This is a genomic window from Stenotrophomonas sp. YJH_SMC_79 (assembly GCF_059367995.1).
Window position 1 is genome coordinate 56,341 of the sequence record NZ_JCAFRK010000004.1, and the last position, 112,049, is coordinate 168,389.

The following is a 112,049-nucleotide window of genomic DNA, read 5'->3' on the forward strand; positions in this document are numbered from 1 at the left end:
CGTCGCGGTACTGGGCTGGAAGGATGCGGTCAGTGGTGAAACGCTGAGCGGCCGTGCACAGCCGCTGTGCCTGGAGAACATCCAGGCACAGGCGCCGGTACTGGCCTGGCGGCTGGAGCCTGCGCGTGCGGCCGACCTGATCCGGATGGCGCAGGGGCTGGCCAGCCTGGCCCAGGAAGATCCCTCGTTCCGCGTCGAAACCGACCGCGACACGGCGGAGACCCTGGTCTGGGGCATGGGCGAGCTGCACCTGGAGGTGATGGTCGAGCGCCTGCGTAGCGAGTGGAAGGTCGATGTCGGCGTGGGTGCGCCGCGCGTGGCCTACCAGGAGACACCGATGCGCGCGATGTCCGGCGTGGTCGGGCGGCTGGTCAAGCAGACCGGCGGCCAGGGCCAGTTCGCGCACGTGGTGCTGGACGTGGCGCCGCGCGAGGACGACCAGGTGGTGTTCAATGACCGCATCGTCGGTGGCGTGGTGCCGCGCAGCTTCATCGCAGCGGTGGAGAAGGGCGTGCGTGCCGCGCTGTCGGAGGGGCCGCAGGGGCATCCGGTGGTCGGTATCGAGGTCAGTCTTGTCGATGGCCAGACCCATGCCAAGGACTCTTCGGAGATGGCGTTCCATCGCGCAGGTGCCGAGGCGATCAAGGCGGCGCTGGCCGAGGGTGGCACGCAGCTGCTGGAGCCGGTGATGGCGGTGACGGTGCATTCGCCGTCGGCGTCGGTGGGTGACGTTGTTGGCGACCTCAACCGCCGCCACGGGCGCATCACCCGCATCGACGACCAGGAAGGTCGCGCCGAGGTCAGTGGCTTTGCGCCGCTGGCGCAGCTGGTGGGTTACACCACCTCGCTGCGTTCGCTAAGCCAGGGACGGGCGAGTAGTGAGGCGCACCTGCACGGCTACGAGCCGGTGCGGGTTGCATGAGGAAGGGTGGGGAGCCCGTGCGCGGGCTCCCCTTTTTTGTGTTCGGGGCGCGCATCCACGCATGGCGTGGATCTACCGGGCGATCGGGTCGCGAGCTCTGCAGTAGATCCACGCCATGCGTGGATGAAACCGCATCGACACCGGGATAATTGCACTGCATCGCAACAAAACTGCAGAAAAAGCTGGATTAAAGTGATGCCTCACGATAAATTGCGCACCCCCCGTTGCTCGCCGCCGCCCGCACCCCTCTCATGCGTGATGACAAAGACCCCGGAACCCTGGAGCTGACCCTGCCGCGAAAGCGCGGTCGTCCGCCCAAGTTCGGGTACGCCATGAGTGATGCGCAGCGGGCCGCACGCTATCGTGCGCGCCGGGCGGGGCAGGCCAACCACGCCGATGTGCGCTCCTGCTCGGACATGGTGCTGCTGGACAAGATCCGCGCGGCGGTCAGCGCCCGCGACACCGAACTGGCCGGTTTCCTGGTCCATGTGCTCTGGCAGCGGTACCCCCTGCAGCTGAAATAGGCCGTCGATGGGGTGGCCGTTGTCATCGAGCTTGTTGATAATGCGGGATTCAGGTTGTTCCCGCTGGCGCGCCCGGGATGGCAGGCGCGCATGATCGAACGGTTCCCAAGATGACCACCACCAGCGACACCACCACCGAAGCGGCGCCGAGCAACGCCCCCCTGTTCTACACCCGTCCGGTGCCGCTGCAGGCCGATGTGCACGCCGACCTGCGCATCCTGCCGGGCAGGCTCGAGTTTGCCGCGGGCAACAACGCCATTCCGCTCGTGCTCGGCGAGTTCTCGCTGGCGCTGCACCACTTCCCGATCCTCTTCGCTGGCCCGACCGCGGTGCCGATGGCTGCCGTTGGCGTGTCCGACCAGAACCTGTTCATCAAGGACGGCCTGTGGGAAGACGAGGCCTATATCCCGGCCTACCTGCGTCGCCACCCCTTCATCTTCATCGACACCGGCTCGGACAATGATTTCCTGCTGGGCATCGACGAAGAGAGCTCGCGCTTGGTCAAGGGCGGGGACGAAGGCCAGCCGCTGTTCGTCGACGGCAAGGCCACCGAGATGGTGCAGCAGGCGCTGGAGTTCTGTGGCCAGTTCACCCGTGAGCACGAACAGACCCAGGCCTTCTCCAAGGCCCTGATCGACAACGGCCTGCTGGTCGAGCGCAATGCCACCGTGCGTACCCCGGATGGCCGCGAGTTCAACCTCAATGGCTTCCAGGTCGTCGACGTCGAGAAGTTCGTGGCGCTGCCGGAAGCGACCGTGATCGAGTGGCATCGCAGTGGCTGGCTGGCGCTGATCCACCAGCACCTGATGTCGCTGGGTCGCTTCAACGACCTGACCCGTCGCCAGGTTGAGCGTCTGGCGGCCTGATCAGGCCCTGGGCATGGCTTCCGCAGTGCGGGAGCCATGCCATTGCTGAAGGACCCGCAACAGGCGTCGCGCATCGACCCAGTCGGGCGTGGCGTCGCGACCCAGTGCCCACAGGTCGGCCGCCGTGTCCGCCTCTGCGGCAGCCCCGTACATCTGCAGGGCCCCCTGTAGGCGATGCGCGTGATGGCATAGGTCAGTGGCGCTGGCCTCATCCATGGCCCGTTCGATCCGCACCAGTTCGTGGCCGATGTCCGTGATGTAGGCAGGGTCACAGGCAGCTGTGCCCGTTGTGATGGCCTGTCCGGTCACCGGCAGCTCCAGCGCCCGCAGCAGCGACTCAAGCTGTAAAGGCTTGGCCAGGGTGGCGTCGAACCCTGCTTTCCGGCAGCGCGCCACATGCCGACGATCACGGCGTGCCGACAGCGCGATCAGTCGCAGAGGGTTGCGCGCCTGCCTGCGCAGCTGCATGGCCAGTGCATAGCCATCCATATCCCCGAGCCCGATGTCGAGCAGGGCTACGCTGCGCGGCCTCACAGCCTGCTCGGCAAGCGCGCTGGTGGCGTCGCCAAAGGCGTGCACATCGGCACCCGCGCGGCGCAGCTGCTCGCTGATGACCCGGCGATTGAGTGCATTGTCTTCCACCAGCAGCAGCTCAAGCCCGCCCAGCGGCGTTCCGACCTCGGCGGCGGCTGACACGGTCCCGGCCCTGGCGGCGCGTATCGGCAGGCGAAGGGAGAAGCGACTGCCGCGCCCGGGGACGCTGTGCACTGACAGGTTGCCGCCCATCGCGCGGCCAAGCTCATGCGCGATCATCAGTCCCAGTCCGCTGCCTCCGCGCGTCCTGCCGTCTTCGCCCTGCTGGAATGGCTGGAACAGCACGGCAAGTTGTTCGGCAGCGATGCCGATACCGCTGTCGATCACATCCAGCATGAGTTCACGAGGATCGTTGTCGGGCGTCAGTTGAAGGCGCAGTTCGATACCCCCGACATCGGTGAATTTGAGTGCGTTTCCCAGCAGGTTGTCGATGATCTGGCGCAGCCCTTCCGGGTCGATGGCGACAATGGGGCAGGGCTCGGGAAGACAATCGAAGCGAAGCGCCAGCCCGCGCTGCCGAGCCTGGGGGCGAATCGCATCCAGCGATTGGCGGCAGAGTCGTGCGATGTCGCAGGGTCGTGCGCTCGGCTTGAAGGTGCCGCTGGCCAGGCGTGAGAATTCCAGCGAGCGATTGAGCAGGCTGCGCAGCGAGGAGCCCGCGGCATGTGCGGCCGCCAGCACTTCGCGCTGCCCCTTGGGTGACGACGGCTGGCTGAGCAGGTCGATCGAGGCCAGTACCGTCTGAGCCGAATTGCGCACTTCGTGGCTGAACATGCCAATCGCGCGGGCACGAGCGCGGCCTTCACCACGCAGGCGCCTGTGCCAGGCATGCCACAGGAACGGGGTAACTGCCAATGCGGCAGCCAGGGCCGGCAGCCACAGCGGGGGAAGCTGGCGCATCCAGTCCAGGGCGTGGTCGACCGAGGGGGGCGCCGCCTGTCGGGCCCACAGCTGCAGCAGGCTGGCATGTTCTTCCAGCGTAATGTCGTGCAATGCCCGCTCGATGCGCTCCAGCAGCTGGCGATCTTCGTGGTGCGCAAGCAGGTGCAGGTCGGTTGAGAAATCACTGTCGAACGACTGCAGGTGCAGGTGCCCGGCGAAATGCCGGCGGATCAGCGGGCGCAGCGTGGCTTCCAGGCCGATTGCCAGATCGGCGGTACCGTTCTCGACGGCTGCCAGTGTGGCGTGACGATCGGCCAGGTGCAGCAGGCGGAGGTGTGGATGGCGCGCCGCCAGCCATCCCGCATACGGTCCTCCTTCGACCACGGCCAGGACTCGATGATCGAGCTCCGTGATGTCGCGCGGCAGGCGTTCGCCGCTGCGCCCGGAGAGCATCGTCTTGCCGCCGCGGAACGTTCTGGATGCCACCAGCCCGGGGCAGGAGGGTGGCAGGTGGGTGCCGATCACCAGTACCAGATCCGCTTCCCGCCTGCAGACGGCAGCCACTGATGCACCGGTGCTGGCATGCGGGTGTTCCTGGAACTGCAGTTGCGAACGCCGTGCAACCAGATTGGCGTAGCCGTGGGCCAGGCTTGGCAACGTGGTGCCGTCAGCGAGTGCGGCGGGTAGCGGGTTCAGCGATGGCGCGGTCGCCACCCGCACTTCGCGTCCCGGCTCCCATCCAGGCGACGATGCATCCTCGGCCGACGCGGCAGGCAGCAGGATGAGCGCCAGCAGCAGGAGGGGGGATGTGCACAGTCGATCGCGCATCTTCAAGGTGATTCCAGCTGCTGCCGCATGGCGTAGATCTCGGCATCGTTGCGCAGCCTGAGCTTGCGCAAAGCCGCAACCTTCTGCGTGCTGACAGTCTTGATGCTGCGATGACGCCGGAGCGCGATCTCCGAAACAGTCAGGCCGGCCAGCAGAAGCTCCAGTACTTCGCGCTCGTTGCGGCTGAGTTCTTCGCAGTCTCCCGGCAGGGTGCAGTCGGGTGGCAGTCGCGGAAGCCCCTGCGATACCCGCACGATCGCGTCCGACAGCATCGACAGTGGTTCGGTCTTGCTCACCACGCCACTGATGCCGGTGGCGATGAGCTGGTTGATGTGGGTCAAGGGTGACAGGGTCGCAAAAGCGAGCAGGGGGACGCGTGGAAAGTGCTCGCGCAGCAGCGGGGTCAGCTCGGCCGCGCTGCGATCGTCGCGGGCCAGGGTCAGATCGATGATCGCGACATCCACCCGCATCTGCTGGAGGCTGTCGATGAGTTCTTCGCTGCGGGCATGGCTGGCGACAATATGGAAGCGGACGTCGCGGGAGAGATGCAGGGCAGTGCCGCGACGGACGACCTCATGGTCGTCCAGGAGTGCCAGTTGCAGCGGGCGCGGGGCAGGAAGTCCATTCATGCGCAGGGAGGTGATCGGCGCCCGTGGGGCGTGATGATCATTCTGGCGCTGCTGTCGCGGCGAACATCGAAATTGCCTGATTTTTGCGATTATTCCTAAGAGTCGATGCGCTGCATCCATCGATTCGGGGCTATCCATTGGCGGGATGGATTGCAAAGCCGGAAACAGACCATTTCCGCATGCGTGATGGGCGTCTGGCGAGAATGTCACCGGGAACCATCAGGGGCGGCGCAGCACCGATCCGCAACGCCCGGGATCGGTTTCAGGGCGTTCGACCCCCAGCGCGCAGGCTGCGCGCCATCTCGCTGGTTCCGGCCCAGCCAAGGTCGGCATAAAGTGGCTTGCCCTGCGCGGTGGCATGCAGGACTGCGTAGGAGGCGCCACGTTCGGCGAAGGCGTCGTCTGCCAGGGCCATCAGCTTCCGGGCGATGCCCCGGCGGCGGTACTCCGGATCCACGTACACGTTCAGGACGTAGCCGCGGCAGTCCTGTTCCGGATGGGCAGGGTGGGGTGGCCAGTCGATCAGCATCAGTCCAATGCCGGCGATGGTTCTGCCGTGGTCTGCAAGGACATGGCCGAAGTACTCGCCAGAGGCCAGGCGCGGTGCCAGCCAGGCACGGAAAGGAGCCGCCATCGCCCGCAGGATCTCCTCGGCGCGCCCACTCTCGCGGAACATGGCTTCGCGGTGGGCGCAGATCGAATCCAGGTCGCTCGCACGGATCTGCCGCACTTCAAGCCCGTTCCATGCCGCTTCTGCGTGGCTGCCCATCGTGCTGATCCCCGGCTCAGGCCTGTCCGGCAATTCTGGCATCCTCTGCCGGGTGATGCATGACGCAGGACGCAACCGGATCGTTGTTGCGACGCACTACCGGATGGATTGCGGCACGCGCCGCAGTCGGCGGATGTCGTAGCCCATTTCGGCGATGCGCTGCACGGCTTTCTGGTAGTCGCCGTCGGACACCTGCGGCGTACGTGCCATGTACCAGACATAGTCGCGCTTGCTGCGCGCCACGATGGTCTGGCGGTAGTCATCATCCCGCCAGGCGATGATGTACTCGGCCTGGATCGGCCAGATGAACTGCATGCCCCATACCGCGCCATGGCCTTCCTCTTCGACATGGCCGATGGGGTGCATCGACCTCTGCGGGGCATCGAATCTGCCCTTGCGATAGGTGAAGGTGGTCTGGATGCGCCCGTCGGGCTTCAAGGCATAGCTTTCCACTGCATCGTAGGCATCGCGTTCGGGCCAGGACGGGATATGGGCGATCACGTACCAGTCGCCCATGAAGCGTGGCACATCCACCGAAGGCGCATGCGGAAGTGGCCGGGTGTCGCTGGAGGAGCAGCCTGAGCCGAACAGGCCGACCGCGATCAGCGGAAGCAGCGGGAACACGCGCATGTCACACCTCAGCGGGGACGGAACAGGTAGTGGGCCACCAGCCATTGCTGGCCGCCGTCGTAGCCGAACAGTTCGGCGCATGCCATCCAGAACATCCGCCAGCGCTGCCACCAGATCCGCGCGGCCACCGGCCCATAGGTTGCCGACAGCACCGGCATCACCCGATCGCGTGCTGCGTCCTGATTGGCCAGCCAATGCTCGGCAGTGCGCTGGTAGTGGCGGCCATCCAGCAACCAGCGCTGATCGAGGCGCAGGTCGCGCTGGAAATGCAGCAGGGTATCGGCCGCCGGCATCAGGCCGCCGGTGAAGAAGTGGCGGCCCATCCAGTTGTCGCCGCCCTCGGTTTCGAAAGGGTACATCAACGTGCGATGGGCGAAGATGTGCACGAACAACGCACCGTCCGGCTTCAGCCACTGCGCGATGCGCGCCAGCAGGCGCTCGTAGTTGCGCACGTGCTCGAACATCTCGACCGAAACGCAGCGATCAAACTGCGCCGAGGGCAACTCCAGCTGGTTCACGTCACGGGTGAGCACCTGCACGTTGTGCAGCCCGCGGGCCTGGCACTGCGCCATGATGTGCTGGCGCTGGCTGTGCGAGTTGGACACGGCAGTGATCGCTGCGTGCGGATAGCGCTCGGCCATCCACAGCGTCAGCGAGCCCCAGCCGCAGCCCAGTTCGAGAATGTGCTGTCCATCGGCCAGGCCTGCGCGCTGGCCGTACAGTTCCAGCATTGCTTCTTCAGCCTGGTCCAGCGTTTCGTGACCGGTGGGGTAATAGCAGCTGCTGTACTTCAACCGCTTGCCGAGGCAGGCCTGGAAGAACGCCGCGGGCACTTCGTAATGCTGGCGATTGGCTGCATCGGTATGCAGGGCGAGCGGGCTGTCGGCCAGCTCGGCGATGCGGCGGCCGAAACGCGCGGACTGCGCTTCAATACCACCTTCCGATTCTTCCTGCAGGCGCTGCGCGCACAGTCGCCGGATGCCGGCACGCAATGCGGCATCCGGCAGCAGGCCACGTTCGGCCCAGGCAGTCAGCCCGGTTTCTGCTTCCTCGGCCGGATTCAGTGACGGTATCGCGTTCATGCGGAATGCTCCTTGGAAGGGCGGGGGAACCAGGGGAAGAACATCGGCGTGCTGCGCTGGTAGTCACGGTAGTCGTCGCCGCGGCTGCGCAGAGCCTGCTTTTCGGTGAACGGGATGCCGCTGAGATAGCGCAGGAATACATACATCAGCACGGGGCCGAGCCAGGCCAGCCACCACAGTGGGGAGCCGATCGCCAACAGCACGTAGGTGAACCAGTGCAGCCATTCGAAGAAGTAGTTGGGGTGCCGGGAGTACCGCCAGAAGCCATCTCGGCAGGTGCGACCCTTGTTCGCCGGGTTGGCGCGGAACCGGGCCAGCTGGTGGTCGGCCAGCGCCTCGCCGCCCACGCTCAGCAGCCAGACGAGCACGGCGGCCAGCAGCCAGCGCGTCATGCCAGCGGTTGGGTTGGCGGCGACCGCGACGAAGGGCAGGGCGAACAGCACCACCAGCAGTGCCTGCGCCATGAAGAACCCGAAGATCTTTCCCTGGTGTCCCTGCCAGTGGTCACGAAGGTAGCGATAGCGCCCGTCCTCTTCCTCGTGCCGGACGCGATGCCATAGATGAAGGGCCAGGCGACCGCCCCACAGGCCACCGAGTACAGCCAGCGCCACCCGTGGCGCCACCGCGCCATCGCCCAGCAACGCCAGCAGCAGCGCGGCCGCGGCCACGCCTTTGGCCCAGAGCACATCCACAACACCGATGTTGTGCTGGCGGCGCTGCCAGGCCCAGCCCCAACTCATCACCAGCGCCGCATACAGCAGCACCCAGAGCAGGTTGATCATGATGACGCTCCGGCGAGAGGTGGCTGCGCTGTAGTGCGCGGGCGGGCGGCGCGGCACATCAGGGAAAGTGCAATGGCCCAGCCTGCACCCAGTACCAGGACGCCCTGCCACAGCGGGCTGTTGAACTGCACCGCACCGAATCCACGCGCGGCCGACAGGTAGGCCAATGGCGCCAGCAGCAGGCCGAACAGGGGCGGCAAGGCAGGATGGCGCTGCAGGAAGCGCATCGAGGTGGTCAGGGTCATTGCGAACGCAGCCCACAAGGCCATGATCCAGGGCGGCGGCACCCACCCCAGCGGGGCAGCGGCGTAGCGCACGGTGCCGCTGGCGGCAGCACTGGCATCGACCAGCCAGGCACAGGCAAGCGCCAGCGCCAGCAGCCGCAGGTCCAGTCGCGGATGCGCCGAGGTCAGGAACTGGCTGCCGATGTAGAGCGAAGCAGCCAGCAACGCGGGCCATTGCCAGCCGCGCCCGGCGCCGGCGACGGCGCACAGCCAGACCAGCTGGTTGCCAAGCAGGTTGGCCCAGAACCGCCGCATTTCAGTTGCCCTCACCATGCGGGGCCGCAGGCCGATGGCCCGGGCGTGCCAGCAGCAGGTGCGAGACCCCGATTGAGCGCTCCAGGAAGCCGCCTTCGCAGTAGGCCAGGTAGAAGTCCCACAGGCGGCAGAAGCGCGCATCGAACCCCTGCGCCTGCACCGCAGGCAGCTGCGCGAGGAAACGCTGGCGCCAGGCGCGCAGGGTCAGCGCGTAGGAATGGCCGAAATCCTGCTGGGCGATCAGCTGCAGGTCGCTGGACCGCGTCTTGGCCGCCATGATGGCGTTGACGGAGGGGATGAAGCTGCCGGGGAACACATAACGCTTGATGTAGTCGACGCTGCGACGTGCCTGCTCATAGCGATGGTCTTCGATGGTGATGGCCTGCAACAAGGCGACACCATCGGGCTTCAGCAGCCGCTGCAGCGTGGCCATGTAGGTGTCCAGGTACTCGGCGCCGATGGCTTCGATCATCTCGATCGACACCAGCTTGTCGAACTGGCCCTGCAGATCCCGATAGTCCTGCATCAGCAGGGTGACCTGGCCCTGCAGGCCGGCCGCCCGTACGCGCTCGGCGGCCAGCGCATGCTGTTCGGCGGAGATGGTGGTGGTGGTGACGTGGCAACCGTAGTGCTGCGCCGCGTGCACCGCGAAGCCACCCCAGCCAGTCCCGATTTCCACCACGCGATCACCGGGCTTGAGTTGCAGCTGCTGGCAGATGCGGTCCAGCTTGCGCCGCGAGGCGGACTCCAGCGAGTCGGAGTCGCTGGCGAACAACGCCGACGAGTACATCAGGTCCGGTGACAGGAACAGGGCGAAGAAATCGTTGCCCAGGTCGTAGTGGGCGGCGATGTTGCGCCGGCTGCCCTCGCGGCTGTTGCGGCGCAGCCGGTTCCAGCCGCGCAGCAGCCACCCACCCACCTGGGCCGGGCCGCGCTCCATGCCGTCCAGCAGGTCGCGGTTGCGGACCAGCAGCTGTATCAGCGCGACCAGATCATCACAGCGCCAGTCGCCCTGGATGTAGCTCTCGCCAGCGCCGACGCTGCCCTGCGCAGCGACCTTCCGGTAGAACGACGGGTCGTCGATGGTCACCGTCACCTGCAGCCCGGCGTGGGCGTTGCCCAGCCGGACCTCGCCAAGGGCATCGCGCACGCACAGGTGGCCGTCGCGCAGGGGGGCAAGCTGCGCCAGCAGGCGGCGGCGCAGGAAGGCATCCAGCGCGCCGGGGCGCGGCAGGGTAACCGAAGGTGTCATCGAGTTCATCGCGGTTTCCCGGCAAGGGTGGGGTGGTCGTGTACGGGGTTGCGCTTCAGCCACAAGCGCAGTGCGTGCCAGTGGATGGCGGCCACCACCTGGGTGGTCATCAGTGGGTAGCAGGCGAGTACCCGCGCCAGCCCGCTGCCATCCAGCGGTCGGCGTTGCAGCGACTGGGTGGCATCGAACTGGCGGATGCCGTCGCGCCAGACCTGCATGTGCACGCGCAGGTGCTCATCGGGGCTGCTGAAGCGCCAGTCGTAACGGCAGTCCATCGGCATGAACGGCGAGACGTGGAAGCGCTTGTCGAACTGCCAACGCAGTGACGCGCCTTCGTGGACGGCCGTAGCGACCGGCAGCACGTAGGCGTGCCGCTCCTTCCAGGGTGTATTGGTGATCTCGGCCACGATGCAGTCCAGCGTGCTGCCGTCGGCCTGGTAGCAGTAGTAGAAGCTGACCGGGTTGAACACATGCCCGGCAAAGCGAAGATGGGTGAGCAGCCGCACCGGACCCGAGGGTCGATGACCGAGCGTCTTCGCGGCATGGTCGCGCACGGCATCGGCCAACGGCTGTGCGGGATCGCCGAAATAGTCGCTGCGCCGGAACTCGGCAAGGTTGCGGCGATTGACCGACCACAGCCAGCGCCCGGCAAACACGGTCTCCAGTTCATCAAGGTCGAGCAGCAGCTGCGCAACCGGGTAACGGAACGCATGCGGGTGCGGATGATGCCGGCGATGCATCACCTGCCCGAAGTAAAGCGCGCTGGCGCTCATGCCGCCACCTCGGACGCTACCGATGCCTCGCGATGCGGTGCGCGGGCCTCCAGCGCATCCACCACGCGGCGGGCGCTGCGGATGCCATCCTCATGGAAGCCCCAGCCCCAGTAGGCCCCTGCGAACCAGGTGTGGCGATGGCCCTGCAGCTCCGCCCAGCGCTGTTGTGCGCGCACAGCGGCGTGGTCGTGCACCGGGTGCGCATAGTGCAGCGTTCGCAGCACCCTGGCCGGGTCGATGGCATCGCTGCGGTTGAGGGTGACTACCAGCGGCGTGCTGCCGGGCAGGCCCTGCAGCAGGTTCATGCAGTAGCTGACCGTGCAGGGTGCTGCTGGATCCTGCGGCACATGCGCGTTCCAGGCCGCCCAGGCCTTGCGGTTGCGCGGCAGCAAGGATGCATCCGTGTGCAGTACCGCCTCGTTGGATTGGTAGCGGATTGCGCCGAGGATGTCGCGCTCGGGGGCATCGGCATCGGTCAGCAGGGCCAGCGCCTGGTCGCTGTGGCACGCCAGGATCACCTCGTCGAAGGTCTCCAAGCCAGCGGCGCTGTGCACGCGCACGCCCCAGGGCATGCGCTCGACGGCCGTGACCGGGCATTGCAGCCGCTCATGCACCCTCCAGTGGCGGCGCAGTGCATCCACATAGCGGGCCGATCCACCCGTGACTACGCGCCAGTCCGGGCGACCGGTCATCTGCAGCATCTGGTGGTTGGCCATGAACTGCGCCAGGTAGCGGGCCGGAAATTCTCGCACCGTGGCCGCAGGAGACGACCACAACGCCGACGCCATCGGCAGCAGGTGCTCTTCCATGAACGCCTCGCCATAGCGCCGGCTGTGCAGGTACTCGCCCAGCGTCGGGCCTTCTTCCTCGGCCAACAACAGCGGGGCATCCCGATAGAAGCGACGCAGGTCGGCCAGCATGCCCCAGAAACGCGGTGACACCAGGTTGCGTCGCTGGCAGAACAGGCCATCCAGCGAGGTGGCGTTGTATTCCACGCCACTGCGCTCGCTGTGCATCGAGAAGCTCATCGTGGTCTGCTGCGACGCCACGCCCAGCTCATCGAACAATGCCGTCAGCAGCGGGTAGTGCAGGGGATTGAAGACGATGAAGCCGGTGTCCACGGCCATGCGTGTGCCTTCCACCTGCACCTCGTGGGTGTGGGTGTGGCCGCCAAGATAGTCGTTGGCTTCGAACAGCGTGACGTCGTGCTGGCCATCCAGCCACCAGGCACTGGCCAGCCCCGCGATACCCGATCCGATGACCGCGATGCGCATGTCAGTACCTCGCCTTGGCCAGTACCCACTCGGGGATGGGCTTGAGCCCCTTGACCAGCCCCAGCGCCGCCATCGCGCGCAGCCCATACCAGGTCAGGTCGACTTCCCACCAGCGGAAGCCCTGGCGGACGGTGCCAGGAAAGAAGTGGTGGTTGTTGTGCCAACCCTCGCCGAAGGTCAGCAGGGCCAGCCAGAGGTTGTTGCGGCTGTCGTCGCGGGTCTCGAAGCGGCGACGGCCGAAGCGATGCGCCAGCGAATTGATGGTGACGGTGGCATGGAACAGCACGATGGTGGAAATGAAGAAGCCCCACACCAGCAGCTGCGGGCCAGTGGTGTGCAGGCCCGGCGCCCAGCGCTCCAGCCCGGCACCCAGCGCGTACAGTGCCGCGGCCAGCAGGACCGGCACGGCCGTATCAAAGCGGTCCAGCCAGCGCAGCTCCGGGAAGCGCGCCAGGTCCGGCACCCGCGACAGGTCGGTGGCGAAGGCTTCGCGGGTCAGGAACCACCCCATGTGGCTGCGCCAGAAGCCGCCTTCGCGCGGCGAGTGCGGGTCCAGTGGCTGGTCGGCGTGGCGGTGATGGTGGCGATGATGGGCGGCCCACCACAGTGGCCCGCGCTGCACGCTGGATGCGCCGATCACCGCGAATACGAACTGCACGGGACGAGATGCCTGGAAGGTGCGGTGCGAGAAGTAGCGGTGGTAGAACGCGGTGATGGCGAACATGCGCACCGCATAAAGCGCCGCGGCTACGATGACTGCCGTCCACGAGACACCGACCCAGATCACCGCGATGCAGGCCAGGTGCATCAGTGCGAACGGCACGGCGCGCAGCCAGTCGATTCGCCCAGGCCGCTCGCCAGTGGCTTCCGTGGCATTGCCGGTATCGAACCAGCGCTGCAGCGTGCGCAGCAGGCGCCAGCGTCGACGGGGAAGGGGCGCTACAGAGGCCATGGCGGATCTCGGCGGGTGTCGTGTCTTCCTGTACGCAGCAGGATGCGCAATGGATGCGCCACGGCGCAGTAAATTCCAACTTCACCTGGGCGTCACGACGCAACGCTCAGCCAAGGGTTGCGTCCATGCCTGTTGCCAGTCGCCTGCCGGTCGCTCGGCAGCAGGCGAGCTGAAGCGCACGGTCACCTGCGGGTAGCTGCCACGCTCATCGCGAAGGTTGCTGGTGCCGCGGAACTCCAGCAGGCGACGGTCGGCGCTGGCGTAGACCAGTGACAGGCGCGGTGCGATGCCGCCGTACCAGGTGTCCAGGCTGACCTCGATGGCCTGGGCATCGAGGCCCTGCCAGCGAACAGGGCCGGTGCGCCGCACCTGCACCGGGAAGTAGCGCTGTCGGCCGGGCACCAGGAACGGCAGGCTGATGTGCTCGCCGCGCATCAGCGCGGGCCAGTGCAGGCGCACCGCTGAGTCGAATCCGGCATCGATCACTGCATCCGGCGGTGATTCAAGGCGGCGCTGACGCAGCTCACTGGCGGCATTTTCCTTCCAGTCAATCGACACGGAATCGCCGGCGGCCTGCACCTCTGCGGCCTGGCCGCTGCGGCGGTCTTCCAGCGAATAGCCCCGGGCCTGCGGGCGGGAGCTGGCAGGCAGATGCTTGCGGGCAAAGGGCTGGCCGCCCGGGCACTGGTACAGCACCCAGCGCTCGGCGCCCTCCGTCGCCTCGCGCCGCCAGTGCACTTCACGGTAGAGAATCTCGCCCTGCGCGGAAGTGGCCACGCCCTCGCTTCGCAGCCAGGGTGCCGCCAGCGCGGCATGGGGCAGGCACAGCAGCAACCAGGCAATGCGCATGGCGTTCATCCGGGAGGGGAGTGCTCAGGTCATACGGCGGGGATGGGCGGTTGGATGCGTTGCGCTGCCTGCATCCAATTGCTGCCCCCGCGCGTACAGAGGACAGACCTTCACCCGCCCGCCGCGAACGCAGATGTACCCTGACGCCGCCAGCACCCTCGCCAACTTCAACAGCGCACGCACCGTGTCCAGCTCCCAGCAGCCCAGCAGCGAGCCGAAAAACTGGGCCGGTGACATGGACGGTGTCGCGCGGCTGCGCGACCGCGACTGCTTCATGCGGATCTACGACCATTTCATGCCGCGGCTGTGCGTGTACCTGCGCGGCCTGGGCGCACCCGACGCCGTGGCCGAGGAGCTGGCGCAGGAATGCCTGTTGCGCCTGTGGTTGCGGGCCGTCGACTACGATGCGGCCCAGGGCGCGCTGAGTACCTGGCTGTACCGCATCGCCCGCAATCTGCATATTGATCGAGTGCGCCGTGAGCGTGGCTGGATGCAGGTGCAGGCCGCGGTGGAGGACGCGGCAACACTGGATGTGATCGAGCGCAGCAGCGCCGAACAGTTCGCTGACCACGCGCGTCTTCGCCAGCGCATCAACGAGCTGCCTGCGGTGCAGGCGCGGCTGGTGCGGATGTCCTATTTCGAGGCCAAGAGCCACAGCGAGATCGCCGAGGCGCTGGGCATGCCGCTGGGCACGGTGAAATCACACCTGCGGCGCGCGTTCCTGCAGCTGCAGTCGAAAGTGGGAGGTGCGCTGTGAATCCGCACCACCATCTGCACGAATCCACGCTGATGAGCTACGCCGCAGGCGCGCTTCCGGCGCCGTTGAGCATCGTGGCGGGCGCCCACCTGGAGCAGTGTGCGCATTGCCGCCAGCGTCTGCGCGACGCAGAGGCGATCGGCTCGGTGCTGCTGGAACAGACCCAGCCGTCCGCTGGCGACGTGCGCCGCGAACGGTTGCGCGAGGCAATGCTGATGCAGCTGTCCACGGAAACGCCGATGGCCGTGGCTGGAGCCGCGCGCCAGATGCCAAAGGAGCGCCCCGAGGCCGATCCCGATCATCTGCCTGCCTCGCTGCATCCGTATTTCGGCGTCTCGCTCAGCGGCCTGCGCTGGCGCTGGATGGCGCCCGGGGTGCACTGCATCCGCGCCGAGCAGATGCCCTCGCTGATCATGCTGAAGATCGCCCCGGGCAAGTGCCTGCCCATGCACAGTCACGGCCGCAGCGAGCTGACCCAGATCCTGCGGGGCTCGTACAACGATGCGCTGGGGCTGTTCGCGCCCGGTGACGTGGCGGACCTGGACGAGGATGTGGAGCACCAGCCGGTGACCGCGCCAGGGGTGCCATGCATCTGCGTGTCGGCGCTGGATGCGCCGTTGGTGTTCAGCGGCTGGCTGGCGCGGAAGATCCAGCGCTTTGTGAAGCTCTAGGATGGTTGCAGCGATGGCCACAGGCGCGCTGCGGGTTCTGCTGACCGGTGCCGCGGGCTGGTCGGGCAGGGTGTGGCCCTGGCCTGCCAGCGCTCGCCACGGGTCGCCGATCTGACCGCACTGGTCCGGCACCCGGGCAGCCTGAACGGTCGTGGCAGCGGGCTGATCGTGCCGGACTTCCTCGGGATCGAGGAGCGGCAGGATGATCTGTCGGGGTTCGATGCCTGCTTCTACTGCGCGGGCGCTCCACCGTTGGGCACGGCCGAGACCGAGTGCCGACGGGTGACGCTGGACACCACCCTGGCCGTCGCCGGGCACGGTGGAGTGCGCAGACATCAACCGGATCGCCGCTGGCGTGCGCGATCCGGCGGCCTGACCCCAGTGTGCTCGCCCGGCGTTGCATCCGGAAACAGTGCGGCGTAGTCGTGATCAAGAAGCTGTTGCCAGCCTCGATAACCCGTCGATTTCGCAGACAGGACATCCGCGCTGCACGCCGGCTCGACAGCGATTGCCCTACGGTAATCGTGAATTCCAACAGATGCCACGCCCGTGAACCTGCAGACCGCACCCGCGCTCCAGTACCGCATGCTCCCTGACAGCTGCCAGTTTGAACTGCTGGATGTGGATGTACTGCAGGATCCTGCCAGTGGCCGGCTGCTGCACCTGTACTCGCTGATTGCCCGTTGCCTGTCCTGCGAGACGATCTTCAAAGCGGAAGAGGGGCAGGGCCTGGTCAGCCATACTGTGGCACGGGTGGTGCGATGCCCCACAGGCTGCGGCCAGCAGGCGTTCAAGCCGGCCCTGCTGCGGTCATGGCGCCCGCAGGCCATTGCCCAGGCGTGAGCGGCTGGCGACCTGGTCACAGCAGCCCGGGATTGGCCCGCCACACGGCGAAGTTGAGCGCCGAGGCGAACGAGATCCAGGCCAGGTAGGGAAGCAGCAGCACCGCCGCGATCGGGCGGATTCGCGCAAACGCGACGATCGTCGCGCACACCAGCACAATCAACACAAGAATGTCAGCGAAGGCCAGGGCGCCCAGCTTCCAGCCGAAGAACAGCCAGCTCCACAGTGCGTTGACGGCCAACTGCACCAGATAGAGCACCAGCGCGGATCGTCCGTCACGCCAACCGCGTTCGCGCCAGACCAGCCATGCGGCCATTGCCATCATGGCGTAGAGCAGCGTCCACACCGGGCCAAAGACGCTGGCCGGTGGCGCCCACGCTGGACGGGTGAGGGTGGCGTAGAAGCTGGCCGCAGACGTGGATGCCCATGCACCCAGGGCCGCCGCAACGAAGGTGATCGCCACCCATCCCAGAAGCCCGGAAACCTGTGAACTCCGCTTCATACCTTGCAGCTCCCTGATACAAGCGCTTTTGTATACGCACAGAGGCTGCGAATGGATGCAGGCTGCGGGCCTTCAGTCTGAAGAGCCGGCGGCAGCCGTTCCCTGGCTTGCTGGCAGCAGGGAAGGCTGTTGATCGAACCACTCGCGTGCCTTGGCCAGATGCCATTGGCGCCGGTCACCGTCCAGCTCGATCCCCGCACCCAGCAGCCCCCAGCGCAGGTAGAGGTCGCCGCGTTTGCGCTGTTCCAGCAGATCCAGCCGCGCGCGCACTGACAGGCGATCATTCTCGGCCTGCAGGCCATCGATCACCAGGTGGCCCGGGCGCCAGCGCAGCCTCGCCTGTGCATCCACCTGGCCGGAATCCAGCAGCGACAAGGTCCAGCGCGGGTAGTCGGTGCGTTCGGCGAACAACGCCAGCAAGGGGCGCGCATCACTGAGCGTCAGATCGGTGGTGGCGTCTACCTGGAAAGGCGACTGCGCATCGATGCGGCCGCGCTTGAAGGCCGCACGTCCTTTCCACGCAGTCGAGCGTTCAGTGCCGGCCACCTGCACGTTGCGCAGCTCGACCGTGGTGCCGGAGAGATCGAAATGACGCTGGTTGAAGTCGCCCCGGCGCAGCGTTGCGTTCACGTCCACATCGCCACCCATGTCCAGGCCGGCGACCTTGGCGCTGGTGTTTAGCCCCTGCAGGCGGGCCGTGCCATGGCCAACGCGGCCATCGGTATCGAGGGTGGCATCACCACTGAGTGAGCCGGTGCCGCGCAGCAGGCGCACCTGCTTTGAACCGAGATAGCGGTTGTAGGCGGACAGATCCGGAATCGTGGCCTCGCTGAAGCTCAAATGGGCGCGGACGCCCTTGCGCAGTTCCTGCAAACGGCCGTCGCCGGTCAGGTCCAACGCCAGATCGCGGCCGTCGAACAGCCGAACGTCCTTGGCATCGGTGGGACGCGCGGTGAAGTGGGGCAGGCGGACGGCAAGCAGGGCCTGACCCGGAGCGCCTGGTTTCAGTTCCCCATGCGCGCTGGCGGTGCCGGCAAGCCGGACGCCCGCCACCTCGGCAACTGCTTCGGCAGAGGGAATGTCCACCGTGCTGCCTTCGCTCAGCTCGCCGTTGCGAAGCCGCAGGTCGGCCTTCAGCGTGCCGCCGCCATCCAGCTGCAGCCACGGCTTGCGGACGAACAGCGCAGGGATCCAGTTGAGCGAGGTGAACGTCCATTCGCCGCGCACCGTGCCGGAACTGCGCTCCAGCAACCGGGCGGGATCGTGGAAGGGAATGTCACGACCGGTGATGTGCAGGTCCGCGTCCACTTCGCCGCCCGAGCCGGGCCGGGGTGGCAGGCGTGCCTGCAGGCGCAGGTCATTGGCCACATTGAGCTGAAGGGCCAGCACGCCGCGGTCGGGAGCACCGTCGCCAAGATAGAGCGGCACCTGCCAGAGAGCGTGATCGCCGGGCTGCAGCTGGCCGGCGATCAGGTGCGCCGAAATCTGCAGGCGGCCGGGCACCGGTGCGCTGGAGATCTTCGGGGCGGTGGCGTCCGTATCCATGCGCAGGCCCTGGCTGCGTGCATCAACATCCAGCTGGGCATGCAGGATCTTCAGTTTGGCGAGCCCAGGCGCCTGGTCCCGGTAATGGCGCGGGTAGCTGAAGCGCGCAGCCAGGTTCATGTTGCCCAGTAGCTGCACGCCGTCGAAACTGGTGTCCGCACCCTTGAATGTGACGGTTGAATCCAGCAGTTCCGAAGGACCGCCGCGCAGCTGCTTGACGAAGCCGACCGTGCCCTGGCCCTTGCCGATGATCAGCAGCTTGCCGAAACGGGCGCTGCGGATGCTGTCGCTGTGGATGGCATCGAAACGCAGCGTCCAACCCTGGTCGCTGCGCGGGGGCGGCGGAATGGCCTCTTCAACACGGCTGATCTCGGCCGATACGCCCGTGGCCTGCAGGCGCGGAACCCGTACTTCGCGCTGGAACAGCGGCAGGACTGCCAGTCTGGCGCTTGCCCGGTCGGCATGCAGCACGTAGACGGTGTGGTTGACGTGGCCGCGCATGTGCACGTTCCAGGCGATCACGTGGCCGGGCAGCAGCGTGATGGCCGGGCCCGTGGTCATCACGAACTTGTGCGGTTTGCGGTTGGTGACCTGGTCGAACAAGGGCGTGTTGAGGAAGATGTTGCCGGCCAGGAGATACAACAGGTAGATGCCCAGCAGGACGTAGGCAGGCACGCGCCATCGTCGAAGCCAGTGCGGGATGTGCGCGGATACAGGGGGCATCTACTGCTCTAAAGGCCGGAATTTCCTCAACTATTGCGGAGAGCATGGCGGTGGCGCGTGAAGCAGCTACGGCGCCAGAGCTCGATTCTGGTAGTGTCCGGCCTGGCCACTACCTCAGATCTGCAGGAGTCGCATGGAAATTCGACCGGCCAGCGAAAGTGACTTCGACGCCATGTGGTGCATGTTCAAGTCAGCCATTGCGACGCAGGATGCGCTGCCTTTCGGCGACGCTTTTGAAGTCGAAACGTTTCGCACGCATTGGTTCCAGACCCAGACCCCCTATGTGGCCGTGCTGGAGGGCCAGGTTGTGGGCATGTACAAGATGGGGTCGAATTACCCTGATCTTGGGGCGCATGTGGCCAGCGCCACCTATGTGGTGGATGCGCCGGCACAAGGGCAAGGCGTGGGCCGGGCTTTGGCGGAACACAGCCTGGAGCGGGCGAGGGCGGAAGGATTCCTGGCCATGCAGTTCAATTACGTGGTCGGTACCAATGGCCCGGCCGTGGCGCTGTACCGGAAGTTGGGGTTTGCAGTGGTGGGAACGTTACCGAAGGCGTTCCGGCATGGGACGCTGGGCCTGGTGGATGTCTTTGTGATGCACAGGTTCCTGTGATGCGATGCGTCCGTCGCGCGTGTTCGGCGATACCCAGCCCAGGCTGGCTGCTCAATCCTTGAGGATGTCCCTTGGATCCATTGGTACAGTTTTTGCTGAGTCTGCTGGCGGGCGCGTTCCTATTTCTGTTGGCTGTGGGGCATGACTACTGGAAGCGCCTGCGCTGGCTCTTCGGATGGGATCCCAATCTGGGCCATGAATCTGCCGACAAGCTCATTTCGATTGCCAACAGGATGGCGATGGTGACGACCGCCTTGCTGTTGGTTTGGGCGATGACGGGCCCATCGCCGTACCGGAGGAACTGGGAGATGGAGGTTTGGGGGTTGGCGACCGGCACGTTGATTACGTATGTGGCGGTCATCCTCAGCGCATCGAGGCGGGCCCGTGCCTAGCCAGATACGGCAGCCACTGGGTTACGGCCTGAAGCTCCCCGGGATGGGATCTGCCGATTAACGTGACGCATCACGGACGATGGCCTCGAGCCTCGGCGCCGAATCGGCGAAGGCTGTCCTGCCAGGCGGGCACGTAGTCACGGCGAGAACAACTGCGGGGCGCGCTCGCAACGCCGGCCCGGCCCGTCACTTGGAAATCCTCATGATTCGCCGCCATTCCTGCAGAGGTTGGCCGCCGGCGGCGGGCAGGCGAAAGGACGGCCAAAAGGACGGTTGACCGCCATTGGTCAGTGACAATCAGGCTTGGCGTCAAGATCGGACCTGGGCCTTGGCAAGCGAAGCATGGATCGGGCAATGGTGAATTGAACATAATATACAGAATGCGGCTGACCACTCGCCGAAAAGCCTTGCGAATCAATAGCTTTAGCGCGTGCGACGCCTGGCGCTGCGACCACTACCAGCACCAGCACTGCCGCCGCCGCGCTCAGCCTGTCCAATACTGATCTCCACACCCTGCGTTCTACGGGTGAGGTCGCTCGTTCCGCATGAATCTTGGCCATCCACACGGCTCCGTCCAGCTTGCCCAGCTCGCTGATCTGCGCAATTCGCTCATCCGGGATCGGCGCGGTGCCTTTTCGCCACGCGTGTAGTGTCTGGCGCGACACGCCCAGCCGCGCGGCTAAACCCATGTCTGAATTGAAGTTTCCGCCAGCACGTGCCTGGTCGAGTAGATCGGCAATGGCATTCATGTCAGGACTCCGGTTGACAGCTCGTTAGGAGATCAGCTTACATCCCTCTCCGTCAGGATCGATCCTGACACCCGCCCCCGGCCTTCCCTGTGCCGGTGAGGCGGGGTTACAGGGATACAGGGGCGCAGGGGGTCCATATGGGCTTGTGGCTGGCGGTACAGCCTCCGGGGGTTCTTCTCCTCATCGGGGCTTTCGTGACACTCATGGCGCTGGGGGCAGCGCTCACCGCAATCCGGTTTTTCCGCTACTGGCAGTGGGCCAGGTCGGCCGACCAGCGCCGACAGGACTTCATCGTCACCGCCGTCGCCGCCACCTTGGCCGCGGGGGCTGCGGCCGCGGCGATCGCCGCCTCCGAACCACCCACCGACGACCCGGAGACGGTCACCGACCTGCAGCAGGGGAGGGTGGGGTATGGCGACTGACAGCAAGGCCCAGCAGGCCGTGCCTGCGGCACCCGCCGTTGATCCCTCCGCAACCGCACGGCGTGAGTTGGATCACCTCGTTTTTCTAATGGCCCTTCCGATCCTGATTGCTGCCTTCGTGGTTTGGGTCAAGCGCGACGTCACCCACCGCACGCGTAATCGATAGGTCCGGGGCGAGCGCTATTTGCGTAGCAAATCGCGTTCGACGTGGACCCAGCGCCGGGCCGATACACCCAATCACCGCATCACCCCCACACCGGGGCTTACAGGGGCTTCTATGACACGTTCCGAATGGAAACAGGCGTGGCGCTATGCGCGCAATTACCGCCGCCATGCTGCGCATTTCGTGGTGCGTTCCCGCTCGTACTCGCTGGCCATCTCAGCACTATTTGGCCGCGAGGCGCGAAGCGCCGAGCTGGGCTTGTCTCTCTCTCCGACAAGTGACAAGTAATCAGGACGCCTCCGCAGCCATGAACGAAAACCTTCTTCTCAAGCTGTTTAAAGGTCTTTTGCTCCTCGCCGCTGTAGCGGCTCTCTGCGTCGCCCTGTGCGTCGTAGCACCTGAGTTGGCTATGGGCTTGTTCGCCCTGGCTGTCATCACCGCACCGTGGTGGTATGGCGCTGTTCGCCGGGCAGGTCGCTAATGGCCTCTCTCCGCAAAGCCATCGCGATGCTCGCCATTGGCCTCCTGTGCTTCTCCCTGCTGCTTGCCGTGTTCACTGCCTACGCGTGGTCGATGCTTGGCGGCGCGAGCCTCTACGACGCGTTTATCGCGGCGGTCAAGCTGCTTTCCGGCTTCATTGCTGCGCTTGTCGCAGCTGCTTCCTTCAACGTCGCTTGGCGACGCTGCGTAGGTGCGTTGTCTGAAGGGCAGGGGGGCTAATGGAGATCACAACAGCCTCAATGAAGCAAGCGCGCCTGTCGAAGCTGGCGAAAGGTGTCAAAGCGTCTGCTCTCGCAATCGATCACAAGTTCCGTGATGCGTTCGGCGCTCCGATTCTCCGGCAGGGTGGAAAGACGGGTGTGTATGCCCGCAATAGCCCCTACCGCGTTGCCTTGATTACGCTCACGTATCGGCGTGATGGTCAGTGGGACCCCGGCCACATATCCGCCTTGATCAAGCACTACCGCGAGTGGTTCCGCCGCAATGCTAAGGGTCAGGACGTGCCTGAGTTCCACTACGTGTGGGTGATGGAACTGACTGAGATTGGCCGACCGCACTATCACATCGTGGCGTGGTTCCCGAAGGGCGTTACGCCTCCGCTGCCCGATCAGCAGGGCTGGTGGCCACATGGCTCAACCAATGCCGTGTTCGCTAAATCGCCGGTTGGTTACATCACCAAGTACGCCAGCAAGGCTGAGTCGAAGTCCGGCCATCACTTGCCCAAGGGTGCACGTCTGTGGGGCTTTGGTGGCCTAAAGATGGTGGAGCGCGCACCTGTTGCGTTTGCCACTGCGCCCAGGTGGCTGAAAGGGGTGATCCATCACGAAAGCCACCCTAAGAAGCGGCACATCAGCATCACTGAAAAAACCAAGTTCGGTGCGTCGATCATCACCAAGGTTTCTGCATGGGTTCTCACGGCTGGCCTGTCCGCAGGCTGGGCCTTCTTCTCGCCGTTCGATTACGACGGCTTCACCGGTACCGGTATCGCCCTAAGCCATCGGGGGCATATCGAAGTTCTTACCCCTGATGGCGACCAATTCCACATACAGCACAGGAGTCATTGAGCATGAACGTTCGCATCGAAATCGTTTCGACCTCGGTCAACACCATCGAAGGCGTGTCCAAGTCCAGCGGCAAGCCATACAAGATGCACAAACAGGAAGCGTACCTGCACAACGGCCACCACTACCCGGATCGTTTTGACGTTGCGCCCATCGAGGTTGATGGCAAGCCGGTTGCCTACGAGCCGGGCTTCTACACGCTGGCTCCGGGCTCCATTGGCGTGAACCGCGAGTACGGCAACCTTGAAATCAACCGCTACGAAATGAAGTTGCTCCGCATCGAAGAAGCCCAGGTCAAGCCTGTGGCTGCTGCGAAGGCTGCGGGGTAATCGCCATGGCCGGTACTGAGTCGGTAGTTACCAAGTACGCGGCCTGTGCTGAGTTCGATACCAGCAACGGACAGTGCACCTCCGTTGTGTGGGTCGATGCACCGTCGCCCATTCCGCCACTCACTGCAGAACAAGGTGCCGCTCTCGGTGGAGCCACCATTCTTGTGTGGGCCGGTGTCATGGCGATGGTGCTGATTCGCAAAGGTGCACGCCTTGATCGTTAATCCCTCAAAACAGGAGTTTTGCCATGAAGAAGAACATCGCCATCGCTCGCCGTCCGTCCATGAAGTCCCGCGTCAAGTCCGTTGCCACGAAGCTGTCGGCGGTGGTCGTCAGCTCGATGGTGTCGGCCTCGGCCTTCGCGCAGGCCGCTGCAGGCGACATGCCCGCCAGCGTCGATGGCGCGGCCACTTTCATGACCAGCAAGGGTGGCATTGCCATCGCGGTGGCTGCGGCCATCACCCTGATCACTCTGGGCATCACTGCGGCCAAGCTGCCGCGTAAGGGCAGCTGATCGACTGATCCAGTGGGGGCCACTTCGGTGGCCCCTTTTTCATTTGGCAAGGGGGTTTTATGGAACTGTTGCATCACCCGTATATGGGCTACTTCGTCTACGTCTGCATGGTCGGTGCCATGTGGCTCGGCTCTCAATGCGTGGGGGACTGACGTATGCCCCTGCATCCGTTGTCCAGGTCAGGGCCTGCAGGGTGGGCAATCGCGCTCCTCCTCGGAACGCTGGGACTCTTCGGCGCCAACGACGCGCATGCGTTTGACGTAGGCGAAGCAATGGAGTCCTGCCAAAAGAGTCCGCAGTTCAAGGCTGGCAATTCCGCCAAGCAATGCGTCGTCCTTCCGAAGAATGCTCAGGGCAAGTGTCGCGTCGCTGTTGCAGCTATCGGCGGCGGCTACATCGAGTCCAGCTTCATCGCGTATGACTGTGACCAAGACTGCAACAAGCGTCCCGAAGAGACTGGGTGGAAGCCTGACAAAGAGTTCGTTTGTCACAAAGGCTGTAAGTACAAGGGCTACAAGGACCCCACTTTGGGGGCGTTCTATTCAACCTTCGATATGGCTGCAAGTTCAGGGCTTGGCACCTGTCAGAGCACTGATTACCCGCCGCCTGAGCCTAAGCCTGATGGTGGTGGCCCTGACCCGGGCGAGGGCGGTGGCACTGATCCCGGTGGCGGCACCGACCCCGGCGGTGGTGGTACGAATCCCGGTGGTGGCGGCACTGGCCCAGGTGGTGGCGGCACTGACCCCGGTGGCGGTGGTGGTACCGGTCCCGGCCCTGATCCCAAGCCGTGCCCTGTAGGTGGCACAGACGCTAGTGGGAAGCCGTGTCCGGGGGAGGGTGGCGGCACCAATCCGGGTGGCGGTGAGAGCCCCGGTACTGGCAGCGGTAGCGGTAGCGGCACTTGTTCTAAACCGCCTGTGTGCAGCGGTGACCAGATTCAATGCGCCCAGCTTTTCCAGCAGTGGCGCGCGGGCTGTCAGGCTGAGGGCTTGGGCGGCAAGGTCACAGGTGATCCGACGAATTGCAAAGCCGCGTACCAGTGCGAAGGCAATGCGGTTGCCTGCGGCCAGCTCGCTGTCATGCGCAAGCACATGTGCGGCGCCGGGGAGGGGGACGGCAACGGCACACTCACCGGCGACGGTACTTGCAACACTCAGTTCGTTTGCACCGGTGGTGATCCCGTTGCGTGCGCGGAGTTAAGGCAAGTGCACATGCTGCGGTGTGCTGTGGAGAAACTCACAAAGGAGGGCAACGGCGACGACGACTACGGCGAGACGTTGAACCCATCCGATTTCGTTGGCATCAGCGAAGGCGAAAGTATCGAAGGGCTTGATGCCGGTGGCTGGCTCGGCGGCGGCTCCTGCCCAGCGTTGAACAACACCATCCTTTCCCAGATGGGTGTTAAAGGCCTTGATCTGCTGTGCCAGGGCGCTGCCGTTCTGGCTGCGTACGTGTTGTTCCTTGGGTGGCTACATGCCGCCTTCATCCTTGGCCGATCACTTACAGGGGGTGGCTAATGTGGGGTCCGCTGCTTGCCGGTCTTTCCCGGCTCTTCGGTACGCGTGTGGGTCAGTGGATTCTGTCCGCGCTGGCGTTTCTTGGCATCAATTTCATGACGCAGAAATTTGCCGTTACGCCGCTGCTCGCGCAGATCAAAGCCTCGTTCGCAGGCGCGCCTTCCGACATCCTTGCGTGGATTGGGTTCCTCAACGTTGACAAGTACGTGACCCTGATCCTTTCGGCTTACGCCACCGCTGCAGCTGCAGGCGCGCTCAAGATGCGCCTTGCGAAGAAGAAGTAGGGGAGGGCCGGCACATGCTCCACCTGATCACAGGTCAAAACGGCGCGGGCAAGTCGCTACGCGCTATCGAGTTGATGTACAAGCGCCACGGCGAAGGAATGGAGGTCTACGCCTTCGGTTTCCGTGGTTTAAAGGCTCCGTTCGTCAAGCAATTCGACGATCCGCGTAAGTGGCGTGATCTGCCTGCCAATGCGGTTCTCTTCGTTGATGAGGCGCAGCAGGTTTGGCGCACGCGCTCCGGTGGCCGTGCCGTTCCGCCCGAAGTCCTTGACCTTGAAACGCACCGTCATCAGGGCATCGACATCTATCTGATCACGCAGAGTCCGATGTACCTGGACTCGCATCTGCGGCCACTGATTTCGTCGCATGAACACCTGATCAGCTACGACAAAGGGTCCGCGCGCATCTTCCGTTTCACTGAGTGCTATGAAGACGTCAAATCGTCTTCGCTGCGCAGCAAGGCTCAGTTTGAGGTGTGGAAATATCCCGTTGTTCACTACGCCGATTACGATTCCGCTGAGGTGCACACGGCCAAGGCAAAAGTGCCGTGGCGTCAACGCATCGCCAAGCTGCTTTTCGTGATCGCGGGCTTGCTGATCCTTGGCAGCATCGGGTGGTTCTTCTGGGGGCCGGAAACGCCCAAGGTGGTGCCCAAGGCTGCTGCAGCCTCTGAGCCCAAGAGTCTCGGTTCCTCGCTCCTTGGGGGCTTCGGTGCGCTCCCTGTTGGAGGAGCTGCAGGCGAACGGCACTACGCGAACGCACAGGAGTACGTTGAGGCTCACTCGCCACGCATCGCCCAGATGCCGTGGTCAATGCCGGCAATGGATGGCCGCGAGGTCAAGTCTGAGCCGCGCCTCTACTGCATGGCCTCTGGCGAAGGGATCAACCAAACCTGCACGTGCCTCACTGAGCAAGGGACCAAGTGGCAGATACGCATTGACCAGTGCGTGCAGATGGCTCGTTGGGGGCCTGCGTACAATCCGTACAAGGAAGCCGCCCAAACGGCCTCAGAATCGACGCAGGAGGCTCGTATGGGTCGTTTCGATGGTCGTGGCCCGGATGCGGTCGAGGCCCGCTCAGGCGTCGCTATTGGCGCTGAGGGAACCTTTGAGCGCATCAAGGCATATCCCTCGAACTGGTGATGGCCTCGGGCGGTCTATCGTGGTGGCCAGGTCGATGACGTTGGCCGTTGTAAACGCCATCGGTTTGCGTGGCTTGCCGGGGCTGCGGCGGTTCTCCATCATGCGGCGCCATTCCTGTGCCTGTGCAGCCGTGAGGGCCAGCCATGCCAGATCTTCCGGCAGTAGTTCGCGGCCTTCGGGGGTGACCAGTCGGCCACCCTTAAACGAAAAACCGGCCCAAGGGCCGGTTAGTTTCCGATCACGCATTGATCAGGCTCCATGCCAACGTAGGAGCCGGGGGCCGGGCAAGAGCCGTGCCAGCCATGCCAGCAGCCTGAGAACATAATATACATTATGCGAAATGGCGTATCCGTCGATTCTGGGCCTTTGTCGGGTCTGCATGGCAATGGCTGGGCCTCTGGCTCGGCTCTTGCCTCCCTGTTGGTGATTGACGGGGAGAAGTTGCCCCACCTACAGCCGACCCAACTAAAGTTGTTACGCCGCTCAACGTATTAGTGCTACTTCTCTGAAGTTGGCGCCTCCATCAAGTAAGTAGCGCCATTAGTTGGCGTCCACTAGGCTCGACTGCAGTAACCGAGGTGATTCGGCTCGCCTTCTGGCGTCGATCCTTCCAAGTAAAAGTGCTACTTCAGCGCGCTCATTGCTTCGGCCGCTTGCGTTTCGGCCTAACATCAGCAGCGATGCGAACTTCTTTGGATCGCTTGAATGCAACTTCCAGCTGAGCTGGCAAATCTCGAAGCCCTGAAAGTTGTCCCTCGAGCGCGTCACATCTGCCGCGCAGGATATCGGCAGACTGACTGGCCGTGGCGGCCGCTGCTTGGGCGGTCTGGATATCCTGGCGCAGCTGCTTTTCAAGAGCTCTGTGTTGCTCGGATGCCTTGCTTAGCTGCACCTGGAGTTCTTTCACCTCCTGTCGGGCGCGATCAACATCGCTGAGCGCCCGATTCTCGACAGATCTGGTGTACTCGGCCCAGTCTTCTCGCTCAGATTTCGCCGTTTCTAGCGCCTCATGAAGCCTGGCGTCGAGTTGCTGTCTCGATGCTTCATTTCGATCGGCTCTTCGAAGCTCGACATCCCGCTGCTCTACAAGCTCTGACATCTGCAGACGGAGCTGGTCAACCAATCGCTGTAGCTCTGCAGCTTGCGTAGCGGCAATCCTCTCTCCTGTGAGAGCATCGTCGCGCTCTGAGCGCATTTGCGTCAGCTCGTCAGCTACAAGCCGGGATTTTGCCTCCAGTGCATCACGCCGGGCGGCCAGTGACTGCTCAGCCGCTGCAAGCTCTCGATGGGCGGCCTCCCGGGCATGACTCAACGCTAGCTCCCACCATTGTCCGGCGAGTTCTGCTAACACCGCTGGTGCATCTTCCAGGTCCGGACGCGCTGGCTGCAGGCGCGTGCCAAGTCGCTTCCACCACGTCTCCAGCCAGCGGGTCACGGTGTTCGGCGAGCCTGTCCCCAGGTGAGCCCGGATCCGCTCGACGGTTGGGCGTTCGCCCTTGCCGACCAATTCGTCGGCGGCGCTATGGACGTCAGATTCAGTGATGCCCCGGGCCATGCGAAGTCTCCTTTACTGGCGCCCTACTCTGCTGGTAGCGTACACGCGATAAGTGATGATTATCGTGGGTATGATCGTCTAAACGTAGCGTACATTACATAGTATGAAAGATATTTCTACAATTCCCGCACTTGCCGCGACGGCCACCTGCCTAGCACTTCCCGAACAGCTAGCCCAACAGGCTGCCGATGCGGTCCGCGAGTTGCTGGCCGAAGCCGCAGCCGAAAACACGACCCGCAGCTACACCAGCGCCCTGCGCTACTGGGCCGGCTGGCACGCGGCGCGCTACGGCATCGAGTTGGCCTTGCCGGTACCCGAAGCCATCGTGCTCCAGTTCGTAGTCGATCACGTACAGCGCCGCTCGACCGACGGCGAATTGGCCTGGGAACTTCCACCAGCCGTCGACCAGAGCTTGGTGGCAGCTGGCCTCAAAGCCAAGGTCGGCCCGTGGACCTTGGCGACCGTGCGCCATCGCGTTGCGGTGCTGTCCACTGCGCACCGGCTCAAACACCTGGCCAGTCCCTGCGAGCAGGCGGCAATCCGGACCGTACTCAGCCGCGCGGCGCGGGCCGCGGTCAAGCGCGGCGAGCGCCCGCGCAAGAAGACTGCAATCACCCTGGCCGAGCTGGAGGCCATGTTGGCCACCTGCGACGACAGCCTGGAAGGAATTCGAGATCGCGCCCTACTCTGCTTCGGGTTCGCCAGCGGTGGCCGTCGGCGCAGTGAGATCGCCGCGGCCGACCTGCGCGACCTGCGTCGGATCGGCGAGGTGGGCTACATCTACCGGCTTGAGCACAGCAAGACCCAGCAGGCCGGCGTTACCGCCACCTCGACGCCGGACAAGCCAGTACTGGACCGGGCCGCTCTCGCCCTGCAGGACTGGCTGGAGGCGTCCCGGATCACCGAGGGGGCCATCTTCCGGCGGCTCTGGAAGCAGCGCATCGGCCCTGCCCTGTCCCCCGCTGCGGTGGGTGAGATCGTGCAACGGCGGGCCCGCCTGGCCGGGCTGGAGGGGGATTTTGGCGGGCACAGCCTGCGGTCAGGGTTCGTGACCGAAGCCAGTCGCCAGGGCGTGGCGCTGCCGGCGATCATGCAGCTGACTGAGCATCGGTCGGTTTCGAGCGTGGCGGGGTATTTCCAAACCGGCGGCGCCGCAAGTAACCCCGCTGCACGCCTACTGGAAGATTAGAGGTGCAGGGCGCGATTGCGCTTGGGCCATCTATAGATTCAGGAAATCTCAAACGCCCCAGACGCGTGCGGAGGGTGCTGGACAACTGGCGCCGGCCAAGTGTGCAAGCGCCATGGAAATGAAACCAGAGTGCGAACGTACTCAGTGCGACGGCGGATCATTGGAGCAGGTCGTTGAATACCTTGAGTACCTTTTCGGCATGATCAAGCGTCCGAGTTACGGCAGCGGACTTTCCATCGAGCACCTTGGGGTTACGCAGCAGCCACGCAGCAGGCGCAAAATGATCGAACTCCGCCACCTCCTTCGGCATGAGCTTGAATGCATTCTCGGCTCGCTTAACTAGTCTCGTAGTTTCGGGTGCAGCAGCCTCGAGTTTAAGCGGATCGAGGCGGAGTTCCCCCTGCAGTCCGTACGTATCGTTGAGGATGTTGGCGAACACCTCTGGATCGAACAAGTCCTCGATGTCGGCTTCCGGACGATCCAGCAGGTCGGCTACTGTATAGAATTGCCCCGCCTTTAAGATCTGAGCACGCTTGAGCTCCTCGATCTTCTTCCTGTCCCCGTGCGCCTGATCGGACAGTACTGCAATGTTGAGCTGGTTCCCAGCAAATAGTGATGCGAACGGGCGGATCTTGTCGATGCCTCCGGCCGGACAAACTATCCAGCGCGGATCCAAGCCCTGTCGCCCGCGTTTACGCAGTGCTTCGCTGAAGGCTTGGATGTAGAGGATGTCGCTCGGGCCCTCGACGAGAAGGGTGTTCTTTCCGACGAATAGACTTTGGGTGATCTCGTAACCTAGTGCCCCCTGTAACGGGAATAGCGTATCAGCATCTCGACTTAATACGTCCGCGCGCACCTTGGTCCCCAGTGGCGTGCGTCGGGGCCGCTCTGCGACCTGGTCCTCGACGACCAGCACCGATGCTAAGTCGTTGGCTGGGACCATGAAAGGAGAATGTGTCGTGTAGATGACTTGATGGTGGGGTGAGAGCTTTTCACCGAAGAAGCGCAGCAGGTCTGCCTGGGCCTTGCCATGTAGCGTCAGACCTGGCTCATCCAGTAGAAGTACGACGGGGCGCTCGTCATTTTTGACCTGCGCGAACTTGACCAAGAACGAAAAGAACCAGACGAAGCCAGCACTCCGCTCCGAGAACGGTGTATCCACCCGGTGCAATTGGTTGTAGATGCGCGCCCGAGCCACGGTGCCCGTATTAAATGGCGGGCGATCGCCGGGGCGGGCCGGGGATATGTCCACATCGACTACAAGATCAGGGTTTTGCGTCCAATACTCCATGACTTGATCCGTGATGTTGTTGGACGCGGCCTGAAGTTTGGCGTTGAAAGTTTCATACGTCTTCACTCCAGTTATCTCACTAAGTGAAACTCCGGCGAAGTCCAAGAACTCTACGAATAGCTGATCGCCTCGGTAATCGTCCTTTTGAAGCTGCCCGCTATCGCGTAGCTGTAACGTTTGCTCGATCTGGATCGCACCGGACATCGTGTCATAGGCTGAGAAATACATGAATCGTGGCAAAAAGCTTTTGATCCGTGTTTTTATCAGTGCCGAGAAGGACGCGATTGAAGACAGGTGATTGCGAAGCTCAACGAGTGCCTCGCTGCGGTCATCTAGACCATCGATAAGCGCAGCCAGACTAGTGCTGGTATCGGCTTTTTCAACCCGTTCCCTGTCGGCCTCATCGAGGTTGAATTTGTTGTAGATCCAATTTAGCCCCGTCCTGAATTCGATAGACGGATCAACTGACACTTCCTCGCCGTACGCCCGACTAATGCGGACCTGGTTGGAGCTTAGGATGCCCTTGCAGAGTTCGCCTTCGATCGCAAGAATTTCATTCTCACTGAGCTCCCAAGTTGTCTGGATCGCGGTAGCGGCTCGGCCGCCGTGCCGCTCGTCATAGGAGACCAAGTGGCGCCGAGGATAGTCACGCTCCTTGTCGAGCGTCGCAGGGGTGGCCGGATGAGGGTTCAATGCTGCAAGAGCCATCAGAACGGCGCTCTTGCCTGCCTCGTTCTTGCCAACTAAACACGTGACGTCATGGATCTCGAAACTTCCGCTGTCGTCTACGGAACGGAAGTTGGTGATTTGAGCGGAGACAAGCTTCATCGGATGGAGCCCACATTGTTTGAGCTGATCGGAAGGCCGGCGTGTTGGATTGAAAGTGGATGCTGCCGTCTTTAAGTGTTGGCCAGCAAAAATCAGTTTCACCCCGCTCTTCCAGCAGGTCTGCCTTGGCGCTAGGGCCGGCGTTCACGGCAGCTTTGCGACTAGCGCTGTTGCACTGGATAAACCAAAAGTTGCCACCTGATCTGACCGTTGGCAGGATTGTGTTGCCGATGGTTCTGAGGAGGAAGTGTGTGCCCACCAGCAATGGCAATCTCGTCTCCACAGGATGTGCAACGGTATATTCCTGGATGTGGGGCGTCTATGCCCGGTGCATGCATTGCATCGAAGGCCGCATCCTGCGACTGAGTCAAACGGTTCCCGTGCTTGTACAGAGCCATACAACACCTCCTGTGTTGGCGGAAAGAGCCGTGTGCGGCCTGCTGCATGCCGTACTCATGCCCCAGCTCAAGGTGCGCCAGGCCATGATGCGGCTGCATTTGGGGCCAGCATACGCTTGCTTGTAGCTGGCTTATAGCAGACTCTTGGCGGGTTTGGCTACTCAGTACGAGCTAGCCGACGCTCGTTCGGAGCGGAGCTTCTTCAGCGGCTGTCTTAGACACTTGCCGTCGGAATCTCCAAAATCAACCAAATAGCGTACCCCCGATAAATCTTCCTAATCCACCGCCCCTCCGGCCGCCGCTACCGCCAGTAGCGGGTGTTCAACTCTGGATTGCGCCGACTTGCATAACGAGTCCGGCTTGACCAATCGCTAGACCTACATGCCATTGACGCCATTTCTCCAACTAATCTCAGCATGGTTCCAGTAACGGTACATCTCACTTTTCATTCGCTCGATTTTTTTTGAAGAGAATTCGCTGATGCGCCAAGGGTAATGGCGACGAATTTCCTCTATTCTTGAAACAATGGATTCAAAGGTGTCGTTAACTTTGTGTATTTCATCCAATTCATCGCCAGAAATGGCGAACACATCCGAAGCAACTTGTCTTTTGTAGATGGATTCCGCCTCAGTGATCAAATCTAAAATATCTTTGAAGTGATCTGGTGATGCTAAAGAGGAAATCTTGCTCGTTGCTTCAGGCTTCAATTCATCCTCAGACAAATTGAATGTGATTTTTCTAGACGCCCCACCTGTCGCGTAGGCTTCTGTCGCGCTGATCGGCTTCCAGTACACTTTCTCGTTCTTCAGGTCGACGCAGACGATTATGGTTGGGACTGAGAATCGCTGCCAATAGTCGATATCTGAGTCATCAACGTAGACATCGTGACGCTGTGATCCTGACAACTCTTGAAAGGACTTTATTTGAAGTTTGACCACGTTTCCTGTCGCGGAGAATTGCTGGTCACAAATCTCCAATTCTGCGTCGATGCCTAAATCGACGCTTTGAAGTCGACAAGGCCACTTTAGGGTTTGTGTAAACTTGTACGCCGCGAAATGCTCGCCAGCGTCGCCACTGATTGACCTCTTTGGGTACTGCTTTGCCATGTAAGTAGACCTGACTACCTGATAGCCGGATGCTTGGGTCCGGTTATTCGATTCATCCATAGCTCACCGCATGGTGGGCCATCCCCTTAATACAGCTAGATCTTAGGGCTATCGGGCACGGCGTACAAGCCAGCGAACCAGCCAGGAGAGAGATCTGCCACTACTGCAAGCTCTCCGCTCCAGTAGAGGTTCAGATGCGCGCGACGGGACGGCACGTGCCCTCCCCTGCCCCCGGATAAACATCCCTTATCGCGACTGGACTGACTTGGCAGGCAAAACGTTTTTTTGCGCAATCACCAGCCTTCTCACGTCGCCCACAGGCACAAGAACTGCAGTCCTCTGCGCCGGATCCCAAAGCACATAGCTATCACCCAGGCGCCCCACCAGACTCAGGCTGCCTTGCACCTTCTCATCAATAGTCACATTGACCGTGTACTTGCTGCTGCCGGAAGTAATCGCCTTGGCGCGTTCGAAGCCAAGCCAGTTTGACGAGATCGGGACATAGACAATCATCACGAGCGCATAGACCAGCCGCGGCGAGTCCTTCACGGCGGCTGGCAGCACTGGGGACAGGCGTACTGCCATTGCACATATGCCCGTCAGCGCCACACCTATCAAAACGGGCCAGGCATTGGACCACCAAAGCAAGGCGCCCATTCCAACAAGACAAAGAGCAAGGGTCAGCCACATCAGCAGATTGGCTTGGGGCGGCCTCGCTGTCACCTTCCCTTCGACCCACCCTCCAAACAGCAGCGCAATCAGTATGAAGAACAGCACCATGCCGATCCCCGCAAGCCCTGCCAGCGCAAGCTCGCTTACGGCGACAAACTGAAAGGGATCCAGGCCGAAGTGTCCCCAATACGCCTTCAAATAGAAGGCGCCTTGAACCAAACCGAAGGTGACCAGCGCCGAACCCCAGCCAGCAACATCGGCCATCGTTAGCGTCTTCTGTGTACGTTCCATGTATCCCCTTCCATCAATGCAGCCCCGCCACATAGTGGCATGCAGCGTTCCGTCCTGCGGAACTCACCCTATTAACGTGACGCGTCACACCCAGCTGCCCCAACCCATTGGCGCCCCATCCCTACCCCACTATAGTTCCACCCCCACAAGGACGGAGGCGGCGCACATGCCCTATATCGGAATCGGACTCCACGTACTGGCAGCCATCTACTTCGCGGTGCACGCCATCCGCTCGGGCCAGAGCCTCTACTGGCTCATCCTGCTCTTCTCGTTCCCGCTGCTCGGCAGCGTCGTCTACTTCCTGGCGATCTACTTTCCGGAAGTCCGCCACTCGCGCGGCGCCCGGCAGGTCGTCCGTTCCGCCAAGCAGCTCATGGACCCGGGCCAGGACCTGCGCAACGCTCGCGCCGAACTGGCGCGCACGCCCACCGTGCAGAATCGGGTTCGCCTGGGCATGACGCTGCTGGATGCCGGCCAGGCCGAGGAAGCCAGAACCTTGCTGGAGCAGGCGGCCAGCTCACCGCTGGGCGACGATCCCTACATCCTGAGCGGCCTCGCCCGCGCCCGCCTCGATTCCGGGCAGCCCGCGCTTGCGGCGGAAACGCTGGACGAGTTGTTCGCCCGCCACCCGGATGTGCGCCGCAAGCCGGAACAGGCCCTGCTTTACGCGCAGGCACTGGCGGCCGCGCAAGCGCCCGGCACTCGCGCCGCGTTCGAGCGAGCCGTGGAGTGCGGAAATGATGCAGCTGCTCGCTGCCTGTACGCCGAATGGCTGATGGCACAGCCGCAGCCCGCCGACCGCGAGCAGGCTCGCAGCCTGTTCGCCAGCATCATCGACGATGCCCAACACTGGTCCCGGCACGCGCGCGGCCACAATGCCGCATGGCTGGAACGGACCAAGGCCGCGTTGAAGGGCTACTGACGCCTGACGGCCTTTGGCAATCCTGTCGCATCCGCCTCGCTAATGGTCTCGCCGGGCGGATGCCGACAGTCCGTAGGCCTGCACCACTGGCATCGCCGATAGCATTGCAACGCAAGGCTCCAGCCTCATTACGCGGTATGCAACGATTCTGAAAATGTTGAAAGTGGTGACGGCATCAGCCCTACTGCATTGGCATCGCGCACAACCGGGCGTATTCCTTGCTGTGCCACCTCGAACAGGTGGCCGGGCTTCGAAACCCCGGTTGTGCAATCGTAAAAAGCGCTTGCCAGTCGGCACCACCTCGCGCGGTGCCGGCTGGCAATCCGTCAGCCGGCTATGGCGGGCGGTGCGTGGGGGCCTTGCGCCCGCCGGTCTGATTGCACACCGGGTTTCGAACCTCGCACCGTCCGCCACCTTTATCGGTGGCGGCTTCTGCCTGCCCGCAAGGAGCCCAGCCATGACCCAGCCCCACTCCCCTGCCCCGCACCCGATCCACGACGCGCCCGCCAACAGCCCCGCGCTGGATCCGAACACGCTCATCGCCCTGCTGCACAGCATCGGCTCGGGCGCCGCCTCGGATGGTCAGCCCTGGCCAGAGCGCCATCAGATGCCTGGCCGACGTCTCGCTCTGGCCGACACCGATTGCTCGCTGGCCGGCCTTCGCGTGGTATTGGAGATCCTGTTGGCCGCACAGCGCGCCCGCGAAAACGGCGAACTGGAGCAGTACGTCGGGCCCCGCGTCATGGAGGGCCTGATCATGGCGGGGCTGGGCCTCGTGGCGCACGCCAGCACACGGGTACGGCCGGACGACTGAGTGGCGCGGTACTGCTGGGCGGCCACGCTGCTGTGCCTCGTGGCGGTGGTTGCGGCACAGACGCGGTGGCTGTCGCCGCCACTGCCATCTCCTATCGGGTTCCAAAGCATCAACGACGATCGAATCTCACATCTGCGCCGCCAGGTGATGCAATTCGTGGAGTCTCGGCCACGACAGGGCTTCCAGTTCGTGGAACAGCATGAAGACGCCTCGTTCCAGATTCATTGCAGAGGCGTTCCCGTGCTGTGGCTGGAGCGGCGGCCCCAGCATGTGCTGTTGCAGGTCTCACTGGATGCCATGCAGCGTGCGCCCGCAGTTCTTCAGATGCGGGCAATCCTCCAATGGCAGCTGGAGCCATTGGATTATCTGGAGCAGGTGCTGGTTGGTGTACCGGAGCCTGTTCTTATGGATCGGGTGCTGCAGATTCTCGCCGGCAAGGTGCCTGATGGGGCGCGATGCGGCCCGCAGTAGTCGAGCATGGCTCGACCCTACAGCGGCGCGGGTTGCGACTGCTCCGGTTCCTGGATGGAGCCTTCCAGCAAGGCCACGTAAGTGTTCATGCGTGTGCGCATGCTGATCAGCATCCAGCCCAACAGGTACAGCAGCACCATACCGGCCGTAGCATCGTAGCCGACGCGCAGCAGCTTTCAGAAATAGAACCCGATATTGAGGTTCAGCCGTGAATACCAGCGCGACGGGCCGCCATTGTTGATGCCGATGCCATCACCGCCGGCAAACCACATATTGCGGCCGGCAATCCAGTCGACATAGGTGAGCATCACGCCCTTCCGCAGGCTGCAGCCGGTAACGTTCTGCCAGGAGTCGCGCACCCCGCTGCTGTGCCCCACCGGGCGCGTCATGCTGAGGTTGTTGTAGCAGGTCAGGTCGTCCATCCAGCCGCGCGGGCCAAAGGAATAGGCAACGTTGGCACTGGGTACATCGGCCTCGGCCGCGATTTCAAACGGGGCCTGGAACGCCGACAATGCGATGCGCTCGCCGGGCACGGTGTAGCGATAGCGCGCCCATTGCAGCTGGGTGGTCCAGCCAACGCGCTTCCACTGCGCGTGCACGGCGGCGGCCTGATGGCCGTGATGGCGGCGGCTGCGGGTGTTCTGCACCTTGCCGGCGAAGGCCGACGCGCCGACCTGCAGTTCGCCTCCTGCCCAGTCGTGCGATTGCTCGACGCGTACATTGAACCGCTGCCGTTCGCGATACGGCAACGCATCGGTCTGTGCCACATCGAAGGAATAGCGGTCGTAACGGGCCCCGGTTCCGTATTCGTCACCGGAGAACCAACCGAGGTGCCAGGTGGTCTTGCCGGCCTGGTGGATCACTACCACGCCCGGGTCGTAGTCGTCCTCGATGCCCAGGTAGTAGCCGGACCCGAACCAGAAACTCTGCGAGACCGTGGGCAGCAGCCCGAAGGGCACCTGCTGGATGCCGGCCTTCAGCTGCGTGGCGTCGGTGAATTGCCAGCCTGCGTAGGCGTGATGGATGGCATCGAAGCCGTCGTACCACCGGTATTGCGCGGAGAAGGAGAAAGGCCCGCTGCCGGCGTTGATGTCGGCGCGAAGCAGCTCCAGCTGCAGGCGGCTGGTGGGCCCGTAATCGAGCCAACCATAGTTGAATCGAACGGCACCGCCGAGATCGAAATGAGGCGCTGTATTGCGGTCTTCGCTGGCCGCGCGCGCATCAAGCGAGGGTGCGGCCAGTGCTGCTGCGATGATGATGGGAACTGCCCTCACGGTCGCGCCCTGCCTCCTGTTCTGCGAGTGAAAGTACTCGATTTCAGCCTTGGTGCACGTCATACCTCAACGTGAGGCATGACGTGCTGCGGCGTACAGGTTACGCAATGGAGGGTGAAGCGAACGTCGGCCGGCCGTGCTCACATACCCAGATCAGACAGCCCCGGATGATCATCCGGGCGACGCCCCAGTGGCCAATGGAACCTGCGCTCGCTTTCCTTGATCGGCATGTCGTTGATGCTCGAGAACCGATGCTCCATCAACCCATCCGCTCCGAATTCCCAGTTCTCGTTTCCATAGGAACGGAACCAGTTGCCGGAGTCGTCATGCCACTCATAGGCGTAGCGCACGGCAATACGGTTGTCGGTGAATGCCCACAGTTCCTTGATCAAACGGTAGTCCAGTTCCTTCTTCCATTTGCGGGCCAGGAATTGCCGGGCTTCCTCGCGGCCATGGGTGAACTCGGCGCGGTTGCGCCAGCGGGTGTCGAGCGAATAGGCCAGTGCGACCTTGTCGGCATCGCGGGAGTTCCAGCCATCTTCGGCAAGGCGAACCTTCTCGATGGCCGATTCACGAGTGAACGGCGGCAGCGGCGGACGGGGTGCTTCAGTGGACACGGTGGGGCCTCCAATCAAATGGATGAACGGGGTACTTCGACGGATTCTGATGACTCAGGCGTCAGCGCCTGGCCTGCTCCAACAACACTTCTGCAACATCCCTGGCGGTGTCTGCGGCGTTGTAGTCGCCCATCACGCGCGAGATGGTGATGGCGCCTTCCATGAGAACCAGCAGCTGCCGCGCCAGTGCGTCCGGCTGCTTGATATCCAGTTGCGTGGTGAGTCCCAGCGTGTAATCCAGCAGCTTCTGCTTGTGGTGTTTTGCGATGTGGCGAATCGGATCGTCGGGGTCGCCTACCTCGCCGGCGGTATTGATGAAGGCGCAGCCGCGATAGCCCTCGGACTGGAACCAGCCCTTGAGCACGGTGAACATGCCGAGGACGCGTGCTTCGGGGCTGTCGGCCTTGTCACACTCCTGCTGGAACCAGTCCAACCAGCGCACGTCGCGCGCGTTCAATGCCGCAGCGGCCACCTGGTCCTTGTTTTCAAAGTGCCGGTAGATGCTCTTCCGGGCAACGCCGGAGGTCTTCACCAACAGGTCCATACCGGTGGCGTGGATCCCGTTCTGGTAGATCAGCGCCTCGGCCGTGGCCAGGATCTTCTGCTGGGTTTCGGTGGTGGTTGTGTTCACGACGCAAAGGTAGAACGAGCGTTCTACCCTGTCAATGGGCGGCGAAGCTGATCAAGTGCGCCAGGCTGATTGTGTACCCAGGGGCGCCCCACGGCCTGACCGATACCCACATCGATAGCCGAGCATGGCCCGGCTCTACAGGGAAGCCAGCTCGCGCGCAAGGAACGGCGCCGTCCTGCTGCCTTTGGTCCGCGCAACCTGCTGCGGCGTTCCCTTCGCGACGATGGTGCCCCCTGCCCCGCCAGCTCCGGGGCCTACATCAATCACCCAGTCCGCCTGTGCGACCGCGCGCATGTCGTGCTCGATCATCACCACGGTATTGCCCGCGTCCACCAGCCGCTGCAGCTGCACCAGCAGCCGGTCCGCATCGGATGCATGCAGGCCGGTGGTGGGCTCGTCCAGCACGTACAGCGTGCGCCCGCGCTGGCTGCGCTGCAGCTCGGTGGCCAGCTTGATGCGCTGGGCCTCACCACCTGAAAGCTCGGTGGCCGGCTGGCCCAGCCTCAGGTAGCCCAGGCCGATTTCCTGCAGCAACTGCAGCGGGCGGGCAATGGCGTCTTCTTCGGCGAAGAACGCGTGCGCCTGGTCAACCGTCATCTGCAGGACCTCGGCGATGTTGCGGCCGTTCCACAACACCTTCAGCGTGGCTTCGTTGTAGCGGGCGCCATGGCAGGTGGGGCATGGCGCATAGACGCTGGGCATGAACAGCAGTTCGACGCTGACAAACCCTTCGCCTTCGCAGGTTTCGCATCGGCCCTTGGCCATGTTGAACGAGAAACGGCCTGCGTCGAAACGGCGGCGGCGCGCGGCCGGTGTTGCGGCGAACAGCTTGCGCACGTGATCGAACAGGCCGGTGTACGTGGCCAGGTTGGAGCGTGGCGTGCGGCCGATGGGCTTCTGATCCACCTGCACCACGCGTTGAATGGCATCCACATCGCCGGCCAAGCGGCCTCGTGTTGCTTCGATCACGCTCGGTCCATCGTTGGGCTCGGCGTCCGCCCCCTCGTCCACCGGCTCGTGCCCGAGGTGCAGCAGCATCAACTCCGGCAACGCCTGTGCCATCAGGCTGGACTTGCCCGAGCCGGAAATGCCGGTCACTGCCGTCAGCAATCCCAGCGGTACCTGTGCGTCCACACCCTGCAGGTTGTGCCGGTGGATGCCCTGCAGTTCCAGCCAGTTGCCGGCGCTGCGTTGCCGGTTGGCAGGTGCAGGTACCTGGTCGAACAGATACAGGGCCGTACGCGAGTCCTGGACGTGGCGCAGGCCGTCGGGCTCGCCACTGTAGAGCACGCGGCCGCCGTGTTCCCCCGCCTGCGGGCCCACATCCACCAACCACTGCGCGCGGCGCATCAGCTCCAGATCGTGTTCAACAACGAACACCGAGTTGCCGCCGTCGCGCAGCCGCTCCAATGCGTCGTACAGCGCCTGGCTGTCGGCCGGATGCAGGCCGGCCGAGGGTTCGTCGAGCACGTACAACACACCAAACAGCAAGGAGCTGAGCTGCGTGGCCAGCCGCAGGCGCTGCAGTTCGCCGGCCGACAGCGTGGGCGTGGCGCGATCCAGTGAGAGATAGCCGAGGCCCAGGTCACGTAACTGGCGTACACGCGCCATGACCCCGCCGGCCAATCGTTGTGCCGCCAGGCGCTTCTCTTCGGACAAGGCCGAGGTCAGGCGCACGTCGGGAGCACCCTCGTGGGTCGCCTGGCCACTCGCCGCCCGACGGGCGCGATCGCGGGGTGTCGCACTCCTGCTGGTGCGAGCGCCACCGAAATCTCCCTGCGCGATGGGCTCCAGCAGCGCCGCCAGCTGATCCAGGGGCAGCCGCATGAACTCGCCGATATCCACGCCCGCGAAGGTGACCGAGAGTGCCTCAGGCTTCAGGCGTTTCCCGTGGCAGGCCGGGCACAGCCTGCCTTCCATGTAGCGCGAAACGCGCTTGCGCATCAGCGCGCTCTGCGTGTTGGCAAAGGTGTGCAGCACGTAGCGACGCGCGCCGGTATAGGTGCCCATGTAGCTGGGTTCCTGCTTCCGCTTGAGGGCGGCGCGCGTCTCGGCGGGGGTGAAACCGGCATAGACCGGGACGCTGGGTGCTTCCTCGGTGAACAGGATCCAGTCGCGGTCCTTCTTCGGAAGCTTCTTCCACGGCACATCGATGTCGTAGCCCAGCGTGACCAGGATGTCGCGCAGGTTCTGGCCATGCCATGCCGGTGGCCACGAGGCGATGGCACGCTCGCGGATGCTCAGGGACGGGTCCGGCACCATCAACGCTTCGGTCACTTCGTAGACATGCCCAAGGCCATGGCACGTGCTGCACGCGCCCTGTGGCGTATTGGGCGAGAAGTCCTCGGCGTACAGCATGGGCTGGTTGGCCGGGTAGGCGCCTGCGCGCGAATACATCATGCGCACCAGGCTGGACAGGGTGGTCACGCTGCCCACCGATGAGCGCGCGTTGCTGGCGCCGCGTTGCTGCTGCAGGGCTACCGCCGGCGGCAGGCCATCGATGGCGTCCACATCGGGCACGCCCGCCTGGTCGATCAGGCGCCTGGCATACGGCGCAACGGACTCGAAGTAGCGCCGCTGCGCCTCTGCGAAGACGGTACCGAAAGCCAGCGAGGACTTGCCCGAGCCCGATACCCCGGAGAACACCACCAGTGCGTTGCGCGGAATGGAGACATCGACATTCTTGAGGTTGTGCTCGCGCGCGCCGCGGACCTCAACGCAACCGCTTGCGGCGGCAGCGCATGACGATTCACCAAAGGGGGGGGTGGACATCTTCGCGATCCTGCGGGCAGTGAACGGCGTGCGTCGGAGCGCGCCCAATGGTGCATTCTCGCTGCTGCGGGGTGAATGTGGGTGATGGCGCGGTCACGCAATGCGTGATTCCCGAACACCAGTACGAACACCAATAATGGACTGTCAGTGGCTATCCGGCCGAACCGGCTCGCGGGCGCCAGTCCTGGAGGCGAACGCCACCTTCTCTCCATTGACCAGCTCGACCACGAGCTGGTTGGAGCGATTGAAGCCGATGGTGCTCACCCAGGCGAAGTGCGAGACGGTACGCCGAAGCTGCGATGTGCGGCGATACAGTTGACCCAGGGTGATGGTGCGAACCAAGCGGCCACGATTGTAGAAATGCAGCACCGGCTCGCTCAGCGCCACGTCAGCCGGAACCAGGTTCATGCCCTCGTAGCCGACCACGACCGATTCCCCATCGTCCGACGGGAACAGCCAGCGATGCCATCCGGGTATCAGCCAGGCATCCCGCCCCGATGCCTGGGGCGTTACCCGCGTTGAATTGAGCGCCGGATCGGAATCAGCACAGAGATTCCGCGTGGGGGAGCATGCCGTGAACCTCTCCGGCGGCGGCAGCGGGGAGTCGGCAAGCGCCGGGCCCGCAGCCAGTAGTGCAGCGATGAGCGCGATGAGAACCTTCATGTCACTGCACCCCTCGATGAAGTGGTGGCCGAAGCGGAAACTAAGCGGCGTGCACGTAGGGCGCTACCGCCGCGGCAAGCACATCGATTCCCCACGCGGAGCCCGCGATCTCCTCGGGCTGGCTTCTCTTGAAGCGTGACCAGTCGGCCCTGGCAAGTCTGCCGACCAGAAGCTGATCGGCAGGAAGCTGGTGCATCGACCAATAGGGAAACTGCCGGGTGGAGACGCGCCCTCGCGCCAGCTCCACGACATCGGTATGGCTGGACGATTGCAGCACGCGCTCATAGACGCTGGCCACTCCATCTTCCGGCCCTTCGAAGTACTGCACGAATCGCGTGCCGTCGTGCAGCAGCACGCCCGTCACGCCCGCCACCTTGTTGAACCTCGCGGCATCGGCCACGAGCGCCTCCAGGCGATCAATCGTAAGGCCCTCTACTGCTTGACTTGCATATACAACGGCCCGAATGGGCATGAATTTCGCCTTGAATGTGGCGCCACATCGGCACCTGTTCACACTCTAGCACCCGGTACAAGCCTGCCCCCTGATCCTGATTCTTAACCCTTCAGAATACGGAGGGTCGATGGGTGAGCCTTACGGCACGTCAGGCGGCATGATGGGCGCCCCACACGTTCAGGGCATTGTTCATCTTCATGCGAGACATCGGACAGTTCTATGTAGTAAGCGTCGAAGGAGTGGCGCGTGAGGATGGCACCCTGCTGCAGGTCACCCGGATTGATTGCTCCTGCCTGAAATGCTCAAGGCAATTCCGGGCCATTCCTGATCATGGGCTTGTCGACCTCAACGGCGCTGCTTCGCTCAGCTGCCCGGGGTGTGGCAACCACCAGTCCGTCAGCCGTGCACGGCTGGAGGAATTCACGTTGCGTAGTGACCCATGAACTGACCCGCACCACTTCTCGACACCGCGCCAACGCGCCCGACACCTCTGCATCGATATCTTCCCGTAGTAGACCCACAACGGCGTTCCAATGAGTCATACCGGCATATTCAAGATCACCGACCTTACCTACAGACCGGGTGCGGAGGGCGACCTGGCCCGGGCCCTGCAGATCGAAGCAACCTGCACGGCGTGCGGCGCAACCAGCGTCTGGGGTGAGCAGGAGATGGAGCATGTGAGAGGCGGAACCGTGCTTGCATGCCGCGCGTGCGGTACGCGCCAGGCCATCAGCAATGCCGGCCTGATCAGTTGCCCGTCCGAGATACGACACCGCCAGGGCTGACCGGGACGGGACCGGGCAGCCACATGCGCTGCCCGGTAGCCGTCATCGATGGGCCATCAGCCGCCGACTGCCGATGCCTGCGGCCGGTGCCGTTTGATCCAGTCCAGTGATTGGGCAATACCACCGAACGGAAAGAAGTGCGGGCTGACCAAGCCATGGGCGTCAGTCAAACCGCTCACCAAGTGGTCCACGAATACTTCCGGCCCTGCGGTTCCGAGCAGCCGCCCGATCGAGATACCGTATCTTGCCAGCATCGATGCACTGGCACCCACCCCGCACATTGCGGCGTAGCGTGCCAACCGCGCGATGCTTGCCGGACCCGGCACACCGACCAGCACCGGAACGTCGATGCCACGGGCGCGCAGCGCGTCCAACCAGGCCAGAACGATGTCGGCATCGAAGGCGAACTGCGTGATGATCATCGGCGCCATGCCGCGCGCTACGATGGCCTGGCACTTGTGTTCCAGCACCTGCCAGCACTCGACACTGCCCATGACCGGATGGCCCTCGGGGTGACCACCGATGGCGACGGCCTTGATGCCGGCCTTCTCCAGAAGCCCGGTCTGGATGATCGAAGCGCTATCAGCAAATGGGCCGGCGGGCGTGGCCAGATCTCCGGCGATCACCAAGCACTGGGCGACACCGGCCTCGTTGGCGGCGCGCTGCAGGAACCGTTCAACCACCGCACGCGACCCGATGCGGCGGGCCGAGAGATGCGGCATCGGCTCGAAGCCCAGTTCGCGCACCCTGCGCGCCGCAGCCAGTCGTGCGTCGTCGTCCTCGCTGGCCAGCCAGGGAATGGAGATTGTCGTGCCGCGTGGAATGCGGGCAGCCTCCGTGCGCAGTGCCGGCATGGCTTTGGCGCTCACCTCCAGCGAAAAGGCATCAAGAAAGGCCCGCGTCCGCAGCGACGAAGGTGCGGACATTACGTGCCCCCGCGCGCATTGCTGGCCAGCGGCGTGCTGTTCCGCGCCAGTTCGATGAAAGCCTGCAGGTAGTCGATACCGGTATCGGCCTCGCGCGCACCCAGGTAGATCTGCTTGGGAATGCCCTTCGCACCCAGGCGAACGGGCACCACATCCATGCGGGCGGCATACTCCTCCACCAGCCAGCGTGGCATGGCCGCCACGCCGCGGCCGCTGGCCACCATCTGCATCATGATGTCGGTGGTTTCAATGGCCTTGTGCCGGCGTGGGGTGATGCCGGCCGGCAGCAGGAACTGGTTGTAGATGTCCAGGCGCTCGAACGGCACCGGGTAGCTGATCAGTACTTCCTGGCCGAGCTGGCGCGGCTTTACATGGTCGACCTTGGCCAGGGCGTGGTTGCTGGCCACCACCAGCACCTGTTCGTAGTCGAATACGGGAATGAACTTCAGGCCCGGCTTCAGCAGCGGGTCCGGGGTGACCAGCAGGTCGATCTCGTACCCGAACAGCGCGCCAATGCCGCCGAACTGGAACTTCTGCTTGACGTCCACGTCCACATCCGGCCAGGCGGCCAGGTACGGCGAGACGATCTTCAGCAGCCACTGGTAGCAGGGATGGCACTCCATGCCGATGCGCAGTGCGCCTCGCTCGCCCTGTGCGAACTGGCCCAGTCGTTCCTCGGCCAGGTCCAGCTGTGGCAGCACCCGGTTGGCCACCGCCAGCAGGTACTGCCCGGCCTGGGTCAGCCGCAGGCTGCGGCCTTCGCGCAGCCAGACGTCGGTGCCCAGCTGCTGCTCCAGCTTCTTCATGCTGTGACTCAGGGCCGACTGGGTCAGGTTGAGTACGCCGGCGGCAGCGGTGAGCGAGCCTTGCTGCTCGACCTGCTGCACGATACTGAGGTGGATCCGCTCCAGCATGATGATGAATCCCGCTCATGGATTGGTGAAGTAATACCATTTTACGTCATGGAAGGGCGTGGCTAGCATCGGGTCATGCTTTCACCTACCCGCCCCCTTCGAATCGTCGCCGTTTCCGGCGGATTGCAGCGCCCCTCGAGGGCCGCCACCCTGGCCGAGCATCTGCTGGGCCTGATCGGCGAGGACATCCATAGCGAGCAGCACCTGGTCGAGCTGGGCGAACTGGCCCCGCAGCTGGCGGGCGCGCTCTGGCGTTCGCAGCTGCCCGACATCGTGGAACGCCAGTTGGCTGCCGTCGAGCAGGCTGATGTGCTGGTGGTGAGCACGCCAGTCTATCGCGGGTCGTATACAGGGCTGTTCAAGCATTTCTTCGACTTCATCCACCAGGACGCACTGGTCGACACCCCCATCCTGCTGGCCGCCACCGGTGGCAGCGAGCGCCATTCGCTGGTGATCGACCATCAGCTGCGCCCGCTCTTCAGCTTCTTCCAGGCACGCACCCTGCCGTTGGGCGTCTACGCCACCGACCGCGATTTCGCCGACGGCTGCGTGCACAACGATGCCCTGATCGAGCGGGCACGGCTGGCGGTGAGGCGGGCCTTGCCGCTGCTAGCCCTGCCCCGCCATCGCGCTGCCGCCCTCGAGGCCGCCGCAGCATTCTGAATGCCGGATGCCTTCGCCCGCATCCGGATGTCACCCCGCAATACGGAACGCCGCCCATGACGACCGACACCTTCACCTTCAGCATCACGCGCATCCCCTTCAACGAGGACTACCAGCCCGCCGATGGCACGCGCATCACCACCAATTTCGCCAACCTGGCGCGTGGTGCATCCCGGCAGGAGAACCTGCGCAACACGATCAGCATGATCAACAACCGCTTCAATGATCTGGCGCACTGGGACAACCCGAGTGCGGATCGCTATGCGGTCGAGCTGGACATCATCTCGGTGGAGATGCACATCGACGGCGGCGATGGCAGCGATCCGTTCCCGCTGATCGAGGTGCTGCGCCCGACCATCGTCGACACCCGCACCGGTGCCCGTACCGAAGGCATCGTCGGCAACAATTTCTCGTCCTACGTACGCGACTACGATTTCAGCGTGGTGCTGCCGGCCAGCAACGAAGGCAAGGCCACCTTTGGCATTCCGGACGGCTTCGGCGACCTGCATGGCAAGCTGTTCAAGCATTTCCTGGAGTCTGATGCCTACCGTGCCAACTTCAGCAAGGGGCCGGTGATCTGCATCAGCGTATCCAGCAGCAAGACCTACCACCGCACCGAGAACCACCACCCGATCCTGGGCGTGGAGTATCGCCAGGGCGAGTTCTCTCCCACTGACCAGTACTTCGACAAGATGGGCCTGCAGGTGCGCTACTTCATGCCGCCGGGCAGCGTCGCACCGCTGGCGTTCTATTTCCAGGGCGACCTGCTGGGCGACTATTCGAACCTGGAACTGATCGGCACCATCAGCACGATGGAGGCCTTCCAGAAGATCTACCGCCCGGAGATCTACAACGCCAACTCCGTGGCAGGCAAGGTCTACCAGCCCAGCCTGAAGCACCAGGACTACTCCTCCACCCGCATCGTCTACGACCGCGAAGAGCGCAGCCAATTGGCGGTCAAACAGGGCAGGTTCACCGAAGAACACTTCATCAAGCCGTACCGCGCCGTGCTTGAGCAGTGGGCTGCCCGCTGATCCATCGATTCCCCATTCGCCCCCAGGAAACAAGACGCAATGTCGACGAAGAAACTGCTTCCCACCTCCACCGCAGGCAGCCTGCCCAAGCCATCCTGGCTGGCCGAGCCCGAGAAGCTCTGGTCACCCTGGAAGCTGCAGGACGACGGCCTGATTGAAGGCAAGCAGGATGCACTGCGCCTGTCCCTGCAGGAACAGCAGCACGCCGGCATCGATATCGTCAGCGACGGCGAACAGACCCGGCAGCATTTCGTTACCACCTTCATCGAGCACCTCAACGGTGTCGATTTCGAGAAGCGCGAAACGGTGCGCATCCGCAACCGCTACGATGCAAGCGTGCCGACCGTGGTTGGCGCGGTCAGCCGCCCGAAACCGGTGTTCGTGGAAGATGCGAAGTTCCTGCGCCGCCAGACCGCACAACCCATCAAGTGGGCCCTGCCCGGCCCGATGACCATGATCGACACGCTGTACGATGCGCACTACAAGAGCCGCGAGAAGCTGGCCTGGGAGTTCGCGAAGATCCTCAACGAAGAGGCAAAGGAGCTGGAGGCCGCCGGCGTGGACATCATCCAGTTCGACGAGCCCGCCTTCAATGTGTTCTTCGACGAAGTGAACGACTGGGGCGTGGCTGCGCTGGAGAGGGCCGTCGAAGGCCTGAAGTGCCAGACGGCCGTGCACATCTGCTACGGCTACGGCATCAAGGCCAACACCGACTGGAAGCAGACTCTGGGCTCGGAATGGCGCCAGTATGAAGAGTCGTTCCCCAAGCTGCAGACCTCCAGCATCGACATCATCTCGCTGGAATGCCAGAACTCGCACGTGCCGATCGACCTGATCGAACTGGTGCGCGGCAAAAAGGTGATGGTGGGCGCCATCGACGTGGCCTCCAATACGGTGGAGACGCCGGAAGACGTGGCCAACACGCTGCGCAAGGCGCTGCAGTTCGTGGATGCCGACAAGCTCTACCCGAGCACCAACTGCGGCATGGCACCGCTGGCGCGCGAAGTGGCGCGCGGCAAGCTGCGCGCGCTCAGCGCCGGGGCGAAGATCGTGCGTGAGGAGCTTTCGGCGTGATCATCGACGGGGGATTGCGCTGGCGTCCCCCAAACTGCATCCGGGGCTCACGCATCAGCCCCGCCCTGGATGGCGGCCGAGCGGCCTCTTTTCCGCGCCAGCCGCAGAAAGAAGTATGCGATCACGACCAGGCCGATCACCGAAGGCAGCATCTGTGACCAGCGCTGCCCAACGCGGACGACGTTGCCAGTCAATGCAGAAAGCATGGCGAATACGGAGGCTGTCATCTTGTAGGCATGCTCGAACTGCCAGAGCGAGTGATGCCAGCGCCGGGGAAAGATCCATTTGACGGCGTCATACACGAGGATCAACCACAGTGCCGCAACGGCGGAGTAGTCCACTGTCGTCAGGCGGCCCGGGCGATCCAGTACCTCGATAGAAAGGGGCAGCGCAACAGACACAGCTGCCAGCAGCGCGGCTGCGTCGACCAGCGACGGCCCGGCACCCTGCGCTCGTGCCACGCGCCAGCCCCCCAGCAGCTGGTAAGGCACGAGCAGGCTCAGGACGGCAAATGCGGGAATGAACCGGAAGAAGATCGTGCCGGCAGCGGCCGTCGCACAGACCACCAGGGTGAGCCAGATGAAGGCCGTTCCGAGGCGCTTGTGCGCGGTGGTGCCCTTCTCCCTGAACAGGATGAGGAAGCCTACAGCCAAGGCGATGGAGCCTGCTGTCACATGAATTGCGATATTTGCCAGATGCACTGCTTTCCCCCTGGAAAGTGCCGGACCTGAAGGAGGAGTGCGCCCCTTCTCCCGCTCACTTTCGTGCTGCTTCCAGGTCAGCTGCAAATGGGTTGCGACGAGAGGCGGCTTGGGGTGACGAAACATGCTCCAGCCGCCGTGGAACCATCATCGCCTGCGTGCACGGCGCTCCGGGCAGTCCTTCGGATCGAACAGTTCGAGGGCGCTCATTATCTGGAGATTGGTAAACGCCCCGTCATGTCCCTGTGCGACAGCCTCGCAGTACCAGTAGATCTGCTCATCCCTGTCCTTGGGCACGCCCTGCCCGCTGGCATACAGGTTCCCGAGTTCGAACTGGGCGGGCGCGTAGCCCGCCATTGCCGCCTTGCGGAACCAGGCGGCTGATTGGATATCGTCCTTCGGCACGCCGATACCATCGGCATACATGGTCGCGAGCACGGCCTGGACCTCGGCGTCGCCACTTTTGGCAGCTGCCATCAGTTCCTCAACCGAGTTGAACCTCGGCGGGGGTTCGATCTGGTCACACCACACCTGGCCCTCCTTGCCACTCGAGCACAGCTTCTGGCGAGCATCGCTGACCAGAATTCCCTTCAGATCCTGGACGGCCGCCTTGGTGTACCAGCGCATGGCCTCGGCCCGGTCTTTGGTGAGGCCCGCGCTGCCGCGCTCATACAGGCTGCCAAGGTTGTACTGCCCCGCGGAAGCTCCTCCTTCGGCCGACCTGCGGATCCAGAAGAGGCCCTGCGCATCATCCTTTGACACGCCCAATCCCTCCAGGTACATCATCCCCAGGTCGGACTGTGCAAGACCGTTGCCTTGCTCCGCCGCCTTGCGCACCCAGAACAGTGCTTGCGCGAGATCCTTGGGAACCCCGGTTCCATTCAGATACATCACGGCAAGGGAGGATTGGGCAGATGCATGGCCCTGCTCAGCAGCCTTGCGATACCACTCAACCGCCGTCACCGGGTTCCTGACCACACCGTTGCCTTGGTTGTAGCGATCTCCAAGATCATTCTCGGCATCTGCGCTGCCGGTCTCGGCTGCTGCCAGCACGCTCTTCAACGAGGCCGCTTCGTCATTGCCAAGCGCGTGGGCGCTGCAGGCGAAAACAAACAGGCCCGTGCACAGAACTGTGCGAACCCGGGCTCCAAGCGAATCTTCCATGAACTTCTTCACTCTTCATCAATTCCAGAAAAATACCGCGTGCAAATCAAACTCAGGCTTTGCCGCTCACTATCGCCATGCGCGCTGCACCTTTCCGGGCTTCCGCAACGGAAAATATTCCTACGCGCGTGGTCACGGCATCCCCCGGAACCCCGAGCATCGAGGGTGGCGATCGATGCTCAGGGCGCGATTATAGGTGCTGGTACTGCCTTTCGCAGCGCCAGGACCTTCTTGATCCGTGCCACTTCCCCGGCTCCGGCCTCGGCCAACCGACGGGCCTGCTGCCGTTGCTGCCGCGACTGTACTGGTGACGATCTGCCCGCTTCGAGTGTGGCACCCACCACCCTCGCCACCGCATCGCGCAGCCGCAGCTGCGGGCAGAGTCGTGCAGCGCACCAGCGCTCGGCGTAGCGCTTGGCCTGCCGTGCATTCGCTGCTGCAACGATCTTCGCCTTGGGCGTCCTGCGTGCGTCCAGGCACACCCGGAAGCCAAGCACTGCATGCGGCACGATGTTCGCTACGGAGCGCCCATTCCACCACAGGTCCCAACGTTCGCCGCTCTGCACCCAGCCGGAATGCCGGGGGACGGACATTGAACCTGCGATCTCAAGGCGGGAATCCATGGCCGGAAGAATACGATCGGCTGTCGCACGGATTGAGATTGCGATGGCAACGCGATCATCGACCATGAATCGTTCAAGAAGGCGCCGGCTGTCCGCTGCCTGGACGCGCTACCCTGCTGCCCGATGTCTTCCATGCGCAACGTCCTCCATCGCGATCTCGTGTCCAAGGCCGCATCGCTGCCCCGGTTGCCTGGGGTATACACCTTCCACGATGAGGCGGGAGCCGCGCTGTACATCGGCAAGAGCGTGGACATCCGGCGACGGGTGCTGGACCACCTTCGGGCGCCGGACGAACAACGGCTTGTCGGCAGGACCGACGGGTTTTCCTGCATCCGTACCGCCGGTGACATCGGGGCGCAGCTGCTGGAAGCGCGGCTGATCAAGCAGGCCAAGCCGCTGTTCAACAGGAAGCTTCGCCGCAACAAGCGACTGTGCACGATCGTGCTGGCGGCTGACGGGGTCCGCATCGAGGATGTCCACGGCGCCGATCCTGCTCAGGCCCATGGACTGTTCCCCGGCCGTCATGCCGCCATCGCCGCACTGCAGCGCCTGGCGGACGAGCACCAGCTCTGCTACGGGCGGCTGGGGATCGAATCGGTGCGCGCCGGGGCGCCCTGCTTCCGCCACCTGCTCAGGCGCTGCGCGGGCGTCTGCAACGGCAGCGAACCGGCTTTGGCACATGACGAACGCCTGCGAAGTGGCCTGGTGGGCTACCACCGGCGGGCATGGCCCTACGCAGGTGCGATTGGCATCGAAGAGCGCTCGGCGGACATGTGGCAGATCCATGTGGTGCGTAACTGGACGTACCTGGGCTCAGCGCCAACGATCGCGGCAGCACGAAGGCTCGATACGCCAGCAGTCGGTTTTGATCGTGATGGCTACAGCGTGCTTGCAAGGCCACTGGTCGGTGCGTCGGTGAAGGTCATCGCTCTCTAGTGGCGTGACGGGTCACATTGAACCGGACCGCAGCAACGCTACGCACAACGCCATGAAGCTGCCACCCACGGCCAACGCCAGCCACGCCCTGCCCATGCTGCGGGCACTGAATACGCCCACGGCCACCGCCACCAGCAGCACGAACCCCAGCAGCGAGCTGGCCAACACGGAGACCGCCGGCCGCACATCTGTCAGCGCAGGCAGCCCCAAGGCCACTGCGGTGGCGGTTGCCGCGGTGAACGCGTAGCCGCCGGCCGAAGCGGCCAGCACGCGACCGGCCACCTGCCAGCGATAGCCGGCGCCCCGCCCTTCTACAGGCTTGGCGCTGCGTGGCGCCTCCTGCACCTGCGGCCAACGCCGCTGCAGCATCACCGCCATTCGTGCCAACACCAGGCCGAATGCCAGTGCGGTGAGCTCCACGCCGGCCTGCTGCCACGCACCCCGCTGCAGGTACATCACCAGATGCTGGCCGGTGGTGGCCAGATTCACCAGCGGCAGCGCCAGGCACAGCACCGCGGCCAGCCACAGCTGCTCGATCCATGCCTGGCGTGGCGGGCGCCACAAGGCATGCAGCAACGAGACCGCCCAGGCCAGCAGGAATATGCGTATCTCCCAACCGCTACGGTCAGTCATTGCCAACGGCAGCAGGCGATTGGCATGGAAGTAGACAATGCTGGCCAGCGCGATGCCGGCCAACGACACCACATTGAACGCTTCCATCCATCGGTAGATGCCCGCCGTAGGCGCACCGAACTCATGCTCGCTGCGCTTGCGCCGCTTGATCGAGAACAGCAGCGTACCGATCGCGATCATCGCCGTGCCCAGCAGGCCACTGATGAAGTACAGCCACTTCATCGGCCAACCGCCGAAATCCGCTTTGTGCAGTGCTTCGATGCTCTCGTGCACCTGCGCGGCACCCACGCCATGCGGGTGCGACGCGTGCTGTTGCAGCAGTGTGCCGCTGGCAGCATCGAACGTGATCCGACTGGCCTCGGTCAGCAGGCGCCTCTCCGCGCCTTCCACCTGTTTGCGACCCACCACTTCCACCACGCTGTGCACGGTGCCGGGCGTCTGGATGATGATCTGTGCCGGCGATTGCCCGCTGATGGCCTGCGCGCGCGCCAGCAATTGCGGCAGGTCCGGCAGTCGTGCGGTGGAAACCAGGATGGCGGGCGGAACCGGCTGTGCGGGCGCCAGTTCGGCTTCATAGCGCGCGTACGCGCCATCTGCATCGCCATAGGTCGCATGCACGGGCCACGGCAGGTAGCTGCTGTAGAAGAATGCGAGCCCGGTGTAGCCGATCATGAACAGGAAAGGCAGAGTCAGCACAGCGCTCAGGTTGTGCGCATCCAGCCAGCTGCGCTGGCCCTTGCCGGGGCGGAAGGTGAAGAAATCCTTGAAGATGCGCTTGTGCACCACTACGCCGGAGACCAGCGCCAGCAGCATGCAGGCCGTGATCCAGCCGACCAGCCAGTAGCCGGCCATGCCACCGTGCAGGGTGTAGTGGAAGGACATGAAATGGCGCCCGCCCTCGGTTTCCCGTAGGCGAGGTGGCGGTTGTGGCATGCCCGTGCTGGCATCCACCCAGCGTTCGTGCGCGATGCCGTCGCCCTCCTCCCATGACAGTTCCAGCGGCCACCCTTGCTGGGCAGGCCAGCGGATCTGCCAAGCCTGCGCATCGGCGGCGTGGGTGGCCAGCCATTGCTGCGCACGTGCCGCCTGCGCTCCCGCGTCCATCGCTGGCGAGGAGGCCGGTACGGGACCGGCCTCCATCCAGCGCGTGATCGGCTCACGGAACACGCTGAGCGTGCCGGTCAGGAAGATCGCGCACAGCAGCCAGCCACTGGCAAGGCCACACCAGGTATGCAGCCACGACATGCTTTGGCGGAAACCTGCCTTCATGCCGTTGCCGTGGCGGGCACGCTGTCGCCCTGCCGGTTGTGGAGGATCACAGCGAGCCGCGCAGCGTCAGCGTCACGTTGCGGGGTTCACCAAAGAAGTTGCCCCGGCGGATCTGGCTGAGCATGGCGTAGTAGCGCGTATCGAACAGGTTGGCCACGTTGAGGCCAACGCTCCAGCGCGGATTGATCCGATAGCCGGCACGCAGGTCCCACACGGCGCGCCCCGCCGCCCCCATACGCCAGTCCGGGTCGTCGTAGGCCGGATAGGAGTAGCTGCTCTGCGCCGACACGCCACCGCCCACGGAGAACGCATTCCACTTGCCGGGCAGCTGGTAGGACGTCGACAGGCGCAGCAGGTGGCGGGGCGTCTCGGCGCTGATGGTCGCGCCCTCATCGTCACGGCTGGTGACGTGGGTATAGCCGGCCATCAACTGCCAGCCCGGTGCCAGTTCGCCGCTGGCTTCCAGCTCAAAACCCTTGCTGCGCAGCTTGCCGCCATTGCGGTAGCAATCGGAAGACGCCAGCGAGCCCCGGCAACTGCCCGGGTCGGACTCGTCCACCACGGCGTTGCCGGTCTTGCGGATGGAAAACACCGCAGCGGAAAGATTCAGGCGCCCATCGTTCAATTCGCCCTTCACACCAAGCTCGTAATTGGCGCCGATGGCCGGGTCCAGCACCGAGCCGGAGGAAGTGACATACGAGCTCTGCGGCTGGAAGGTATCGGCGTAGCTGGCGTAGACCGACCATTGCGGCCCCAGGTCGTAGACAAGCCCGGCGTACGGAGTGAATTCGTGCTTCTGTTCGTAGTCACGGCTCCTGGCACCGCTGAAGCCATCGCTGGACTGGTACTTCACCCAGCTCAGCCGGCCGCCCAGCGTGAGGTGCAGGGGCTCCGCCAGCTGCAGGCGCAGGTTGCTGTACACGCCGCTCTGCTGTGCGCGGGCGTTCTCCGCCCAGTCCCAGGCTGGCTGGAGGGGCTGCGCAATGGCGCTGTGGTCCGGTGCGTAGACATCGATCGGCACGTCGATGGCCAGGTCCGCCGAGCTTTGCCGCGTACGCTGGCGCGCCCACATCGCGCCCAGCAATACCTCGTGGCTGCGACCAAAGGCTTCGAAACTGCCGGTGGTGTGCAGGTCGATGCCATCGCTGCGCACGCGCGAGCGGTTGAAATAGATGTCGTAGAAGCGCGAACCGACGCCGGTGGCGCGGTCCACCCCGCCGAGCGGAACCGCAACGCGCTGGTCCAGGTCGGACTCGGTGCGGTTCACCGACAGGCGCGCCTTCCAGCGCTCGTTGAAGCGGTGCTCCGCCTCTGCGAAGGCTTCGTCGACGGTGCCTTCCTGCCGGTTCCAGTCCTGGATGAGCGAGGTGGAACGCTTGATGTCCAGTGCGCCGCCGTCGGTGTAGCGCGGCAGGCCGAACAGCCAGTAGCCGTCAGTGTCACTCTGCTGATGGCGCAGGCCGAAGGTCAGCGTTGTGTCCGCGCCCAGGTCGGCGTCGATCACACCATAGGCGACCGGTGCCTTCGAGGAGGTGCCCTGCTGGAAGTATCCACGGTCCTGGTAGGCCGCAACCAGTCGGCCGCGCACACTGCCGGCGGCATTGAGCGGGCCGCCGCCATCGACCTCGAGGCGATAGTTGTCCCACGAGCCCACGGTTGCTGCCAGATCGAGATGGGCCTGGTCGCGCGGGCGCTTGCGCACCATGTTGATCGCCCCGCTGGGGTCGGCTGCGCCCAGCATCATGCCGCCGGCACCGCGCAGCACTTCAACCCGCTCCAGTACGGCGGTGTCGATGGGCAGCCAACCCACGGGGGCATAGACGATGCCGGCCACGCCATCGACCAGATAATTGCTGTCGTCCACGGTGAAGCTGCGGATCGAGAACTTGTGGTTGCCGAAGTTGCGGGCGGTCTTGGTCACGCCCGTGGTCTGCGCCAGCGCTTCGTCCAATGTGGTGAGGTTGCGGTCGTCCAGTTGCTGGCGGGTAATCACGCTGACCGATTGCGGGGTCTGGCGGATGCTCTGCCCCAGCTTGCCCAGACTCAGCTCACGTGCCGTGTAGGAGCCGTCGCTTGGTGCATTGGCGGTCACGTTCACCGTCTGCAGGGTGGTCTGGGTGTCTTTGCTGCGCGCAGGTGCAGCTGCTTCCTGCGCCAGCGTAAACACGCCCGGACGGGTGGCGTTGACACGCACCCCACTACCCTCCAGCAGACGCGCCAGTGCCTCCTGCGGCGTGTAGCTGCCGGTCAAGGCCGGGGCGCGACGGCCCGCCACCGCTGATTCGCTGAACAGCACCTGCTGCCGGGACTGCTCGGAGAAGCTGCGCAGTGCGGCATCCAGCGATTGAGCCGGAATGTTGAACTGCATGCGCGCGGCCGGCTGGGCCTGTGCGATGGCCGGTGCCGCCAGTGCGCTGGAAATGCACAGTGCCAGCAGCGGCAGCCGCTTGGCGTGTACCCCCGTAGAGAACGCGCGGGCAACAAGTGCGCGCTTGATCTTCATGTACCCCATTACCGCTCCATCATGCTTGGCCACCACTGGCCCCACTGGGGTAAACGGAAAATGGCGGTGGAGTGGGAACCCGCGCCGGAAGAATTTTTCCTCGGGGCGTCAGCGAGTCACAGGCCGTTCGTCGATGCGATAGCCGCCCTGGGCATTGCGGGTCACCTGCACAGGCAACAGATCCGGCAACGCCTCCAGGAAAATGGCCGGGGCATCGGTGGCTGCGTACCCGGAGACGGGCAGGAACTTCAGCCCGGGCTGGCCCAGCGTGACGGGATGGCCCAGATACTGCCCGACTTCCTGCACCACTTCGTCCAGCGGGGTACGCCGGAACACCAGGCGCCCGTTGCGCCAGCCGCCGATGCTCTCTGCGTTTGCCGCAATGGGGCGATAGGCGGCTGTAAACGTGGCAACGGCCAGGCCCTGTTCGGCGTGCAGGCTGAGCGGCGCGGTGCCCTCGGCCCGATCCGGCTGTACCCGCACGTGCCCATGCAGCACCTTGACCACGACTTCGCCGGGCGCATTGCGCACGTTGAAGGCCGTGCCAATCACTGTCACCCGGCTACGCTGCGCATCCACGGTGAAGGGCCGGTCGGCCGCCGGGGCGACCTCGAAGAACGCCTCGCCCTGGCTGAGCACGACTTCACGACGGGATCGATAGAAGTGCACGGCCAGCGAGCTGCGTGCATTGAGCGAAATCCGCGAGCCATCCGGCAGTTGCAGGTCACGGATCTCGCCCGCGCCAGTGGCCACGTCCTGCACATAGCTGGGCGCGGTGTACCAACCGTAGCCGACGTAACCCAGGGCCAGCATCGCCACGGCCGCAGCCGCCGCAACGCGTGGCAGGCGCCGCGACCGCCCACGCCACGCCCTGCCGTCCCGTCGCGGAGCTGCAGGTGCCGTTGGTGCGAGCGCCGCAGGCCCGTCCGAGGCCAGCATGGGGCGCGGCAGCTGGCCCAGGTCGTGCCAGGTTCTGGCCACCTCGGCGAATGCCTGCTGGTGCGCTTCGCTCTCGGCCAGCCACCGCTGCAGGCTCGCCTCATCCTCCGGCTGCCAGTCCGCATCCTGCTGGCGCACCAGCCACGCAGCAGCCGCCTCATGCAGGGCAAACGGATCGGAACCTGCGGCAGGAGGAGTGTCGTTCATCGGCAGGAGAGATCAGCATCAGAGGCAGGCACTGCATCGCCCGCCCCGGTTGGCCGATGCAGTGCCTGCATCTGCGCCAGGGATGCATAGCGTACCCGCACTTCGCAGTAGGCAACCGCACGCGACAGATGCTTGACCACCATGCGCCGGGAGATCTGCATGCGGGCAGCCACGTCTTCCTGGGTCAAGCCATCAAAGCGGCTGAGCACGAAGGCCTCGCGCTGACGCTCGGGCAGTTCGGAAAGCGCTTCCGCCAGGCGCTGCAGGCGCTGCCGTTGTGCAGTGACCTGCAACGGGCACTGTGATTCATCGCCGGCCATCACGTGGCCGGCTTCCTCAGCGTCTGCCAGAGGCACGACCTGAAGGCGGCGGCCGGCATGATGTTCGCGGTATTCGTCGGCCACGGTGTTCATCACCGTCCGCCGGAGATAGGCGCCCTGCTTGTCACAGGAATCGAGCGCCGGATGGGCCGCGATCCACTTCACCGCACCGTCGTGCAGCGCGTCCTCGCTGTCGACGACGCTGCCTCTGAAGCGGGTAAGGCTGCGCAGTATCGGTCGCCGCCAACGCTCATAGGCCTTGGCCAGGATGCCGCCAGTGGCGGTGCTGCCGGCATCCGGGCGAGCTGCCGCAACCGATGATGCGTCGGGCCCCTCCATATCCTCCGCCGTGTCGCGACCTAGCGCAGGCACGGTATCCCCGTTGCAGGGATCTGCGATCGGCACAGGAGGGGCGTGAACGTCACTGGGGTAGCCGGATGAACTGCCGACGTGGGCGGCAGGCGTCAACAATGGGGAAGTGGCCGGAGTGTAATGCGAGTCATTTGCAATTGAAACACCCCCTGCCCGAGTGGAAGTCCAGCAGGACCGATGCAAGGCCTGGCAGGCAGCCACGCCAGGGTCAGTGGGCAACCCCTGCCAGCGCCGGTATCACGGCTGACGGCAGGCGCCGCCGTTGCGGCACATCACGTCCTCGATCCAGTCGATGTAGCGGGACACGCGAACGTTGTAGACCACCTGGCCATAGAAGCCCGCTTCAAGGGCGTGCTCGGGAACGGCAGTGATCCAGGACCCAAGGCCAACCAGCTTCCACGCACCTTGATCCTCGATCAACAGCGGGCCACCGCTGTCGCCGTTGCCGAGCACGCCTTCAAGCGGCAGGCCCTGCGGCGGCCGATCGAACCGGTACCAGAGGTAGCGTTCGTTGCCGCCGGTGATGGCGTTGTACGCCCGGCGCAGGGTCGTGCGATGCGACCCGTTCGGCACCAGGCCCGTGGCGCCGTTGCCGGTAGCGCCCTTCCCGATCAGGGCTGCAGCCTGCCCGGCCTCGCCCGTTCCCCGATAGAGCGCTACCGGTAGCACATCGCTGGCTGGCGCTGCCAGCCTGATCAGCGCGATATCGTCCGACGTGGCCAGGAAGGCGTGGATCCTGGAGGGACTTCCCGTTGCCATGGCCTCCTTGCCCAAGGCGTCCGGCATTCGTTTGAAGCCTGGATGCAGGAAAACCCGAGCAACGCCGTAGCTCTTCCCGTTGATGGCGATGGTTGCACCCATCCCTTCCATCGGCGCTGCATGGGCCGCGGTCAGCACCCATCCGGGGGCGATGAGGACACCGTGGCCCTCGCCTGGCATGTCGGCCAGCGCCGGGAACGCCGATGCTTCAATACGGTACTTCGCATCATCGATATCATCGCGGATGACAACCGCGCCGGCGGCGAGTGGAAGCACGGCGAGCGCCAGGAAGAGCCAGCGTCTCATTGGAGACCCTTAGTGTGGTTGCGATGCCCCATCATCCGCGAGCTGCTCCCGTGCAGCAATTCTCTCGACCAGCGAATCGAACGCTGCCTCCATGGCCCGCGCGGTAATGTGCGCGGACAGCTGCGTGCCGACGCTGGAGTACGCGTACTCTTTCCCCGGCATCCGCGGAATCTGCATGGCATGCAGGTCCCTCAGGAAATCGGCCTTGCCGTAGCCTGCGTAGATCGCGTTGAGTTCAGCCGGTGTGCGGTGGTCGGTGAAATCCTCCAGCACCGTGTTCGCACGTTCCGGCAGCATGTTCGGCAGGCCACTGGTATGCGACAGCAGGTGGCGGACGCGGATGGGGTGGCCCTGGTACTGCAGGTTCGGATAGTCGCCCTGCAGGTACATGCGGATGTCATCCTCCAGGCCCAGCCTGCCTTCCAGGACCGCGTTGGCCATCAGGGTGCCGGCCAGGGTCTTGCTCAACGAGCCGATTTCGTAAACGGTTGCGTCGGTGGGCGGCCCTGGCTTGCCGGTTTCCATGTCACCGCGATGGCGGATGAAAGTCCTGCCCCGGTACACCACTCCGATGGAGGCAGCGTGCAGCAGCGGTTGCTCGATCAAAGTCTGCGCGACCTGGTCGATGTCCGCCCCCAGATCCTTCGGCGTAGCCTTTCCGGCGGAGCAGCCTGCGCCAAGCAGGGCGGCGGACAGGGCGAAGGCGTTGAGCCACCGCCGGTTTCGAACGGTCATCGAAAGGGCTTCCATGCGCTGGCGCTTGAAGGGCGATCGGGAATGAGCGCACACGATAGCCCATTGCCAGGCCGATCACCCGGAGGCAGAAAGCGCCCCTGCCCTGCCTTGATGGCCCTCCCCGAGATCGATCAGCCGATCGGTCGCGGTCACGATGCTGCGCCGGTGGGTGATGGCCACGACGGTGACGTCACCGGCAATGGCACGGATGTGGTCCATGATCTCGCGCTCGGTGGCTTCATCCAGGGCAGAGCTTGCTTCGTCCAGGAACAGGATTGCCGGTTCACCATACAGCGCACGCGCGATTGCGATGCGCTGCCGCTCCCCGCCGGAAAGCTTCAGGCCACGCTCGCCCACCGTGGTCTCCAGCCCCTCGGGCAACGCCTCGATCAATGGCAGGATCGCGGCCCTGCGTGCGGCATGCCGCAGCCGGCCATCATCACGCGCACGCCCCAGCAGGATGTTGTCGGCCAGGCTTTCATTGAGCAGGATGACGTCCTGCGGAACCACCGCGACCGCGGCATGCCACGCAGCTCGGTCGATATCGGACAGTTCGACGCCGTCCACGAGAATCCGGCCACGCTGGGGATCGATCGACTTCAGGGCCAGCTTGAACAACGTCGACTTCCCCGACCCGGTGGGCCCCATCAGGAAGGTGATGCCGCCCCGCCCGGCCTGGAAGCAGACATCGTCCACCCCGCGCCCGTTGCCGTAGCGATGGCTGACCCGCTGGAACTCGAGCCGGCCATTGCCTCCGGCGAAGCGCTGGGCATGGGCCACCTGCCGTTCTTCGGGCGCCGCCCACAGGGTTGAAAGCGGGCCCAGCATGCTCCAGGAGCGCGCGACGTCGTCGATGGAACGGGCAATCATCTCGAACGGCATGTTCAGCTGGAGCAGCAGCAGATTGAACAGGACGATGTCGCCGACGCTGAGCGCCCCACTCTGGTAGCGCGGCAGCAGCAGATGGAAGGTCACGATGAACTCCACTGCGAGGCCGATGCCCAGCAGGGCGATGAAGCCTATCCGCTGCAGCACATAGGCGCGCCAGCTGTCACGCACGTCCTGGGCCTTCCGCTCGAAGCGCTGCACCATCCAGGCGCTGCCGCCGAACTGGCGCAGCGTTTCCATGGCGTTCATGGCGTTGCCAACGAAACGGGCATTCTGCTGCCCGGCTTCGACGGCGGCTTCGCGATGGATGCGGGCACGGCGGGTGGCAATGGCCGAGAGCGTGACCGCCACCGTGCCGTAAGCCAGCACGATCACCACCACCTGCAGGTTGATCAACGCACCCAGCGTCACCAGGGTCAGCAGGATCTGCAACGCACTGGGAATGAAGGCAACCAGGCCAAGCTGCACGATGATCTTCAGTGCGCCACGGCCTTTTTCCCCGGCCGATTGCAGCTCGGCGGGGTTGTGGTCCAGGAAGAAGCTGTTGGTCTTCTTCAACAGGCGGGCGAAGTAGCGGGTGCTGGTGATGAAGCCCAGATTCTCGCCACTGAGGAACGACAGGTACTGCACCGTGTTCTGCAGGGCACTGCCCACGCCCAGCACGACGGCGTAGAGCAGGAATCCCCACGCCAGCGCGTTGACTCCATCGATGGGCAGGCGGTCGATCAGGCGCGAGAACAGGTACGGCGCTGCAACACCTGCAAGACTGGATAGCAGGACACTGCCGGCGATCAGCAGCAGGAGCCTGCGGTCAGCCTTCCAGTACGCCGCCAGGATCTCGGCAACAGGCGGCGGAGCTGCGATCTTCGTCATTGATGTCGTCCCAGCAGCCCGACGGCGCCTGTCCATTGCCTCTTGAATGCTATGATATAACATCTCCATCTGGGGCGACGCAGCCGCGTTGCAGGCCACTTTCGGATGGGATCGATGGACCGGGGAATGACGAACGTATCCACTGCCACGCCGCGCGCATGCATGGCCCTCGGCATCGCTGCTGCATTGCTGGCCAGCCTGCCGGCGGCGGCACAGAGCACGGTCGCTGGCCGTGGCTCAAGCGCGGCAGGCTCGCCGCCCGAGGCCCCGACCGCCACCCTGGACAAGGTCCTGGTGGTGGGCAGCAACATCCGCAACGCCGTAGGTGGCGGCGCCTCCCCGGTCATCGTGATCGACAGGGAGGCCATCGACCGCACAGGCGCAGCCACCGTGCAGCAACTGTTCGAGAAACTGCCGCAGAACTTCGGCGGTGGCGCGAACGGTGCGAACGTTGCCAACCTGGGGGTTGACCGCGATACCGGCAACAACTTCGGCCAGGGCACTGCCCTGAACCTGCGCGGGCTGGGTACCGGCACCACCTTGACCCTGATCAACAGCCACCGCGTGACCTCATCGAACCGCTATCAGTATGTGGATGTGTCGCTGATCCCGCTGAGTGCCGTCGAGCGCGTGGAAATCCTTACCGATGGCGCCTCGGCCATCTACGGCACCGATGCGGTCGGGGGCGTGGTCAACATCATCCTGCGGCGCGACTTCACCGGTTACGAGACCGCTGTGCGCTACGGCACGGTGACCGCCGGCAGCATGGAGGAATACCAGGCATCGCAGTCGGCGGGCTGGTCGTGGGAAGGCGGCCACGTGCTGGCCAGCTACGAGTTCCTGAAGCAGGGCAACCTGCCTGCGGTGGAGAAGGACTTCTCGAGAAACGTGCGGGTCAGGCCCTACGACCTCTATCCAGGATCGAAGCGGCACAGCCTGTACGTGGACGGCGTGCAGCAGCTCAGTGATGTGCTGACCCTGAACGTCACCGGCTCGTTTGCCAAGCGCGAGATGGATACCACCATCTCCGGCACGGCCGACGAAACGCGGCTGTTCCCGCACACGCGGCAGTTCGACCTGTTCGCCGGCCTCACGCTGGATCTTCCCAATGAGTGGCAGGCACGCCTGGATTCCGGGTTCGGCAGGAGCGATGTGTCCTACCAGCGCACCACCATCACCGGCAGCTCCGCCAGTACCGCGCCGCCCACCAACACCAATTCCGAATCGCGCTACCTGGACGTGGTTGCCGACGGCGAACTGTTCAACCTGCCCGCCGGCGGCGTACGTGCTGCATTCGGAGCGGGGTACCGTCGTGATGGCTACGAACTGGTCGATCACCGCGGCCTGGAGAAGCCGCTCGACCTGCAGCGCACCGTCAGGTCCGCCTTTGCCGAGCTCAACGTTCCGCTGCTGAAGGACCTGCCGGGTGTGCGCAGCCTGTCCCTGACCGCGGCGGCGCGCTATGACGACTACAGCGATTTCGGTTCCACGCTGAATCCAAAATTCGGCGTGCTGTGGGAGGCCACCGAGGGGTTTTCGTTCCGCGCCAGCCATGGCCGCTCCTACCGGGCGCCGGTGTACCAGGACATGCAGTTGAACAACACCGTAGTGGTGGCGAACGTACCCAACCCGGCCGCACCCGGCGGCAACACGATCCTCATGATGCTGTCCAATGGCAACCCGGATCTGGGCCCCGAACGTGCCAAGACCTGGACCGGCGGTTTCTCGTTCGCGCCACCGTCGGTGCCTGGCCTCAAGATCGACGCGAACTACTACCACATCGACTACGCCGACCGCATCGGCAGTGGCTTCGGCGGCAGCTTCCCCTCGCTGTTCCTCCAGTCCACCGCCCCCTACGCGGACATCCTGACCACCAACCCCACGCAGCAGCAGATCCAGCAGGCACGCCAGCTGGGTGTGTCGGGGCTGGGCCTGTTCGTCTCGCGCGTGGGCCCGTATGCGCTGCCCGCCGGAACGGACGAAACCAACAGCCAGGTGATCCTCGACAACCGCTTCCGAAACAACGCCTTTACCCGGCAGCGAGGCATCGATTTCAGTTCTTCCTACGGCTTCGACGCCGGCCAGGCCCGCATCGCCATCGACCTGGCCGGGCAGTACATCATCGATTCGAAGCGGCGCGTGACCAGCACCTCTCCGGAAGTGGATGCGGTGAACGCGGTGTACTACCCGGTGGACCTGAAGCTGCGCGGAGGCATCGCACTGAGCCGGCAGCAGGCCGCGGGCGGGCTGTTCGTGAACTACGTGGACAGCTATCGCGATCCGGCCAACCTTGCCCGCCCGCACGTCAGCTCGTGGACGACCGTCGACCTCAACCTCGCCTATCACTTCGGTGCGTCGCCGGACCCGCAGCGCGGCACCTCGCTCGCGTTCAACGTGCAGAACCTGTTCGACCGGGATCCGCCGTTCATCATCAACAGCATCAATACCGGCTACGACCCCACCAACGCGACAGCGCTGGGGCGCTTCCTGTCCATGACGCTGACCCATCGCTGGTAGGCCCGCATGCACGCCCACTCCCCTGCCCGGTCGAGGCCGACGATGGCCATCCAGCAGGCCTTCGCAGTTGCGTCCACCCAGCTCATGCTGATGTGGCGAGAGCGGCGTGTGCTGTGGCTCGCCGTTGCCCTGTTGCTGATTGCAGGTGCGTCGGTGCTCAGCGGTGCCGCACGCATGACCCTGCAGGCGCAGGAGCGCCAGGCAGTGAGCGAGGAAGAGACGCGGCTGTGGGACAGCCAGGGCACGATCGATCCCCACAGTGCCGCCCATGTGGGGCGTGCCATTCCTGCACCCGTGCGGCCGCTGGCGGCGCTGGACCCGGGGCTGACGGATTTCCTGGGGACCTCGGTGTTCATCGAGGGCCATGCACAGAACCCGGCCCGGCACCGCGCCGTGGACGCCGGCACCGCACTCAGTCGCTTCCAGGGCTTCTCCGCAGCATGGGCGCTGCAGGTCGTGGCGCCGCTGCTGATCATCCTGGCCGGCTTCGCCAGCCTGTCCGGCGATGTAGCCCGCGAGACGCTGCGCCAGGAACTCGGCACCGGCGCCTCGGCCGGCGTGCTGATCAGCGGGCGATTGATTGCCCTGGCGGCCGCCTCGCTGCTGCTGGTGATGGCCATGCTGCTGATCAGCCTTCCAGGGCTGTCCATCCAGTACGGGGGGGCCGCGGATATCGCCGCCCTGCTCGCACTTGCCGCAGCCTATGCGCTCTATCTGCTGGTGTTCTGCGCGTTTACCGTGGGCGTGTCGGCACTTGCCGGCTCCGCTCGAACGTCGCTGGTGGTGCTGCTGGGCTTCTGGGTGGTATCCACGCTGCTGGTGCCAAGGGTGGCGCCCGCCGTGGCCGAATCCCTGCATCCGACCCCTTCCGCACCCTCCTTCAGGGCTGGCGTCACCGAAGAAGCGGAGAACGGTGCGGATGGCCATGACCCGGCGGACAAGCGGCTGGATGCCTTGCGCACGGCGTTGATGGCGCGCTACCGCGTCGACAACGTGGACGACCTGCCGGTGAACTTCCGCGGCGTGGCCCTGGAGTTTGCCGAGGCGAACTCGACGCGCGTCTACAACCGCCACTTCGACAACCTGCATGCCACCTACCAGCAGCAGGATGCCACGCAGCGACTGTTCGCCATTGTCTCTCCAACGCTGGCGCTGCAGTCCTGGTCGCGTGCGTTCGCGGGCACGGATTTCCGGGCACACCTGGCATTCCTGCGTGGCGTGGAGGATTACCGCTACCGGTTGATCCAGGCACTCAACCAGGAAGTGAAACTGCACAAGGCGCCAGGGGGCGGGAAGCATGTGGCCGATATCGCCGGCATCACCCGTCCGGTGCAGTACCGGGCGCCGCAGCAGACCCTGGCTGGCATCGCCGCAATCCAGGGCGTGAACCTCGCCATTCTGCTGGCCTGGCTGATGCTCGGCCTCATGGTGGTCGTCATTTCGTCCCGGCAACTGAGCAGATCGCCATGAGCGTGGTGTCGATTGCCCGCTACGAGGTCCGTCGCCTGCTGCGCGACCGGGCGCTGCCGGTACTGCTTGTCCTCCTGTTGGGGCTGGTGGCCTACGCTGCCTGGAACGGCCGCGCCTGGGTGGACCAGCGCGAGGCGGCCATCGCACTGATCAAGCAGGAAGAGCAGCAGACCAGGGATCGCAGCCGCGAGTTCGTCGGCAAGGCGCCGTCGGTGCTGCCCCGCGTGCAGCCGGTGCTTGTGCCCGGTGAGATGGCATCGCTGTCGATCGGCCAGGCGGATGCCTATCCCTACACCGCCGACGTGGTCGCGCTGGGCGATCCGACCCAGCTGCTCAAGCACGTCTGGGCCGACATCGGCAATCCGGCGGCACGGGCTGCAGGGCGATTCGATCTGGCCTTCGTCATCGTCTTCCTGCTGCCGTTGGTCATTCTCGTGGCCACCCATGACCTGTGGTCGCGTGAGCGCGAGCGCGGGATCGCGGCGCTGGTGTTGTCGCAGCCGGTTTCGGCGACGCGACTGCTCGTGGTCAAAGCCCTGGCCCGCGGCCTGGTGGTGCTGCTGCCCACGCTGGCCATCATCGTCGCAATGGCCATCTGGTCAGGCGCCCGCAGCCCTGCGGGACTGATCATGCTGGCCCTGACCGTATTCGCCTACAGTGCTTTCTGGCTGGCATTGGCGATGCTGATCGCGTGCCTTTCCCGCCGCACCACCGAGGCGGCCATCGCCGCTGGCGCGCTGTGGCTGCTGATCGTGGTCATGGCCCCCTCATTGACCCTGGCCGCGGTGAACCTGATCGCGCCGCCACCGTCGCAGATGCGGTTCGCCACGGAAGTGAAGGCGATGCAGTCAGATATCGCCAATCGCCAGCAGCGCGAGCACCTCGTACGACCGGCACCCCAGCATTGGTCATCGCCCGTCATCCCCGATGTCGTGCGCCAGGCCTATGCCGACCGGGTTGCCGCTGATCGTGAACTGGCCACGCTGATGGCCTCGCACGCCCGGGCGGAGGCAGCGCACCGTCGCGTACTGGACAGGGCGCGACTGCTGCTGCCCGCCGTGGCCACCCAGGACGCGCTTGACCGCATCGCAGGCTCGGATGCCGACCGCGCGCTCGACTTCCAGCGTCAGGTCCACACCTTCTGGCAGGCCCGGCGGCTGTTGCACAAGGGCTATCTGGACCGTGACCGGTCGCAGACCCTCGACGAGTACGAGTCGCTCCCGCGCTTCCAGTTCCGCGACACCCAAGGCGCTGCCCAGCGGGGTGTCCTGGCCGACCTTGCCGCATTGATCATCGCCAGCCTGATTGTCCTGCTTGCCGCCGCCATGCTGCGCGGCCGGCTGGCCACGCCCTGAGGAAACATCCACATGCTGTCTGCAAAAAGCCTGGTCATGGAACACGGCGCGCATCGGGCGCTGGACGACGTCAGCTTCGAGGTGAAGCCGGGGGAAATCTTCTGCCTGCTGGGCGCCAACGGCGCGGGCAAGTCGACGACCATCAAACTGTTCCTCGGGTTCCTGAAACCCACCTCCGGCTCGGCCGATGTGGACGGGCTCAGCGCGCACCGGCAGCCACAGGAGGTACGCCGGCGGCTGCTGTACATCCCCGAGACCGTGGCGCTGTACGAAGAATTGACCGGCTATGAGAACCTGGACTATTTCGCCCGCCTGGCCGGTGTCGAGGAACGCTCGCCTGCGCGGCTGAAGCAGGCGCTAAGATCCGCCGGGCTGGCTACCGAGGCCTTTGGCCGGCGCGTGGGCCTCTATTCCAAGGGCATGCGGCAGAAGGTCGGCATCGCACTGGCCATCGTCAAGGAAGCCAAGGCGCTGCTGCTGGATGAGCCGACCTCTGGCCTGGACCCCACGGCATCCGCCGAATTCCACGAGCTGATCGTACGGGAGCGTGATCGCGGTACGGCGATCCTGATGGCAACCCACGATCTGTTCCGGGCCCGCGAGGTGGCGACCACGATCGGCCTGATGCGCGCCGGCCGCCTGCGCAGGACGCTGGATGCCAGCACGATCACCGCCAACGATCTCGAGAGCCTCTACCTGGAAGAGATGAGCCGGAACGCCTAGACCACGCCGACTGTCTGCGGGCCAGCCTGGCCGGACCAGCGCCTGAGCCAGGCTTCGATGTTGATCTGCGGGCCGAAGATGCCCAGCACCTGCGACGAGTGATCCGGGCTGACCCGCCGGATGCCCGCATCGGCCAGTGCGCTGTCGAGGTAGCCACGCCTGGCCAGGAACCCATCGACAAGCAGACTGCTGATGAACTGCTGGTGCCCCTGGGTGACGGCCACGGAGTGATCATCCAGATACGACTTCACCTTTCGCGACAGCAGCGCCTCCGGCAGCAGGCCGTTCAGTGCACGCCGCGCGATGGTGCGGTCCTCCGCATCGGCCATGAGCAGGTGCAGCGGTATGCGCGCGAACAACTCGACAAGCGGCTGCGCACTGATCGGTGACACGCCATGCCAGCGTCCCACGCCCTCGAACGGATCAAGCACACTGGTCGGGAATATCATCCGGCCGATATGGGCCAGCTTGTAGGGGGATACATGATGCCCCTGCTCCAGGGCATGCCGAAGCCAGGCCGGCTGCATTCCATCCTGCTCGGCGCACTCCACCCGCACCCATGGGCAGGGCTTGCCCCATCGGCCGTTGATGCTGGCCGGACGCCTGAGCAGGCCATGGACGAGCGCATCCCGCAGTACGCCGTACAGCGAGTCGCCGGACTGCGCGGTTTCGAAGGCCACGCGGAAGAATCCCCGGTCGATGCCACGACGCCAGGCGTAGTCGATCGCAGCAGCGTTGCCCTTGAAACGCAGGAACACTGCATCACCACCGACACCGGTGAACTGTACGGTGTCGCCGTCGAAGTCCACGTCGCGTCGATGGAGGAGATAACCGGAGCAATGCGCTGGCCGCGCTGTCCTCGGGAAGGACATGATCTCTTCCAGCGCGCAGTGTGGCTGCCGTCGATACTCGATGAATTCGCAGTGCCTGCCCGAGGATTGCCGGGCCCCTTCGACGGCCATTCGTGCGAATCGCCGCTCGTCGGCACCGATGCCGTCATCGTAATGATGGACACAGGTCACCTCGGGAGCTGAGGGCGCATGCAGCAGGCCCGCCAGGATGATCGAGGAGTCCAGTCCACCGGACAGCTGCAACTGGATTTTCCGGTGCTGGCCGGCCAGCGCGCCGATGCAGCCGAGTAGTGTTGAACGGGCCAGCTGCACGGCCTCGTCGATGTCCTCGACAGCCTGGTCGCGGGCCAGCCGCACCACGTCCCACTGGCATTGCCGGCCGGCCGGCTCGCCATCGCGGATCGAAACCGCTTCGCCGGGCTCGACGGAAGTGACCTCCTCGAAGCCGGTCTGCAAGCCATCACGAAACGGGTACAACAGGGAGTAGGACAGGAACGACCAGTCCACGCTGAAATCGCGCAGGCCCAGCCTCAGGCAGTCCTCCATGTTGGAGAAGACGATCGTCACCTGGCCCACCGTGGTCATGTAGCACGGGATCTCCGCAGTGGGATCGCGCAGGACAAACCAGCTCGCTGTCTGCGGCTGGTAGCCGAACGCCACGTACCGGCCCCAGTACCGCTCGACGATGCTGCGGCCGAGGGTGCTGCAGGCGCTGTCGGCCGAGTCCGCATCGAGGTCTACGCGCTCAGGTACGATGCCTGCGCCAAAATGCTTGTGGAACAGCGCTCCGAGCACCGCCAGGGAACCGGATCGATTGCATTCGAAATAGCCGGGATTGTCAGTCTGCGCGTAGATCGCAGCCCCGTTTCCGTTCATCACGCAGCTGGCACCGGGCAGCGTGGCCTCGATCCTTGCCACCGCCTGGCCCGCGTGGGCAGTCGCGGATTCGGAGAACGTGTTCCAGAGCACGGCGATGTATCGATACATGCGACAGGTTTCGTTACAGCACCAGGATGGGGACCATCCGGCGCAGGTTGAAGGGAATATCGGTCAGCACGTGATCACCGTGCTGCAGCCAGCAGTGCGCAGCGAACGGCTGTGTCCTGACTGCGAACACCCAGGCAGGGACGATCCCGTACTTCGACAGGAACTCCCTCATCGCCAGGCAGTAGAGAAAGCACTCATCGGTCTTCCTGAATGCGACGGGTCGGAGCCAATCGAACACCCGGACCAGGAAGGCCAGCTCCTGCAGGCTCGCCGCCGAGCCTTGGGAGATGTCGGCGCGCCTGCGGGCCGATGACACTGTGGCGCTGAAAGGCAGGACCGCCCTGGAGCAGGCCGCATGGGCCGCCGACGCCATGAACCTTCCCACGTCGCGCGCGGTGATCTTCGGGCATCCCCTCGGCTCACCCTCGCGTACCCAGTGCCGTGGCAGTTCGAGACTGGGGCTTGCCGCGGACTTCCCCTGCCGTGGATCCCGGGTGATCAGCTGGCGATCGATCAGCGACTGGAGGAGCTTCGGCATCCGTCGCCCATCGGGCGGCAAGGGCCAATCGAGAACCAGGCCCCCCAGGCTTGCGGCGCCACGCCTGTCGATGGAGAGATATTTTCCCGTGCCCTGGTCAAGGATCACCATCGCATCACCGGTGACGCAGACATGCGCCTGCTTCGACAGGAAATAGGGGGCGGCGCCCTGCTCCATCACGTGCTCTCCTGCCCTGGGACCAAGAAGCGGTGCATGCAGGGCATGCACCGCAGTGACCGCATTGCGCGGCAGATCAGGGCGAGGTGGTCGGGAAGACGCCATCCCACAACGTGCCGTGGTTGTGTGCCTTCGTTTCCGAAACCACCGAGCCCAGCTCGATCAGTTCACCACCCACACCCTGTTCGTCAGGGTTCTGCTGTCCTGCCACTACACCCAGCTCAATCAGCTCGTTCATGAACATCTCCTCTAGTCAGTGGATGTATCCAGGCGTTGCATTGGATACGGAGCAGCCAAGCCACCATCGCCGCGCATGTTGCAGGGCGATTGCCGCCAAGGCATCTAAATGTTACGATATAACATATTACTTTGGCGTGACGAACAGGACGGTCTGCTGGCCGTTGATGCAATCCCCGCGACGGAGAATGGATGAGCAGCGAGATCACTGACGACGGCGTGGACGCGACCGTTCTACTGAAGGGTCTGTTTCCATTGCCGGCCTTCGTCCGCTTCATCAGGGAGCGCTGCCCGCCGGGATGCTTCGACGAGGCCGCACTGGTGGCCGCCTGGAGGGCCGCACGCAGCGACGTGCATCGCCTGCGCCAGGACGAGGCGAATGAGGCGGACGCCATTGCTGTCCAGCCGTTGACCGGAGAGATGATGCCGCTGGCCGATCAGGCGCTGCGGCAACCTTCGATGCACGGCATGACCAGCGTGCTGCCGCGCGCCTGGCAGATGGTCGAGATTGATCGACTGGTGATCTTCCAGGAATGCATCAATCTGCGTCACATCGATCAGTTGGCAGCGGCAATGCCCACCTCGCCCACCGCACAGGAGATCATGCAGCTCGTCGCCCGCAGCGGACGCCATGCACACCCCGACGTCAGGTTCACCCAGTCCGATGGCAGTTACACATTTGCTTCCGCGTCCAATGACCTGCGATTCCTCGATGTGGCGACCATCGATCCGGCGACCATCACCGGCTACGAGCCGTTCGGCGCGGCCAGCCACGCCGTCGTCATCTATCTCGGTTTCAGTGACAACCTGATCAGCGCCACCCGGTTCGGCAAGCGCGTGATCCTGACCAATGGCTCCCACCGCCTGTACCTGCTGCGCAAGCTCGGCTTCCGCCATGTGCCCTGCCTTGTCACCGATGCATCCGACGGCGACCTCAGCGAAGTTCTGCTGCCGGCGGCGGTCAGGCAGGATCGCGGGTTCTATCTTTCGTCGCCGCGGCCGCCCCTTTTCAAGGACTACGTTGACCCCCGCCTGACCAGTGTCGTGCCGGTCACCCGCAAGCACTACGCCCTGCGGGCAAAGCTCGACCTGCAGCGGATCACGGTTCCGGCACTGTAGCGCACCGGGCGCAGCACTCGTCTGGGCTGTTGCACGGTAGATGGCCGGATTGCTGAATCACCTGGCGGAACTGTCGAATGACGGCCCCCGCTTTGCCCAATACGCTTCTGATCCTCGACAGAAGAGGATGCCAGCATGCGTGCAACCACGCTGATTGCCGAAGCCGGAAGAGAAGAGCTGCCGATCGTTCATGTCCTGATGGGATTCGTCTGTGTCTGGCACAGACATGAACCGCAGCAGGCGGATCATGAAGATTGACAGCGCGCACGTCCCCCTCGCCGTGTTGTGCTGGGCGATGCAGTGGTGACGTCAACTATCGAGCTGGAGGGTATCGGGGCGGACTACCCCGATCGCGTCGACAGCCCGGTCATGGTGCTGGGCGTGGACCCCATCACCGATGCTTGGGAAATGCCCTTTCATGAGCATCGGAAAGCACAGCTCCTGGTAGCCACGAGCGGATTGATCACGCTGGAGACCCGTGCAGGCCTGTGGGTCGTCCCGCCACAGGGAGCGATCTGGATTCCCGGAGGGCTGTCCCACCGGGCCAGCAGCACAGGAAAGCCGCATGGCTTCGTTGTATTCGTGGAGCCCGGGGCTATCGCTGGACTGCCGACACACTGCTTCGCAATGGCGATCAGTCCATTCATGCATGCCCTGCTTGAACGAACCTCAGCGCTTCCCTGGCGGTACGCCGCTGGCAGTGCGGACGCGCGCCTGATGGCTGTGCTTCTGGACGAGCTCATCGCGGCACCGCCGGAATGGCTGCACCTGCCCATGCCCTCCGACCCAAGGCTGCGAAAGCTGGCCAATGCAATGCTGACCGCCCCGGCCGAGCGGGCCACGCTCGAGGTATGGGCGAGCCGGATTGGAATGAGCGAGCGCAACATGTCCCGCCTGTTTTCCGGCGAAACGGGTCTGAGCGTGAGACGCTGGCGCAGACAGCTGCATGTGGTGGTCGCACTGCCGATGCTGGGCAAGGGCCGTACGGTGCAGGCCATTGCCGATGACCTGGGCTATGACAGTTCGGGCGCGTTCGTGACCATGTTCCGAAAGACGGTGGGCGCCCCACCCAAGCGATTCCTTGCCGAACGGGGTGCACGGCTGCGCGGACCTGGCGCTGAAACCCTGGCGGTACGGGAGCCCTCGGCTCCCGTACCGCCAGTGACCGCCCTGCCCCTCAGCGCTGGTAGCCCTTTAGGAACAACCAGGTGATCAGCGTGGCATCCGGGCCCTTCGGGTCGGTGAACGGCAAGCCCGACTGGCTGCCACTCCACGCATGCCCCATGCCCTGTACCACATAGTGCTGTGCCAGCGTGCGCCCGCCATAGGTATAGGTGTCCACCGTATAGGCGCGCCCACCCGGTACCTGGCCGTGGTAAGTGCTGGTCGGCACGTACTTCACCGAGTCGTTGTCCTGGCCGTCGTCGGCCAGATCATTGGTCTGCAGGAACTGGCGTACGGCCTGCTGGCCGTTCACCGGATTGACGGTCAGGTCGGCACTGCCATGGAACACCAGCACCGGCAGCGGCCGCGGCGACGGTGAGCCCGAGCACTGCCAGGCCAGCCGACCGTTGCTGTCCGGCGAATAGATGCTGCCGGCCAACAGCGCATAGGCGCTGCCGGAAATGGTGGTCGCGCCCTTGAACATGCCGCCGGAATGGATGGCACCAGCGGCGAACACGTCCGAATAGCAGGCCAGCATGATCGAGGTCATCGCACCGCCGGCGGAAATGCCGGTGACGTAGACCCGGTGCGGATCGACGCTGTAACCGGCCTTCACCTTGTCCACGATGCCGGCCAGGATCGACGCCTCGCCGCTGTCACGGGCCTGGTTGATCGGCAGCTGCCAGTTCCAGCAGCGCGCCGGGTTGGAGGTCACGTTCTGGCGCGGATAGACCACGATGAAACCTTCGGTGTCGGCCACATCGTTGAAGCCGGAGGCCTCGCCCATCAGGTTGGGCCCGTTGACGCAGCCGTGCAGCACCAGCAGCAACGGCAGCGGCTGCTGGTCGTTGTAGCCGGCCGGCACCCAGACCTGGTACTCGCGGGCGCCGAACAGATTTCCGTACAGGCCGATGTCCCAATGCCCTGCGGGGTCCGCGGCGAGCACGCTGCCTGCCGACGTCAACCAGCAGCACATTGCCAGCAGTACCGCCTTGATCGAATCGATTCCGGATTTCATGGCCAGATCCTCATGCGTGAGTCGTGGATGAAGGGGTACCGGGGAGCGCGTCCGGCTGGGGGCACGCCCAGTATCCGCATCCGGCGGCCGCTGCCGACTGGACCTAGGTCCACTCGCCGCTGCCGGATGACACCGCTAGCCTTGGCTGCAGGGGTGGCAATGGGCCATCTGTGAGCACTCGCCTGGGGGAGGACCGAATGAAACGGAATTGTCTGAGTCTCATGATCGGCGCACTGCTGGCCTCCGGGCCGGTACTGGCACAGGACACGCCACAGGCCGTGCCGGCGGCAGGCAGGACCGCTTCACCCACGAACCTGGACAGCATCAAGGTCACCGCACGCAAGCGCGAGGAAACCCTGCAGGAGGTGCCAGTCGCCGTCACCGCCTTTACCTCGGAGGCGCTGGACAGGATGAATGTCCAGGACATCAGCGACCTGGATGCGCAGGTGCCGAACCTGACCATCTACGCGGCGCGCGGCGCCAGCAGCACGGTCACCGCCTACATCCGTGGCATCGGCCAGTCCGACCCCACCTGGGGCGCCGATCCGGGCGTGGGCATCTACCTGGATGACGTCTACATCGCGCGCCCGCAGGGCGCGCTGCTGGACGTGTTCGATGTCTCGCGCATCGAGGTGCTGCGCGGCCCGCAGGGCACGCTGTATGGCAAGAACACCATCGGCGGCGCGATCAAGTACATCTCGCGCGGCCTGCCCACCCAGACCGAGGGCTTCGCCCAGGTCACCGTGGGCAACTACAGCCAGCTGGATGCGAAGGCGGCCATCGGCGGCCCGATTGGCGGTGCCGACAGCGGCCTGCGCGCCCGTGTGGCGGTGGCCAGCATGAACCACGACGGGTTTGGCGAGAACACCTTCAACGGCCAACCGGTCAGCGACAAGCAGATCAACGCGGCACGCGTGAACCTGGGTGCGTATGCGGGCGACGACTTCGACGTGCAGTTCGCACTGGACTGGATCGACGATCAGTCCGGCATGCGCGGCTCGAAGATGCTGGCGCCCAATCCGTTCCTGCGCGCCTACCCGCCGATGGACAGCCGCTATGACATCCGCTCGGGCATGCGCAACCTCAACAACGTGGAGAGCAAGGGCGCGTCGGCCACGGTGAACTGGCGACCGAACGAAGACATCGCAGTGAAGTATGTGGTGGCCAAGCGTGAATCGGACAGCGAGGCCAACATCGACTTCGACACCACGCCGATCAAGCTGGCCGATGTGGGCGGTACCTACCACGACGAGCAGGTCAGCAACGAGGTTCAGCTGAACTACGATGCCGGCGGACGCGTGCGCGGCGTGGTCGGCCTGTACCAGTTCAGTGGCGAGGCCGGCGGCCAGATCCAGAACAACTACTTCAGCGCACAGTTCGCCGACAACCAGGGCAAGGTACTGACCGACAGCGTCGCGCTGTACGCAGACTGGACGTTCGACCTGACCCGCAGGCTCAAGCTTGATGTGGGCGCCCGCTACACCGACGAGGACAAGCGCGCGATCGTGCTGAACCGCCTCTATGCCGACCCGGGCTTCAGCCGGCCGGTGGCGGTGACGGCGGACTTCGACAAGAAGACCAACTTCAAGAACGTCTCGCCCAAGGTTTCGCTGGACTACCAGATCACCCCGGACGTCATGGTCTACGGGCTGGCCACGCGCGGTTTCAAGTCGGGCGGCTACAACATCCGCGCCAACGCGGTGGCGGTGCCCCGCTCGGCGGAGCCGTTCGATGACGAAACCGTGGACAGCTACGAGGTCGGCAGCAAGATGGCCTTCCTCGACCAGCGCCTGTTCCTGAACCTGTCAGCGTTCTACAACAAGTACAAGGACATCCAGCTGTCGGTGTTCACCGGCCTGGATACCAATGGCGACGGCATCGATGATTCCTTCTTCGGAGATTTCACCAATGCCGGCGCCGGTACCGTCAAAGGCCTGGAAGTCGAATACCAGTACCTGCCCAGCCAGCACTGGCTGATTTCCGGCAACCTGGCCTGGCTGGATACCAAGTACGACGAGTACATCGACCGCGGCGTCAACGTGGCCAGGCAGATGAAGTTCACCAATGCCCCGGAGTTCTCCGGTGCGTTCAACGTGGAATACCGCACCGACCTGGCCAACGGCAGCAACCTGTCGGCACGGGTGAGCTACAGCTACCAGAGCGAAGTGTGGCCCACCACCGACCTGAGCCCGGTGATCCGCCAGGACGGCTATGGACTGGTCAATGCCGGCGTCATCTGGCGCCTGGATGATGCGTGGACCTTCTCGCTGCAGGGCACCAACCTGGCCGACAAGGAATACCGCACCACCGGATACAACATCCCGGCGGTCGGCACGCTGATTGGCTTCTATGGCCCGCCGCGCCAATATAGCCTCAGCGTCCGGTACGATTTCTAGCGCATCCGTTACGATTTCCAGGAAGCCCCTGCATGATGCAGTCCTACGTAGATCTGTACTGGAACAGCAATGATGGCCTGCGCCTGCACGCGCGCGACCATGCACCGGGTACGGGAACGGCACCACGCGGCACCGTGGTCTGCATTCCCGGTCTGACCCGCAATGGTGCCGATTTCGATGCGCTGGCCGGTACGCTCACTGCCGAGGGCTGGCGCGTGATCGCGGTCGACCTGCGGGGGCGCGCGGGGTCGGAGCGTGCGCATGATCCCACCAGCTACAACCCACGCACCTATGCCGACGACCTGGTCGCGCTGCTACGCGCGCAGAACATCGACAAGGCCTTGTTCGTCGGCACCTCGCTGGGCGTGCTGGTGACCATCACCCTCGCTTCGCGCGCGCCCGAACGGATCGCTGGCGCGGTCCTCAACGATGCCGGCCCCAGGGTGCCGCGTGAGGCCCTGGCACGGATCGGCAAGTACGCGGGCAAGCCGGTGCCGCCGATGGATCTCGAGCAGGCCACGGCCTATGTGGCATCGATCGGAAAGACCGCGTTTCCGCGCTTCAGCAGCGATGACTGGCGGCAGATGGCGGTGCGTACCTTCCGCACGCGCAGCGATGGGCTGCTGGAACTGGACTACGACCCGGCGGTGATCCGTACCACGCGACCGTGGGTGCTGTGGCTGCTGCGGCCGGTGCTGTGGCGCGCGGTGCGCGGGCTGACCTCGCGCGTGCCGGTGCTGGTGGTGCGTGGCGCCCTGTCCGACATCCTGCCGGCCGACGTTGCACGGCAGATGGCGGCGACGTCGGAGAATGCCCGGCTGGTGGAGGTGCCGGATGTCGGCCACGCGCCCATGCTGTCCGAGCCTGAGGCCCGCCATGCGATCCTGGCCCTGCTGGAGCGTGTGGAATGAGCCCACAGGGCACCGACGCTGCCCTGCCGGCTGCCCTGCAGGCGTTGCAGCAATGGGCGGCCAGTGAGCGGCTGAGTGGCGCCACCCACATCGCCCAGTCGCGCATCGATGCCTTCGCCGACGCCACCGGCGACCACAACTGGATCCATGTCGATCCGGCGCGGGCGCAGGCAGAGCTGCCGGGCGGGCACACCATCGCGCATGGCTTCCTGCTGCTGTCGCTGACCGTGGAAGACGACGTGGCCGCCCTCGCCGGCTTCCCCGGCATCGCCCACGTGCTCAACTACGGCTTGAACAAGGTGCGCTTCCTGGCGCCGGTGCCGAGCGGTTCGGAGGTGCGCGTCCGCTCGCGGCTGCTCTCGCTGGAGCTGCGCCAGCCCGGGCAGTGGCTGCTGACCCAGCAGAAGAGCGTCGAACGGCTTCCCGATGGTGATATCGCACTGGTTGCCGAGCAGCTGTCACTGGTCGTGATCGCAGCCTAGCGCCGCCGCGCCCGGCTTCTGCCTACACTGGAGCGATGTTGACGCCCTCTTTCGTGCTGCTGGCCTGCATTGCGTGGACCGCACTGCTGTTTGGCGTGGCCCTGTGGGGCGAGCGCCGGGGGCATCGGCTTTCGAAGGCATGGCCGCTCATCTACGCGCTGTCCCTGGCGGTGCACTGCACCGCATGGACGTACTACGGCGCGGCGTCGCAGGGGCTGCAATGGGGCTTCCCCATTCCGCCTACCCTCGCTGGCATGGCGCTGATCTTCGCGTTCGGCCTGCCGTACCTGCTCCGCCTGGGGCGGCTGGCCAAGCAGCACAACAGTGCCACCATCGCCGACCTGGTGGTCGCACGGCTGCGTGCGGATCGCGGCCTTGGCTTCACCATCACCCTGGTGGCGCTGTTCGGCATCATTCCCTACATCGCGCTTCAGCTGAGAGCGGTCAGCCAAGGGCTGGGGGCACTGTTGGGTGATCGTTTCACATCTGCCGACTGGCAGCTGGACATGTCGTTCTGGTTCGCATTGACGATGGCCACCTTCACCCTGCTGTTCGGTGCGCGCAAGGCATCGGCCACCGAACCGAACCGCGGCATCGTGGTCGCATTGGGTCTGGAGTCGGTACTGAAGCTGACCGCTCTGCTGGCCATTGGCCTGTATGCGGCGCTGTCCGTGCACAAGGCCGGCACGCCGCTGCTGGAAAAGATGGCGCAGCTGCCGCCACCGGCCATCGTGCCGGACTATCTCACCATGGTTGCGCTGGGTGCCATCTCTGCATTCACCCTGCCGCACCAGTTCCATGTCGGCGTGGTCGAGCTCCGCCAGACCTCGGACCTGAAGACGGCACGCTGGATGTTCCCCGTCTACCTGCTGCTGATCGGGCTGCCGTCGGTGCCGATGGCATTGGCCGGTGCGGCGCAGCTGCCGGCATCGGTATCCCCCGACCTGTATGTGCTGGCCCTGCCCCAGGCTGGCGGCCACCACCTGCTTGCACTGCTGGCCTACCTGGGCAGCCTGAGCGCGGCCACCGGCATGATGATCCTCTCGGGGCTGACCCTGTCGATCATGCTTGGCAACCATGGATTCGGATCGCACCTGCTCGGCAGCATCGGCGGCGTGGCCAATGCCGACCTGCGCCCGCGCGTTCTGGCGTTCCGACGTGCCGGCATCCTCGCCGTGTTCCTGATGGCGTGGCTGTACAGCCGCGCGATGAGCGATACCGAGGCACTCAGTGATTTCGGCCTGATGTCCTTCACCGCCCTCTCGCAGCTGGCACCGGCGGTGCTGCTGGCCGTGTACCGCCCACGCACGCCTTCCCCGGCCATCATGGCCGGCATCGTGCTGGGTTCGCTGGCCTGGCTGTGGCTGGTGTTGCTGCCGATGATGATCCCGGCCGCAACACCGTCGGCCAGTCCCGATGGACTGCACTGGCTGGCCGTGGTCTCGCTGCGCGTGCAACCCGGCCATATCGCGATCAGCATGGGGGCCAGCCTGGCGATCAATCTGCTGACGGTTGCCCTGGTGTCGAGGGCCGTGCGTCCGCCGCTACCCCGAAGGCGGGATGCGGTGGCTGCCGCTTCCCTGCGCAGGACCGCCGGTCGCTTCCTGGGCCAGGAGCGTGCGCGCCAGCTGCTGGAGGGCGACGCCGGGCAGATGCTGGATGATGACCGGGTTACCGCCGTCGAGCGTGAGCTGACGGCCGTGGTCGGCGCAGGCATGGCAAGGCTGCTGGTCGAAGCCGCACGCGAGGGTGGCGCCGCGCCGCTGGATGCGGTGACTCGCGCCGTTGGCGAAGCGACCCAGGTGCTGCGCTTCAACCAGCGCCTGCTGGAAGCCGCGCTGGAGAACATGAGCCAGGGCATCAGCGTGGTGGATGCACAGCTGCAGCTGGTGGCCTGGAACAGCCGCTACGCCGCGTTGTTCAGGTTCCCGCCGGAGCTGCTGCAGGTCGGACAGCCCGTGGTCAACCTCACGGCATGGGCGCTGGACCAGCTGAAGATCGGTGACAGCCCCGGTGACACACCCGACAAGGCGCTGCAGCGCCGCGTTGCACACATGCGGCGTGGCACACCTCACCTGTCCGAGCGGGTTTTCCCCGACGACACCATCGTCGAGATCCGCGGCAACCCGATGCCGGGTGGTGGGTATGTGGCCACCTTCACCGATGTCACGGCGTTCCGCAGGGCGGAAGATGCACTCAAGCGCAGCAATGAAACCCTCGAGCACCGCGTGCAGGACCGCACAGCCCGGCTGGAGCAGGCGGTGCAGGAAGCCGAGCGCGCCAATGCGGCCAAAACCCGCTTCCTGACTGCCGTGGGCCACGACCTGATCCAGCCGCTGCATGCGGCACAGCTGCTGACCGACGCGATGTCGCAGCACATCGAATCGGAGTTCCTCGACAGTTTCCTGCACCAGATCCGTGGCGCGCTGGATTCCACCGATGACCTGCTGTCCGGCCTGCTGGACATCTCTCGGCTGGAGGCCGGTGGGCTGGTGGCCGATCCTCGGCCGTTCGCGGTGTCGAACGTACTGGATCCGCTTGCACAGGAGTTCGCCGTGCTCGCGGCCGCCCGCGGCCTGCAGTTCGGCTATGTGCGAAGCCATGCCTGGGTTCACAGCGATCCACTGCTGCTGCGCCGGGTGCTGCAGAACTTCCTGGCCAATGCCATCCGCTACACCCGCCGTGGCGGCGTGCTGCTGGGGGTCCGCCGCCAGGGCCAGAGGCTGTCGATTGGCGTGCATGACACCGGCCCCGGCATTGCACCGGAGCAACAGGCGGTGGTCTTCGAAGAATTCCACCGGATCGATCGCAGCAATGGCCAGGGCCTGGGGCTTGGCCTGAACATCGCGCACCGTATCGCTAATCTGCTGCATGCACCCCTGCACCTGCGCAGCGTGCCCGGGCACGGCTCGACCTTCTCGCTCAGCGTGACCCGCGCTGAGCGTCCGGAAGCACCGCGCGGCGGGCCCATGGTCAATGGCAGCACCGCCCTCAAGGGCATCCGCGTGCTGGTGGTGGACAACGACCCGGTTGCGCTGGAGGCGATGCGGCAGCTGCTGCACTCCTGGGGATGTGATGTCATTGCGGCAACGGGCGCCGATGTGATCGGAGCATCAGCACATGAGGCCGCGCTGTGGCTGTTCGACTATCACCTGGACGACGGTGATACCGGTGTCGCGTTGTGGAAGCGGCTGTCGACCATGCATGGGCTGCGGCCGACGGTGATCCTCAGTGCGGACACCGGCAGCGCGACGCGCGATGCAGTGCGTGGCGCGGGGCTCTCATTGTTGAGCAAGCCGTTCAAGCCGCTTGCACTTCGCTGGGCGATCAACCACCTGCTGGCCGCGAGCACTGCGGCCACGCCCTGATCCATCAGGGCCCGGGCGCTTCTTCGATCTGCCGGGATGGATCGGCCAGTCCCATTTCGTGCAGCACGCGGATGGCCTGCGCGCGGTTGCGTACCCCCAGCCGCTCCATGATGCGTGTCATGTGCGCCTTGACCGTGCGCAGCTGCACACCCAGCCGGTCAGCAATCTGCTTGTTGAGCAACCCTTCGGCCACCAGGCCCAGTACCTTGTACTGGTGAGCGGAAAGGCTGGCCAGGCGCGCGGCAAGATCGGCGTCCCTGCTGAACGGCGCAACGCGCGCCACCGGCTCCCGCAGCACGGCCGGAATCCAGCGTTCGCCCTCCAGTACCGACTGCAGCGCCGCCTGCAGCTCGTGCAGGCCCGAACTCTTGGGCAGATAAGCAGCCGCGCCGAGGTCGATGGCACGCCGGATCACCTGCGGTTCCTCATTGGCCGAGACGATGATGATCGCCAGCCCCGGCTGCAGCGCACGGATGGTCGCCAGGCCAGCAAGCCCGTGGTTGCCCGGCATGTGCAGGTCCAGCAGCATCAGGTCGATCGACTGGCTTTCCAGCGCATCGAGCACGCTGTCCAGCGAATCGGCTTCGCGGATCTGCAGGCCGGCGACCGCCTCTTCGGCCGCGCGATGCAGCGCCGCGCGGAACAAGGGATGGTCGTCGGCGATGAGCAGGGTCGGCATGTCCAGGCGAGATTAGCAAATCGGGTGCGCGCGGGAACAGGTACCTAGGTACGCTGGTACAGCAGGAAGGGCTTGCTAGTGTGGTGCGGAGAAGGCCGGCGACCGCAACGCCGCCCACGAGGAAATGCCATGTCATCCGCCCCCACTCCCGATGCCCATGCCTATCCACTGCTGATCAAGCAGCTGCTGCTGATGCCGCTGGCGGTGAGTCCTGAACAGGAAATCGTCCATGGCGACCAGGTCCGATTCAATTACCGCACCCTGCAGGTGCGCATCGGCCAGCTGGCGGGCCTGTTGACCTCGTTGGGAGTCGGCCACGGCGACACGGTGGCAGTGATGGACTGGGACAGCAACCGCTACCTGGAGGCCTATTTCGCGGTGCCGATGATCGGTGCGGTGCTGATGATGGTGAACGTGCGCCTGGCCCCCGAGCAGATCGCGTACACGTTGAACCACAGCGGCGCGCGGGTGATCCTGGCCAACCGCGAGTTCCTGCCGCTGCTGGACGCCATCGACGAGCAGCTGCCGGACCTGCGCACGCGCATCCTGCTGGACGATGCCGGTGGCCCGCTGCCGCCAGGCTTCGCCACCGAGTACGAAGCGGGCCTGCGTGATGCCACGCCGGTCGTCCGCTTCCCGGACTTCGACGAGAATGCCCGTGCCACGGTGTTCTACACCACGGGAACCACCGGGCAGCCCAAGGGCGTCTGTTTCAGCCACCGGCAACTGGTGCTGCATTCGCTGGCGGCGATGGCCGCGCTCGGCGGCGCACCCCGCCAGGGACGCCTGCATCGCGACGATGTCTACATGCCGATCACCCCGATGTTCCATGTGCACGCGTGGGGCCTGCCCTACGTGGCAACCGCGATGGGCATCAAGCAGGTCTATCCGGGGCGCTACCTGCCGGCCAGCCTGCTGGCACTGATCGCCCGCGAGAAGGTGACCTTCTCGCATTGCGTGCCAACCATCCTGCACATGCTGCTGGAGCACCCGGACGCGGCGCAGACCGACCTCGAGGGCTGGAAGGTGATCATCGGCGGTGCCGCCCTGCCCCGTGCCCTGGCGCAGCGTGCACTGGCACGGGGCATCGACATCTTCGGCGGCTATGGCATGTCCGAGACCTGCCCGCTGCTCACCATCGCCCAGATCGATGTGGAAAACGTGACCGATGCCGATGAGGTGCTGTCACTGCGGACCAAGGCCGGCCTGCCGGTGCCGCTGGTGGACCTGCGCATCGTCGATCCGGACATGGCGGATGTTGCCCACGACGGCATCGCCACCGGGGAAGTCGTGGCGCGCGCACCCTGGCTCACCCAGGGCTACCTGCATGATCCGGAGGCCTCGGCGTCGCTGTGGGCCGGTGGCTACCTGCATACCGGTGACATCGGCAACATCGATGAGGGCGGCTACCTGCGCGTGACCGACCGCATCAAGGATGTGATCAAGACCGGTGGCGAGTGGATTTCCTCGCTCGCGCTGGAAGACATCATCGCGCTGCATCCGGCGGTCAGCGAGGTCGCGGTGATCGGTATCGCTGATGCGAAATGGGGTGAACGGCCGCTGCCACTGGTGGTCAGGCAGGCCGGCCGTGACGTGTCAGAAGCGGAGATCATCGAACTGGTCGCAACGCGCAGCCGTTCCGGAGACATCTCACGCTATGCGATACCGGACCGCGTGAGCTTCGTGGATGCGATCGAGCGGACCAGCGTGGGCAAGATCAACAAGAAGAAGCTGCGCACCCTGCATGATCCGGGCCCCGGCACCGGCGGGGGCTGACGCCCCTGCCGGCACCGCTCAAGCGCGCGACGCCCCGCCCTGCAGCAGCTGCACCCAGCTCTGGAATCCCTCCAGGAACCGCAGCAGGCGCTTGCGCGTCGCCGCGTCGAAATCTTCCGCGTCATTGTCGTAGGCGACCGCCGCTTCGGCCACATAGAGCTGTGGCGAGGCCATGGTCAATGCACCCATGGCGGTCAGTGTATGGCGCAGCTGCGACTGCGCGAGTTTGGTGCCCCAGTGACCCGGCGTGGCACCGATGATCGCCACCGGCTTGGCCGAAAGGACCGTGCGGTACTCGGCATCGTCGCGGGACAGCCAATCGAGCGTGTTCTTGAGTACACCGGGCAGTGACTGGCTGTACTCCGGCGTGGCGATCAGCACGCCGTCAGCGGCTGCAATGGCCGCGCGCAGGCGCTTGACCCCGGCAGGGCCGGTCGGGTCGGCGGCTTCCAGGTCTTCGTCGAACAGCGGAATATCGGCAATGGTGTCATGCACGGTCAGCAGCAGGCCCGGAGGCGCGGCGCCTGCCGCCGCCCTGACCAGGCGCCGGTTGTAACTGTTGCCACGCAGGCTGCCGGAAAACGCCAGGATGTTCAGCGGTGGAGGGTTGTCGGACATGCGGGTTTCCTCGGATGCGTCAGGGCGGGATCACGGGCCAGACGCCGACAGCACGGGTGGGCCATGGCCAGACTGGATTGCAGAGGATCACGGCTCCGGCGACGTAGTGCCTTCGTCCTTGCTACTCCCTCTTCCAGGGCGAACAAGGCGCGGCGGGGCAGTCGAGCACGTGCCACTGCCCCCGTTGCGGCCCATGCCCAGCCACACCGTACGCCTACTGCACGGGCTGGCTGGCTTCAGTGATGGACACAGGTCGTGCCATGCTGTCGAACGTATTGACCTTCCAGATATAGCGTACGCCATCCTGCTCGATGACCTTCTGCAACAACGGTATCTGCTTGGCTGCGATGATTCCACTTGCACGCTGATATGCCGGTCGCCCGGCCAACGCCGGATAGCTCCCGGAAGCGTCAAGCTGATAGCTGAGGGTGGTTGCGCGGCCCGGCTGGACCGATGAAAGCAGATAGCCTTCGTCCACATTGAATCGATTGCCAAAGGTGTGCCGGGTGGTGACACCCTCTGCATCCTTGACGTCCACCCACTTCGTGGCCGGCGAATTCGCCTGGCACGGTTCCTTGCTGCCGTCGGCATAGCACCCGTTGGCCGGGCCGTAGCTGTAGGCCCACGTATAAGGCTGGTCGATGCCCGGCCCGGTGACTGTCTTGGAAACCAGCGACCACGTGTAGTACTTGGCGGGCGTGTATTCGATCGAGTCAAGGAAACCGCTACCCGTGCTGTCGGGCATATTGCAGCCATAACGCGCCCACGAGCGGCCATGCAGCGTCGGCTCAAACCGATACTTCGCCACTGCGCCACTGGGATGGCGGATCGAACCGGAATGGCCGTAGGTCACCACACCCGGATTCCGGCAGAAACCCCGCTCTGCGGGGACGGCACCGGCCCCCATGGTGCCTACATTGAACCCCGTACTCTGCCAGTAGGACTGGTCTGGGAAGGTGACCTTGTAGCCACCCACGACAGTACCGTAGGTCCACGTCCTCCCGCCCGCACGGACCGCGCTCACTTCGCTTGGCAGCGTGCTGGGCGATCCAGCCGTCCACTCGAGATCGACGATGCGGCCGTCGTTGGCTGCGATGCGCAGCAACTGCCGCGGATTTGCCGGATCCCACGTGTAGGTCACCGAGTTACCAGACCGGTCTCGGGCACTGGTCGGAAGAATATGGAACTCCTGCCGGAAAAGAACGAACTCGAACTCCGTAACCGAGCCGAAGTTTCCCCGCGAGTATCCCTTCTTGATCAATGGCGGTCCGCTACCAAGGCTGGCCATATGATTGAGCGTGTAGGTGATACCGGCAGGCGTCGTGACCTCGAAGCCTTCACCCGCCCCATCGTCCATGGCGACGCAGCGGATGACATTGCCGCTCTTGGTTCGCATCGGGTAGGCATGGCCTGTACTTGGCACGGGCCATTCGTTGCTTTGCACGAGTAGATCCTCGTCACCGGTCTCTGGCAGGTAGAGCTGCGTTCCATGCCAGAACTCGTCGGAGTTGAAGTACTCGGTGAATGTCCCCGGCCCTGTCGGCGTCTGTGCCTTCACCGTGACGATCTCGGTTGGAGGCGGGGTGAACTTCGAACAGCGGTTGAGCGGCTCGGCCACCACGTAGTTCTTCCACCCACCCTGGGTACTGAACGTTCCATACACCCTGGGCAGGGCCAGGTCCCACACCCCGAACATGCCCAACCCCTGCCGCCCTTGCGCACCTGCCACCAAGCGCCGCTTGATGCTCACCTCCAGCGCACTGTTGCCCGGCAGGTCGACGTCCGTCTGCAGAAATTCCACCGAGCCGGTAAACAGCCCGATCTTTTCCCCGAACATATCTCCGGTATCCAGCTGCAGAATCTGCCCGCGGGCATTCAGCGCCGCCGCGTAATCCTCCATCACCGTCGAGCCACGGTTGGCGCTCGACGCAGGCAGGGCCGTCATACACAGCAGCGCAGCTGCCGCAATCCTTGCGTACATGATGTCCCCCTCGTAGACGAAGCAGAGCTTACTTCGCGCTCGTCGGCACCCGCAAGGATGATTCCCCGCACGTCACAGCATCCTGACCCACCACGGCGGCTCTGGGAACGCCGTCACTCAGATTCGCGTCGTGGCCATGAACCGTTGGCGGTCCTGCTGCGTGCGGCGGCGGATCTCCTCCAGCACGTCCTGGGCGCGCTGCTGCTGGGGCGCGACGGCACGCGGACGCAGGCACCACCGCGCCGGCTGCGAAAGGCAACGGCATGATCGACATCGCGCTTTGAAGCGCAGTACGAGGCAGTCCGCACATCCGAGGGCTCCTTCGGTCAGTAGAGCTGCAGCGGTTGCCGGGCGCATTGCGGGTTGGATGCAGCTGCCGGTGAAAAGGTTCAATGCGCCAGAACCGCTTCACCGATACGCCGCCGGGACCGGTTCATCGTCCGCGGATCCACGCTTCAAGTGCCGCGGTATCCCGCATGTCGCCGTCATAGCGACGATCCGGAACGTGCGGCTCATTCGAACCACGCACCCGACCTCGAAAGACCTTCATCGGCACGGAGATCCTTGCCAGGCCACCCGGCAGCCGCTCCGGCCTGACATCCATGTAGAGGCTGTCGGCCGAGGTTTCGACGCCTACCTGCATCGCGCCCAGCCGCTTCCACAGATCCAGTGCATCGAGGCAGGCCGAGCCGCAGGACGCATCGGCCACGATCACCACCCTGCCCCTGCGTCCGGCTCCGGCCTGCTCTGCCTGCGCTACCGTGGCGGGAGGATCATTGGCGGGTTCCCGCCACAATGGTTGACCCTGCTCCCTCGCCTGCGCCATCCCTTCGGTCACGGTCCCCAGCATGCGAAGCAGTGCCGGTGATGCATCAGGCGCCTGCTTCAGCTTCTCCAGAAAGCCACGCAGCTGGGCGATGTTGGGCTCGGACGGCCGCCACTCCACCCAGCTGTCGTCACGCAATGTGTCCACAGCCCTGCCCCCCCAGATCAAGCGCGCCAGCACGATGCTCCAGTGCGACGAACCACCGGTGTTGCCGCGCACATCAAGCACGACCAGGGGGGCGTTCTGCAATGCGTCGGCTGCAGGAGTGAGTTGCTGCAGCAGCCGGGTCAGCTGCCGGAAATTGTCCGCTGCGGGATCGGCGTTGAAGCTGCTGGTGGTGATCCAGTAGCCTGCGCCGCGCAACACGTGCCAGCCATTGGCTGGGCGGAAGGAGCGCCGTGTATCGTCCAGGCGCGCCTTCCGCGCTTCCGGCCCCAGCGGTTTCCACTGCAGCAGATAGGCCGTGTCACGTGCATCAGCCCGGAAGGTGCACTCGTGTAGCGCCGGCACGAAGGGATTGCCCTGTTCAAGCAGCACCTCACCGCCATCATGGATGCGGCTGGCCTGCAGGTTCCAGCGCCCGCTGAAGTCACCCACCCGGCGTGCAGCCAGCGTCTGCGCATCGATGCCGTCACAGGAAAGCAATCGAGCCCCCAGCGGCGGATGGCCCGGACCACCGTCGACGGTCATGACCACCTGCGCATCGCCGTAGAAGCCGGTCAGGAACCCGGGCCACTGCGTCGGAAGATCGGGCGCGTCGGCAAGCGCGTTGAGGCTGACGTGGCCGTCGTTGAAGGAGGCCGCGTAACCCTTCATGGCCCACCAGTAGCCCGCGAAGCTGTCGACTTTGGCCGCGCGCGAACGGGCAAGTGCCGAGGCAGCCTCCAGCTGCGGAAGGAAACCGGGATTCCGCAGATCCACGGCGCCCGGATGGCTACCGCGCATGGCCGCGTCGGCAGCGTCCAGATCCTTCGACAGCGTGTCCGACCAGGCGATCGGCGCACCCTGTGCGGTGGGCGCCGCAAGCACCGCACCGAGCAGCAGCCCTGCAATGACCATGGATTCATCCCTTTCCCGGACCAAACGCCAGTCTCGCAGTTTTCCAGCCTGGCGTACCGCGCCCGCCGCAACGGGCGCGGCCTTCCATCAATGCAGCGGCACCTTCAGCACCGAAGGTGCGTTGGCTGGCGAGCTGAAGGTCACCGTGCCTCCCAACTGGCTGATGCCCGAGTAGCGCAGATCCACCGTATCAACCACCAGGGTCAGGCGGCTGCCAGCCGGAATGTTCCAGCTGCTCGCTTCCAGGCGCAGGTCCAGCGTCTTCGGCTGGCCCGGCGTGACACCGCGCAGCGTGTAAGGCTTGTGGCTGATCAGCTGGCCATTGCCCAGCACATCCTCGGCATACAGGTAGGCATACAGCGTGGTGTTGGCGCGGCTGGGCGTGACGGTCAAGCGCACCTCCGGCGCGCCGTCCAGGCGACGTGCACTCCACTGGACCGGCCCTTGCCAGACGCCGGCGGCGTTTCGGCCCACGAACGGAACATAGGCGCCTGGCGGCAGATTGATCATCTGCAGCGCGCCGGAGGCCATCGCCACGCCCGAGTTGGCAGCGGTCAGCAGGCCACTGCCGATACGGTAGTTCCAGCCGGTGCTACTTCCGCTCTCGGCCAGGCCGCCGGTGGGCAGCAGCAGTCCTTTGGGTGCGGTCAGCGCATAGCTGATGGCGCCGGCATTGGTCGCCTGCCAGTTCGGATACGTGCTCCAGCTGCCCTTCTGCGACTTCAGCTGCACCGCAGGCTGCCGGTCGATGCCATTGGCTTCACCCTTGAGGTAGTGGTCGAACCAGTCGCCAACCGAGTCGTAGACCTCGTTGGGAATGCCCAGTGCGCCGAAGGCTTCGTTGAGCGCGTGGTCGCCATGGCGCAGCTGCAGCTGCTTGGGGCCCTTCAGGCGGTTGAAGAAGTCCACCAGCTGGCCTGGCGGAAACAGGCTGTCGTTGAAGGCGTTGGCCAGGAACACCGCCGGCTGGTTGGCGTTGATCTCATCGATGCTGGCCCCGGGGCTGCGCTGCGCCGCCACAGGCAACAGTGAGTCCACCGCACCCTGGTAGTTGCCCACCAGCACATTGCGGTTGATGGTGGCCAGTTCTGTTCCCGGACGGCCGGTGGCCAGGCCAGCGGCCACCAGCAGCGCGATGCCCTGTGCGCTGGGGGTGTCGTTGCTGTACAGCGAGGCCTGGAGATCGGCCCAGCCGCTCAGTGCCGCCACCGCCTTGATGCGCGGGTCGCGTGCCGCGGCCAGCAGGCTGGTCCCGGCGCCGTACGAGATGCCCGAGACGCCGACTCGCGTGGGATCGGCCCGGGTGTTGTCCAGCGCCCAGTCGATCAGGGCGCTGACATCCTCGACCGTGGCCGGCCCGGCGATATCGATGCTGCCTCCGGATTCCCAGAAACCACGCGAGCTGTAGCTGATGACCACGTAGCCACGGCGCGCCAACGACTGTGCCACCCCCACGTACTCCACGCTGGGTACCGCCCAGCTGCTGGGCATTACCAGCAGCGGGTAGCGGCCATCGCCCGCGTCCTGCGGTTCGATGACGAAGGCCCCGAGAGGCGTTCCATCCCAGCTGGGAATGGTGCGATGGGTGGTCTTGACCGTCGCCGCCCAGGCGGTGGGCGCCAGCCCGGTCAGCAGGATCAACAGCAGCAATACCTTGCGCATCGTGGTCTCTCCCCGTCGGTGGTGGTGCAACGGGTCGGACCGTACCGGTGCGAATGGTGGCTGGCACCTTGCGACGCAGCAAAGTGGTGGTTGCGTCGCGCCTACTATTGGAACAGGGCCATGACGGCTCCTTCCCGAGAATGGAGGGCGTCACCGAGCTCCCCCCCCCAGCTGCGGCGCCGAGACGCGGCGACTGGAAAGCCCTGTTCGTGCAGCCGACCGGAACGGCCCCCACACGAGGCGGTGCCTGGTCGTTGGGTTTCAATGGCGCGGACGAGCCGGGCTCTCAAGGAGAGAGCCGCAGTAGCGACCATGGACTGCGGCCCTCCAGTACAGCGCACCCGGCGGAAGCCCACGTCAAAAGACAGAGCAGTTGACCTTGTGTTCCACTGCTGACGTTTGCACGCCGGACGCGTCCTTCAGTGAGCTCCGCAGGATAGCGGTCATGGGCGGGCTATCCCACCACAGCCCATCGATGAGCTGACACGCCCACGCGTAGACAAACGGCGTCTGGATCTTCTCAGGGAACTCGAACGACCACGTCCCGCAGGGCTGTGATGGAAGGCAGTTGACAGACGTGATGGAGAGCGTCAGGGGAAATTTGGGTTTACCCCGAAAATCGATCGCCACGGGAATGTCCGCCGCATAGCGCCCTGATACTTCGTCGATTTTCTCGATCTCGAACGATTCGGTAAGTACCGCCAGGCCCAAGGAGGAGATGCGCTCGATGGGCATGTAGAACAGATCATTCCTGTATGGCGTTCCTGGTTCTCCGCGTCCGTGGACGATGCCCGCCGCTGCATTGCCGACGAATACCGGACCGCCGCTGTCGCCGCCCACTGACATTGCTTCGCCGGTCGTGCTGCTGGCGCGGATGTAGTTGCCGATCACGTTGTTGTGGATCGAATGCGAGTTCTTGTCGATAATCGTGCCGCACATGTAATGGCCCGCATATCCGCTCTTGCAGATGGATGCACCCACAGGAAGCGAAGCAGATGCCAAGGTGCTGGTGATGTCCACTGTCGACGTCGGTCCGGCAACCAGCTCGATCTGGTTCTTCTGGACCTGGCGTGCACCCGAACTCGGCTCCTTGTGCCACTGCACATCGAAGTCCCCCTGGTTGTTCTCGGCCTGGAATACAAGTGGTGCGGACAGGCCGACGTAGGCCACCGCATTGTCACAATGACCGGCAGTTGTAACGCCGAGCTCGTGATCGGCATCGAAGACGTTGAAGCCCGTGGTGCAGTCCTGCGCAGGCCCGTTGATCCGGTGCCCTCCGGAAATGGCAGTGGTTTCCACGAAGCCGGCAGTTGGCAGTATCTCGACGAAATCAACGGCACGCAGCAAATGCCGCATTGCGCGGGCTGCGCTGTCAACATTCTTGACGTGGAATGTAACCATCGATCGCTTGATATCGATCCCTGACAGAAATTCGATGCCTGCGGAGCGCAACTGCGCGTCTCCTTCATCTTGCACCGCGAGCATCATCTCCAGTGATTGAGGGGCGATCTCTGCCTTATAGCGTAGATCCGTAGTGAAACCCTGCAGCGTGTGTGCAGGCGTGGACGTGAACTTCACCACCACGCGGAAATCGGGCATATGCTCGATGTAAAGGCCCGCGAACGTATCTGGATGCAGGGTCTGCAACTGTCTTTCGAGCTGCCCCGCCATCACCGTGGCCGACTGTCGCTGGGCCGCCTCTCTTTCTGTCACGCCATACGCGCGCGAATAGGAGTAGGTCGATGGGTTGATGTTGCCGGTTGTCGCAGACACCGAAAAGGCCAGGGGCAGAAGAAGCACTCCCGCCACTCCCTGCATTCTCCTCCAACGTTGCTTGCGCATTACCCCGCTCCTTGTTCTCTGAAAGGTGGACTTCCTCTTCATGCCCGTGTTGCCGGGCCAGAATTCATGTGAAGAAAGCGATCGGGTACGTCAACGGGATACGTTGACCAACATGCCGGCGATGAGTGGATTCGTGCTCAAGCACCACTGCATCGACAGGGCCTTGCAGGTTTCCAGCTGAGCAGGCTCTTTCCGCCGGCGAAGGCCGGAGAGAGCCGGGCTGGACGATGTGACCGGGCGAACGCGGTCATGCGCACCGCCTGATGGGGCCTGTGCACGAGAGAAGCTGAAAGGAATCCGGCCAGCGCCACCCGGGACAGTGGCCGCGACACGGCATACGACGCGATTTTCGAACTGCGCGCATCTCCAATCTCCCTCCTTGGATGCACCTGGTCCCGCTTGCGCGGTCCATTCGTGCTGGAAGCCCGGCGTCCTTGGGCGAAGCTTAGCCTGAACACATCAGTGGAAATGCGACATCAATTCCAGATTGGTGACAGTTCGAATTCCGCTTGAAGAAGGCAATCGACGGCGTACTGCGAGACCATCTGCACCTAGCACGCGTACGTTGCACCCACGCGCCGCGTGATCTGACATCTCTCCAGTGCTTGCGGGCGGTCACAGCTTCGTCTTTTCCTCGTTGACCAAAAGACGACAGCTTGTGACGCTTACGGCACCGCAGGGCCTCCGCAGCCCAACAACGCGGTCACGTCCCACCGCAATCGCCGCACCCGACTCTGCACCGTCTCCCCATGACCGGCCCTGCCCGGGCCGAGGCGGACGGCTGCGCCCTGAACTTTCTGCTGGAGAACCGCAATGCGCCTTGCAAGCTTCTTCTTCGCGTTCGTCCTCAGTGCTTTCGCCGGCGCTGCCCAGGCCCAGGTCGTCACCCTCAACAAGGGCGGCTTCGTGCTCACCTATGACTGCAGCATCCACAGCGCCACCCGCTACGAGTACACGCTCACCGCCGATACCGGTTCCGCCGCACGGCCGTCCAGTTTCTACAAGGACCCGGACCTGCCGGCAGGCTGCCTCGGCCAGGCCAGTACCGCCTCCTACGCCAGCATCAAGTCCGGTTATGACCGTGGCCATCTGGTCACGTCCAACCACATGGATTACAACGCGACCTACATCCGCCGCGCCAACTACATGACCAACATCGTTCCGCAGGTGTCCAGCTTCAACCAGGGCATCTGGGTGAAGGCCGAGAACGTGGCCGAGTGCTACCGCGACATCGCGCCGGTGGACGTCTACGGTGGCGTGGTCTACGGCGATGCGGCCAACGACTATTTCCTGGCCAGCCACGGCATCCCGACGCCGGAGTTCTTCTGGAAGACGATCATCACCCGCGACCCGAATACGGGAACCGCCAAGGCGATCAGCTGGATCATCCCCAACGAGGCCAACCTGGGCAGCCTGGACAACTACCTGGTGACGATTGCCGATCTGGAGGAGCTGCTGGGCGCCAGCTACGTGGCGATCAACGCACCGGCCTCGCTGAAGAACATGCTGCCGGCCACCACCTGGCCGCAGCCGGCCGGGTGTGACCTGGGCTGATCGGCGGGCAGAGGAACGTCACGATGCCTGTACGCGCAGCCATCGTGACGCCAGCACTCTGGTCAGCAGGAGCTGCACTGCAGCGCCGACGACGGTGGCAACGACAAGCCCGCGACCTATCGTCGGCGCCCCAGCGGACAGCGCTCGCAGCAGATAAGCCATGCTGGCCAGGATGATCAGCAGCGTCGTGGCAAGCAGGATCAGCGACACCCCCATCCTGCGCGCCATCGATACGGGTTCTGGCGACGGCGCACTGGCCCACAGGCCGACAAACGTGGCCAGCGCGCAGGCGATCAGCAGGATCAGGCTCGCAATCTGCAGCTGCGCGGCGCCGTCGGCAACGGGTATGATGAACTCGCCTGGCGAGAATCCCACCGGCAGCTGCGCCACCAGGATGGGGAGCAGGCAGCTGCCGGCCACCAGCGTCACTGCGCCGGCGATGCTGGCACTGATGAGATGATGGTGCCTGCCCTCGGCACGTACGCGCCGCTGCATCAGCAGCGCTGGCACCAATGCCAGCAGCGTGAGAAGCAGTGCATGCGCAAGCATGCCCAGACTGATGGCGGCGACGCTGTAGACGGGAAACTGCGCCTGCGCCAGTGGAATGCGTATCGCGCGATCCAGCACGATCAGCAACCCGAAAAAGGCGACCGAAGCGATCAGCGGGTGCCGGATCCGTAGCGCGCCGCGACGCCCGAACAGCAGCATCGACACCAGTACCGCCGCTCCGGCGAGGAGACTCAGCCTGAAACCGAGCTCCGCCAGCGCGTAGCCGATTTCACGTGAGGCCTCGGGCGGCCCCAGGCGGTACCCGAGTTCGACCAGGCGGAGGGCTACGGGCAGATGCAGGCAGAGCACGTACAGCTTGGCGGCCATCGCGAACTGGATGGGGTACGCACTGAAGAATGATCGCAATCGGTTCAAGGCGTATTCCCGTGCAGGCGCTGGGCGGGTTGGCCCGGCAGTCTAGCGTTCCTGTGGCCCGCGTGCCCTGCCCGTCCCGCTATGGGAAAATAGCGGGCACGTCGCCCCTTTGGCTGTTCCCGGAGTAGTAGATGTCCCGTTTCCCCTTCGATGCCGTGCTGTTCGACTGCGACGGCGTACTGGTCGATTCCGAGCCGCTGGTGGCCCGTGTGCTCTCGGAAATGCTGACCGCACGCGGCTGGCCGCTGACCCCGGCGCAGGCGGGTGAGGTTTTCCTGGGCCAATCCGTGGCCCATCTGGCCGGGCTGATCGCAGAACGCACCGGCAAGCCGTTCACCGAGCAATGGCTGGAGGAATTCCGCCAGCAGCGCAACCGTGCGCTGGAGCAGGACCTTGAGGCGATCCAGGGGGCACCCGAGGCCGTGCGTGCGATTGCCGCGGCCACCGGCGGGCGGATTGCCTGCGCTTCCGGTGCCGACCTGTTCAAGGTGAAGCTGCAGCTGGGCAAGGTCGGCATCCTCGATGCCTTCGGCGACCACGTCTTCAGCGGCCAGGACATGCCGCGGACCAAACCCCACCCGGACGTGTATCTGGCCGCTGCCGCTGCACTGGGCGTGGACCCGGCCCGCTGTGCGGTGATCGAAGACACGGTCACCGGCGCAACCGCCGGCGTCGCGGCGGGTGCGACCGTGTTTGGTTTCAGCGAGGGCGGCCCGCACCACAGCACGCCGGAAGCCCTGCGTGCTGCGGGTGCGAAGGTGATCTTCCGGCGCATGGACCAGCTGCCCGCATTGCTTGCGGCCTACGCCGCCGACGCAGCCGCCTGAGGCAGCCTCAGCGCGCAGCGCCCAGCGCGGCGTTGCGGCGCTTCCCAGCGTAGTGCAGCACGAACAGGTACAGGCCGGTGAACAGCTGCAGGAACAGTGGCGGCAGCGGCGAATAGGTGATCCACGCTGCAGGCTCGCCCTGCCCCAGCCCGCGAACGGCGAAGTTGGCAATCACCGCCAGGGTGAAGACGATCGAGGTCCAGCGATGCACGGGCCGCGCCCAGCCACCCCGGTTCATTGCCGGCGCCTCGCTTGGGAGCGGGCTTCGATCATCTTCCAGCCATTGCCGGAGGGGTCACGGAATCCGGCATCGACGGCGCCGTAGCGTTCGACCGGCTCCTGGGTGAACTCCACGCCCTGCGCCAGCCATTGCGTGTAGCGCGCCTGGCAATCGTCCACGGCCAGCACCAGCGGCGGCATTGCGCCCTTGGCCACCAGCTGCTGCAGCGCCTGCGCGGTGGCGGCATCGTGGGTGGGCGGACCGGGCACGAACAGGCCCAGCTGGAATCCGTCCTGGCCGGGGCTGCGTACTGTCAGCCAGCGGTAGCTGCCATTGCGCACGTCGGTGTGCACTTCAAAGCCGAGCGTGCCGACGTAGAACGCGAGTGCTTCATCCTGGTCGCGCACATACAGGCCGACCGTGTTCACAGTGTTTGTCATGGGACCTCCCTCAGGTGGGATCCACGTTAGCAACCGCCTCACGGCGCCGCTTCTCCAAAACTGCGATGTTCAGGTCCGGTCGCTGCGCGGCACGTGCGTGGCACTCCGGCACGCTGGCCGGCGTCGCCTGGCCCGAGCGCTCGCGCTCGCGCACATTGCCCGGGCTGTCGCCGGTGATGTCACGGAAGATGCGGCCAAAGGTGCCCAGGCTGCTCCAGCCGGTCTGCGCGGCGATCTCGGTGACCGGCAGGTCGGTGTCACGCAACATCGCCACGGCCCGTTCGATGCGGCGGCTGAGCAGGTAGCGGTGCGGCGGCAGCCCGAAGGCCTGCTTGAACGAACGCGCGAAATGCGCCGGCGACACTGCGCTGACCTCCGCCAGGCGGGCCACCGGCCAGTCCTCGTGACTGGCGTGGTCCATCCGGTCCTTGGCGCGCAGCAGGCGCCGCAGCAGTTCGGGGCTCTGGTTCATGGCGTCACCGTGCGCGCCAGATGATGTCGCGCCGCATGCCTGGCCTGCGCGGCCTGCTCGCCCAGCCAGTCACCGAATGCAATGACTTTGGCGCTGCGGCTGCGCGCCGTCGGTGCCACGAACCAGAAACCACGCCCGTCGCTCGCCACCCCCGGATGTGCCTGCACAAGGCGCCCGCTGTCCAGTTCGGCCTGGAACAGGATCGGCGAGCCGATGGCGATGCCCTGCCCGGCAATGGCAGCACCGACGTCCAGATGCTCCATCGCAAAGGGGGTGACGAAGCTCTCCTTGGGCGGCGGCGGAACAGCGCCATGTGCGGAAAACCACAATGCCCACCAGTCGGGCCTGCCGAGCAGCGGAACTTCCAACGCCCGGCGACCGAGTCCGTCTGCCGCCGGCAGCAGCGCCGGCGCACACAACGGTGTGAACACACTGGGAAACAAGGGAGTTGCCTGAAGACCTGGCCATTCGCCCTGGCCATTGCGGATGGCGGCATCGAAGTGACCGGCGGCCAGGTCCTGCGGCTCTGCCGACAGGTCCAGCTCCAGCACGAACTGCCGGTGGCGGGCGCGGAACGTGCCCAGCCGCGGCGTCAACCAGCTGGTGCCCAGCGTTGGCAGCACGGACAGGCGCAGTCGCGCCGCATCCACCTCAGCGGCGCGCATGAAGCTGGCGCGCAGTGCATCGAATGCCCGGGTGGCCTCCTGGGCGACGCTGGCACCTGCCACCGTCAGTTCCACGTGCTGTGCGTGGCGCACGAACAGGCAGGTCCCGGTCTGGGCCTCCAGCCGCCGCACGTGGTAGCTCACCGATGCCGCACTGGTGTCGAGCTCTTCGCCGGCACGCGCGAAGCTGCCCAGCCGCGCCGCCGCCTCGAAGGCGCGGATGGCGGCAAGCGATGGCAGCTGGCGTTGGGTGACCATAAGTGTGACTTAGCCTGAGCCCCGATATCTGCGTGGTCAATCCCCCTCCTGTCCGCAAACATGGAGGCACCTTCGACAGGGGATCACGCACATGGATCGACGGCAGTTCCTGGCCACCCTGGCCGCCGCGGCGGCGTCCACTGCCCTGCCCTCCGGGTGGGCCCTGGCCAGCCACGGCGAAGACTGGAAATGGTTGCAGGGCAACTGGCAGGTCCGGCACCAACGGCTGAAGGAGCGCCTGGTGGGCGACACCCGTTGGGAAGCCTTCACCGGCGCCAGCGCGGTCTGGCTCACCCTGGGCGGACTGGGCACCATCGACGACAACGTCATGGCGCTGCCTTCTGGCCCCTACAGGGGCCTGGGCGTGCGTGCATTTGATCCAGTGTCTTCCACGTGGTCGATCTGGTGGATCGATGGCCGCAACCCTGCCCATATCGAAGCGCCCGTGCGCGGCGTCTTCGAAGGCAATGGCGGCAGCTTCCGCGGTCGCGATGACTTCAAGGGACGCCCCATCGAGGTCTGGTTCCGCTGGCATGACATCCATGGCGAGGAGCCGTGGTGGGAGCAGGCGTTCTCCGACGATGCCGGTGCGCACTGGGAAGTGAACTGGCGCAACGGGTTCCGCCGCACTGCGGTGGCCCCCTCTCCGCTTCCGAAGCTGCCGGATGCACCGGGCGATTTTGATTTCCTGGTGGGCCATTGGAACGTGCGCCATCGCCGCCTGCGCGCTCGGCTGGCAGGCAGCGATGCATGGGACGCGTTCAACGGCACCCTGCACAACTGGCCGGTACTGGGGGGATTCGGCAACGTGGGTGACAACCTGATGGACGTGCCTGGAGCACCGCTGCGCGGCATGGGCATCCGCGCCTGGAATGCGGCGGAGCAGCACTGGTTGAGCTGGTGGCTGGATGGCCGGGAGCCGACCCGGATCGGCGCGCCACTGCGCGGTGGTTTCCAGGCCGGTGTCGGCCGCTTCTTCGGCGAAGACCAGCACGACGGTCGAACAATCCAGACACGGGTGATCTGGTCACGCGTCACCCCGCGTTCGGCGCGCTGGGAACAGGCGGCTTCGATTGATGGTGGGCGCAGCTGGGAAACCAACTGGGTCAGCGACTTCGAGCGACAGGCATGAAGGCGCTGTTGGCTGTGATGCTGCTGGTTGCTGCGTCGCCTCCCGCGCCTCCATCCAAGGTGCTGCAGATCGTCGGCCCCGCCGAACGCTTTGCCCCGGGCGTTGCATCCACGCAGTACGACGAGATTCGACTGACCTTGAGCCCGGACGGAAGAACCGCACTGTGGTTCAGCCGCAACCGGCCCGGCGGTCCGGGTGGGTATGACATCTGGGTCTCCCGCAACGATGGACAGCGCTGGCGGCCGGCGACGCCGGTGCCGTTCAACACGCCGGGGCGCGACTTCGATCCCGCCTTTTCCGCCGATGGCCGCGTGGTGTATTTCTGTTCGGATCGCGCAGGCGGCCAGGGCGGCGACGATCTGTATCGGGTCAGCATGGGGAGCGACGGTCGATTCGGGGAGCCAGTCAATCTTGGCCCCGCAGTGAACAGCGCGGCCGATGAGTTCGCGCCGATGCTCTCGCCGGACGCAGCCACGCTGCTGTTCTCCAGCGATCGCACAGGCGGTGCGGGTGGCCATGACCTCTACGTCGCAGCGATGGTGCGTGGCATGGCGCAGCCGGCACGGCCGCTGGCGGGAGACCTCAATACCGCAGCGCAGGAGTTCGATGCCACTTTCCTGGGCGACGGCCGGACGCTGGTGTTTGCCCGCGCTCTGGACTTCGGCAGTGCACCGGTGCGCCAGTTCATTGCCTACGAGCATGGAGGCCGTTACGACGCGGGCCATGCATTGCCCGCCCCCTTGAACGATCCCTCCCGCGACAGCTACGCCGCGATGCTGGATGGCTCGCAACCCGACACCATGACCTATTCAGCGCGCCGCGCGGACGGTGCAGGGTTGGACCTGTACCGCATCCGCTACCGGATGATGCGTCCTTGAAGGCAGATGTTGTCGAATTTCGGTGCCCCGGTTCGTCGAGAGGATGAAACCCCAGGAGAAAATGCAGATGCCCTCCCACCAGTCCCTTGCCTGCGCCTGCGGCCAGGTCCGCCTGACCACCACCGGCAGTCCCATCGCCACCGTCGAATGCTGCTGCGACAGCTGCCGCAGGGCCGGCGCCCAGCTGCAGGCGATGCCTGGCGCACCGCAGGTGCTGGGGCCTCAAGGCCAGACGCATTTCGTAATGCAGCGCAAGGATCGCGTCAGCATCGATGCCGGGCATTCCATGCTGCGTGCGTTGCGGTTGTCCAGCAGGGGCGGCAGCCGCCGCGTTGTGGCGGGCTGCTGCAATACACCGCTCTTCCTGGAGTTCAGCGGTGGCCATTGGTTGAGCCTGTACGGCCTGTTGTGGCCGGCCTCGATACGCCCCGCCGTCGAAATGCGGACGATGGTCAGTGATCTTCCTGACGCGTCTGTCCTTCCCGACGATGTGCCGAACCTGGAGACCCGGTCGCTGCGGTTCTATGCCCGGTTGATGAAGGCGTGGATCGCCATGGGCTTCCGCAGCCCACGCATCGAAGTCACGGGAGATACCCATGTCTGAGCCCGAGCGGATCGAGATCGAGAGCATCACCACGCCCGGGCACTTCCAGCGCGTGGATCGTGCCAAGTATCTCGCCATGCGCCATGCCTTGCTGCGGGCCCTGCCTGCGCAACCGCCGGGCCTGACCGTTGCGCAGGCAAAACAGGCACTGCTGCCACTTCTGCCCGCCGCCCTGTTCCCGGCTGGTGCCACCGCCGGCTGGTGGTTGAAGGCCGTGCAGCTGGACCTGGAAGCCAAGGGCGTGATCGAGCGCGTCGCGGGCAGGCCGTTGCGCCTGTTCAAGCACCTCGCGGCCGGCTGATCAGCGCTGCGCAGGCAGCTCCAGCCGGTGCTTGCGGCACAGCCGGTACACCGTCACCCTCGAAATCTGCATCTGCCGTGCACACTCGGAGACGTTGTAGCCGGTCTGGCGCAGGGTCTGAAGCAGCACATCACGTTCGGCCTGGCCACGCGCATCATGCAGCATCGCGCCGGGCAGGACCGGCACCGGCGCGCCCAGTTCCAGGTCCCGCTCGCTGATCAGCTCGCCTTCGGCCATGATCGCAGCGCGCTGCACCCGGTTGAGCAGTTCACGGACATTGCCCGGCCAGTCGAAGCGGCGCATCGCCTGGATCGCCGCCGGTGAGAAGCCGCGTGCGCGTACCGTGTGGCGCAACCGGAAGCAGCGCAGGAAGTGCTCGGCCAGCAGCTGAACATCGGCACCACGTTCGCGCAGCGGCGGCATCAGCAGCCGCAGGACGTTGAGGCGGTAGTAAAGGTCACTGCGGAAACGGCCGTGGGCCACGGCATGCTCCAGCTCGACATGGGTTGCGGCAAGCACCCGCACGTCGGCGCGCAACGGCTGGCTGCTGCCGACCCGCTCGAAGGTACCTTCCTGAAGCACCCGCAGCAGGCTTGTCTGGGCCTCCGCCGGCAGATCGCCCACCTCATCGAGGAACACGGTGCCGCCCTGGGCCGTTTCAAACACGCCGATCTGGCGCTTGTCGGCACCGGTGAACGAGCCGCGCTCGTGTCCGAACAGCTCCGACTGCACAAGGTTGGCTGGGATCGCACCGCAGTTGACGGCAATGAATGGCCTGCCCGCGCGCCCGGACAACGCATGCAGCGCGTGTGCGGCCAACTCCTTGCCAGTGCCGGTCTCACCTGTGACCAGCACCGGCAACTCCACCGGAGCGAACTTGTGCAGCACCGTGCGCACTGCATGCAGCGCGGGGCTCTCGCCGATCAATGAACGCGGCCCTTGCCCATTGCACGCGCCATCAACAGAGGGTTCATCCGCATCGAACTGCTGGCGCATCGCACTGACCAGGTCCTGCAGGCCGAACGGGAGCGTGAAGCGCGCCAGGCAGAACTGCAGCAGCGGCAGCCACGCCATTGGCGTGGCGCCTGCGCCGGGCGGCAGCACTGCCAGCCAGGGCAGATGCTGGTGCTGTTCGATCCACGGCATCAGCAGCTGCAGCGCCTGCGCATCCATATGGCGTAGATCGACCACTGCGAGCAGTCGATCGCGCCCACGCAGGCCAATGGCCATGCCGGGATCGGGATGGATGCTGCGTACATACCAGCCTGCGGCCGCCAGCGCGCTTCGCTCGCTTGCCAGCGGTTCGCCGAACCAGAGTACGCAGCGCGATGTTGAAGCCTCCGGGACCGCCGCCATGCTTCCCCCAGCATCCGGACACCGTCGGCGGACTGTCAGGCCATCTCCGGCGTGCCGCCCCCCGCCGGGACTTCTTCGGCCACCGGGGCGGCCTTTGATGGGCGGATCCTAGCGCTGCGCTAAACGGCAGCGCAATGAGCAGCGCGTCAAGAAATCACCGGCTGAAGCGGCACCGTTGCAGTCGGCGATGTCCCCTGTAACAAGAATGCGACAGTCGGGCGTCCGCCTTGCCCTGTGGCAGCTGCGGGCTGCGCAATCCCAACAATTCCCCCACGCGGTTGTAACGCCCTGGCGCCACCCGACCGCGCCGCACCCCGGCCATCGTCTGCGGCGCGGACCTCCGGCACTTGGCACGGTTGATGCGTGGTTCCGCCGCACCCACCGCGGGAGATCGGCATGGACGGCACCACCCTCATTCGTGGCCTGGCGGCACCGCTGGCGCTGGCCCTGTTGTCGGTCGCCATGAACGCGGCCGGTTCCGGCGCGCGCCAAGCGGTGAAGGCGCAACCGGGCGAAATCGTCCTGTTACGCGATGTGTCGGCGCGCCCCGCCTACCGGATGGCACCGCCGGGCATGGCGCTGATCGCCGATCCAAAGCCTCAGCGGGAGATCGCCGCTGCGATTGGCACCGGCACCGGCAGCGGCGAAATGGACGAGCTGAGTGACGAGGACTATGCAGGCATGGGTGCAGGGCATGCCGCTGCGGCCTCGGCACCGGGGGGGACGACGGTCGAGCGGGTCACCCAGCAGGCGCTGGGTGGCACGCTCGGTCGCGGCAGCGAAGGCATGGTCGGCAGCAGTCTCGGCGGCGCCATGAGCGGTCCGCTCGGCGCGGTGGGCAACAGCACACGCGGCATTGGCGATACGGTACGCGGCGCGCTCGCCCAGTTCCCACTGCAGGGTCCGGCCCCGGCAGGTGGCAAGTGAAACGCCCGTACCTGCCGCTGCTGATGCTGGCAATGGCGCCGCCGCATGCACACTGCGACGAGTACAGCGGCATGCTGGCCTATCTGGATGTGGCCCGTATCGAGGGCCACGCACTGGCCGGCGCCAATGGCGCGATCGCGGTGAACCAGGCGGCCGGTGATCTCAACCAGCAGGCCAACCTGCGTGGCATCGCCAGTGGCAAGCGCGCCGATGCGGCCGTCAATGCCCAGCAACTGCTGCGCGGCAACCGGGTGCTGTCGGCCGCATTGCACGCACGCGCCGATATCGACGGCGACGCACTCGCGGGCGCCAGTGGCATCGCATCCATCAACCAGGCCAGCGGCATCGCCAACACGACGCTCAACGTCGTCAGCGCGACGCTGGCCCGACAGGGCATACGCGAAACCGACGACTCGGCCTTGGCCGCCGAAGGTTCCGCGTTGGCAGGGGGGCGGGACGACGCCGGTCGCGGCGTTGCGACGGGCACCCGTAGCGTCGGTGTAGCCAGCACCGCGCTGCGGGGATTCGACGGGGTCCTGCAACTCAATCAGATAGCGGGCAGCGGCAACGACACGGCCAATGTGCTGGGCCTGGTCGTGCAGGACCGCCCGTGACAACCACCCAACCGATGCACCACCTGATGAGAGAGAGGGCACCATGAAAGCGACCGTCAAACAGACCATGCTCGCCATGGCGATTGCCACTGCCTCGACCGCCGCTGCGGCCAATGGCTGGGACAACCAGAACGCCAACGCGAACATCAACCACAACCACACCGTCAGCGAAACCCGCAACGACACGCACAACCACACCGACAACGACGTGCGCAACCGCACCGTCAACGTCAATGTGCAGAAGCACAGCAACATCCAGGCCGACGAACGCAAGGAAAAGAACAACCACGGCGTCGACGTGAACCTGGAGAAGGACCTGCGGCTGAGTACCGATATCAACTTCTCCGGCGACCCGAACATCACCGGTGACATCGACCTCGACTCGGCCGCCATCGCAGTGATCGACAACCGCCAGTCGATCAGCAACAACGCCACCAGCAACAGTCTGGTCACCAACAGTGCGTCCATCGGTGACAGCGTGGGTGCCGGCGCATCGGGCAATCTCGGCTTCAACGTGGTCTCCGGCGACAACAATGCCCAGGACAATGCCGCGTCACTGTCCGCTGCCGACGCATCCTTCAGCTTCGGCATGGCCGACGCCGAGGTGTTCGTCAATCAGGCTGGATTCGGCAATGCCACCATGAACTCCGGCGTCACCAACGCCGCAGGCCTGGGCGGCAATGCCTTCGGCGGCGCGTCCGGCAATATCGGCGTGAACATCGCTTCGGGCAACAACAACGAGCAGAAGAACGCGCTCGCGGCCTCGGTAGCAACCACGGCGGTGGCACAATCGAGCATCAGTTCGAACCAGGTCTCCACCGGCAACACCGTCAGTAACGCCGGCTTCGTGCAGTCCTACACGGATACCGTGCAGGTGGGCATGCATGGCGGTGTCAGCGGCCTGACCCTGGCCTATGGCGCGGGCACCTACCGCGGGACCGGCAACGCCTACCAGATGGCGAACTACTATCTGGATACCTGGAATGGCGAACTGCCACACCCGGGCGGCAACAGCACCGGCCACATCGACCTGGACAACGAAATCCAGAACGCCACGATGAACCCCAACCGGCCGGGGGTTGGCGGCCTGGGCTTCGACACGCGTGAGAGTGGCACCAGCCAGTTCGTCGAACTGGGCGTGGCCGACCTGTATGCCAGCCTCAGCGGCACGGTCAGCACCACGCGCTGGGTGAACGTCAACGCCACCAACACATCGGCATTGTCGGGCAGCGCCTTCTCCGGCGCCTCCGGCAACATCGGCGTGAACGTAGCGTCCGGCACCGGCAACCTGCAGGCCAACAGCCTGGCCCTGGCAGTCGCCCAGCCCAGCACCGGCGGTGGTGGTGGCAGCGGCGAGTAAGCGCAACACCCCGGCCGTCCGCCAATGGCCGGGTTCCCGGGAGCCCCTGTTCCTCCTCCCCCTTGGGACAGGGGCTCCCCCCTGCTGCCGGAGACCGTGATGATCCGTTGCCGTCTTTCGATACGCCTGCTCTCGTGCCTGTTGCTGCTGGCCACTGCTTCTGCGTGGGCGGGCGACGTGCGCTTCAGTGGCGTACTGCCCAATGGCGCGCTGCTGCAGCAGAAGGTGGAGAGCATGCAGGAGCGGCGCTACCGCAACGTGGTACGCCAGCACACCGACTACAGCTGCGGGGCTGCGGCGCTGGCGACCATCCTGCGCCACGCCTACCACCTGGACACCGACGAGGCGACGGTCATCGAAGGGATGATGGGGGTATCCGATCCGGCGCTGGTCGCCGAACGCGGCTTCTCGCTGCTCGACATCAAGCGCTACGTGGAATCACTGGGCATGCGTGGGCGCGGCTACCGCATCGATGAACAACGCCTGCGCACACTGCGCGTTCCCGGCCTGGTGCTGATGGACGTGCGCGGCTTCCGCCATTTCGTGGTGCTCAAGCAGGTCCGGGAGGGCATCGTGGAAGTAGCAGACCCGATCCTCGGCAACCGCAGCCTGGCCCTGGCGGAGTTTCTGGGGGCCTGGCCCTCACGTGCCGTGTTCGTGGTGATCGGCAGTGACTTCGATCGCAACACGGTCTTGCTGCAACCCAACGAACGGCCCAGTGCCCGCGCGCTCTTCGCGCGACAGGGGCCGATCACCGATGCCGAGCTGGTCGACTTCGGCTTCAGCCATGCCGACCTGTTCTGAAGGAGGCTTTGCCATGTTCCGCCGCCCCTTGCTGATGGTCCTGCTGCTGGCAACCCCTGCCCTGCCCCTGCTTGCAGCGGAGGGCGCGCCGGGACGCGGCCTGAAGGAAATTCCGGATCCCGAGCTGAACCTGATGCGTGGCCGCTACACCGTAGGCGGAAACACCGTGGCCTGGTTCGGGGTAACCATGGTTTCGCAATGGCAGGCAGGCAACGGCGCCACGCTGCAGGGCGCACTGACGCTGGGCATGGACTTCCGAAGCGGCGGCGCCCCGAAACTGAGCTTCCAGCCCAGCGTGCAAGTGACCGCCGCCGACGCACCGTTGCCGGACACGCGGGGCCGCAGCATCGACAGCACCGGCCTGGCCAACGCCAGTGGGCTGGTGCAGAGCGTGCAGGTAGCCGGCGACGGCAACGTCGCACGCAACGCCACCACGCTGGTGGTGCGCGACGGTGCCGTGCCCGCAGCGACATCCGACGGCGCTCACTCGGCCAGCGCACAGCAGGCCGGTATCAGTGCCAGTGCTGTGCTGGACGGCAACCAGGCACGCCTGATGCTGCAGGTGGACGGCCAGGGACTGGTGCAGCAATGGATACGCAATGGCAGTGTCGGCCAGGGCATTGCCCTGGCCGGTGACGGCCAGGCAGCCAGCAACCAGCTGCGGCTGGAACTGGTGAGGAACACCGCGGGCGGCAACCTGCCGTTGAGCCAGAACGTGGCCCAGGCAATCGCGCTGAACCGTGGCATGGGGCCGGGCCAGTAACACGGCACGGCATTGGGGGACGCGTTCCACATCGCAGGACACGAACATGCACACCCTTCTGAGGATCACCCCGCTGGCGCTGGCGGCGCTGGCGGGCACCGCCCTCGCCGCGCCTCCAGCGGTGGCCGACGACAGCGCGGACGTACAGGCCTTGGCCAACCAGCTGGAGCAGCTCAAGAGCAACTACGCCCAGGAAGTTCGACGATTGCGCGAACTGGACATGCAGGTGCAGGCCATGCAGGCGCGATTGAGTGGCCGGGTTGGACCGACGGGTCCGGCAGCCGCGACTGCGCCGGCAACGGCAGTCGAGCATGGCTCGACGCTACAGGGCGGTGCAGCCGCTCCACCGGGCAGCGAGGGCTACGCCAGCACGGCGGCCGAGGCGCAGCAGGCCAGGCAGGAGTCGCGACGCAGCGTGGATGATGTGAAGCAGCAGCAATCGGCCCTGTTCTCCCGCCGCTTCACCGTCGAGAACAGCCTCACCTACGCCCGCTACGACCGCAAGCAGCTCACCCTCAACGGTTTCCTCGCTCTGGACGCGATCTTCCTCGGCAACATCGCCATCGAGAACGTGGAATCCGATTCGCTCACCTACAACCTGGCCGCACGCTGGGGCGTCAGCCCGAACCTCACGCTCAATCTGGACGTGCCCTACCTGGCACGTCGCACGGTCTACCAGAAAGGTGGGGCGGGCGGCGCAGCCGCTGCCATCGCCCAGGAAGAGACCAACGGCAACGGCCTGGGCGATATCGGCCTGAGCGCCAACTACCGGCTGTTCGGGGAACGTGGCTGGCGGCCCGAGACGGTACTGACGGCAGGCGTGACCGCACCAACCGGCCGCGCGCCCTACGGCCTGGACTGGAAGGTGATCGAGCGCGACGACGATGACTACATCCGCTTCGCCGTGCCGCGCGAACAGCCCACCGGCAACGGCGTATGGCAGGCCAACCTGGGTCTTTCGATGGTCAAGACCGCTGATCCGGCGATCCTGTTCGCCAACATCGGCTACGTGCACTCCATCCCACGCGGGTTCAACGATATCGACAGCAATCCGGATACCGTGAACCCGGGTGATGTGAAGCTGGGCGGCTCGGTGTACTTCGGTGCCGGTGTTGCCTTCGCGTTCAACGAACGCACCAGCCTCAGCCTGTCCTTCAGCGACCGCATCAGCGCCCGTGCCTCGACCCGCTTCCAGGGCGGCAAGTGGACGAAGGTGATCGGCAGTGACGCCAATGCGGCGTCACTGAACCTGGGCGTGACCTACGCGCTGAACCAGCACACCACGCTGGTGACCCTGCTCGGCATCGGCCTGACCCCGGACGCCCCGGACTTCACCCTGGCCTTCAAGATCCCGTACATGCTCTAGACCCCGTGGCCCGGCGACGGCGTGGCTGTGGCCCGCCGTCGTCGATTCCGCCGCATCGGTGCCGATCCACGCAATGGCACCGCATTGCGCGTCGATTTCGCCGATTCCCGCAGTCTCCCCGTTTCTAGCATGCCCCTGAGCCGGCCATTCCCGGTCGCGCACTCATGCAGGGGCTTCGCATGGCAATCATCACGATAGACAAACGGCTTGGCTGGATCGTCAGCAAGCCCCCGGAGGTCCAGGGCATCGACATCGGCAAGGGCGGTGAAGCGCTGACGGACAACACCTATGGCATCGAGATCGAGTTCTGCACCCATGACAGCGTGATCTTCGCGTTCACCCATATTGTCGCGGGGGTCTTCAACATCACCGGCACCCTGCCATGGAAGCTTGAATCCGATTCCGGCAACGTCTTCGAACTCGTCACGCCACCGCTGCCGTTCGAGACCATCCAGGGCGCCTATGCCTTCAAGGGCCAGCTGGTGGCAATGCTGCAGACGTCGATACAGAGCGCCCGCACGCAGGGAATCAATGCCATTACGCTGGGTGACTGGGCGCTTCAGTTTGGCCCAAAGCTGGTCGAACTTCTCAACACCCACATCAATACACGCCAGCTGAAGCTGCAGCCCGTCGAACTGCAACCCGTCGGCTACTCGAGCTGGGAAAAGGTTAGCGAAGGGCTGAACGTCGGCAATGTGGACGATGGCATCAATATTCCCGCCGCCCTGCTCCGTCACAAGCTACGCGAGCCGGACTGGGAGAGCTATACGCCGGGCATCGTCCTGGCCCGCTGCAGCAAGTTCTGGTCCGAAGGCTACGCCTCGCAGATGAATCTGCCGATGACGCTCAGCGGCTACTTCCTGTACATGATGGACAAGACCCACGACGTGACTTACTCGCACGCTGTCCGGGTGCAGAAGGAGCTGAAGGACGAGAAGAGCGGCCAGAAGCTCACCGCGTGGTACTGGCGGCATGTGCTGCTGCAGGCGTGGTGCCGGTACCAGCCCCTGCTCGGAAAGCACCCAACTGACGAAGACCTGTTCTCTCCCGATGCGATCTCCCGCTCGGCCCTGCTCTACCTGGTGGTCGGCAAGCTGTTGACCGGCGCCCTTGCCGAGCTGGGGGAGACGCCACAGCTCGAGCTGCAACAGCTGGCATGGGATGCCGGCTCCACCCGCGCGATCGACGCCGACGAGCCGGAGGTGATCCACGGCGACTGGGCCGCCTACCACAGCGCGCTGAAGGACCTGACCGGCATCTGGCTGAAGGCATCGCTTCTGGATGTGATGCGTACCCAGAATCTGCAGACCTATTCCTGGGCCGTCACCGAGCTGCCGAGCGTGCTGGCCACGCCGGAAGTGTGGCAGGAGACGCTGCTGGAGTGGAAAGGAATGAAGCGCATCACGGAAATGGGTTCAACCATCGAATGGACCGACCTGGAAGACTTCGCAGAACCCGAACGCAGGGCGGTGCTCTGCGAAAAGATCATCGCCGTTGCCGGCAGCCTGGCCGCGCGCTTGAAGCAGCTGGATCCGGACATACCGGGGCCACCCGATCTGCCCGACGAGACCGAACGACCGTTCCTCGATCGCCGCAACACACCTCCATGGGAAGCTCGCTACGACACCCTGCTGGCCCCCATTCCGCCGCGCGTCAACACGCGCAATGAGTTCACGTACCTGGTCGAGCATCGCAATCACTGAGCCGCCAGCGTGATCCACGCTGCCGGCCTGGCGTTCGCCTCGGCTCGCAGCCCGCCGATCCCAACAGGAGAAACGACATGCCGCAGGTCTATGCAACCCTTCGCTCAGGCGACCAGTACCTCATCGCACGCAAGCAGATCACCAATGCATGGTGGAGTGGATATGCCGCACCGGTCCTGGTCGCCGAAGCGGCCGCAGCGTTGGTTGCGGTGGCCAATGTGGCCGCCGACCCGCCAGCTGATGCCGATGCGGTCGCTGTGGCCGCCATCAACGCCACGCTCAGCCATGCCGCTCTGGCCGCGAAATCTGCATGGCCGGGACCGATGCCGCTCAACGGCGCAGCCACCCGCGCCGCGATCGATCAGGCGCTCGCGGACGTCAGCAACGCTGGCCAGGCCATCGACCAGTTACAGGCCGCCGTGCCCGTCGTGCTTGCCGCTGTGAACCGTGCTGCGCGCATGGGAGCCAGTCGCTGGCCGCCGGCACGTCCGGGCGTTCCAACGCCGCCCTGGGCCGACCTGGTGATTGCGGGCATGGCCGCATGGCCGATCGCCGACCTGGGGGTGCAGGTGAACACGGCGCTGGATCGCATCCGCAACTGGGCCGGGAGCCGGCCAGCGACACTGGTCAACCAGGCCGGGCAATGGGTATTGCCGGGTGGGCGCATGGGCAACGCAGAACCCGCCGAAGACGCCGCCAGGCGCGAGTTCCAGGAAGAAACCGGTGTCGTGCTCGGCGCGCCCTTCGTGATGGCGTACAACACGGCCTTCCAGACCGCGCCTCAAGGCGCCCGGTTCCATCTGGTGTGTTTCGACGTGCCGGATGACCAGGACATCGCGGCGCTGGCAGCGGACATCAACGCCAACCTGATGGCCCGCCAGGCCTGGCTCGATCGGCCGGTTGCCGGGTCAGTAGTCGATTGGGAGCTGGACGCGGTGCGTATCGTGGCGCAGAACGAGCTGACCGGCTACCTGGGCGCGTATCAGGCCACCCGCATTCCAGACAATTGCCTGCCGGTTCCGTTCCCGCCGCCAGTGGGCGCGGATGCGATCGCGGACTGGGTGGCCGAGCTTCGAGGCTTCGCCGATTCACAGTCCATCGATTGGTACCTGCGAATGGCCTGCTACATCGAACAGCAATAGGCGGCCGACGCGGATGCGGAGAAATCGATGATGCGGCGACGGCACCACCCGCATCACCGCAGCCATCTTCACACCATTTCCCCCGCATTCTCCGTCGATTCCACCAATCCGCCAGCAGCGCTTGTTTCTACTCTGCATCCACGGTGAAGCACAGGCAGTTACGCACCACGCACCGTGACACTGGATACCACGCACTTCCACCTTTTCGCAGGAGCAGGACATGGCATTTCCAACCGCGGTAAACGACCAGATCACCGATTCAGTCACCCAGGCCAATACCAAGGTACTGGGCGATGCGCCGGCTGTGGCGGTCGGCAATCTGTACCAGGCCACTGCCCAGGCGCTGGCCAACGCCGCCCACAACGCTACCAACGCCCAGCAGCAGTCCTACGTGACCGCGCAGTCGGCCACCACCATGGGCGTGGCCACGCTGTACTCGATCGATACCGCCACCACCGCGGTGGCCAGCAAGGAAATCCTCAGCACCCGCGTCCGCGGCCTGGGTTCCTGATCCGTCGTTCCGTAGCTGACCCGCCAACCTCAAGGAGCATCACATGGCATTCCCGACCGCTGTCAACGACCAGATCACCGATTCGGTCACCCAGGCCAATACCAAAGTGCTGGGCGACGCCCCCGCCGTGGCGATGGGCAACCTGTACCAGGCCACCGCGCAGGCGCTGGCCAATGCCGCCCACAACGCCACCAACGCCCAGCAGCAGTCCTATGTAACCGCGCAGGCAGCCACGACCATGGGCGTGGCCACGCTGTACTCCATCGATACGGCCACCACTGGCGTGGCCACCAAGCAGATCCTCGGCGCGTGATGCGCCGGCAGGCAAGGAGCTGAGCCATGGCATTTCCCACGGCCGTCAACGACCAGATCACCGATTCAGTCAGCCAGGCCAACCTGCAGGTGCTGGGCGTGGCGCCGGCCACGGCAATGGGCACGCTGTACCAGGCCACCGCGCAGGCGTTGGCCAATGCCGCCCACAACGCGACGCTCGCCCAGCAGCAGATGTATGTCACGGCGCAGGCCGCGACCACGATGGGCGTCGCCCTGCTCTACGCCGTCGATACCGGCGCCACCGGCGCCGCAACCCGGAAGATTCTCGGCTGAGTCCGCTAGCCGCCGGCAATCTCCATTCCTGTAGTGCTGTCCATCCAAGGAGCATTCACCATGGCTTTTCCCACCGCCGTCAACAGTCAGATCACCGACTCGGTCTCGCAGGTCAACACCAAGGTCCTCGGTGATGCGCCGGCGATCGCAATGGGCAACCTGTTCGTGGCCACCAGCCAGGCGCTGTCCAATGCCGCGCACAACGCCACCAACAACCAGCAGCAGTCCTACGTGACCATGCAGGCGTCGACCACCCAGGGGGTATCCACCCTGTATGCGATCGACACCGCCTCCAATGGCGTAGCCACCCGCGAAATCCTGGGCCTGCGCTGACGTGTCGGCCCGGCGTGACATCCACTACCGCGCCCCCGCCCCATGTGGCGTCACGCCGGGCCCCTGATCGATGCCCGCATCGCCTGCCACCGGTTATCTGCTGGACGCTGCCAGCGCCGGCTCCGGGCTGGCGATCGCGCTGGCACCCTCGTTCGCGATGTCGGCCACCTACCTCGCGATGGCCGACAGTCTCGGCCTGGCCATGCAGAACGCCGTCGCCAACCAGCAACGCGGCCAAGTGACCGCCGGCGCAAGCCTGGCCCAGGTCCTGGCCCTGATCATCCAGAAGGGAGCCGTTCCGTCATGAGCAGTGATAACACCGTCAACAGCCAGATCGTCGACAGCGTCGCCGCCGCCTCCACCCTGTTGGTAGGCCAGGCGCCGGCGCAGGCCTTCGGCATGCTCGACATGGTGATGCTGGAGACGCTGGGCACGGCCATGCACAACGCGGTCGCGCGCCAGCAGGGCGCCGGCATGGTCAGCTCGGCCGCGGTCACCGCTGCCTGCGCGAAGATGATCAACGCGCCGTGGCCGGTGCCACCACCGGCTCCGCCACCGCCCACCCCACCGCCGCCGAACGTGATCCCGCTACCCGGTCCGGTGCCGCCCCCACCTCCGCCAGCGGCCGTGATCGCCGCGGCCACCGCAGAAGGAAAGACCGCCATCAGCGTCCTGCAGGCACAGACCCACGGTGCCACTGCCGACGCTGCGGCCGCCACCGCCAGCCTGCATACGCTCGAACAGCTTGCAGGCAACGGCGCGGCGCAAGCGCCCGGTCCTGCGCCCGACTCCACGCCTGGTCCGGAACCGGCAGCGGGTCCCGCCCAGGACCCCACGCCCGACTCCCCCTCCACCCCGGCCACCGACGGTACCGACCCGGCGCCGTGACCCCGTAGCGGCCGCCGACCGCCGCACCCGCCCATCAAGGAGCCCGTATGGACCCGAGCAACGTCAACGCCCAGGTCATCGATGTGATCAACCAGGTGCAGACGGCCACCATGGCCACAACCGTGGTGAAGACCAGCGGTGCCGGCAAGGCCTACCAGTCGGTCGCGCAGTCCGCGGCGATCGCCGTGCAGGATGCCG

The 112,049-nt window shown here is 64.9% G+C and carries 114 protein-coding genes and 1 pseudogene (2 of these 115 only partly in view); 60 read left to right on the forward strand and 55 right to left on the reverse strand.

Translation table 11 applies throughout. The annotated features are described in order from the left end of the window. From fusA to AC5P57_RS15560, 3 genes are all read left to right on the forward strand, one after another. Positions 1-922 carry the final stretch of an elongation factor G gene (fusA, locus tag AC5P57_RS15550; protein WP_262235148.1) on the forward strand. The gene continues 1,115 nt to the left of window position 1, outside the view, so the window shows 922 of its 2,037 coding nt (coding positions 1,116-2,037); the start codon falls outside the window, past its left edge; the stop codon is at positions 920-922. Positions 923-1,173: 251 nt separating this feature from the next. Then, positions 1,174-1,446 (forward strand): hypothetical protein, encoded by a 273-nt coding sequence (locus tag AC5P57_RS15555; protein ID WP_005409616.1) that lies wholly within the window; start codon positions 1,174-1,176, stop codon positions 1,444-1,446. 110 nt (positions 1,447-1,556) lie between these two features. After that, positions 1,557-2,312, forward strand: a complete 756-nt coding sequence (locus tag AC5P57_RS15560; protein WP_099552240.1) for a SapC family protein — start codon at positions 1,557-1,559, stop codon at positions 2,310-2,312. On the opposite strand, the gene AC5P57_RS15565 is transcribed toward AC5P57_RS15560, so the two are convergent. From AC5P57_RS15565 to AC5P57_RS15620, 12 genes are all read right to left on the reverse strand, one after another. After that, positions 2,313-4,616, reverse strand: a complete 2,304-nt coding sequence (locus AC5P57_RS15565) for an ATP-binding protein (RefSeq protein ID WP_495219658.1) — start codon at positions 4,614-4,616, stop codon at positions 2,313-2,315. 2 nt (positions 4,617-4,618) lie between these two features. Beyond that, positions 4,619-5,383 (reverse strand): response regulator, encoded by a 765-nt coding sequence (locus tag AC5P57_RS15570; RefSeq protein WP_239503724.1) that lies wholly within the window; start codon positions 5,381-5,383, stop codon positions 4,619-4,621. Between the two features lie 124 nt (positions 5,384-5,507). Next, positions 5,508-6,014, reverse strand: coding sequence for a GNAT family N-acetyltransferase (locus tag AC5P57_RS15575; protein WP_262235145.1), 507 nt, complete (start codon positions 6,012-6,014; stop codon positions 5,508-5,510). Positions 6,015-6,110: 96 nt separating this feature from the next. Continuing rightward, complete coding sequence (locus AC5P57_RS15580) at positions 6,111-6,644, reverse strand: lipocalin family protein (protein WP_099552236.1); 534 nt, start codon at positions 6,642-6,644, stop codon at positions 6,111-6,113. 8 nt (positions 6,645-6,652) lie between these two features. Next, positions 6,653-7,726, reverse strand: a complete 1,074-nt coding sequence (locus tag AC5P57_RS15585; protein WP_142805948.1) for an SAM-dependent methyltransferase — start codon at positions 7,724-7,726, stop codon at positions 6,653-6,655. Continuing rightward, positions 7,723-8,508, reverse strand: a complete 786-nt coding sequence (locus AC5P57_RS15590; protein ID WP_262235144.1) for a DUF1295 domain-containing protein — start codon at positions 8,506-8,508, stop codon at positions 7,723-7,725. Before AC5P57_RS15590 ends, AC5P57_RS15585 begins: the two co-directional genes overlap by 4 nt. Next, positions 8,505-9,047, reverse strand: a complete 543-nt coding sequence (locus AC5P57_RS15595) for a DUF2878 domain-containing protein (RefSeq protein ID WP_262235143.1) — start codon at positions 9,045-9,047, stop codon at positions 8,505-8,507. The genes AC5P57_RS15590 and AC5P57_RS15595 overlap by 4 nt, the downstream gene beginning before the upstream one ends. A 1-nt stretch (position 9,048) precedes the next feature. Beyond that, positions 9,049-10,308, reverse strand: a complete 1,260-nt coding sequence (locus tag AC5P57_RS15600) for an SAM-dependent methyltransferase (RefSeq protein ID WP_262235142.1) — start codon at positions 10,306-10,308, stop codon at positions 9,049-9,051. Beyond that, the gene (locus AC5P57_RS15605) at positions 10,305-11,072 is read right to left on the reverse strand and encodes a DUF1365 domain-containing protein (protein WP_099552231.1); all 768 of its coding nucleotides are present in this window, start codon (positions 11,070-11,072) and stop codon (positions 10,305-10,307) included. The genes AC5P57_RS15600 and AC5P57_RS15605 overlap by 4 nt, the downstream gene beginning before the upstream one ends. Continuing rightward, positions 11,069-12,346 carry an NAD(P)/FAD-dependent oxidoreductase gene (locus AC5P57_RS15610; RefSeq protein ID WP_262235141.1) on the reverse strand — a complete coding sequence of 426 codons (1,278 nt, stop codon included), beginning with the start codon at positions 12,344-12,346 and terminating at the stop codon, positions 11,069-11,071. The genes AC5P57_RS15605 and AC5P57_RS15610 overlap by 4 nt, the downstream gene beginning before the upstream one ends. 1 nt (position 12,347) lies before the next feature. Then, positions 12,348-13,298, reverse strand: a complete 951-nt coding sequence (locus tag AC5P57_RS15615) for an acyl-CoA desaturase (RefSeq protein WP_099552229.1) — start codon at positions 13,296-13,298, stop codon at positions 12,348-12,350. Positions 13,299-13,379: 81 nt separating this feature from the next. Next, entirely contained in the window at positions 13,380-14,147 is a 768-nt protein-coding gene (locus tag AC5P57_RS15620) for a hypothetical protein (protein ID WP_099552291.1), read from the reverse strand. 133 nt (positions 14,148-14,280) lie between these two features. On the opposite strand from AC5P57_RS15620, the gene AC5P57_RS15625 reads away from it, so the two are divergent. The 4 genes and pseudogenes from AC5P57_RS15625 to AC5P57_RS15640 all read left to right on the forward strand — a co-directional run bounded on the left by AC5P57_RS15625 (position 14,281) and on the right by AC5P57_RS15640 (position 16,418). Next, positions 14,281-14,904: a sigma-70 family RNA polymerase sigma factor gene (locus AC5P57_RS15625; protein WP_262235140.1), complete on the forward strand. Its 624-nt coding sequence runs from the start codon at positions 14,281-14,283 to the stop codon at positions 14,902-14,904. Further along, positions 14,901-15,575, forward strand: coding sequence for a ChrR family anti-sigma-E factor (locus tag AC5P57_RS15630; protein WP_262235139.1), 675 nt, complete (start codon positions 14,901-14,903; stop codon positions 15,573-15,575). The genes AC5P57_RS15625 and AC5P57_RS15630 overlap by 4 nt, the downstream gene beginning before the upstream one ends. 13 nt (positions 15,576-15,588) lie before the next feature. Then, positions 15,589-15,887: pseudogene (locus AC5P57_RS15635) on the forward strand (oxidoreductase); the annotation flags it as partial. Positions 15,888-16,124: 237 nt separating this feature from the next. Beyond that, positions 16,125-16,418: a hypothetical protein gene (locus AC5P57_RS15640; RefSeq protein WP_262235138.1), complete on the forward strand. Its 294-nt coding sequence runs from the start codon at positions 16,125-16,127 to the stop codon at positions 16,416-16,418. Between the two features lie 16 nt (positions 16,419-16,434). Here AC5P57_RS15640 and AC5P57_RS15645 read toward each other — a convergent pair whose 3' ends face one another. Continuing rightward, positions 16,435-16,920 carry a TspO/MBR family protein gene (locus AC5P57_RS15645; RefSeq protein WP_099552225.1) on the reverse strand — a complete coding sequence of 162 codons (486 nt, stop codon included), beginning with the start codon at positions 16,918-16,920 and terminating at the stop codon, positions 16,435-16,437. Positions 16,921-16,992: 72 nt separating this feature from the next. Next, positions 16,993-19,188: an AsmA family protein gene (locus AC5P57_RS15650; protein ID WP_262235137.1), complete on the reverse strand. Its 2,196-nt coding sequence runs from the start codon at positions 19,186-19,188 to the stop codon at positions 16,993-16,995. A gap of 133 nt (positions 19,189-19,321) precedes the next feature. Between AC5P57_RS15650 and AC5P57_RS15655 the strand changes: the two genes are divergently transcribed. Both AC5P57_RS15655 and AC5P57_RS15660 read left to right on the forward strand, forming a co-directional pair. Continuing rightward, positions 19,322-19,801, forward strand: coding sequence for a GNAT family N-acetyltransferase (locus tag AC5P57_RS15655; protein ID WP_262235136.1), 480 nt, complete (start codon positions 19,322-19,324; stop codon positions 19,799-19,801). Between the two features lie 71 nt (positions 19,802-19,872). Continuing rightward, positions 19,873-20,193, forward strand: coding sequence for a hypothetical protein (locus tag AC5P57_RS15660; RefSeq protein ID WP_099552222.1), 321 nt, complete (start codon positions 19,873-19,875; stop codon positions 20,191-20,193). A 287-nt stretch (positions 20,194-20,480) separates the two neighbouring features. Here AC5P57_RS15660 and AC5P57_RS15665 read toward each other — a convergent pair whose 3' ends face one another. Beyond that, positions 20,481-20,942: a DUF3693 domain-containing protein gene (locus AC5P57_RS15665; protein ID WP_495219659.1), complete on the reverse strand. Its 462-nt coding sequence runs from the start codon at positions 20,940-20,942 to the stop codon at positions 20,481-20,483. Positions 20,943-21,079: 137 nt separating this feature from the next. On the opposite strand from AC5P57_RS15665, the gene AC5P57_RS15670 reads away from it, so the two are divergent. The 9 genes from AC5P57_RS15670 to AC5P57_RS15710 all read left to right on the forward strand — a co-directional run bounded on the left by AC5P57_RS15670 (position 21,080) and on the right by AC5P57_RS15710 (position 26,875). Then, positions 21,080-21,364, forward strand: a complete 285-nt coding sequence (locus AC5P57_RS15670) for a hypothetical protein (protein ID WP_099603893.1) — start codon at positions 21,080-21,082, stop codon at positions 21,362-21,364. 643 nt (positions 21,365-22,007) lie between these two features. After that, positions 22,008-22,247 (forward strand): hypothetical protein, encoded by a 240-nt coding sequence (locus tag AC5P57_RS15675; protein ID WP_180864304.1) that lies wholly within the window; start codon positions 22,008-22,010, stop codon positions 22,245-22,247. A gap of 20 nt (positions 22,248-22,267) precedes the next feature. Continuing rightward, complete coding sequence (locus AC5P57_RS15680; RefSeq protein WP_242884669.1) at positions 22,268-23,092, forward strand: rolling circle replication-associated protein; 825 nt, start codon at positions 22,268-22,270, stop codon at positions 23,090-23,092. 2 nt (positions 23,093-23,094) lie between these two features. After that, complete coding sequence (locus tag AC5P57_RS15685) at positions 23,095-23,418, forward strand: single-stranded DNA-binding protein (protein ID WP_180864302.1); 324 nt, start codon at positions 23,095-23,097, stop codon at positions 23,416-23,418. Between the two features lie 247 nt (positions 23,419-23,665). After that, entirely contained in the window at positions 23,666-23,932 is a 267-nt protein-coding gene (locus AC5P57_RS15690; protein ID WP_180864301.1) for a hypothetical protein, read from the forward strand. 573 nt (positions 23,933-24,505) lie between these two features. Beyond that, positions 24,506-24,730 carry a hypothetical protein gene (locus AC5P57_RS15695; protein ID WP_180864300.1) on the forward strand — a complete coding sequence of 75 codons (225 nt, stop codon included), beginning with the start codon at positions 24,506-24,508 and terminating at the stop codon, positions 24,728-24,730. A gap of 191 nt (positions 24,731-24,921) precedes the next feature. Continuing rightward, entirely contained in the window at positions 24,922-25,449 is a 528-nt protein-coding gene (locus tag AC5P57_RS15700) for a hypothetical protein (protein WP_242884667.1), read from the forward strand. Beyond that, complete coding sequence (locus AC5P57_RS15705; protein WP_180864298.1) at positions 25,449-25,733, forward strand: DUF2523 family protein; 285 nt, start codon at positions 25,449-25,451, stop codon at positions 25,731-25,733. Before AC5P57_RS15700 ends, AC5P57_RS15705 begins: the two co-directional genes overlap by 1 nt. Before the next feature lie 14 nt (positions 25,734-25,747). Then, positions 25,748-26,875, forward strand: coding sequence for a zonular occludens toxin domain-containing protein (locus AC5P57_RS15710; RefSeq protein WP_180864297.1), 1,128 nt, complete (start codon positions 25,748-25,750; stop codon positions 26,873-26,875). On the opposite strand, the gene AC5P57_RS15715 is transcribed toward AC5P57_RS15710, so the two are convergent. Then, positions 26,810-27,121, reverse strand: a complete 312-nt coding sequence (locus AC5P57_RS15715; protein WP_164124174.1) for a DUF3653 domain-containing protein — start codon at positions 27,119-27,121, stop codon at positions 26,810-26,812. The two genes, AC5P57_RS15710 and AC5P57_RS15715, sit on opposite strands and share 66 nt — an antisense overlap. A gap of 391 nt (positions 27,122-27,512) precedes the next feature. Continuing rightward, on the reverse strand, positions 27,513-28,430 hold the full coding sequence (locus AC5P57_RS15720; protein ID WP_134967903.1) for a DNA-binding protein: 918 nt from the start codon (positions 28,428-28,430) through the stop codon (positions 27,513-27,515). 103 nt (positions 28,431-28,533) lie between these two features. Between AC5P57_RS15720 and AC5P57_RS15725 the strand changes: the two genes are divergently transcribed. Then, positions 28,534-29,619, forward strand: a complete 1,086-nt coding sequence (locus tag AC5P57_RS15725; RefSeq protein WP_495219660.1) for a site-specific integrase — start codon at positions 28,534-28,536, stop codon at positions 29,617-29,619. Positions 29,620-29,776: 157 nt separating this feature from the next. Here the strand turns inward: AC5P57_RS15725 and AC5P57_RS15730 are convergent, their stop codons facing one another. The 3 genes from AC5P57_RS15730 to AC5P57_RS15740 form a co-directional block, all read right to left on the reverse strand. Beyond that, positions 29,777-31,840, reverse strand: coding sequence for an AAA family ATPase (locus AC5P57_RS15730; RefSeq protein ID WP_262235128.1), 2,064 nt, complete (start codon positions 31,838-31,840; stop codon positions 29,777-29,779). 673 nt (positions 31,841-32,513) lie between these two features. After that, positions 32,514-33,242 carry a DUF4365 domain-containing protein gene (locus AC5P57_RS15735; protein ID WP_262235127.1) on the reverse strand — a complete coding sequence of 243 codons (729 nt, stop codon included), beginning with the start codon at positions 33,240-33,242 and terminating at the stop codon, positions 32,514-32,516. A gap of 246 nt (positions 33,243-33,488) precedes the next feature. Then, positions 33,489-34,205, reverse strand: coding sequence for a hypothetical protein (locus AC5P57_RS15740; protein WP_262235126.1), 717 nt, complete (start codon positions 34,203-34,205; stop codon positions 33,489-33,491). A gap of 166 nt (positions 34,206-34,371) precedes the next feature. Here AC5P57_RS15740 and AC5P57_RS15745 point away from each other — a divergent pair, with 166 nt between their 5' ends. From AC5P57_RS15745 to AC5P57_RS15755, 3 genes are all read left to right on the forward strand, one after another. Continuing rightward, positions 34,372-35,127 carry a tetratricopeptide repeat protein gene (locus tag AC5P57_RS15745; RefSeq protein WP_262235125.1) on the forward strand — a complete coding sequence of 252 codons (756 nt, stop codon included), beginning with the start codon at positions 34,372-34,374 and terminating at the stop codon, positions 35,125-35,127. Positions 35,128-35,584: 457 nt separating this feature from the next. Next, complete coding sequence (locus AC5P57_RS15750; RefSeq protein WP_142805971.1) at positions 35,585-35,941, forward strand: hypothetical protein; 357 nt, start codon at positions 35,585-35,587, stop codon at positions 35,939-35,941. Next, positions 35,942-36,412: a hypothetical protein gene (locus AC5P57_RS15755; RefSeq protein WP_262235124.1), complete on the forward strand. Its 471-nt coding sequence runs from the start codon at positions 35,942-35,944 to the stop codon at positions 36,410-36,412. 17 nt (positions 36,413-36,429) lie between these two features. Here the strand turns inward: AC5P57_RS15755 and AC5P57_RS15760 are convergent, their stop codons facing one another. The 7 genes from AC5P57_RS15760 to AC5P57_RS15790 form a co-directional block, all read right to left on the reverse strand. Next, positions 36,430-36,552, reverse strand: a complete 123-nt coding sequence (locus tag AC5P57_RS15760; protein ID WP_262235123.1) for a hypothetical protein — start codon at positions 36,550-36,552, stop codon at positions 36,430-36,432. Between the two features lie 36 nt (positions 36,553-36,588). Continuing rightward, entirely contained in the window at positions 36,589-37,686 is a 1,098-nt protein-coding gene (locus AC5P57_RS15765; RefSeq protein WP_262235122.1) for a hypothetical protein, read from the reverse strand. A 140-nt stretch (positions 37,687-37,826) separates the two neighbouring features. Continuing rightward, positions 37,827-38,303 (reverse strand): nuclear transport factor 2 family protein, encoded by a 477-nt coding sequence (locus tag AC5P57_RS15770; RefSeq protein ID WP_262235121.1) that lies wholly within the window; start codon positions 38,301-38,303, stop codon positions 37,827-37,829. Between the two features lie 61 nt (positions 38,304-38,364). Continuing rightward, on the reverse strand, positions 38,365-38,934 hold the full coding sequence (locus AC5P57_RS15775) for a TetR/AcrR family transcriptional regulator (protein WP_099552183.1): 570 nt from the start codon (positions 38,932-38,934) through the stop codon (positions 38,365-38,367). 135 nt (positions 38,935-39,069) lie between these two features. Beyond that, the gene (locus AC5P57_RS15780) at positions 39,070-41,706 is read right to left on the reverse strand and encodes an excinuclease ABC subunit UvrA (RefSeq protein ID WP_495219661.1); all 2,637 of its coding nucleotides are present in this window, start codon (positions 41,704-41,706) and stop codon (positions 39,070-39,072) included. A gap of 144 nt (positions 41,707-41,850) precedes the next feature. Further along, a complete protein-coding gene (locus tag AC5P57_RS15785) occupies positions 41,851-42,369 on the reverse strand; it encodes a hypothetical protein (RefSeq protein ID WP_262235119.1) in 519 nt (172 codons plus the stop codon). Positions 42,370-42,409: 40 nt separating this feature from the next. After that, complete coding sequence (locus AC5P57_RS15790) at positions 42,410-42,841, reverse strand: BLUF domain-containing protein (protein ID WP_099552180.1); 432 nt, start codon at positions 42,839-42,841, stop codon at positions 42,410-42,412. Between the two features lie 515 nt (positions 42,842-43,356). Between AC5P57_RS15790 and AC5P57_RS15795 the strand changes: the two genes are divergently transcribed. Continuing rightward, positions 43,357-43,608 (forward strand): hypothetical protein, encoded by a 252-nt coding sequence (locus AC5P57_RS15795; protein ID WP_049430784.1) that lies wholly within the window; start codon positions 43,357-43,359, stop codon positions 43,606-43,608. Between the two features lie 56 nt (positions 43,609-43,664). Here AC5P57_RS15795 and AC5P57_RS15800 read toward each other — a convergent pair whose 3' ends face one another. Both AC5P57_RS15800 and AC5P57_RS15805 read right to left on the reverse strand, forming a co-directional pair. Further along, positions 43,665-44,534, reverse strand: a complete 870-nt coding sequence (locus AC5P57_RS15800; protein ID WP_262235118.1) for a methylenetetrahydrofolate reductase — start codon at positions 44,532-44,534, stop codon at positions 43,665-43,667. Then, on the reverse strand, positions 44,534-45,448 hold the full coding sequence (locus tag AC5P57_RS15805; protein WP_099552177.1) for a LysR family transcriptional regulator: 915 nt from the start codon (positions 45,446-45,448) through the stop codon (positions 44,534-44,536). The genes AC5P57_RS15800 and AC5P57_RS15805 overlap by 1 nt, the downstream gene beginning before the upstream one ends. Before the next feature lie 75 nt (positions 45,449-45,523). Between AC5P57_RS15805 and msuE the strand changes: the two genes are divergently transcribed. From msuE to AC5P57_RS15820, 3 genes are read left to right on the forward strand one after another with little or no spacing between them, the layout of a single operon-like run. Beyond that, entirely contained in the window at positions 45,524-46,111 is a 588-nt protein-coding gene (gene msuE, locus AC5P57_RS15810) for an FMN reductase (RefSeq protein ID WP_099552176.1), read from the forward strand. A gap of 56 nt (positions 46,112-46,167) precedes the next feature. After that, positions 46,168-47,145, forward strand: a complete 978-nt coding sequence (locus AC5P57_RS15815; RefSeq protein WP_099552175.1) for a DUF1852 domain-containing protein — start codon at positions 46,168-46,170, stop codon at positions 47,143-47,145. A gap of 39 nt (positions 47,146-47,184) precedes the next feature. Beyond that, positions 47,185-48,219, forward strand: coding sequence for a methionine synthase (locus tag AC5P57_RS15820; protein ID WP_262235117.1), 1,035 nt, complete (start codon positions 47,185-47,187; stop codon positions 48,217-48,219). A gap of 47 nt (positions 48,220-48,266) precedes the next feature. Here the strand turns inward: AC5P57_RS15820 and AC5P57_RS15825 are convergent, their stop codons facing one another. The 3 genes from AC5P57_RS15825 to AC5P57_RS15835 all read right to left on the reverse strand — a co-directional run bounded on the left by AC5P57_RS15825 (position 48,267) and on the right by AC5P57_RS15835 (position 50,773). After that, positions 48,267-49,046, reverse strand: coding sequence for a DUF2306 domain-containing protein (locus tag AC5P57_RS15825; protein WP_495219662.1), 780 nt, complete (start codon positions 49,044-49,046; stop codon positions 48,267-48,269). Between the two features lie 21 nt (positions 49,047-49,067). Further along, complete coding sequence (locus AC5P57_RS15830; RefSeq protein WP_495219663.1) at positions 49,068-50,096, reverse strand: tetratricopeptide repeat protein; 1,029 nt, start codon at positions 50,094-50,096, stop codon at positions 49,068-49,070. Between the two features lie 167 nt (positions 50,097-50,263). Next, positions 50,264-50,773, reverse strand: coding sequence for a hypothetical protein (locus AC5P57_RS15835; protein ID WP_262235114.1), 510 nt, complete (start codon positions 50,771-50,773; stop codon positions 50,264-50,266). Positions 50,774-50,839: 66 nt separating this feature from the next. On the opposite strand from AC5P57_RS15835, the gene AC5P57_RS15840 reads away from it, so the two are divergent. Next, positions 50,840-51,643: an endonuclease gene (locus AC5P57_RS15840; protein WP_262235113.1), complete on the forward strand. Its 804-nt coding sequence runs from the start codon at positions 50,840-50,842 to the stop codon at positions 51,641-51,643. A gap of 12 nt (positions 51,644-51,655) precedes the next feature. Here AC5P57_RS15840 and AC5P57_RS15845 read toward each other — a convergent pair whose 3' ends face one another. From AC5P57_RS15845 to AC5P57_RS15875, 7 genes are all read right to left on the reverse strand, one after another. Next, positions 51,656-53,521 (reverse strand): PepSY-associated TM helix domain-containing protein, encoded by a 1,866-nt coding sequence (locus AC5P57_RS15845; RefSeq protein ID WP_262235112.1) that lies wholly within the window; start codon positions 53,519-53,521, stop codon positions 51,656-51,658. Between the two features lie 70 nt (positions 53,522-53,591). Then, positions 53,592-56,048: a TonB-dependent siderophore receptor gene (locus AC5P57_RS15850; protein WP_262235111.1), complete on the reverse strand. Its 2,457-nt coding sequence runs from the start codon at positions 56,046-56,048 to the stop codon at positions 53,592-53,594. A gap of 108 nt (positions 56,049-56,156) precedes the next feature. Next, complete coding sequence (locus AC5P57_RS15855; RefSeq protein WP_262235110.1) at positions 56,157-57,194, reverse strand: FecR family protein; 1,038 nt, start codon at positions 57,192-57,194, stop codon at positions 56,157-56,159. Continuing rightward, entirely contained in the window at positions 57,191-57,982 is a 792-nt protein-coding gene (locus tag AC5P57_RS15860; RefSeq protein WP_262235109.1) for an RNA polymerase sigma factor, read from the reverse strand. Before AC5P57_RS15860 ends, AC5P57_RS15855 begins: the two co-directional genes overlap by 4 nt. A gap of 141 nt (positions 57,983-58,123) precedes the next feature. Continuing rightward, entirely contained in the window at positions 58,124-58,951 is an 828-nt protein-coding gene (locus AC5P57_RS15865) for a S1 family peptidase (protein ID WP_262235108.1), read from the reverse strand. Positions 58,952-58,960: 9 nt separating this feature from the next. Beyond that, positions 58,961-59,686, reverse strand: coding sequence for a serine hydrolase domain-containing protein (locus AC5P57_RS15870; protein ID WP_262235107.1), 726 nt, complete (start codon positions 59,684-59,686; stop codon positions 58,961-58,963). Between the two features lie 75 nt (positions 59,687-59,761). After that, positions 59,762-61,447 carry an ABC transporter ATP-binding protein gene (locus tag AC5P57_RS15875; RefSeq protein ID WP_099552164.1) on the reverse strand — a complete coding sequence of 562 codons (1,686 nt, stop codon included), beginning with the start codon at positions 61,445-61,447 and terminating at the stop codon, positions 59,762-59,764. Between the two features lie 126 nt (positions 61,448-61,573). On the opposite strand from AC5P57_RS15875, the gene AC5P57_RS15880 reads away from it, so the two are divergent. The 4 genes from AC5P57_RS15880 to AC5P57_RS15895 are packed head-to-tail and all read left to right on the forward strand — an operon-like array spanning position 61,574 to position 67,512. After that, complete coding sequence (locus AC5P57_RS15880; RefSeq protein WP_262235106.1) at positions 61,574-63,964, forward strand: TonB-dependent receptor plug domain-containing protein; 2,391 nt, start codon at positions 61,574-61,576, stop codon at positions 63,962-63,964. Positions 63,965-64,006: 42 nt separating this feature from the next. Then, positions 64,007-65,434 (forward strand): DUF3526 domain-containing protein, encoded by a 1,428-nt coding sequence (locus tag AC5P57_RS15885; RefSeq protein WP_262235105.1) that lies wholly within the window; start codon positions 64,007-64,009, stop codon positions 65,432-65,434. Then, on the forward strand, positions 65,431-66,789 hold the full coding sequence (locus AC5P57_RS15890) for an ABC transporter permease subunit (RefSeq protein WP_262235104.1): 1,359 nt from the start codon (positions 65,431-65,433) through the stop codon (positions 66,787-66,789). The genes AC5P57_RS15885 and AC5P57_RS15890 overlap by 4 nt, the downstream gene beginning before the upstream one ends. 12 nt (positions 66,790-66,801) lie before the next feature. Further along, positions 66,802-67,512: an ABC transporter ATP-binding protein gene (locus tag AC5P57_RS15895; RefSeq protein WP_099552160.1), complete on the forward strand. Its 711-nt coding sequence runs from the start codon at positions 66,802-66,804 to the stop codon at positions 67,510-67,512. Here AC5P57_RS15895 and AC5P57_RS15900 read toward each other — a convergent pair. The 3 genes from AC5P57_RS15900 to AC5P57_RS15910 all read right to left on the reverse strand — a co-directional run bounded on the left by AC5P57_RS15900 (position 67,509) and on the right by AC5P57_RS15910 (position 70,303). Further along, positions 67,509-69,350 (reverse strand): asparagine synthase-related protein, encoded by a 1,842-nt coding sequence (locus AC5P57_RS15900; protein WP_262235103.1) that lies wholly within the window; start codon positions 69,348-69,350, stop codon positions 67,509-67,511. The two genes, AC5P57_RS15895 and AC5P57_RS15900, sit on opposite strands and share 4 nt — an antisense overlap. A gap of 13 nt (positions 69,351-69,363) precedes the next feature. Then, positions 69,364-70,065: a lasso peptide biosynthesis B2 protein gene (locus AC5P57_RS15905; protein ID WP_099552158.1), complete on the reverse strand. Its 702-nt coding sequence runs from the start codon at positions 70,063-70,065 to the stop codon at positions 69,364-69,366. 76 nt (positions 70,066-70,141) lie between these two features. Beyond that, complete coding sequence (locus AC5P57_RS15910) at positions 70,142-70,303, reverse strand: hypothetical protein (RefSeq protein ID WP_164145897.1); 162 nt, start codon at positions 70,301-70,303, stop codon at positions 70,142-70,144. A gap of 191 nt (positions 70,304-70,494) precedes the next feature. On the opposite strand from AC5P57_RS15910, the gene AC5P57_RS15915 reads away from it, so the two are divergent. The 3 genes from AC5P57_RS15915 (at position 70,495) to AC5P57_RS15925 (ending at position 72,633) form a co-directional block, all read left to right on the forward strand. Next, positions 70,495-71,421, forward strand: coding sequence for a ParB N-terminal domain-containing protein (locus AC5P57_RS15915; RefSeq protein WP_262235102.1), 927 nt, complete (start codon positions 70,495-70,497; stop codon positions 71,419-71,421). 135 nt (positions 71,422-71,556) lie between these two features. After that, positions 71,557-71,679 (forward strand): hypothetical protein, encoded by a 123-nt coding sequence (locus AC5P57_RS15920; RefSeq protein WP_260678182.1) that lies wholly within the window; start codon positions 71,557-71,559, stop codon positions 71,677-71,679. Positions 71,680-71,724: 45 nt separating this feature from the next. After that, on the forward strand, positions 71,725-72,633 hold the full coding sequence (locus tag AC5P57_RS15925) for an AraC family transcriptional regulator (protein ID WP_262235101.1): 909 nt from the start codon (positions 71,725-71,727) through the stop codon (positions 72,631-72,633). Here the strand turns inward: AC5P57_RS15925 and AC5P57_RS15930 are convergent. Then, a complete protein-coding gene (locus tag AC5P57_RS15930; RefSeq protein ID WP_142805996.1) occupies positions 72,599-73,603 on the reverse strand; it encodes an extracellular catalytic domain type 1 short-chain-length polyhydroxyalkanoate depolymerase in 1,005 nt (334 codons plus the stop codon). The two genes, AC5P57_RS15925 and AC5P57_RS15930, sit on opposite strands and share 35 nt — an antisense overlap. A gap of 197 nt (positions 73,604-73,800) precedes the next feature. Between AC5P57_RS15930 and AC5P57_RS15935 the strand changes: the two genes are divergently transcribed. The 4 genes from AC5P57_RS15935 to AC5P57_RS15950 are packed head-to-tail and all read left to right on the forward strand — an operon-like array spanning position 73,801 to position 80,760. Next, a complete protein-coding gene (locus tag AC5P57_RS15935; RefSeq protein ID WP_262235100.1) occupies positions 73,801-75,999 on the forward strand; it encodes a TonB-dependent receptor in 2,199 nt (732 codons plus the stop codon). 32 nt (positions 76,000-76,031) lie between these two features. Continuing rightward, positions 76,032-76,910 (forward strand): alpha/beta fold hydrolase, encoded by an 879-nt coding sequence (locus AC5P57_RS15940; protein ID WP_495219664.1) that lies wholly within the window; start codon positions 76,032-76,034, stop codon positions 76,908-76,910. Further along, complete coding sequence (locus AC5P57_RS15945; RefSeq protein WP_099552153.1) at positions 76,907-77,392, forward strand: MaoC family dehydratase; 486 nt, start codon at positions 76,907-76,909, stop codon at positions 77,390-77,392. The genes AC5P57_RS15940 and AC5P57_RS15945 overlap by 4 nt, the downstream gene beginning before the upstream one ends. 35 nt (positions 77,393-77,427) lie before the next feature. Next, positions 77,428-80,760 carry a hybrid sensor histidine kinase/response regulator gene (locus AC5P57_RS15950; RefSeq protein WP_262235098.1) on the forward strand — a complete coding sequence of 1,111 codons (3,333 nt, stop codon included), beginning with the start codon at positions 77,428-77,430 and terminating at the stop codon, positions 80,758-80,760. A 4-nt stretch (positions 80,761-80,764) separates the two neighbouring features. On the opposite strand, the gene AC5P57_RS15955 is transcribed toward AC5P57_RS15950, so the two are convergent. After that, positions 80,765-81,439 carry a response regulator transcription factor gene (locus AC5P57_RS15955; protein WP_099552151.1) on the reverse strand — a complete coding sequence of 225 codons (675 nt, stop codon included), beginning with the start codon at positions 81,437-81,439 and terminating at the stop codon, positions 80,765-80,767. Positions 81,440-81,568: 129 nt separating this feature from the next. Between AC5P57_RS15955 and AC5P57_RS15960 the strand changes: the two genes are divergently transcribed. After that, complete coding sequence (locus tag AC5P57_RS15960; protein ID WP_099552150.1) at positions 81,569-83,215, forward strand: fatty acid--CoA ligase; 1,647 nt, start codon at positions 81,569-81,571, stop codon at positions 83,213-83,215. 18 nt (positions 83,216-83,233) lie between these two features. On the opposite strand, the gene AC5P57_RS15965 is transcribed toward AC5P57_RS15960, so the two are convergent. From AC5P57_RS15965 to AC5P57_RS15985, 5 genes are all read right to left on the reverse strand, one after another. After that, the gene (locus AC5P57_RS15965) at positions 83,234-83,833 is read right to left on the reverse strand and encodes an NADPH-dependent FMN reductase (protein ID WP_262235097.1); all 600 of its coding nucleotides are present in this window, start codon (positions 83,831-83,833) and stop codon (positions 83,234-83,236) included. A 214-nt stretch (positions 83,834-84,047) separates the two neighbouring features. Continuing rightward, positions 84,048-85,814: a wall associated protein gene (locus tag AC5P57_RS15970; RefSeq protein WP_262235096.1), complete on the reverse strand. Its 1,767-nt coding sequence runs from the start codon at positions 85,812-85,814 to the stop codon at positions 84,048-84,050. A 433-nt stretch (positions 85,815-86,247) separates the two neighbouring features. Then, positions 86,248-87,699 (reverse strand): S41 family peptidase, encoded by a 1,452-nt coding sequence (locus tag AC5P57_RS15975; RefSeq protein ID WP_262235095.1) that lies wholly within the window; start codon positions 87,697-87,699, stop codon positions 86,248-86,250. 87 nt (positions 87,700-87,786) lie between these two features. Continuing rightward, positions 87,787-89,361 (reverse strand): S15 peptidase family protein, encoded by a 1,575-nt coding sequence (locus AC5P57_RS15980; RefSeq protein WP_262235094.1) that lies wholly within the window; start codon positions 89,359-89,361, stop codon positions 87,787-87,789. Positions 89,362-89,718: 357 nt separating this feature from the next. Further along, positions 89,719-91,203, reverse strand: a complete 1,485-nt coding sequence (locus tag AC5P57_RS15985; RefSeq protein WP_099552144.1) for a S1 family peptidase — start codon at positions 91,201-91,203, stop codon at positions 89,719-89,721. Between the two features lie 813 nt (positions 91,204-92,016). Here AC5P57_RS15985 and AC5P57_RS15990 point away from each other — a divergent pair. Then, on the forward strand, positions 92,017-92,757 hold the full coding sequence (locus tag AC5P57_RS15990) for a DNA/RNA non-specific endonuclease (RefSeq protein WP_100472451.1): 741 nt from the start codon (positions 92,017-92,019) through the stop codon (positions 92,755-92,757). 18 nt (positions 92,758-92,775) lie between these two features. Here AC5P57_RS15990 and AC5P57_RS15995 read toward each other — a convergent pair whose 3' ends face one another. Beyond that, positions 92,776-93,633, reverse strand: a complete 858-nt coding sequence (locus AC5P57_RS15995; protein WP_262235093.1) for a hypothetical protein — start codon at positions 93,631-93,633, stop codon at positions 92,776-92,778. Between the two features lie 179 nt (positions 93,634-93,812). Between AC5P57_RS15995 and AC5P57_RS16000 the strand changes: the two genes are divergently transcribed. Then, entirely contained in the window at positions 93,813-94,508 is a 696-nt protein-coding gene (locus AC5P57_RS16000) for an HAD family hydrolase (RefSeq protein WP_495219665.1), read from the forward strand. 7 nt (positions 94,509-94,515) lie between these two features. Here AC5P57_RS16000 and AC5P57_RS16005 read toward each other — a convergent pair whose 3' ends face one another. Genes AC5P57_RS16005 through AC5P57_RS16020 form a run of 4 tightly spaced genes read right to left on the reverse strand, consistent with a single transcriptional unit; the run spans position 94,516 to position 96,563 of the window. After that, positions 94,516-94,746 (reverse strand): hypothetical protein, encoded by a 231-nt coding sequence (locus AC5P57_RS16005; RefSeq protein ID WP_262235091.1) that lies wholly within the window; start codon positions 94,744-94,746, stop codon positions 94,516-94,518. After that, positions 94,743-95,168, reverse strand: coding sequence for a VOC family protein (locus AC5P57_RS16010; protein WP_099552140.1), 426 nt, complete (start codon positions 95,166-95,168; stop codon positions 94,743-94,745). Before AC5P57_RS16010 ends, AC5P57_RS16005 begins: the two co-directional genes overlap by 4 nt. Positions 95,169-95,178: 10 nt before the next feature. Then, on the reverse strand, positions 95,179-95,640 hold the full coding sequence (locus AC5P57_RS16015; protein WP_262235090.1) for a helix-turn-helix domain-containing protein: 462 nt from the start codon (positions 95,638-95,640) through the stop codon (positions 95,179-95,181). Further along, positions 95,637-96,563, reverse strand: a complete 927-nt coding sequence (locus AC5P57_RS16020; RefSeq protein ID WP_099552138.1) for a LysR substrate-binding domain-containing protein — start codon at positions 96,561-96,563, stop codon at positions 95,637-95,639. The genes AC5P57_RS16015 and AC5P57_RS16020 overlap by 4 nt, the downstream gene beginning before the upstream one ends. A 91-nt stretch (positions 96,564-96,654) precedes the next feature. Here AC5P57_RS16020 and AC5P57_RS16025 point away from each other — a divergent pair, with 91 nt between their 5' ends. The 4 genes from AC5P57_RS16025 to AC5P57_RS16040 all read left to right on the forward strand — a co-directional run bounded on the left by AC5P57_RS16025 (position 96,655) and on the right by AC5P57_RS16040 (position 99,478). Beyond that, positions 96,655-97,695, forward strand: coding sequence for a hypothetical protein (locus AC5P57_RS16025; protein WP_099552137.1), 1,041 nt, complete (start codon positions 96,655-96,657; stop codon positions 97,693-97,695). Beyond that, entirely contained in the window at positions 97,692-98,573 is an 882-nt protein-coding gene (locus AC5P57_RS16030; protein WP_262235089.1) for a TolB family protein, read from the forward strand. The genes AC5P57_RS16025 and AC5P57_RS16030 overlap by 4 nt, the downstream gene beginning before the upstream one ends. 61 nt (positions 98,574-98,634) lie before the next feature. Continuing rightward, complete coding sequence (locus AC5P57_RS16035; RefSeq protein ID WP_099552286.1) at positions 98,635-99,177, forward strand: GFA family protein; 543 nt, start codon at positions 98,635-98,637, stop codon at positions 99,175-99,177. Next, positions 99,170-99,478 carry a DUF6958 family protein gene (locus AC5P57_RS16040; RefSeq protein WP_262235088.1) on the forward strand — a complete coding sequence of 103 codons (309 nt, stop codon included), beginning with the start codon at positions 99,170-99,172 and terminating at the stop codon, positions 99,476-99,478. The genes AC5P57_RS16035 and AC5P57_RS16040 overlap by 8 nt, the downstream gene beginning before the upstream one ends. Here the strand turns inward: AC5P57_RS16040 and AC5P57_RS16045 are convergent, their stop codons facing one another. After that, on the reverse strand, positions 99,479-100,834 hold the full coding sequence (locus tag AC5P57_RS16045; protein WP_099552134.1) for a sigma-54 dependent transcriptional regulator: 1,356 nt from the start codon (positions 100,832-100,834) through the stop codon (positions 99,479-99,481). It lies immediately after the preceding gene. Between the two features lie 396 nt (positions 100,835-101,230). Between AC5P57_RS16045 and AC5P57_RS16050 the strand changes: the two genes are divergently transcribed. The 15 genes from AC5P57_RS16050 to AC5P57_RS16120 form a co-directional block, all read left to right on the forward strand. Continuing rightward, positions 101,231-101,761, forward strand: coding sequence for a FapA family amyloid fibril periplasmic chaperone (locus AC5P57_RS16050; RefSeq protein ID WP_262235087.1), 531 nt, complete (start codon positions 101,231-101,233; stop codon positions 101,759-101,761). A 23-nt stretch (positions 101,762-101,784) separates the two neighbouring features. Continuing rightward, positions 101,785-102,375 carry a FapB/FapC family functional amyloid domain-containing protein gene (locus AC5P57_RS16055; RefSeq protein ID WP_262235190.1) on the forward strand — a complete coding sequence of 197 codons (591 nt, stop codon included), beginning with the start codon at positions 101,785-101,787 and terminating at the stop codon, positions 102,373-102,375. Between the two features lie 43 nt (positions 102,376-102,418). After that, positions 102,419-103,735: a FapB/FapC family functional amyloid domain-containing protein gene (locus tag AC5P57_RS16060; protein ID WP_262235086.1), complete on the forward strand. Its 1,317-nt coding sequence runs from the start codon at positions 102,419-102,421 to the stop codon at positions 103,733-103,735. Positions 103,736-103,834: 99 nt separating this feature from the next. Beyond that, positions 103,835-104,539: a C39 family peptidase gene (locus tag AC5P57_RS16065; RefSeq protein WP_099552131.1), complete on the forward strand. Its 705-nt coding sequence runs from the start codon at positions 103,835-103,837 to the stop codon at positions 104,537-104,539. 13 nt (positions 104,540-104,552) lie between these two features. Next, the gene (locus AC5P57_RS16070) at positions 104,553-105,302 is read left to right on the forward strand and encodes a hypothetical protein (RefSeq protein ID WP_262235085.1); all 750 of its coding nucleotides are present in this window, start codon (positions 104,553-104,555) and stop codon (positions 105,300-105,302) included. Positions 105,303-105,348: 46 nt separating this feature from the next. After that, positions 105,349-106,668, forward strand: coding sequence for a transporter (locus AC5P57_RS16075; protein WP_262235084.1), 1,320 nt, complete (start codon positions 105,349-105,351; stop codon positions 106,666-106,668). 179 nt (positions 106,669-106,847) lie between these two features. Continuing rightward, on the forward strand, positions 106,848-108,371 hold the full coding sequence (locus tag AC5P57_RS16080; protein ID WP_142806015.1) for a hypothetical protein: 1,524 nt from the start codon (positions 106,848-106,850) through the stop codon (positions 108,369-108,371). 77 nt (positions 108,372-108,448) lie between these two features. Then, on the forward strand, positions 108,449-109,513 hold the full coding sequence (locus AC5P57_RS16085; RefSeq protein WP_142806016.1) for an NUDIX domain-containing protein: 1,065 nt from the start codon (positions 108,449-108,451) through the stop codon (positions 109,511-109,513). Between the two features lie 220 nt (positions 109,514-109,733). Beyond that, the gene (locus AC5P57_RS16090) at positions 109,734-110,024 is read left to right on the forward strand and encodes a RebB family R body protein (protein ID WP_005416648.1); all 291 of its coding nucleotides are present in this window, start codon (positions 109,734-109,736) and stop codon (positions 110,022-110,024) included. Between the two features lie 43 nt (positions 110,025-110,067). Next, on the forward strand, positions 110,068-110,337 hold the full coding sequence (locus tag AC5P57_RS16095; protein WP_005416649.1) for a RebB family R body protein: 270 nt from the start codon (positions 110,068-110,070) through the stop codon (positions 110,335-110,337). Positions 110,338-110,363: 26 nt separating this feature from the next. Next, positions 110,364-110,630, forward strand: a complete 267-nt coding sequence (locus AC5P57_RS16100; RefSeq protein ID WP_006446865.1) for a RebB family R body protein — start codon at positions 110,364-110,366, stop codon at positions 110,628-110,630. A 60-nt stretch (positions 110,631-110,690) separates the two neighbouring features. Further along, positions 110,691-110,963, forward strand: coding sequence for a RebB family R body protein (locus AC5P57_RS16105; RefSeq protein WP_005416651.1), 273 nt, complete (start codon positions 110,691-110,693; stop codon positions 110,961-110,963). A 70-nt stretch (positions 110,964-111,033) separates the two neighbouring features. Continuing rightward, positions 111,034-111,270: a RebB family R body protein gene (locus AC5P57_RS16110; protein WP_053511975.1), complete on the forward strand. Its 237-nt coding sequence runs from the start codon at positions 111,034-111,036 to the stop codon at positions 111,268-111,270. Next, positions 111,267-111,851, forward strand: coding sequence for a RebB family R body protein (locus AC5P57_RS16115; protein WP_142806017.1), 585 nt, complete (start codon positions 111,267-111,269; stop codon positions 111,849-111,851). Before AC5P57_RS16110 ends, AC5P57_RS16115 begins: the two co-directional genes overlap by 4 nt. 47 nt (positions 111,852-111,898) lie before the next feature. After that, on the forward strand, positions 111,899-112,049 hold the beginning of the coding sequence (locus AC5P57_RS16120) for a hypothetical protein (RefSeq protein WP_099551024.1). 197 nt of this gene lie beyond the right edge of the window; the window shows 151 of its 348 coding nt (coding positions 1-151); it begins with the start codon at positions 111,899-111,901; the stop codon falls past the right edge of the window.

Coding starts and splice junctions, on each gene's coding strand:
- AC5P57_RS15950 (WP_262235098.1), top strand. CDS start 77,428: ATGTTGACGCCCTCTTTCGTGCTGCTGGCCTGCATTGCGTGGACCGCA.
- AC5P57_RS16115 (WP_142806017.1), top strand. CDS start 111,267: ATGAGCAGTGATAACACCGTCAACAGCCAGATCGTCGACAGCGTCGCC.
- AC5P57_RS15650 (WP_262235137.1), bottom strand. CDS start 19,188: ATGCCCCCTGTATCCGCGCACATCCCGCACTGGCTTCGACGATGGCGC.
- AC5P57_RS15960 (WP_099552150.1), top strand. CDS start 81,569: ATGTCATCCGCCCCCACTCCCGATGCCCATGCCTATCCACTGCTGATC.
- AC5P57_RS15685 (WP_180864302.1), top strand. CDS start 23,095: ATGAACGTTCGCATCGAAATCGTTTCGACCTCGGTCAACACCATCGAA.
- AC5P57_RS16035 (WP_099552286.1), top strand. CDS start 98,635: ATGCAGATGCCCTCCCACCAGTCCCTTGCCTGCGCCTGCGGCCAGGTC.
- AC5P57_RS15605 (WP_099552231.1), bottom strand. CDS start 11,072: ATGAGCGCCAGCGCGCTTTACTTCGGGCAGGTGATGCATCGCCGGCAT.
- AC5P57_RS16070 (WP_262235085.1), top strand. CDS start 104,553: ATGTTCCGCCGCCCCTTGCTGATGGTCCTGCTGCTGGCAACCCCTGCC.
- AC5P57_RS15975 (WP_262235095.1), bottom strand. CDS start 87,699: ATGGTCATTGCAGGGCTGCTGCTCGGTGCGGTGCTTGCGGCGCCCACC.
- AC5P57_RS15835 (WP_262235114.1), bottom strand. CDS start 50,773: ATGGTCGATGATCGCGTTGCCATCGCAATCTCAATCCGTGCGACAGCC.
- AC5P57_RS15840 (WP_262235113.1), top strand. CDS start 50,840: ATGCGCAACGTCCTCCATCGCGATCTCGTGTCCAAGGCCGCATCGCTG.
- AC5P57_RS15870 (WP_262235107.1), bottom strand. CDS start 59,686: ATGACCGTTCGAAACCGGCGGTGGCTCAACGCCTTCGCCCTGTCCGCC.
- AC5P57_RS16020 (WP_099552138.1), bottom strand. CDS start 96,563: ATGGTCACCCAACGCCAGCTGCCATCGCTTGCCGCCATCCGCGCCTTC.
- AC5P57_RS15880 (WP_262235106.1), top strand. CDS start 61,574: ATGACGAACGTATCCACTGCCACGCCGCGCGCATGCATGGCCCTCGGC.
- AC5P57_RS15580 (WP_099552236.1), bottom strand. CDS start 6,644: ATGCGCGTGTTCCCGCTGCTTCCGCTGATCGCGGTCGGCCTGTTCGGC.
- AC5P57_RS15725 (WP_495219660.1), top strand. CDS start 28,534: ATGAAAGATATTTCTACAATTCCCGCACTTGCCGCGACGGCCACCTGC.
- AC5P57_RS15910 (WP_164145897.1), bottom strand. CDS start 70,303: ATGAACGAGCTGATTGAGCTGGGTGTAGTGGCAGGACAGCAGAACCCT.
- AC5P57_RS15585 (WP_142805948.1), bottom strand. CDS start 7,726: ATGAACGCGATACCGTCACTGAATCCGGCCGAGGAAGCAGAAACCGGG.
- AC5P57_RS15990 (WP_100472451.1), top strand. CDS start 92,017: ATGCGCCTTGCAAGCTTCTTCTTCGCGTTCGTCCTCAGTGCTTTCGCC.
- AC5P57_RS15885 (WP_262235105.1), top strand. CDS start 64,007: ATGGCCATCCAGCAGGCCTTCGCAGTTGCGTCCACCCAGCTCATGCTG.
- AC5P57_RS15645 (WP_099552225.1), bottom strand. CDS start 16,920: ATGAAGCGGAGTTCACAGGTTTCCGGGCTTCTGGGATGGGTGGCGATC.
- AC5P57_RS15995 (WP_262235093.1), bottom strand. CDS start 93,633: ATGGCCGCCAAGCTGTACGTGCTCTGCCTGCATCTGCCCGTAGCCCTC.
- AC5P57_RS16095 (WP_005416649.1), top strand. CDS start 110,068: ATGGCATTCCCGACCGCTGTCAACGACCAGATCACCGATTCGGTCACC.
- AC5P57_RS16055 (WP_262235190.1), top strand. CDS start 101,785: ATGCTGGCAATGGCGCCGCCGCATGCACACTGCGACGAGTACAGCGGC.
- AC5P57_RS15795 (WP_049430784.1), top strand. CDS start 43,357: ATGAGTCATACCGGCATATTCAAGATCACCGACCTTACCTACAGACCG.
- AC5P57_RS15560 (WP_099552240.1), top strand. CDS start 1,557: ATGACCACCACCAGCGACACCACCACCGAAGCGGCGCCGAGCAACGCC.
- AC5P57_RS16060 (WP_262235086.1), top strand. CDS start 102,419: ATGAAAGCGACCGTCAAACAGACCATGCTCGCCATGGCGATTGCCACT.
- AC5P57_RS15815 (WP_099552175.1), top strand. CDS start 46,168: ATGACGACCGACACCTTCACCTTCAGCATCACGCGCATCCCCTTCAAC.
- AC5P57_RS15900 (WP_262235103.1), bottom strand. CDS start 69,350: ATGTATCGATACATCGCCGTGCTCTGGAACACGTTCTCCGAATCCGCG.
- AC5P57_RS15570 (WP_239503724.1), bottom strand. CDS start 5,383: ATGGATAGCCCCGAATCGATGGATGCAGCGCATCGACTCTTAGGAATA.
- AC5P57_RS15555 (WP_005409616.1), top strand. CDS start 1,174: ATGCGTGATGACAAAGACCCCGGAACCCTGGAGCTGACCCTGCCGCGA.
- AC5P57_RS15985 (WP_099552144.1), bottom strand. CDS start 91,203: ATGCGCAAGCAACGTTGGAGGAGAATGCAGGGAGTGGCGGGAGTGCTT.
- AC5P57_RS15655 (WP_262235136.1), top strand. CDS start 19,322: ATGGAAATTCGACCGGCCAGCGAAAGTGACTTCGACGCCATGTGGTGC.
- AC5P57_RS15970 (WP_262235096.1), bottom strand. CDS start 85,814: ATGTACGCAAGGATTGCGGCAGCTGCGCTGCTGTGTATGACGGCCCTG.
- AC5P57_RS15745 (WP_262235125.1), top strand. CDS start 34,372: ATGCCCTATATCGGAATCGGACTCCACGTACTGGCAGCCATCTACTTC.
- AC5P57_RS15895 (WP_099552160.1), top strand. CDS start 66,802: ATGCTGTCTGCAAAAAGCCTGGTCATGGAACACGGCGCGCATCGGGCG.
- AC5P57_RS15855 (WP_262235110.1), bottom strand. CDS start 57,194: ATGAACGACACTCCTCCTGCCGCAGGTTCCGATCCGTTTGCCCTGCAT.
- AC5P57_RS15790 (WP_099552180.1), bottom strand. CDS start 42,841: ATGCCCATTCGGGCCGTTGTATATGCAAGTCAAGCAGTAGAGGGCCTT.
- AC5P57_RS15940 (WP_495219664.1), top strand. CDS start 76,032: ATGATGCAGTCCTACGTAGATCTGTACTGGAACAGCAATGATGGCCTG.
- AC5P57_RS15690 (WP_180864301.1), top strand. CDS start 23,666: ATGAAGAAGAACATCGCCATCGCTCGCCGTCCGTCCATGAAGTCCCGC.
- AC5P57_RS15890 (WP_262235104.1), top strand. CDS start 65,431: ATGAGCGTGGTGTCGATTGCCCGCTACGAGGTCCGTCGCCTGCTGCGC.
- AC5P57_RS16105 (WP_005416651.1), top strand. CDS start 110,691: ATGGCTTTTCCCACCGCCGTCAACAGTCAGATCACCGACTCGGTCTCG.
- AC5P57_RS15905 (WP_099552158.1), bottom strand. CDS start 70,065: ATGGAGCAGGGCGCCGCCCCCTATTTCCTGTCGAAGCAGGCGCATGTC.
- AC5P57_RS16110 (WP_053511975.1), top strand. CDS start 111,034: ATGCCCGCATCGCCTGCCACCGGTTATCTGCTGGACGCTGCCAGCGCC.
- AC5P57_RS16010 (WP_099552140.1), bottom strand. CDS start 95,168: ATGACAAACACTGTGAACACGGTCGGCCTGTATGTGCGCGACCAGGAT.
- AC5P57_RS15875 (WP_099552164.1), bottom strand. CDS start 61,447: ATGACGAAGATCGCAGCTCCGCCGCCTGTTGCCGAGATCCTGGCGGCG.
- AC5P57_RS15735 (WP_262235127.1), bottom strand. CDS start 33,242: ATGGCAAAGCAGTACCCAAAGAGGTCAATCAGTGGCGACGCTGGCGAG.
- AC5P57_RS15805 (WP_099552177.1), bottom strand. CDS start 45,448: ATGCTGGAGCGGATCCACCTCAGTATCGTGCAGCAGGTCGAGCAGCAA.
- AC5P57_RS15920 (WP_260678182.1), top strand. CDS start 71,557: ATGCGTGCAACCACGCTGATTGCCGAAGCCGGAAGAGAAGAGCTGCCG.
- AC5P57_RS15825 (WP_495219662.1), bottom strand. CDS start 49,046: ATGTTTCGTCACCCCAAGCCGCCTCTCGTCGCAACCCATTTGCAGCTG.
- AC5P57_RS15680 (WP_242884669.1), top strand. CDS start 22,268: ATGAAGCAAGCGCGCCTGTCGAAGCTGGCGAAAGGTGTCAAAGCGTCT.
- AC5P57_RS16045 (WP_099552134.1), bottom strand. CDS start 100,834: ATGGCGGCGGTCCCGGAGGCTTCAACATCGCGCTGCGTACTCTGGTTC.
- AC5P57_RS16050 (WP_262235087.1), top strand. CDS start 101,231: ATGGACGGCACCACCCTCATTCGTGGCCTGGCGGCACCGCTGGCGCTG.
- AC5P57_RS16090 (WP_005416648.1), top strand. CDS start 109,734: ATGGCATTTCCAACCGCGGTAAACGACCAGATCACCGATTCAGTCACC.
- AC5P57_RS15715 (WP_164124174.1), bottom strand. CDS start 27,121: ATGCGTGATCGGAAACTAACCGGCCCTTGGGCCGGTTTTTCGTTTAAG.
- AC5P57_RS15850 (WP_262235111.1), bottom strand. CDS start 56,048: ATGAAGATCAAGCGCGCACTTGTTGCCCGCGCGTTCTCTACGGGGGTA.
- AC5P57_RS15945 (WP_099552153.1), top strand. CDS start 76,907: ATGAGCCCACAGGGCACCGACGCTGCCCTGCCGGCTGCCCTGCAGGCG.
- AC5P57_RS15610 (WP_262235141.1), bottom strand. CDS start 12,346: ATGCGCATCGCGGTCATCGGATCGGGTATCGCGGGGCTGGCCAGTGCC.
- AC5P57_RS16000 (WP_495219665.1), top strand. CDS start 93,813: ATGTCCCGTTTCCCCTTCGATGCCGTGCTGTTCGACTGCGACGGCGTA.
- AC5P57_RS15965 (WP_262235097.1), bottom strand. CDS start 83,833: ATGTCCGACAACCCTCCACCGCTGAACATCCTGGCGTTTTCCGGCAGC.
- AC5P57_RS15865 (WP_262235108.1), bottom strand. CDS start 58,951: ATGAGACGCTGGCTCTTCCTGGCGCTCGCCGTGCTTCCACTCGCCGCC.
- AC5P57_RS15705 (WP_180864298.1), top strand. CDS start 25,449: ATGTGGGGTCCGCTGCTTGCCGGTCTTTCCCGGCTCTTCGGTACGCGT.
- AC5P57_RS15615 (WP_099552229.1), bottom strand. CDS start 13,298: ATGGCCTCTGTAGCGCCCCTTCCCCGTCGACGCTGGCGCCTGCTGCGC.
- AC5P57_RS16040 (WP_262235088.1), top strand. CDS start 99,170: ATGTCTGAGCCCGAGCGGATCGAGATCGAGAGCATCACCACGCCCGGG.
- AC5P57_RS15915 (WP_262235102.1), top strand. CDS start 70,495: ATGAGCAGCGAGATCACTGACGACGGCGTGGACGCGACCGTTCTACTG.
- AC5P57_RS15665 (WP_495219659.1), bottom strand. CDS start 20,942: ATGAATGCCATTGCCGATCTACTCGACCAGGCACGTGCTGGCGGAAAC.
- AC5P57_RS15930 (WP_142805996.1), bottom strand. CDS start 73,603: ATGAAATCCGGAATCGATTCGATCAAGGCGGTACTGCTGGCAATGTGC.
- AC5P57_RS16085 (WP_142806016.1), top strand. CDS start 108,449: ATGCCGCAGGTCTATGCAACCCTTCGCTCAGGCGACCAGTACCTCATC.
- AC5P57_RS15845 (WP_262235112.1), bottom strand. CDS start 53,521: ATGTCGTGGCTGCATACCTGGTGTGGCCTTGCCAGTGGCTGGCTGCTG.
- AC5P57_RS15620 (WP_099552291.1), bottom strand. CDS start 14,147: ATGCGCATTGCCTGGTTGCTGCTGTGCCTGCCCCATGCCGCGCTGGCG.
- AC5P57_RS16030 (WP_262235089.1), top strand. CDS start 97,692: ATGAAGGCGCTGTTGGCTGTGATGCTGCTGGTTGCTGCGTCGCCTCCC.
- AC5P57_RS15740 (WP_262235126.1), bottom strand. CDS start 34,205: ATGGAACGTACACAGAAGACGCTAACGATGGCCGATGTTGCTGGCTGG.
- msuE (WP_099552176.1), top strand. CDS start 45,524: ATGCTTTCACCTACCCGCCCCCTTCGAATCGTCGCCGTTTCCGGCGGA.
- AC5P57_RS15590 (WP_262235144.1), bottom strand. CDS start 8,508: ATGATCAACCTGCTCTGGGTGCTGCTGTATGCGGCGCTGGTGATGAGT.
- AC5P57_RS15955 (WP_099552151.1), bottom strand. CDS start 81,439: ATGCCGACCCTGCTCATCGCCGACGACCATCCCTTGTTCCGCGCGGCG.
- AC5P57_RS15595 (WP_262235143.1), bottom strand. CDS start 9,047: ATGCGGCGGTTCTGGGCCAACCTGCTTGGCAACCAGCTGGTCTGGCTG.
- AC5P57_RS15935 (WP_262235100.1), top strand. CDS start 73,801: ATGAAACGGAATTGTCTGAGTCTCATGATCGGCGCACTGCTGGCCTCC.
- AC5P57_RS15785 (WP_262235119.1), bottom strand. CDS start 42,369: ATGAAGGTTCTCATCGCGCTCATCGCTGCACTACTGGCTGCGGGCCCG.
- AC5P57_RS15750 (WP_142805971.1), top strand. CDS start 35,585: ATGACCCAGCCCCACTCCCCTGCCCCGCACCCGATCCACGACGCGCCC.
- AC5P57_RS15980 (WP_262235094.1), bottom strand. CDS start 89,361: ATGCGCAAGGTATTGCTGCTGTTGATCCTGCTGACCGGGCTGGCGCCC.
- AC5P57_RS15675 (WP_180864304.1), top strand. CDS start 22,008: ATGGCCTCTCTCCGCAAAGCCATCGCGATGCTCGCCATTGGCCTCCTG.
- AC5P57_RS15625 (WP_262235140.1), top strand. CDS start 14,281: ATGTACCCTGACGCCGCCAGCACCCTCGCCAACTTCAACAGCGCACGC.
- AC5P57_RS16025 (WP_099552137.1), top strand. CDS start 96,655: ATGGATCGACGGCAGTTCCTGGCCACCCTGGCCGCCGCGGCGGCGTCC.
- AC5P57_RS15760 (WP_262235123.1), bottom strand. CDS start 36,552: ATGGTGCTGCTGTACCTGTTGGGCTGGATGCTGATCAGCATGCGCACA.
- AC5P57_RS16015 (WP_262235090.1), bottom strand. CDS start 95,640: ATGAACCAGAGCCCCGAACTGCTGCGGCGCCTGCTGCGCGCCAAGGAC.
- AC5P57_RS16075 (WP_262235084.1), top strand. CDS start 105,349: ATGCACACCCTTCTGAGGATCACCCCGCTGGCGCTGGCGGCGCTGGCG.
- AC5P57_RS16065 (WP_099552131.1), top strand. CDS start 103,835: ATGATCCGTTGCCGTCTTTCGATACGCCTGCTCTCGTGCCTGTTGCTG.
- AC5P57_RS15575 (WP_262235145.1), bottom strand. CDS start 6,014: ATGGGCAGCCACGCAGAAGCGGCATGGAACGGGCTTGAAGTGCGGCAG.
- AC5P57_RS15780 (WP_495219661.1), bottom strand. CDS start 41,706: ATGTCCACCCCCCCCTTTGGTGAATCGTCATGCGCTGCCGCCGCAAGC.
- AC5P57_RS15565 (WP_495219658.1), bottom strand. CDS start 4,616: ATGCGCGATCGACTGTGCACATCCCCCCTCCTGCTGCTGGCGCTCATC.
- AC5P57_RS15720 (WP_134967903.1), bottom strand. CDS start 28,430: ATGGCCCGGGGCATCACTGAATCTGACGTCCATAGCGCCGCCGACGAA.
- AC5P57_RS15820 (WP_262235117.1), top strand. CDS start 47,185: ATGTCGACGAAGAAACTGCTTCCCACCTCCACCGCAGGCAGCCTGCCC.
- AC5P57_RS15600 (WP_262235142.1), bottom strand. CDS start 10,308: ATGAACTCGATGACACCTTCGGTTACCCTGCCGCGCCCCGGCGCGCTG.
- AC5P57_RS16005 (WP_262235091.1), bottom strand. CDS start 94,746: ATGAACCGGGGTGGCTGGGCGCGGCCCGTGCATCGCTGGACCTCGATC.
- AC5P57_RS16080 (WP_142806015.1), top strand. CDS start 106,848: ATGGCAATCATCACGATAGACAAACGGCTTGGCTGGATCGTCAGCAAG.
- AC5P57_RS15800 (WP_262235118.1), bottom strand. CDS start 44,534: ATGTCCGCACCTTCGTCGCTGCGGACGCGGGCCTTTCTTGATGCCTTT.
- AC5P57_RS16100 (WP_006446865.1), top strand. CDS start 110,364: ATGGCATTTCCCACGGCCGTCAACGACCAGATCACCGATTCAGTCAGC.
- AC5P57_RS15670 (WP_099603893.1), top strand. CDS start 21,080: ATGGGCTTGTGGCTGGCGGTACAGCCTCCGGGGGTTCTTCTCCTCATC.
- AC5P57_RS15710 (WP_180864297.1), top strand. CDS start 25,748: ATGCTCCACCTGATCACAGGTCAAAACGGCGCGGGCAAGTCGCTACGC.